Consider the following 112,528-nt stretch of genomic DNA (forward strand, 5'->3'; position numbering starts at 1 on the left):
GTGCTAAATTCGAAAACTGCAAGGTGAGAGCCTAATCAAATTCAGTTGGCGTGAAAATAAGGCACGCAACAGAACCCAAACTCCGAAACTGTGCGGCTCGCCTCGGTCGCGTATTGACTCTCGTTCTCGGTGAGCCGCTGAATGCGCGAAAACAGCCTAACTCCGACACATCGCCGTCGTCGGCGCGACCCTCGTACACGAATAGAGGGGGTCTCTGACGAGTCGGATCACCCCCGGTCTCGGTGTCCCCCCGCGTGTATTTCACCAACTGATGAACTACGATTGTCTGTTGTCGGCTCCCCCAGCAGACTACGCGACGTGTTCCCCTGCGGCCCGAAGGGCGGCACGCGGCGAGCGGGATGCCAGAGCGCACACCCAAGACTATCCCTCTCGTGGTGGAAAGAACCACTCATGCAACCGTATCCATCGACGCCTCAGCTCGGAGATGCCGCCGACGAGTTGCTGTCGAGCGGTCACTTGTGGCTCCGTGAGTACGTCGCTGGTCCCCGGTTGCGGTTTCAGATGAAACCGTCGGGGCGTCTACTGTTCGGCGGCCGAGACCGGGTCTTCGACGACGTGCCTCCGCCGTACGAATACGCCGTTCGACACGTTCGAGAGCGGTTCGACCGCGACGCGTTCCACGACGCGGTCGACGAGCCAGAAGCGTACGTCTTCTTCGGCGTGGCACCGTGCAATGTCGGTATCGACTACGACTGGGAGCGAATCCCGGCATTTCTCGGCTGGACCATCTGGAACGGGACCAAAGAGCGACTGTTCCCCATCGACAAAGCCGAGCAGGTGTTCGAGCGCTTGGGTCTGACGCCGCTGAACACCTTCCAGAAGGAACTGAACGTCCGGGATTTCCACCCGGAACGGCTCGACATCCCCGAATCCGCGTGGTACGCCGGACCCGCCGCAGGTGTCGTCATCGAGAATCGACGCGGTGGACGCGCACTCGTCCGAGAGAGCGCCGTCGACGAGATAAGCGACCACGAGCCGATACGAGGTGAGCCAGCGGAACTCGCCGACGAACTCGTCACCGACGCGCGAGTCGGCCGCGCCGTCGAAGCCATCGAAACGTCCCAAAAACCGCCCACGACCGCCGAGGTTCACGCACGCGTGTTCGAGAGTATCGTCCGTGAAGGAGTACGTTCGACTCGACAAAGGCCGCGTCGATTGGGAGACGTTGCGGTCCGCAGTCGGGTCGGTCGTCGCCGAGAAACGCGGTAAGTTGGCCGACAACTGAGTCGCCAGTTTCCTCGTTCCGAACCAGTCTTCTCTCGATGGTCGGGGAAAGCGGGCCTCACTCGCAACGTGAAGCGTTGCTCACTGGTTCAACTCTACTGAGCTATGAGGCTGACCTCGTGGGTCGCGCCGAGCCGAGACTCGGCGCTCAGGAGTTGAGGTCAGCAAAACCATAGCGGGAGGTAGATTTGAACTACCGATCTCCGGGTTATGAGCCCGGCGGAATCTCCTGGCTNGGTCAGCAAAACCATAGCGGGAGGTAGATTTGAACTACCGATCTCCGGGTTATGAGCCCGGCGGAATCTCCTGGCTATCCCATCCCGCTACTACATCGAACTCGGTTGCTAGTGGTAAGGCTTCTGTTTCGGACGCAGAGTATCAATATATTATCATTTAGGGGCTGGTACCTGCGGGAGGCCTCGGTACTCGCATTCTTTTTCTTTTTGCGCCCGGACCAGAGGCGCGGCGGTCGCACCGCAACTCGTTGAAAGAGAGCTATATATCGGCCGATTTTGAAGTACACTAACGGTGACACATCCAGACGAGAACGAGTCCGTCGCAGCGTGGACCGCGGGGATGGCTGGCCTTCGAGAACTCCCGTGGCGTGTCGCGTTCAACGGCGTCGATTTCGGTCGCGTGTCGTGGTGGGGCGTGTTCGCCGTCGCCCCCGCTGCCCTGCTGACTTTCGGCGCGCTCGCCGGTGACCGCGCCCCGTTCGTGTACAGTATGTACTGCGCGGTGATACTGACGGCAGTCCTCCAGAGCTCGGAACGGTTCATCGGTATGAGCGTCGCGCTCGACGATGACGCCGGCGAGCTCGAAAGCACCTACCACATGGGTGACCCCTCGCTGTTTCGGAGCGACGAGGACGTGACGACCTCACTCGCGGACGTTGAAACTGCCCGGTTCGTGACCATCGGGGACCGGACTGTAGTCCGATTGTACTACGAACAGTCGTTCGTCAACAAGCCCTCGATGTTTCTCGTTCCGGACGAGTTCGAACCTCGGTTCCGGGAGACGCTCCGTCAGTACAACGTGTCGATTCGAGTGGACTCGACGCTGAAGTCGGCCGACCGGGTGTGGGGGCGGTTCGCCGTGACCGCTCTCTTTCTGGGTGCGATTCCGCTCGGCACCGTCTTCGTCTGGCCCGCCGGTTCGGTGCCGTTTCTGCTCGCCGTGTTCGGACACGCCGCGTTCGTACTGCGGCAGGGTTGGTGACGCCGTGGGTCGCTCACAGTCGGTCGACCCGGGGACGAACTCACGGCAGAAGCGACAGCGCGTCAAGGAGCGCCTGTTTCACTCGCTCGTTCGACACCGCGTGGCCGACCGCGAACATGAGACTGACCACGACTCCGACCGCGACCGACGCGATGACGCTCGAGTCGGAGGGGCCGAACACGGAGACCACTCCCGCCGCGACGATACCACTCAGCACGACGAACAGCCAGTTTCGCCGCGGCGTCCACCGACTCGTCTCCATTCGCCCGCTCTGTCGGTTGTCAGGAACAAAACGTTTGTCATCGGAGCGGTCGTCCGCTCCCGGTGACACCGACGTCACCTGCTTTCGGTCACGTCGCCGAGAAGGTATATAGATTCGATGCGTAGGTGCGTGCGTAATGAAAGTCGGCTCCGAGACGAAGCTCTACAAGGCGGAGCGAACCGACGTCTCCCAGAACCAGGGGAAGTTCCGGACCCACTTCAACTTCCCCGGTCGCGCCCTCCCGGACCACGCGGACCACGGCTACGGCCCGCTCGCGACCATCGTCGAGTCGTTCATGGACCCCGACACCCACATCGCGATGCACCCCCACCGCGACGAGGAAATCATCTCGTGGGTGCCCGCCGGCGTGATGCGTCACGGCGACCAAGACGGCAACGACCTCGTCACCGACGCCGACCACCTGATGGTGATGAACGCGGGCGAGACGTTCTGGCACGAGGAGTTCACCCGCGCGGACGACCCGCCGCTGCGGATGCTTCAGATGTTCGTCCGGCCCCACAGCCTCGGACTGGAGCCGAACATCCAACACGAACCCATCGACGCCCCCGTCGAGGGTGAGTGGCGGCACCTGTTCGGGCCCGAGGGCTCCCACGCGCCGCTTTTCGTCCGCAACGAGGTCGACCTCTTCGACCTCCGTCTCGACGCCGGGTCGAGCGCTGACCTCCCCGCTATCGAGGGACGAGACGCGTACTTCTACGTGTTCGACGGCGCGGTCGAGGCCGCGGACACGCGCTTCGGGAAAACCGAAAGCGGCCTGCTCGTCGATGACGCCCGTCTGACGCTCACCGCCGACGAGGACGCCACCGTCGTCGCGTTCCTGATCGACCCCGACGCTCCCGTCACCCGACAGGGAACCATCGGTCGCTGACGCGGTATCGCCGCCGACATGTCTCCGCCGCCGCACCGTCGCCGCCACACTACCACTCTCCAACACACCCCGCCCAACTCGATGCTCACAGACACCGCCGGAATCCACCACGTCACAGGAATCGTCCGCGACGCGCAGGCGAACGTCGACTTCTACGCGACGACGCTCGGTCTGCGCCTCGTCAAGCAGACGGTGAACTTCAACGAGAAGTTCACGCGCCACCTGTTCTACGGTGACGAGACCGGCTCGCCCGGAACGGCCTTGACTTTCTTCCCGTACCCGGCGGAGGAGCCGGGACGCCCCGGCACGCCCCAGATTCGAACCGCGTCGCTGGTGATCCCCCCCGACGCCGTCGACTACTGGATCGACCGCCTCGCCGACCGCGGCGTCGAAGTCGACGGCCCGTTCGAGCGGTTCGACGAGACTGCCCTCCGGTTTTCGGACCCCGACGGGACCGACCTCGAACTCGTCACCGGCGAGTCGTCGGTCGAACCGTGGTTCGGCGGTCCGGTCCCCGCCGAGCGCGCGATTCGCGGCATCCACGGCGTCACGCTCCACTCGACGAACCCCTTCGTGACCGCCAGCGTGCTCGATACGCTCGGGTTCGACCTCGTCGAACAAGAGGGCGATCGCGTTCGCTACCGAGCGCCGGGCGACCGGGCGACCGTCGTGGACCTCCTCGATAGGGACGGCGAGTTCGGCCGCGAGGGCGCGGGGAGCATCCACCACGTCGCGGTCCGCGTCGAGGACGAAGCCCAACTGTACGAGTGGCACGACCTGTTCCGCGAGCGCGGCTACGACGTGTCGCGGGTGAAAGACAGACACGTGTTCCACTCGCTGTACGTCCGCGAACCGGGCGGTATCCTGTTCGAACTCGCGACCGACGGCCCCGGCCTCACGTTCGACGCCGACCCGGAGACGCTCGGTCAGTCGCTGTACCTCCCGCCGTGGCTGGAGGAGGACCGCGAGATGATAGAAAGCCAACTGCGCCCGCTCGACCTTCCGGTTGGCGTCGGACCTAGCAGCGACGACGGACTGAACTGATGGCCCGCCGCCCAACAGCGCCCCGGTCCGCGACCGACCCCCACGAGGGGCAGGAGATTGCGACGGGCGGAGCGCCCCCGCAGGTCGCCGACGCGGCAGTCGTCATGCTCCACGGCCGCGGCTCGAAGGCGCGGCACGTCCTCACCCTCGTCGACGAGTTCCTCCACCGGGGCGTGATGTACCTCGCGCCGCAGGCCGCCGGGAGCTCGTGGTATCCGGCACCGGCCACCAGTTCCATCGAGCGAAACGAACCGTGGCTCTCCTCGGCGCTCAGTCGGGTGTCGGCCGCGCTCGACATCGCCGGCGACGCCGGGATTCCGCCCGGGCGAGTCGTCCTCTTCGGGTTCTCACAGGGCGCGTGTCTCGCCGCCGAGTTCGCGGTTCGAAACCCACGTCGGTACGGCGGTCTCGTCGCGCTCTCGGGGAGTCTCCTCGGACCCGACCTCGGGAGTCGGACCCACGACGGCGACCACGATGGGCACGTCAGCGACGACAACCTCGACGGCACGCCGGTCTTCTTCGGGAGCGGCCGCGACGACTCTCGCGTCGACCCCGAGCGAGTCGAGGCGTCGGCCCGAGTCTTCGCGGCACTCGGGGCCGACACGACGAGTCGGTTGTACGAGGGATTGGGACACGCCATCAATGACGACGAGATTCGGGTTATCAACTCGTTCATCGAGCGACTCGGCTAACGAGACAGGCGAGTCTCCGGAGTCTCGGCGAAGGAAAAACGAGAACGCGACGTCGGAGTCGGAAGGTACGACCGCGCGGGTTGCGGCTAGACTTCGTCGATGAGGGAGCCGTAGACGGACTCGGCGTCGGCGGGCACGTCGAAGTCGTGGTAGTGTTCGCCCTTCTCTTTCGAGAGGATGTTGAGGGCGGCGGCCGCGCCGTCGCCGGCGGAGATGACGGCCTGCCACTCCTCGGCGCGGACCATCGCGCCCGTGGCGTAGGCGTCCTCGACGCTCGTCTCCATCGTCACGTCCACGTCGACGATTTCGTCGTCGAACGCGCAGCCGAGCGACTCCGCGAGGTCGCGGTTCGCGCCCGTGGCGAGCACGACGTAGTCGGCCTCGTACTCGTCGTCGCCGGTCGTGACCACGAAGCCGTCGTCGCTCTCGCTCACGTCGGTGACTTCCTCGCCCTGGTGGCGCTCCGCGTCGAAGTGGTCGACCTGCGTGCGGAGCGTCTCCATGTAGTCCGAGCCGTCGATGGAGCCGATTCCGGGGTAGTTGAACAGATGCGCCTTGTGCATCCACGTCTTGTCGGTGTCGAAGACCGTCGTGGAGAGCCCGTTCTTCGCGGCGAAGAGGGAGGTTGTCAGACCAGCGGGACCGCCGCCGATGACGATTACGTCTGCCATGTTCCATGCACTAGCGTACTCGATAAAGAACCCCAGCAAAGCGGATATTTTGTAGTACGCTCGATTACGCGCTATCGCGGTTCATTCGTCGAACTGCGACTCGGCGAACGAGACGGCGAACTGGTCGCGCATCTCGCGGCGGAGCATCTCGCTCATCACCTCGTAGACGACCGGTTGCGGGTATTTCTCCAGCAACGTGGCGAGTTCGACGGCGCAGTCGGACTTCAGGGCGGCAAATTCGGCAGTCCACGGTGGATTACTATTACTCATTAACCGCACATTCTTCCACGCGTAGTTATGAATTTTGCTTGAAACAAACGAGAACGGTCGACGACGGTCGCACCGCTCGCCGGAACACGTGCGGACGGTCGGTAGAAGGGTGCCGGTCTGGCGGGACGAACTCGCCCCGCCGGATGCCCTGTGTTGGGCACCCTTTCACGGTAACCCGTGGTGGTCGCGCGGGAAACGGTGGGTTCGTTCTGTTACGCGACGTTACTCGAAGAGTTCGACGGCCTGGTCGTAGCGGGCGGCGGGTTCGTCCCAGTCGACGACCTCGAAGAACGCGGAGACGAAGTCGCCGCGGGCCGGGCCGTAGTCGTGGTAGTAGGAGNTGGTCGTAGCGGGCGGCGGGTTCGTCCCAGTCGACGACCTCGAAGAACGCGGAGACGAAGTCGCCGCGGGCCGGGCCGTAGTCGTGGTAGTAGGAGTGTTCCCAGACGTCGAGCGCGAGGATGGGGTGGGAGCCCCAGAGCGCACCCTGGTCGTGCTTGTCGACGACGACGTTCCGAAGCTGGTTCGAGAACGAGTCGTAGACGAGAAGCGCCCAGCCGCCGGCTGCGCCGGCCGCCGCTTCGAATTCACCCTTCCAGGCTTCGTAGGAGCCGAAGTCCTCGGCGATGCGCTCTGCGAGCGCGCCTTCGGGCTCGTCGCCGCCTTCCGGCGACATGTTCTGCCAGAACAGGTCGTGCAGAATGTGTCCCGAGCCGTTGTGGGTGACGTTACGAAGCGCGCCGGCAGACGAGCCGAACTCGCCTGCTTCGCGGTTGTCGGCGAGGGTCTCCTCGGCCGCGTTCCAGCCGTTGACGTAGCCCTGATGGTGGGTGTCGTGATGCCACGTCAGCACCTGCTCGGAGATGTGCGGTTCGAGGGCGTCGTACTCGTACGGNCCGTTGACGTAGCCCTGATGGTGGGTGTCGTGATGCCACGTCAGCACCTGCTCGGAGATGTGCGGTTCGAGGGCGTCGTACTCGTACGGGAGGGGGTCAAGTTCGTAGTCTGACATTGGTGTTCGCAGTTAGACCGAGGGACCGAACACACATGTACTTTCGCTGAACGCGATTTACGTAGTGGATGTGATAGTTTACGCTCGCACCTCGACCCACGATTTACTAGCTCTTGGAGAGTGCCTGCGGGCCGAGCAGTAGGACGCCTTTCAAATAGACGAATCCGAGTCGTTCGCCTGGTTCGAGATCTGGGGAGATGCACTCTGCGGGCGGGATAAAGCCCTGGCTTCGCGGAGTTGCCGTTCGTGTTTAGTAGCCAACAATTTATTATAGTAGACCGCCGTCACGAACTGACGTGCTCGAAGAGTTCAACGATTCGTCATTACAAACTGATGGAGCGGTTCCTCCCTCTGAACCGGACCCTATCGCACTCTCGGTGTCAGACCTCCACAAGCAGTACGAGGGTAGCGACGGTCGGGTCACGGCAGTCGAGCAAGTGGACTTCGACATCGAGCGGGGCACCGCCGTCGGGTTGCTCGGACCCAATGGTGCCGGGAAGACGACCACGATTAAATCGTTGCTCGGCCTCATCGTTCCCACGAACGGAACGGTCCAGATTCACGGGACTGACGTACATGACGAACCGGAGCGCGCGTACCAACACATCGGGGCGATGCTGGAGGGCGCTCGGAACGTCTACTGGCGGTTGACGGTTCGGGAGAATATGCGGTTTTTCGCGGCACTCGCCGGAGAGTCGACGGGGCAAACAGAGCGACGTCAACAGGAACTGCTCGATAAATTTGGGCTCACAGACAAAGCTGACTCGACCGTCAGAGAACTCTCGCGGGGCGAAAAGCAGAAAGTCTCGCTCGCCTGCACGCTCGCGAGGGACGCCGACGTCGTTCTGCTGGACGAGCCGACGCTCGGACTCGACGTCGAGAGTTCGCTCGAGCTGCGCAAGGAACTTCGTCGTCTCGTCACGGACCAAGGAACGACGCTTCTCCTGTCGAGCCACGACATGGACGTCATCGAGGACATCTGCGACCGAGTTGTGGTGATGAATGACGGTGAGGTCGTCACCGACCAGAGCGTCTCGGACCTCCTCGACGTGTTCGACATACAGTCGTATCGTATCGTAGTCGATGGGACGCTCTCACAGCGGGACCGTCAGCACCTCTCGGCTCAGTTCGACGCGGACTCGTTCGAGACGAGAGGTGATTCGACCCAGTTTTCGGTCCGCGTCGGCGGCGACGAGTTCTACCGACTCGTCGACGGACTGCGCGAGGTCGGGTGCGAAGTCGAGTCGTTCACTTCGGTCGAACCAGATCTCGAGGAGATATTCATCCAACTGACAAACGAGTCTTCGGAGGGCTCACTCGGATCTGACCGCCCACCACAGATGGACACGCAGACATGAGTTCGGAGCCAGCGCACTCGACTAGCCTCGGTGGGACGACGACACTCGTCGGCCTCGGTCGCCTCCTCTGGGAGGTCATCAGAAAACAGTTCACCGTGATGCTCCGGTACCGCGTGAACTTCGCCATCAACGTGGCGACAATGTACGTGTTCTTCGCCATCGTCTTCTTCGGCGGGCAAGCGGTGGTGGGTGGAATCGGTGGGTCGCCACAATCGCTCGACTCGACGCTCAACGGCGTCATCGTCGGTTGGTTCCTCTGGACGATGGCGCAAGGCGCGTACTCCGGTCTCTCGGGGAACATCACACAGGAGTCCCAGTGGGGAACCCTCGAACAGCTATACATGTCTCCGTTCGGATTCGGCCGCGTCATGCTCCTGAAAGCGGCCTCGAACGTGATTCAGAGCATGGCCATCGGCGGAGTTATCCTCATTCTCATGCTGGTGACCACGGGACGGACGCTCTCGGTCGACTTGCTCACTATCGTCCCCGTGGTAACCGCTTCGCTACTTTCGGTCGTCGGAATCGGGTTCGTGTTCGCGGGTCTCGCGCTCATCTACAAGCGAATCGGTGCGGTTTCGAACCTCATGCAGTTCGCGATGGTCGGTCTCGTGGGTGCCCCGACGGCAGACGTACCGCTCCTTCGACTACTGCCGCTCGTTCAGGGGTCCGCGCTCCTCCAGCAATCGATGCGCCACGGGATTCGACTGTGGGAGTTCTCGGCCGAGGAACTGTCCGTCCTCCTCGGGGTCGGCGTCGGTTACCTCGTCTGCGGATACGTCGTCTTCAAGTACTGCTCGCGGGTCGCTCGTCGCCGCGGCGTCATGGGACACTACTGAGCGAATATCCACCGTTCGGGTGCCGTCCCACTCTCCCCAGCGGCGACGCGAGCTGAGTTTCTAACCAATTGCCATTAGATTTATAACATGTCGTCCAGACATACAGTTTGATGTCAGTCACATTGGACATCGGTATTGCACGTACTGTTGACAAATCACACTACGACGGCCTCTTCGGGTCGATCATCTCCGACAAGTTCGAGATGTCTCACGACAGCACCGGGACGGCGTCGTGTTATCTCCCGTGCCACACGGCCTCGAAGCTCCCCTGCTGCGACACCACCAACTGAGGTGTTTCCGAGCCTTCTCCGCGTCGCTCGACCGCGGAGAAGTACATCAGTTTTTTCTGGCGGCTCGCAGGCGCTCTCCAATTCACCCCACAGCGTACCGATTCACACCTACTATGGCTACATCGACATCTGACGAGACGGTATTCACACAACAACAACGTCGCGAAATCGCCGGTCGTGCCCGGACGCTCCACGAGCGTCTCGAAGGGCCTTCGAACGACCCCGGCCCCGACCCCGAGATATCCCCGACGACGATTCTGGACGAGTGGGAAGGGCTTTTCGCCGACGAAGAACAGTTCTCCGAGCGGCTGTCAGCCGATGGAATCCGGCGGGGAGACATCGAATCGGAGTCGGCGGCCACGAAGTGGCCGAGCGACGTGCCGCTCCCGGCGTGGCTCGAGACAATCGAGGAACTAATCGAGTACCTCCGGTCTTCCGACCCGACGCGCTACTCGAGCACGCCGGATGACGTCCCGTTCCGGGAGCTTTTGACCGGATTCAGCGAGTTCGCGCGGAGTCGGCTCGGGACGCTCTCCGTTCCGGACGAGTCGGTGGAGCCGTTGGTCGAGGGGCTAACCAGACGGTTCCACGCGCTCTGCGTCCGGCCGCTATACGTCGAATTCAAGAGCTTCGTAGAACACTTCGACCCCGAACTAGCTGCGGCCGACCCTGACGAGTTTGACGACCCGCCGACCGAGTACTACGAGGAGTTCATCGACGCGATGTTCGCACATGGGATGTCCAACCTCTGCGTCGAGTACCCCGTTCTCGCCCGGCAAATCGCCGTCATCATCGACAACTGGGTCGATGCGGTCTCCGAACTCTGCCGGCGGATTCGAGACGACACCCCCGCGCTCAAAGCGCGGTTCGACATCGACGGTTCGGTGACCTCGCTCGAACCGCTCTCGACGGACGCGCACGCGAAGGGCCGAATTCCCGTCCGCGTCTCGTTCGGTTCGAGGGACGTTATCTACAAACCGAGAGGTGTCGACGGGGGCGTGGCCCTGTACGAAGTGCTCGAACGCGTGAGCGAACGCACGTCGGTCGCGACCTTTCAGTCCCCGGAGTACCTCCCCAGAGACGGCTACGGGTGGATGGAGCCAATAGCGTACGACGACTTAGCCGATACCGACGCAGTGCGGCGGTACTACGAGCAAGCGGGTCTCCTCACTTGCGTCGCGTACGCGCTCAACATGACCGACTGCCAGTACGAGAACCTGCTCGTAGACGGGGAGAGCCCGATGGTCGTCGACGGCGAGACGGCTTTCCACCCCTCCCTTGACCCGGCGGCCATGCCGACGCCGACGGAAGTGTCCACGGTCGCCCACAGTACGATACTCTCTACGCTCTTGGCACCGTGGTCGGTTGGTGACCCGCGCACCCCGAGCGACGACGATGCAGGCGTTCCCCACGCCGGCTTCGGTAGTTCGAGTGAGCGAGCGTTCAAAGACGTCTCCAAACCCGGTATCGAAGCGGCGAACACGGACGTCATGACAGTAGAGGAAGTCCGGCCAGAGGTCAACCTGACCACGAACACCGCGAGTACCGCGGATGGCGACCACCCGCCGGTTTCGTACACCGAGGCGCTCGTCGAGGGGTTCACCGAAGCGTACGACACCATCCGGTCGCTACACGAAGACGGCGCGTTCTTCAGCGACGTGTTGCCGTCCACCCTCGTCGATGGTCTCGAAAATCGGTTGGTGTACCGGGCGACGGCCCGATACGGCTCGATTCTCCGGTCGGCGGCCGCACGCGACCCGCTTCGAGACGGGGCCCGCCTCTCGGTCGAGTACGAAAAGCTCGCGGTCCCCTTCTTCGACGGCCGAATCGACGCCGACGGATACTGGCCGTTGTACGCCGCCGAGCGGAGGGCGCTTCGCCGCCGCGACTTCCCTCGGTTCGCGTCGTCGCCGACGAGTAGTACAGTCACTCACGATAGAAACGAGTTGCCCGTCGATGTCGACACGCCGGGATTCGACCGCTGCCGTCAGCGCGTCGCCTCGATGAGCGACGACGACCGCGACCGACAAGCGTGGCTACTACAGTACGCGTTCGGCCCGCAAGTGCCGGGCCCCGCACCCGAACCTGACGTCTCTGCCGAGGTGTTCGGTGCGACCGCGAAGACCCTGTTCGAGGAGGTTCTGGACGCCGGTATCGAGACGCCAGACGGCGACGCCTGGGTGTCTATCTCACCGACGAAGACGGGTATCGACCTCTATCCGACTGACTTCTCGCTGTACCACGGACGCGGTGGTATCGCGCTGGCGGCCGCGGCACTCTTCGAGACCACGGGCGAGACGCGCTATCGAACCGTGGCGGAAGAGGTCTTATCGCCCGTGCTCGACGCCATCGAAGACGGTGGCCCGCCGCCGAACTTGGGTGGGATGCTGGGCGTCGGGTCGGTCGTCTACACGCTTACGGTCATCTCGGAGCTTCTCGACGCCGACGAATACCGCCGCGCCGCGCGGTCCGCCGCGGACGTCGTCACGGAGTCCCACGTAACGAACGACGAAACGTTCGACGTACTGGAGGGGGCCGCCGGGACCATGCTTGGCCTCCTCGCGTACTACGACCGGCACGGCGACGAGTCCGTTCTCGACCGGGCAGTCGCGTGCGGAGAGCGCCTCCTTGATGGCCGCGTGCTGGAAGACGGCTACCGAGTGTGGCGAACTGCCGAGGATGAACCGCCGCTCACGGGGTTCTCACACGGTGCGTGCGGAATCGGCTACGCGCTCGCCCGCCTCGCCGAGGCGACGGGGGACGAACGGTTCTTGGACGCAACGCGCGAGGCACTCGCCTTCGAATCGGCGCTGTACGACCCGAACCAGAACAACTGGGCGAAATCGCACGAGGACCCGAGCTATGATGATAAGTGGTGTCACGGGCGGTCGGGAATGGCACTCGCTCGGCTCGGCATCGCGGACGCGCTCGACGACAGCGACCTCCACAACGCCGCGATTGACGCGCTCTCGGAGACCGCGCGAGCCGAACCGTCGAACATGGACCACGTCTGCTGCGGGAACTTCGGGCGGGTCGAAGCGCTTCTCGTCGGCGCGCGCCGCGGCCCCCTCGACGGCTCACACGCAATCGAACTGGCCCGCCGGTGTCTCACTCGGAGAGACGCCCACGGCGAGTTTTCGATGACCGGACACACGGCGACCTTTCCGAACCCGATGTTCTTCCATGGCCTCTCCGGCGTCGTCTACTCGCTGTTACGACTGGAGAACCCCGACCGACTTCCCTCCGTCCTCCTCTTGGAGTAAGTGGGGCCTTCACTCTCTACCACTCTCCTCCACTCACTCGTCGTCGCCGACCCGGGCGTCGTCGAGTTCGGCCTGCACCGCGCCCCACGACACCGGCGGTTCGAACGCGGCGAGCGTCGCCTCGAACGACTCGATTCGCGCCCCGTACTCGTCGCCCCACGACGGTCGGACGAGCTCGTCGAGTCGCCCGCGGAGCCGTTCAACGCGGGCGTCGAGTTCGTCGAGGTCGGCGGCGGCGTCGCCGAGACCGTCACTCTCAGCGGCCGACTCGGGAGCCAGTTCCCGCAGGTCGGCGAGTTCGGCCCGCACGTCCTCGACCAGCAGGTCGGAGACGCGGGCGCGGAGCGCGGCGTTGTACCACTCGGTCGCGCGGTCGTCGCCTCCCGCCTCGGGCGTGTCGGCATCGTTCGCGTCGGCGACGAACGCCACTCGGTCGGCAAGCCCGTCGAGCGACTGTTCGAGCGCCGTCACGTCGCCGTCGAGCCCGCGCACGCGAACGTCGTGGTTCGACAGCCAGCGCTCGAACTCCTCGATGTCGAGTTGTACGTTGTCCGCGTGCGCGGTGAGCGCCTGCGACTCGGACGCGACCTCCCGGAGTCCGAGCACAGTATCGTAGACGGACCGGGGGTCGTCGCGCCACCCGGAGAGCCCCTGTAACTTCTCGCCGAGCGATTCGACCCGCTCGGCCGCGTTCGCGACCTTCGACTCGAACACGTCGAGACGGGACCGAACGGCACCGACGGCCGCGTCGTCGCCGGCGGCCTCACCGGCGTCGTCGAGGTCGATGGACGCGAGTTCGACGCGCGTCTCCGCGGTCGAGAGAATCATCGACGTGTCCGTGACCGCCGAGTCGACGCCGTCGGCCGTCACGATGCCGTCTTCGGTCACGTGGTCGAGCACCGCGCGAACGGTGTCGGGGTCTCGGGACTCGTCGGCGTCCACGACGCGCTCGACCGCCGCGGATTTCGACAGACCGACGATACGTTCTGAGCCGGTGGTTCCGTCCTGCTGGGCCATCGTGCGTACGTATCTCGGGACCCGTTATATTTTCTGTCGTCTCGATTACGTTCGAGTATATAGGTCTCGGTACCGATGTGTGCGCTAATATCGAACTATTTCGACTCTTAGTGTTACGTTGAACTCTGATAGAACTAAAGTGGTATTATAAACGCATTTTATTTAAAACCGGGTCTGACCACGTGATGGCGCAAGATTCCAAGAAGTTGGCAGGCAGCGTATCACGTCGGCAGTTCCTCGTCGCATCGAGCGCGGCGGGCGTCGCGGGGCTCGCCGGTTGTTCGGGGCAGTCGAACCCCGAGACCGACGCGCCGGCGACCGAAGAAGAAGAGACGGACGCGCCGGAGACCACGACCTCGACCCCCGAGGAGACGACCGAATCGAGCGCGCCGCAGATGCTCACCGCCGAGGGCTCCTCGACGGTGTATCCCATCGCGAACAAGGGGAGTTCCTACTGGAACTCCAACGCGCCGCCGAGCGACGGCGAGTACTGGGGTTCGAACGACGAATCTACCGTCCCCGGCTGGGACGAACTCGGCGCACCGGACATGCGTCTGGCCGACTACTTCGCATCCCTCTACGGCTTCGAGCCGACCGAGACGCAGGCGAACCCCGCGTTCGCAACGTCCATCGGCCTGAGCCACTCCGGGACGGGCTGTAAGTCCGTCCGTGACGGCCTCGTGGACATCGGTAACTCCTCTGGCCCCATCACGGCAGAACTCGGCATCAGCGAAGAAGAGCGCGACGCGAACTACGTGGACCACGTCCTCGGCCGCGACGGCCAGCCCGTCGTCGTCTCGAAGGACGTCTACGACGCAGGCGTGACGGAACTCACCGGCGAAGAAGTTCGCAAAATCTACCAGGACGAAATCACCAACTGGAGCGAAGTCGGCGGCCACGATCAGGAAATCTACGTGGTCGGCCGCGCGGAAGGCTCCGGGACGGACACCTCGTTCCGCCTCAACATGCTCGGCAGCGCCGACGCCTCGATGGAGGGCGTCGACACCCGGAAGGGCCAGAACCAGCAGGTTGCGACCGTCGTCCAGCAGAACGACGGTGCCATCGCGTACATGGCACTCGCGTTCACCGGCCCGCAGGTCCAGCCCATCGGTATCGAATTCGAGGGCACGCTCTACGCGCCGGACAAGAGCGCGGAGCACACCATCTTCGACAGCGACTACCCACTCAACCGCGACCTCCACCAGTACACGACCATCACGGAGGACACCCCGAGCGGGACAGACATGCGCGAAGCCGCGTTCATGAACATGTTCCTGACCACGTTCGGTCAGAAGGTGTTCGTCGAGGACAACAACTACATCCCACTGCCTGACAAGGACCTTCAGTCCGAGAAGGACAAGCTTCCGAGCCAAGCGTAACGCGACTCGGACGCGGTAGCGGTTCCTGAACCTCGTTCTTTCCATTCATCGACGCTCCAATCATGAACGTACTTCCAAACTCCGACGGTGCCGGCCTCCGAGCGGCGGCTCGGCGAGGGCTCCGGCGCGGTCGCGACTTCGTCGACGAGACGCCGCCTGACGCGCTCGTCACGGTCACGGTCGCGGCGGTGTCGCTTCTCGCGGCGTTCGCGGGCTTTCTGGCCGTCTCCTCGCTGACGGCTATCCCGTTCGCGGTGTTCCTCGTCGCGACGGGCTACGGCTGGCTCAGACACCAAGAATTGACAGCGCGCGTGCTCACGCTGACGACGACGGTCTCGACCATCCTCGTCCTCGGGCTCATTCTCGTCTTCATCTTCGCGGAGGCGTGGCCGACCGTGCAGTACGCGACCGTGAACGTCTTCGGCGTGCCGATTCCCGGCCTGCGACTCTTCATCGAGACGCGCTGGAGTCCGGTGACGCCGCCGATTCAGTACTCGCTCGTCCCGATGATTCACGGGACGGTGCTCGTCACCATCATCGCGACGGCGGTCGCCGCCCCGCTGGGCGTGGCCGCGGCGCTCTTCCTCAGCGAAATCGCCCCGCGGACCGTCCGCGAACTCGTCAAACCGGGGGTCGAGATTCTGGCGGGCATCCCTTCCATCGTCTACGGTTTCATCGGCTTTACCATCCTCAGCCCGTGGGCGGCCGACCAGTTCGACATCGTCGGGCAGGGCACGTACCTGTTCGTCGGCATCGTCGTCGGCCTGATGGCGCTCCCGACGGTCGTCTCGGTCGCCGAAGACGCGCTCAACAGCGTCCCCGAGTCGATGAAAAGCGGGTCGCTCGCTCTCGGCACGACCGACTGGCAGACGATGACCTCCATCACGTTGCCGGCGGCGTTCTCGGGCGTCTCGGCCGCGGTCCTCCTCGGCGTGGGCCGCGCCATCGGCGAGACGATGGCGGCCACCGTGATGCTCCGCGGCAGTCCGGGCCTCACGAAGCCGCTGTACAACGTCTTCTACGGTAACGACACGCTCACGTCACTCATCGCGGCGAACTACGGCGACGCCGACGGTCTCCAGCTCTCGGCGCTGTTCGTCGCGGGCGTCATCCTGTTCGTCACGGTGCTGTTCCTCAGCATCGGCTCGCAGTACATCGAGGCGCGCATGCGCCGGAAGCTCGGAGGTGCCGAATAATGGCGGGCGCGACCGACACCGCGCTCGTCAGCGAGGACACCTCCGAAACAGAAGCGGTCGCCGCCGGCGCGGTGGGACTGGCGGCGGTGCTGTTCGCCCTCTCGCTCGCGTCGGTGTTCGAACTCGTGACCATCACCGACCCCGTCGCGGGCGTGCCGATGGTCGCGCTCCTCGGCGGACTGTTGGTCGTTCTCGGCTTCGCCGTCGTCACCTTCGGCGTCGGCTCCCGACTCGGCTACGTCGCCACCGACCCCAGACCGACCGCCGGGCTTCTCGCCTCCGGGACGTTCGGCCTCATCTGGTTCGTCGTCGGCGGACTGGTCGCCTCGCAGACGCTCGGGCTCGGGACGGCCGGGTGGGTCGTCGCGTCGCTCGTCACCGGCGGGGCCGCGTTCGCGGTGAGCGCGCTCCCCCGCGAGGACATCGGCTCGACGCTCCCCGCCGGCGCGCTGGCCGTCTTCGCCGGCGTCGTCTTCCTCACCGGCGTCATCGGCCCATCGTGGCTCTGGGACCTCGGGTGGGAACAGCAGGCGTCGTTCAACGCCGAGTTCACGATTCCGGTCCTGACGGCGTTCTGTTCCCTGCTCGTCGGCTGGGCCGCCGCGAAGGCCTACGGCGGGTTCGGCGCGCGCGGCCGCCACATCGGCGCGTACGTCCTCGTCTACCTGAACGCCATCTCCATCATCGCGCTGCTGTTCCTCCTCGTCGCGTTTACGGTCCTGAAGGGCCTGCCGGGGCTGTTCAAGGGCCTCGCGTTCGGCGCGGGTGCGGGTCCCGAAGTAACGCTCGTCGGCGTGACGTTCTCGCTTCCCGTCTCGTGGCCGTTCGTGATGAACGGCGTTGCGCTCCTCAACGACGTGAACGGCGTCCTTCCGGCCATCGTGGGCACGATTTGGCTCGTCGTCGGCGCGGTGCTGTTCGCCGTTCCGCTCGGTATCGGCGCGGCAGTCTTCATCACCGAGTACGCCGACCGCGGGCGCTTCACGCAGGTCGTCGAAATCGCAACTAACGGTCTGTGGAGCACGCCCAGCATCGTCTTCGGGCTGTTCGGACTGGCGTTCCTCGTTCCGCGGCTCGGCAACCAGAAGTCGCTGCTGGCGGGGATGCTCACGCTCGGCTTCATGCTCCTCCCGCTCGTCGTCATCACGAGTCGGGAGTCGATGCTGGCGGTCCCCGACGAGTACCGCGACGCGAGCGCAGCCCTCGGCGTCACGAAGTGGCAGACCGTTCGGAGCATCGTCCTCCCGGCAGCGCTTCCGGGCATCGTCACGGGTATCATCCTCGGGGTCGGCCGCATCGCCGGCGAGACCGCGCCGATTCTCCTGACCATGTCGGGGAGCGTCGCCCCGCCGGGCAGCCAGACGGTCGACGTGCTCGGCGGCTTCCAGCTCCAGTACGCGCCGCCGTTCGTCACCAACCCCGAACTGATGCAGGCGACCTCGGCGCTTCCGTATCAGCTCTACTCGCTTATCACCGCGGGCGTCGGGCAGTCGTCGAACATCAGCGCCATCGACGAGTTCCGGTGGGCGACGGCGCTCATCCTGCTCGTGGTCGTCTTGGGCTTCTACGCGATCGGCATCGCGACGCGATACTACTTCCGGAGTAAACTTCAGCACGACTAACCATGAGTGAAACCAGACAGACGACGGACGACGCACAGGCGACGGCGGACAGCGAACTCGCCGGCGGCGCGAGCCCCGGCACCGACCAGCCGCTCGAAGTCACGAGCGGCGAGACGCGCGAGCGGACCCGCGAGGAGTGGGTCGAACACGAGTTCGAGGGCGAGGCGAAGCTCTCGGTCTCCGACCTCGACGTGTACTACGGCGACGACCACGCGCTGAAGAGCGTCTCGATGGAGATTCCCGAAAACAGCGTCACGGCGCTCATCGGCCCCTCCGGCTGCGGGAAGTCGACGTTCCTCCGGTGTCTCAACCGAATGAACGACCGCATCAAGGCCGCGAGCATCGACGGCTCGGTCCGACTCGAAGGCGAGGAACTCTACCAGGACGGCGTCAACCTCGTCGAACTTCGCAAGCGCGTCGGTATGGTGTTCCAGTCGCCGAACCCGTTCCCGAAGAGCATCGCGGACAACATCTCCTACGGCCCGCGGAAGCACGGCGACCTCGACACCGGTCTGCTCGCCAACCTGCTCGGCCGGAGCGACGACGACGCGGTCGACGAACTCGTCGAGCGCTCCCTCCAACAGGCGGCGCTGTGGGACGAGGTGAACGACCGCCTCGACGACAACGCGCTCGGGCTCTCGGGCGGTCAGCAACAGCGGCTCTGCATCGCCCGCGCGCTGGCGACCGACCCCGAAGTGCTGCTCATGGACGAACCCGCCTCGGCGCTCGACCCCATCGCGACCTCGAAAATCGAGGACCTCGTCCACGACCTCGCCGAGGAGTACACGGTCGTCATCGTCACCCACAACATGCAGCAGGCGGCGCGCATCTCGGACCAGACGGCGGTGTTCCTCACCGGCGGCGAACTCGTCGAGTACGGCGACACCGACCAGGTGTTCGAAGACCCCCAGAGCCAGCGCGTCGAGGACTACATCAGCGGGAAGTTCGGGTAGTCGACGCCAGACCCACACCCGCCGTCTCGACCCGGACAGACCGCCAACCCGCCCGCCCGTCCCCGCGGCCGGTATCCCGACTTCGACTTCCCGACGCGACGACGGGGTTCGACGACTTGCCGCCGTCGGAGTCGGCCCATCAGTCGGCGGCGCTCGCTTCTCGCCAGTCGAGCCACCCGCCGAGGCGGGGTCGGCGTCACCGCGGAACTGGCATTCAGACAACACGAACTCAGACAGCCAACACAATGGAGACACGCAAGATTCAGCAGGTCAGCAACGGGACGTTCACCGTCTCGCTCCCCCGAGAGTGGGCGGACGGTGAGGGCATCACCGCCGGAACCGTCGTCAACCTCCACACGCACCTCGACGGGATGTTAGTCGTGCAGGCTCCCGAGTGCGAGGACGATTCGTCGATGCAGTTCACGGTGACTGTCGGTGGGAGCGACGCGGACGGCGGAGTCGACTCCGCAGGCGGCGACTTCCTCGAACAGACGCTCCGGGCGGCCTACGCCGCCGGGTCGAAACAGGTCGTCATCGAGGCCGACGGGACGTTCGACGCCGAACAGCGACAGGCCGTCAGGCGGGTCGCACGGAACCTCGTCGGCGTGACCATCACGGAGGAGTCGGACACCGCCGTCACGGTGCGGAACGTCCTCGACGCGAACGAGGTCTCTATCCGCCAGTCGGTTCGACAACTCCAGTTCGTCGCCGTCTCGATGCACCGCGACGCGACCGCCGCACTCACCGGTGCCGCCCCCCTCGACGGCTTCGCGGAGCGCGACGACCGCGCCGACCGCCTGTTCGCCATGGTCGACCGGCACTTCACCCGCGGGCTCGACCGCCTCGACGAGGTGGACGCCCTCGGAGAGACGCGCCCGGAGCTGTTCCGACTCCACACCGCGGCCCGCGAGTTAGAGCGCGTTGCCGACCAGGCCGAGCGAATCGCCGCCGTCGCGTCGGCGGTCGCCGACCCGCTTCCTCCCGCAGTCGCCGACGAGGTGTCCGAACTCGCCGAGTTGGTCCCGGAGTCGCTCGAATCAGCGGTACAGGTCGCCCTCGAAGGCGACGACCCCGACGCGGCGCGGGAGGCGCTGGCGGCGCGCGACCGGGTCTGCGAGGGCGTCGCCGACGTGGAGCGACGGCTGTTCGAGGAGGTCGACGCCGACGCGAACTACCGATTCGCGCACGCGCTTCACGCGCTCGAACGAACTGCCGAACACGCCGGTAACGTCGCCGAAGTCGGGCTCAGGACGGCGGTCCGGACCCGAAACATGGACGAAAAGCCCGCCCGCGAGGGCGGCACCGAGTCCGCGGAACACACCCAGCGCGCGTAGGGCGTCCGTTCGGCGGTCGTACTGACTTTCACCACTCGAGGAGCGTCCGAAGGCGAGGAACCGGTCTGTACGTCCGTCCGCGGTCGTCGAAGTAGGCCCGCGTCCGACGCTTGCCGTCGACGATGAACCGAAGGCGGTCCCGCGGCGTTCGGTTCCGCAGGTGGAACGAACTCGCGGGGTCGAACACCAGTCCGCGCGCGTCCTTCCGACACCGACCGCGGATGAGTCGCTGTTCGAGCTTCGCGAGGTCCGCGTCGTGCCAGTGGACGAGGACGCACGCGGGCTGGCCGTCGACCGGCCTCACGTCGTCCGGCGGCGTCAGCCGGAGCCGACCGTCGCGGACGGTCGCGGACGAAACCGGCCAACTTCGGGGATACCCCGCGTCGTCGGTGACGGTCGCGACCACCCGGTCGTACGTCTCCGCCTCTCCGCTGTCGACGCCGGCCGCGTTCCACGTCGGGACCGTCGTCGTGCCATCGGACGGGCGGGAGTCGACTGCAGTCGGCCGAATTTCGATGAGAATCCGAAGCCCGTACCAGTCCAGAAGGAGCAGCCCGAGCCGCGTTCCGAGGAAGTCTGCCGCCTCGACCATCGCCTCCCGTTTCGGCGACGGCGGCTCGTCGCGGATGAGTCGCTCGACGACGGCGGTGTTCGCTTCCAAGTCGTCGTCTCGAACCGTTGCGCGTCCAGTGAGGTGCAATCGACCCTCACCTTCGTGGAGCAGGAGCGACACCCGCGGGTTGGCCGCCGCTCGCTCGGCTTTCCCCGCGAACGCCGGCGCGGCCGTTACCACGACGACCTCCCGTTCGCGGTCGAAAAAGGGCGTGACCGGCACCACCGCCGGGCGGTCGTCGCGGGTCGTCGCGAACTCGGCCGTCAGCGAGTCGTACACGGCGTCTCGAATCCGGTCGGTCGCGGTGGACGCCGTCACAGACGACTCCGGGGGCGCGGCAATCGATCCGTTTCCGGAGCTTCGATGCGAACCCAGCGCCGAGGACAAGGGTCAGTCATCGAATCCCCAGCCGCTCGTGCGCAGCCCTCGGAACGTCGACCGCAGTCCGCGCTCGGCCTCGCCGGGGTGTGGGAGTCCCAGCCGAAACGCGACCTCGTCCTGCCGCTTCGGCGGGTCGAACAGTTGTGGCTCAGACAGCCCCCAGACAGTCGGGGGCGGCGCTCCGGCCCCCGTGTGCTCGACGATGCCACCGACGGCTCGGCGGGCCGCCTCGTTCGCGCTCTCCATCGTCGCCAAGTCAGTGTCCGTGCGGACGTAGTCGGCCGCCAACACGAGGTTCGGTGCGTCGGTCACCGCAGGGGGCCGGTCTCGGAGCGAGCCGACCGTGTTGATTAGCAGCGGTTCGTGATTCTCCATGCCGTCGCCGGTCTCGACGATTGCGGGGTCGAGCACCCAGTCGTACAGGTACTCGGTCGAGAGCCGCTCCGCATCCCGGTTGAGGTGAGCCGTCAGTTGGTGCCAGACCTCGGTTTTGATCTCCTCGCGGCTACACTCGCGGGCCGGCTTGTCGTACACCGATCCGGGGGTCTCCCAGTCCGAGATAATGGCGGAGAGGACCCCTCGAATCGAGCCGTCGGCACACGTCTCGATGTCGAACGGGCCGTCGTCCCAGAACTGGCGCTGCGAGATCGCGGTCAGCGCCCACGGGGAGTCTGTGTACGCTTGATGGCCGCGCGCGAGTGGCAGGTCCTCGGTGAGGTAGAACTGAATCCCGTTCATCCAAGCGGTGTCGAGTCGCCCGATGGTTCCGAGCGACGGGGCCGCCAGCCGGAGTTCCGGCGTCACCAACGACGCCATTACCTCGACCGGAAGCGCCGCCACGTAGTAGTCCGCGGTCACTCGTTCCCCGCCGGCGAGTTCGACGCCGGTGACGCGACGGCCGTCGGAGTCGATTTTCGTGACCGGCGATTCCGTGCGGACGGACACGCCCAACGATTCCAGATAGGACTCCCACGGCGTCATCCAGACCTCGCTCGTCGGGCCGTTGAGCACCGCCTCGGTCGGCCGGTTGGGGTCAATCTGATCGAGCATCAACTGCGCGTAGATCTGTCCGATGGTACGGGCGCTCCCGCGCTGGGGCTTCAGCGCGACGAGTGCCTGCGTGCTCTCGGCGAGGTGCTTGCGGTAGGCCGGTGACTGCGCCTCCGCGTCGACGAACTCCCACCACGACACGCGGTCGAGTTCCCGTTCGCGGCGCGCTCGACAACTCGTCAGCAGCACCAGCAGGCGTCGTAAGAAGTAGTTCGTCTCGGCGGGGCTGATTTCGCCGCCGCCGATTGTCGGTTTGAGCGCGGCGACCCACTCGGCAATCGTGTTCGGTGTCCGCGTCTCGGACCGCATCTCTTCGCCCGTCGTCGTCGCGATGAGCGTTTCGTCCGTCTCGACGAGGTTGTCCGCGACCGTGCCCCCGGCCGCCCGCGGAATTCGGCCGAGCGTGTCGCGGAGATTTCGATAAAACCCCGGGAAGAACCGAAACCCGTGTTCTGCCGGCAGCGAGTGACCGTCGTCACCGGAGGGGACCGAGAAGCTCCGAGCTTTCCCGCCCAGTCGCGATTTGGCCTCGTACACGGTCACGTCGAAGCCGCGTTCCCCGAGTTCGTGCGCCGCGCTCAGCCCGCCGACCCCTCCCCCGAGAACGGCGACTCGAAAACTGCCTGCTGACATACGCTACTCGTGGTGCGAGACGGAATAATTATTTGCAATATCGAAGCATCTGCCGTCTCAGCGGGCGAGAACCGCGGCACACCCGCCCCGTAGCAGAGAACGGGTCGACGGAGACGACGAGAGCGTCGCTACAACGTGGTTGCGTCTTCGGGAACTTCGGGAACTGACGTCCAACACCGGTTCCGAGAGTCGTCAGCGGAGACGAGCGGGGTATCAGAACAGAGGGGTGTGTGCGCGAGTCGATAGACGAACTCGCCGTGGCTCACGTAGTATCCCGATGGAATCGACGCTTCGTGCTCCGAGCGGTCGTAGTACGGAAGGTCCTCCAGTGCGGCCGCGACAGCCGCGTACTCGTCTCTGGCCAGACGAAAGTCCATCACGCTGTAGGGGTCTCGTTGGGTCACTCGGTCGAGCGCTCGCAGTATCAACTCCGCTCCGTCGAGTCGTTCGTCCGAGGCGGAAACGATCTCCGCCGCCTCCGGTGACGGGATGTGCATCACCGTGAGTACGCCCCCGTTGACTCCTTCGATGGTGAGACAGCCGCTCAGCGCGGCGACCGAACCGAGCCCGAGTGTTGCAAGTAGCGACCGCCGATTCACGACGCTGTAACTCCGACGGAGTCACATCACCGTTCCGGTGCCCGGCGCGTTCTGGCCGGGCCTCACGCGACTTCGGGAACGAGATTCGTCAGGGCGCGGTCGCCGAACAGGACGACGAGCGCCGCGCCGACGAGGTTAAAGACGAGGTCGAGGGCGGTGTCGACCCGGCCGTAGGAGACGAGCACGGGTTCGATACCGAGCGCGTCGGCCCCGCGGTGGATGGCGTACTCGGCGAGTTCCCAGAGCACGCCGGCGCAGACCACGACCGCGAGGACGCGCGTCGAGGGGTCGCGGCCGCGGCGGCGCGAGAGGACGTAGACGACCCCGCCGAGAATCGTCGCCGAGTGGGCGTGGGTGAGGTGGTCCCACCACCACACGTCGTCGTAGGGGCCGAGCATCCCGACCGAGTGGGTCAGCATCGCCGATTCGACGTAGAGGCGCTGCCACGGACGGAACTCGACGCCGGCCAGTCGCTCGACTGCGACGGGGAGGAACGTGCCCGCGAGGGCGAACACGGCGTTCACCATCGCGGCCGGGTTGCGGCGGCGGAGCCCCGTCAGGAACACGGCGACGATGGCGGCCCTGATTCCGTCGTCTGGTCGCCGCCGTCCCGCTGAATCACTCGTCTCGGTCACGGTTGTTCTCACCGAGACTGTCGTCGGCTTCGGGTAAAAACGTTGACAGCCGGACGGCGGTCGGTCCCGGACGAACGGCCGCCCTCAGACGACGGTCGCGAGCGCCTCCATCACGCGGTCGACCTTCTCCACGTCGGCGTTGTAACCCATGTGGCCGACGCGGAGGATGTCGTCGGCGAGGTCGGCGAGGCCGGTCGCGAGGACGATGTCGTGTTCGGCTTCGAGTTCGTTCCGGACGCGTTTCGCCTCGTCGGGAAGGTAAAACGCCGTCACCGTCGGAGCGCTCCGCTCGGCGTCGGGGTAGACGTCGAGTCCGAGGTCGGCCCCGCGCTCGCGGCAGTGCGCGGCGGCCTCCTCGTGGCGCTCGTAGACGGCGTCGAGGCCCGCTTCGAGGAGCATCGACAGCGACTCGTCGAGGGCGGCGACGTTCGCGCCGAGGTGGGTGTACGGGAAGCCCCCGCTCGTGTCGCGCCACGGCAGGAGGTTCGTGTAGAGGGAGTCGGGGTCGCGCTCCTCGATGACCTCCCACGCGCGGTCGCTGACGGCGACCGTGGTGAGGCCCGGGGGCGAGCTGAACGCCTTCTGGGACGCGCCGAGGTTGATGTCGATGTGCTCGCTCGGGACGGGGGTGCCGCCGAGCGAGGAGACGGCGTCGACGATGGTCAACACGCCGTGGTCGGACAGAAGTTCGAGGACCGGCGCGATGTCGTTGAGCGTCCCCGTCGGCGTCTCGCAGTGGACCATCGTGGCGACCTCGAACTCGCCCTCGTGGAGCGCGGCTTCGACGCCCGTCACGTCGAGCGGGTCGGTGTAGTCGGCACCGACGACGGTCGGTTCGCCACCGTAGCTCTCGACGAAGTCGGCGAAGCCGTCGCCGTAGAGGCCGTTCGAGACGCAGAGCACGTCGTCGCCGGGGGCGACCGTGGAGGCGATGGCGGCTTCGAGACCGAGGATACCCTCACCGCCCATGACGACCACGTCGTCGTCGGTGTCGTAGACGCGCCGGAGCTTCTCGCAGACGCCGTCGTAGGTGTCGAAGAAGGACTGCTCGATATCGGGATTCGGCATCGGCTCGCTCAGTCGGTCGCGGACCCGCGGCGGCACGGCCGTGGGACCGGGTGTCATCAGCATGGATTCCCGTTACGAACAGAGCGTCTTAGCAGTACGGCATCCGCGGCGGGTGCCCGACCACGGCCTGCTCGGCGGGGGGGTGGGCGGCGGACGCGGCCGGCGAGCGCGACCGCCAGCGCCGGCGGCGGACGGGAAGGCACAAAAGCGCCCTCGCCGTCACCCACGTGTATGGGCAAACTCTCACCTGCGGACCTCGACCGTTACGTCTTCTCGCGGACGGGGGCCCCCAACGACGACCTGCTCGTCGGGGCCGGCTACGGCGAGGACGCCGCCGCCGTCGCCACCAGCGAGGGGACGATGGTCGTCAGCACCGACCCCATCTCGCTCGCCGCCGAGCGCATCGGCACCCTCGGCGTCGCTATCGCCAGCAACGACGTGGCCGCCTGCGGGGGCGTGCCCGAGTGGCTCGTGAGCACCGTCCTCCTCCCCGAACCCGACGTGGACCTGCTCGACGACATCACCGCCCAACTCGACGCGGAGGCCAACAGACTCGGCATCAGTATCGTCGGCGGCCACACCGAGACGGTCGCCGGTCTCTCCCGGCCGCTCCTGTCGCTCACCTGTATGGGTCCGACCGACCGGTACGTCCCGACCGGCGGCGCGGAACCCGGCGACGCGGTGATTCTCACCAAGGGTGCCGGCGTCGAGGGCACCGCCGTCCTCGCCACCGACTTCCGCGCCGACCTCGATGCCGCCGGCGTCGACGCCGAGACGGTCGAGCGCGCCGCGGGCTTCTTCGACGACATCAGCGTCCTCCCCGAATCCGCCGTGCTCGCGTCCGACGCGACCGCGATGCACGACCCGACCGAGGGCGGCGTCCTCAACGGACTGGTCGAACTCGCCTGCGCTTCCGGCGTCCGAATCGAGGTCGACGGCGACGACGTGCCCGTCCGCCCCGAGACGCGGGCGCTCTGCGACGCGATGGGCGTCGACCCGATGCGGATTCTCGGCTCCGGCGCGCTCCTCGCGGCGGTCCCCGGCGACGAGGCCGACGAGGTGCTCGCCGCGCTCGACGACGAGCGAATCGAGGCGACGGTCGTCGGAACCGTCGAGGCGGCGGACGACGGCACGAGCGCGGCCGCGGACACTGACGTTGATTCGGACGTGGGCGTCGTCTACGGCGGGACCGACTACGCCGACGGCGTCGAAGACGACATGTACGACCTCTGGGACTGAACAGAACGCGAGTCGCCGACCGACGCCGCCCCCGGCGACCGACCCAACACAACTTTGACTACTGAAATTCCACTTGTTGATATGACTGCTGAACGTCCGTCTCGACTCGCGAGCGACCCGCCGGGAGCGCCGTCCGCGACCCGGGCCGCGGTGACCAGATGAGAGGCGTCGTCGTCGCCGGCACGGCCTCCGGCGTCGGGAAGACGGTCACGACGCTCGCGGTGTGCCGTGCGCTCGAACGCGAGGGCTACGCGGTCCAGCCGGCCAAGGCCGGCCCCGACTTCATCGACCCCTCACACCACGCCGCCGTCGTCGGCAAACCGTCGCTGACGCTCGACCCGTGGCTCGAAGGCGAAGACGGCATGCGCCGGACCTACGCCCGCGGCGAGGGCGACATCTGCGTCGTCGAAGGCATGATGGGCCTCTACGACGGCGACACCTCGACGGCTCGGGTCGCCGCCCTCCTCGACCTCCCCGTGGTCCTCGTCGCGGACGCGAGAGCCGGGATGCAGAGCGTCGCGGCGACGGCCTACGGCTTCCGGACCTACGCGGACCGCATGGGCATCGAGGCCGACGTGGCCGGCGTCATCGCCTCCCGCGCCCACGGCGGCCGACACGCCGAAGGCATCCGCGACGCCCTCCCCGAGGAACTGCCGTATCTCGGTCGAATCCCGCCGAGCGACGACCTCGAAATCCCCGAGCGCCACCTCGGACTCCACCTCGGCGACGAGGCCCCGCTGTCCGACGAGGCGCTCGACGCCGCGGCCGACGGGATTCGCGCCGACGCGCTCGCCGAGGTGGCGCGAAAACCCGAGTGGAACACCGAGGAGTTCGAAGCGGGCATTCGAGCCGAGTCGTCCCAAGCTACGGATTCCGACGGTCCGACGGTCGCCGTCGCCCGCGACGAGGCGTTCTGTTTCGTCTACCCGTCGACCCTCGACAGACTGGAATCGCTCGGAACCGCCTCGTACTTCTCGCCGGTCGCCGGCGACGACCTCCCCGACTGCGACGGCGTCTATCTGCCCGGCGGCTACCCCGAGCGGTTCGCCGCGGAACTCGCGTCGTCGACGACGCTCCCGGCGCTCGCCGACCGGGCCGCCGACGGCCTGCCGGTGTTCGGCGAGTGCGGCGGCCTGATGGCGCTCACCGAGTCGCTGACGACGACCGACGGCGACACCCACGAGATGGCCGGTATCCTCCCCGCCGACGTGACGATGCGGGAGCGCTATCAGGCGCTCGACCACGTGGAACTCCGCGCGACCGACGGGACGCTGACCGCCGACGCGGGCGAGACGCTCCGCGGCCACGAGTTCCACTACTCGTCGGCCGACCCCGCGACCGACGCCCGGTTCGCCTTCGACGTGGAGCGCGGCACCGGTATCGACGGCCGCGAGGGACTCACGGAGTACCGAACCCTCGGCACCTACGCCCACGTCCACCCCGAGAGCGGGGCCTTCGACCGCTTCGTCTCGCGGCTGGCGGACTGACCGCGGCGAGAGCGCGAGGGCGTGAGAGCGCGGGAGCGAGGGCGGCGAACCCCTATATACGAAGCCGCGACAAGCACCGACCGACGACCGACCCACGCGGGGCGGGACGGACCTGACCGATCCGCACCGATCCGACCCCGACGCGACACCGATTCACACTCAACGATGACCGACGCATCCGACGGAAATCCCGAGACAGACGACGAGACCACCCCCGACTCGGTTCGAGCGAACACCCCTGGCCGCGGCGTCCGCCCCGAAGCGGCCGCCATCGAACCCGCCGCGCCCGACGACTTCGGCCTCGTGCAGGTGTGGTGGGGCGACGGCAAGGGCAAGACCACGGCCGCGATGGGCATGGGCTTCCGCGCCGCCGGCCACGGCTACCGCGTCCACATGCTCCAGTTCCTGAAGGGCGGCGCGGACTCCGTCGAGGCCGTCCGCGGGGAGTACAACGCTATCGCGGCGATGCCCGGCTTCTCCTTCGAGAACCTCGGCCACTACGGCTGGGCCGGCATGGCCGACGGGAGCGACGACGCCGACCACGAGGCGCAGGTCGCCGCCGGTCTCGACCGGGCGCGCGAACTCGTCGACGCCGCGGCCGACGCCGACCTCACCGAACCGCTCGCCCTCGACGGCCCGCCGGAGGACGGCGTCCATCTCCTCATCATCGACGAACTCCTCTACGCCGTCGCGATGGGACTGCTCGACGAGGAAGACGTGCTCGACCTCGTGGAGCGAAAGCCCGAGCATCTCGAACTCGTGTTGACCGGGAGCCACGAGGAACCGACCTACGTCTCCGACGCCGCGGACCTCGTGACCAACGTTCGAAAGGAGAAACACCCCATCGACGCCGGCCAGCGCGCGAGAAAAGGAACTGAATACTGAGCGCGTCGGCCAGTCCGACGGAGCGCCGACGGCTCAGAGCCGTCGGGCGATGTCCAGCGCCTCGTCGGTCGGCACCGGCTCGTCGAGCGACCGGAGCGTCTCGACGAGCGCCGCGACCCGCGTTTCGTCGGGGTCGTCGCCGACCCGCTCCAAGAGCCGCCGGGCCGCGCCGGTCCCGCTCTGCGGGCCGAAGTAGAGCGTCCGCGACCCGCCGAACGCGGCCGGGTCGAACGGCTCGAACGTCGCCGGGTCGTCGAGCATCGCCGCGGTGTGGAGCCCGGATTCGTGGGAGAACACGTCCGACCCGAGCACCGATTTCTCCGCCGGCACCGACTCGCCGAGCGCCGTCAACACGTCGTTCGCCCGGGGGATGAGCGTCGAGGGGTCGAGCGCCGGGCGGTTCACGGCGCGGCTCGTCTCGGCCGCGACGACGAACTCCTCGACGGGGACGTTGCCGGCGCGCTCGCCGATACCACCGACCGACACGTCCACTTTCTGCACGTCGTGGGCGACCGCGGTGAGCGCGTTGGCCGTGGCGACGCCGAGGTCGTCGTGGAAGTGGACGCCGAGGCGGGTCGGGTCGGTGTCGAGGTCGTGGAGGAACGACGAAACCTCGAACGGCGTCTTCGAGCCCACGGTGTCCGCGATAGTGAGGTACGTCGCGTCTATCGAGTCGAACAGGCCGTCGAGGAACGCGGGGTCGGTCCGGAAGCCGTCCATCGCGGTGAAGTGGACCTCCAGCCCGGTCTCGGTCGCGGAATCGACCGTCTCGCCGACGAGCGAGCGCAGTTCGTCCGCGTCCTTCCCGAGCAGTTCGGTCCGCTGTCGCTCGCTGGTCGGCGCGAACACGTCGATAACGTCGACGCCGGCGTCGACCGCGGCCTCGACGTCTTTCGAGACGGCTCGGGCGATGCCCGTCAGTTTCGTCTCGACGTCGACGGCGTCGCAGACCGCTCCGGTCTGTGCGCCCGCAATCGGGAAGCCGACCTGCACGTAGTCGACGCCGAGGTCGGACAGCGCGCGCACGGCCGCGACCTTCTGCTCCGTCGTGTAGGACGCGCCGGGTCGCTGTTCGCCCTCGCGGCAGGTCACGTCGAGGAGGACCGGCTCCGCGGCGGCCATTCAGACCCCTCCCGCGCGCCGGAGCGCGTCGATGTCGGCGTCGTCGTAGCCGAGCGACGAGAGAATCGCCTCGGTGTGCTCGCCGAGCTTCGGCGGGTCGGTCGATTCGGGACGGTCGAAGCCGCTGGCGACGACGGGGAACCGCGGGACGCTGACCGACCGCGACGTTCCCTCGGCGGTCTCGACCTCGGTGAAGAAGTCGGTCGCCCGCAGGTGCGGGTCCTCGGCGACCTCGTCCATCGAGTTCACCTTGGCGACGGGGACGCCGACCTCGCGCAGGCCGGCGACGAGGTCGGCCGCGTCGTGGGTCTCGCACTCGGCGCGGAGCAGGTCCATGAGTTCGTCGAGGTTCTCCCGGCGGCCCGGGAGCGTGTCGAACCGGCCGTCCTCGTGGAGGTCGAGGGCGAGCGCCTCGCAGAGCGCCGCCCACTGACGCTCACCCGAAGGACCGATGAACACCCACTCGTCGTCGGCCGTCTCGAACACGTCGTAGGGTGCCCAGTTGGGGTGCGACGCGCCCATCGGACCCGGCACGTCGTCGTAGGCCTCGGTGTACGCGAGCCAGTAGCCCATCATCGAGACGGTGGACTCGAACAGCGGTGCGGTCACCTTCGACCCCTCTCCGGTCCGGTCGCGGCGGTAGAGCGCCCCGAGGACCGCTATCGCGCCGTAGAACGACGCGGCCATGTCGGCGATGCTCGTGCCCGACCGGACCGGGGGCATCCCCTCGTGGCCGGTGACGCTCATCAGCCCCGACAGCGCCTCCGCGATGGGGTCGAGCGCGGGGTACGACTCGTAGGGGCCGGGATTGAACCCCTTGATGGAGCAGTAGACGAGGCCCGGATGCGTCTCTTTCAACTGCTCGTAGCCGATGCCGAGCCGTTCGGCGGTTCCCGGCGCGTAGTTCTCGACGACCACGTCGGTCTCGTCGAGCAGGTCGAAGAACGCGTCGAGTGCCGCGTCGGACTTGAGGTCGAGCGTGAGGCTCCGCTTGTCCCGGTTGACGTAGTTGAACGAGCTGTTTCCGACCGGCGACGACCCGCGGATGAGGTCGCCGCCCTCCGGGTGTTCGACCTTGATGACGTCCGCACCGAGGTCGGCGAGGAGCATCGAACAGAACGGCCCGGCGATGATATGGCCGAGTTCGAGCACGCGCACGCCGTCGAGCGGGAGTCCTCGCGTCGCCGACGCGGTCGCGCCCGCGGCAGTCTCGGTACTCTCGGCGCGCTCGGCGCTGTCGCCGCTCATGGAGTGACGCCCCCCGTCCCCGCGGGCGACGACGAGCGCTCGCCGGCGCGTTCAGACCCGAAGAGTATCGTCTCGCCGTCCTCGCCGAAGACGAACGCGTCGGCGAGGTCGAACGACACGTCGAGGCGGTCGCCCGCGACCGCGTCGTCGACGGCGTCGCTGACCACGTCGAAGGGGGTGCCGTCTTCGAGGCGGCCGTGGACCACGGACTCGGTGCCGAGCGTCTCGACGACCTCCACGTCGACCGAGAGCCGACACGCCCCGGCGGAGCCGACATCGAGGTACTGCGGCCTGATGCCGAGTCTGACGCGGCCGGCGGTCGGGGCGTCGACGCCGGCCGGGAGCGAAAGCTCGAACCCGGGACCGACGAGCACGGTCTCGCCGTCGCGGTGCTCGACCGCGCAGTCGACGACGTTGGTCGAGGGCATGCCGATGAACTGCGCGACGTACTCCGAGTTCGGGTAGTCGAACAGCTGTTTCGGCGGGTCGACCTGCGCGAGTTCGCCGTCGCGCAGGAGGACCACCTGGTCGCTCATCGTCATCGCCTCGGTCTGGTCGTGAGTGACGTAGACGACGGTCGTGTCGAGTTCCTGATGCAGTCGCTGAATCTCGACGCGGAGGTCGGATTTGAGCTTCGCATCGAGGTCGGACATTGGCTCGTCCAACAGCAACACGTCGGGGTCCTGCACGAACGCGCCGCCGAGGGCGACGCGCTGTTGTTGGCCGCCGGAGAGCTCGGCGGGCATCTTCTCCAACTGCGCTTCGATTTGGAGGACCTCGGCGGCCTCGTCGATGCGCTCGTCGCGCTCGGCCTTCGGGACGCCGTGAATCTTCAGGCCGTAGCCGATGTTCTCGCGGACGGACATGTGCGGGTAGAGCGCGATGGACTGGAACACCATCGAGACGTTGCGCTCCTGCGGCGGGAGGTCGGTCACGTCCTCGTCGCCGAACGAGACGGTGCCCGAGGTGGGCGTCTCCAGCCCGGCCAGCATGCGCAGGGTCGTCGTCTTCCCGCAGCCCGAAGGGCCGACGAAGGTCGTAAACGAGCCTTCGGGGATGTCGAGGCTGAGGTCGTCGACGGCGACGTGCGTGTTTCCGAGGGTGCGAAACTCCTTTCTGACGGTGTCGAGGTGGATGCTGGTTGCCATTATTCGAGGCCTCCAACGCTGAAGCCCTGGAGGAGGTATCGTTGCAGGAACAGTGCGATGAGGAACGGCGGAATCGAGATGAGAAGCGAGACGGCCATCGTCTCGCCCCAGCCGATGCTGACGCGGTCCAAGAACAGCGACGCGCCGACGGTGATGGTGTACATCTCGTCGCGGCTCATCACGACGCGCGCCATGGTGAAGTCGTTCCACGCGACGGCGAACGCGAAGATGGCCGCGGAGATGTAGCCGGGGCGGGCGACCGGCAGGACCACGTCTCTAACCGTGCGCCAGCGGCTCGCGCCGCGGACCCACGCGGACTCTTCGAGCGCGATGGGGACGGTCTGGAAGTACTGCCACATCAGCCAGATGCAGAACGGCGCGGAGATGGCCGTCAGCGCGAGGGTGAGCGCGAAGTGGCTGTTGAGCAGGCCGAGCGTCGAGAAGACGACGTACAGCGGGATGGCGAGGACGATGGGGCTGAACATGTACGAGAACAGCACCGCCCGCGCCGCCAGCGACTTCCCGGTGAAGTCGAAGCGCGTCAGGCCGTAGCCCGCCGCGACCGCGATAGTCGTCGAGAGGACGGTCGAACCGAGCGTGACCACGAGACTGTTGACGAAGTACCGGACCGTGTCGGTCGACCCGAGGAGGACGAGGAAGTTCCGGAGCGACGGCTGGGTGGGCAACAGGTTCACCCGCCCGCCGGCGAACGTCGTCGCCGGCGACTGGATGGCGATGACCACCATCACGTACACCGGGATGATGGTGAACACCGAGATGAGAAGCGCCGTCAGGTAGACGGCGATTCGCTGGAGGCGTTTCTGGGTGTCGTGGGAGACGAGGCTGCGACCGGTCGATGTCGCCATCTCACGCCACCTCCTTTTCGGGGGCGAACGCCCGGAAGTAGACCACCGCGACGCCGGCGAGGAGGAAGAACATGACGCCGGCGAGCGCCGTCGCCATGCCGAAGTTCACCTCGCTGAACGCGAGTTGGTAGACGCGAATCGGGAGCGTCGTCGTCTGCTGGAGCGGGCCGCCGCGGGTCGAGAGGTAGATGATGTCGAACTTGTTGAACATCCAGATACCCCTGACGAGGAGAATGATGAGGATCGCCCCGCGGAGGTGCGGGAAGGTGATGTCGCGGAACGCCTGCCACGTCGTCGCGCCCTCGACCCGCGCCCGCTCGTAGAGGTCGGGGTCGATTGCCTGCAGGCGCGCGAGCAGGATGAAGAAGGCGAAGCTGGCGAACTTCCAGACGCTCGTGACGACGACCGCCGGCATGGCGAACTCCAGGGTCGAAAAGAACGCTATCGGCTTGTCGATGAGTCCGGCGTCGACGAGGAACTGGTTCAGAATCCCGATGTTGGGGTCGAGGATGAACTTCCACATGAAGATGACGACGAGCGTCGGCAGGAGGTAGGGGAAAATCATCAGCGTCCGCAGGGCGTCGCCGCCGCGGATGCGCTGGTTGATGACGAGCGCGAGCCCCAGCCCGATGACGAGGCTCAGCCCCGTCGTCGCCACCGCGTAGACGACGCTGTTCCAGAGGAAGCCCCAGAACGCGCCGTTTCCGAGGAGTTCCGCGTAGTTGCCGAGGCCGACGAACTCGGGGTTCCGCACCGGCGACGCGAACAGGCTCATCCCGAGCGCGTAGACGATGGGGATGACCCAGACCACGACGAAGAACGCGAGCATCGGGACGAAACACGCCGCCAACAGGAGCGTCGTGCCGTCCACGTCACGCTCTCGGAGGGCCGACCCGGCGGCCGCCAACCGCGATTTGAGGGCCGTACTCATTGCAACCCGCGGAGCTCTTCGGCCAACCAGTCGACCGTTTCGTCGGGTGTGAGCCCGCCGACGAGAAGCTGGTCAGCCGCCTGTCCGAAGAGCTGTTCGCTGTAGGCGTCGGCCGCGACGATGTTCGGCGCGCCGTCGTCGCCCGTCGCGAGGACGCTCGTGAAGGCGTCCCAGTTGTCGCGGACGAGATTCATCACGTCGGGGTGCTGCTGGATGACCTCGTTTTCGGCCACCTCGGGCGCGTCGAGTTGCTCCCGCGTCGGCGGGAACTGGAACAGCGGCGCGGAGAGCACGAAGTCGAAGAAGCGCGACGAACTCGTGAAGAAGTCGACGAACGCCTGCGCGCCCTCGGTGTTCTGGCCGTCGTTGCGGACGAGGTGACCCTCCATGTACGCCCACCACCTGTCCTGTGCGGCCCCGCTCGGCACGGGGAAGGGCATCGGGCTGAGATTCTCGACGAGGTCGGGTCGGTTGGCCTGAATCGTGAGAATGGGGAGGCCGCCGACGCTGGCGATGGCCGCGGCGTTCTCCTGTTGGAGCGCGCCGATGGCGTCGCCCCACGCCCACCCCGAGCCGTTCGGCGAGTGTTCGGCCATCGACTGGACCCACTCGAACGTCTCGACGGCCGCCTGTCGGTTGTCGTCGTTGTCGAGTCTGACCTCGATGCCGTCGGAGGGGCCGCCGTAAATCTCCACGTCGTTCTGCCAGAGGTACTGCGTCATCTGGGTGTCGGCGTTGTTCGTCTGGCCCGACTGGATGACGTAGCCCTCCATCGACTCGTTGGCCGACACCTCGCCGGCCGCCTCGACCCACTCGCTCCACGACGCGGGCATCTCCGAGTACACGTCGTTTCGGTACCAGCCCATGAGTGGTTCGACCATCGCGGCCGCGAAGTACGACTCGCCGCCGACGCTGACCGGGTCGGGCAGGTCGTTGTCCTGAACCGCCCCCGTGACGGGCGCGAGGACGCCGTCGCGCTGGAGCCGATACGCGTCTGTCGAGGTGTCGAAAAGCAGGTCCGGCGGGTTGCCAGCGGCGACCATCTTCTGCATCTCGGCGTCCGAGGAGGTCCCCTTCGCCGTGTAAATCATCTCGACCGTGTGGTCTGTCTCCTCCTCGAACTCGGCGATGATTTCGTCCATCACGTCCTTCGAGTCGCCCCGGTCCGAGAGGTATCGAATCGGCTCGTTGGAGCCGCCGCCACCGCCGCCGCCCAGACAGCCCGCCGTCGTCACCGCCGCCGCGCTCCCGACCGCCGCGAGGAACGTCCGGCGCGACGACCCGCGCGTTTTCCGCCCGTCACCACCACGAGAGTGATTCCCATTCATCATGGTAATTGCAAACAATACGTACACCGCTAGAGGTCACGGGAGTAGTGCCTACACCTGTTGGCTCTTTATAGTGGTTTTCGAAGATATGGTGACGTGTTTCAGGTGTACTAGGTGCTCAAAATTCGGGGTGCAGCGTGCGCCGGAGGCAGTCGGACTCGGCTGAGGTCAGGTGCTGTCGGGGTTCGCGGGCGTCGTCGCATCGGCGAGCGCGTCGCTGAGGAGTTTCTTTTCCGCCCGCCGGAGGTGTTCCAACACGGTCGGTCGGCTCACCTCGAACGCCGCCGCGATTTCCTCGACCGTGACGCCCCGCGGCCAGTCGTAGTAGCCACGTTCGAGCGCGTAGCCGACGACCTCGGCCTGCCGCTTCGAGAGCCGCGTGGAAGGGCCGACGAAGGGCTTCAGCCGGCGGAGTTCGACGGTCCCGAGCGACCGGAGCCCCGAGATGATGGCCTTGAGGTCGGCCCGCCGGAACACGACCACGTCGAAGACGCGCGAGCGACCGTAGAACTGGCTCATCCGCTGGAGCATCCCGTGGTTCTCGCGGATGACGGGGAGCGCCCCGGACGACCGCTTCGTGATGAGCAGTTGGTCGTCGCCGACGAGTTCGAGGTCGCGGACGACCTCGCTGGCGGCGAGCCGTTCGGCCATCTCGTCGCGGTGCTCCCCGGCGTCGACGACGAATCGGATGTCCGTCTCGCCGAGCACCTCGCAGTTCGTCACGACGACCGGCCCGTCGACGAGGTCGCTCACGTGCGACAGCACGTAGTCCTCGTTCAGTTCGAGGAGGATGGTCGCGCGAAGCATCGCTACCGGGACCTCCGGCTGTCGGGGCTGGGCGGGCGTCCGGGACGGTCCTGTTCGACCACGTTACTACGCCGATACGTCGCCCGCGGGTAATAGCTGTATCCCGATCCGGGCGGCCTACCCGCTCGCGTTGGGCGGTCCGCCGCCTCCAATTCGTCCCGGCTACTCCTCGCCGGGCGACACCGTGATGACGGGGACGGGCGCGCTCCGAACCGTCTGCTCGGCGACGCTCCCGAGGAGGATTCGGTCCACGCCGCTCCGCCCGGTGGCCCCCATGACGACGGCGTGGATGTCGTTACCTTCGACGTACTCCCGAATCGCCTCGCTCGGCGAGCCGTGTTCGATGGTTTCGGCGAGCTTCGTGACGCCGCGTTCGTTCGCCTCCTCGACGACCTTCGAAATCGCCTCGTTTGCGCCGCGCTCGCTCTCTTCGCCGGAGAGCATCGACCGAACGTCGAAGCCGAGCGCGGAGTCGTCCACGACCGACAGGACGTGAACCGTCGCGTCGAGTTCGGCTGCGAGTGCGAGGCCATGGCTCGTCGCTCGTTTCGCGGAGCGGCTTCCGTCGGTCGGGATGAGGATGCGCTCGTAGGGGAACGTCAGCTCCTCGTCGGGCTTCATGCGGGCGGTGAGCACCGGCCGGTCCGACAGGCGGACGACCTTCTCCGTGACGCTCCCGCGGAGCTGTCGAGAGATGCCTTTGCGCCCGCGGGTCGGCATCACGACGAGGTCGTAGTCGTACTCCTCGGCGTACTCGACGATGGTGGGCGCGGGGTTGCCCTGCACCACGTCCGTCGAGTAATCGACGCCGAGGTTTTGGAGCGTCTCCGCCGCCTCATCGACGACGCTCTCGCCCTCGCGTTCGAGCGCGTCGACCACGTCGTTCCCGACCACGGTGACGCTGTCGCGGGTCGTGTCGGCGACGAAGAGCAGTCGTATCTCCGCGTCGTCCCAGTGGGCGAGTTCGCTGGCGTGGTGGAGAACCGCGCTCGACGACGTGCTCTCGTCGACGGGCAGGAGGATGCGCTCGTACATAGCCTGTCATACACCCGGTCGCCGGTAAGTCCTTTCGCCGGACGGCGACCGCGGACCGGCCATCGTCGGGGGCGCTAGCTCCAACCGCACCACACAGTTATCACTCGACAGTCACAATCGGACGGTCATGGCACCGACAGACGAGTCTCCGCACGGCGGCGCGCGGACGCGACGCCACCGCCGACAGGGCGGCGACGACGACGAAACCGGCGTCGACGCGTGGCTCGACGCGACGATTTACTTCGGGCTCGGACAGCACCTACTCCTCGCGCTCCCGATGCTCTGGGTCGCCTTCATGACCGTTTCGACGCCCGTGGCGGTCACGACCGCGGCCGTCGTCTCGCTGGCGGTCGCCTGCCTCGCCATCGGCGCGCTCCGCATGAACGCCGTCTCCGTCGGCGCGCCGTGGCACCGCATCGAGGACAATGAAATCGGCCTCGGCCCCGACGCGGGGTACGGCTTTCTCGCCCGCCGGGCGGCCTATCTGAACGCGACGCTCGGCCTCGGGACGTTCCTCGGCGCGCGCGCCGACCTCGCCGGAGCGGGGCTCCCCGGTTCGGTCGTCGTCGCCGGCTGCGTCGCGCTCTGTGCGATGCTCGCGCTCCCTCGACTGCGCGCCGCGCCGGCCCGTACGTCGGCCGCGGTGGCCGGCGTCTACTACGCCGTTTCGCTCCTCGTCGTCGCCACGTTCCCCGGGATGGTCGACCTGTTCTCCCTGTCGCCGTCGGTCGCGCTGTGCGTGCTCGCGGTCGCGCTCGCCGCCGCGTTCGACGTGGCGACCGGCCGAGACCGGCGCTGACTCGGCTTCCTCGACCCACTGCCGTCCTGTCTTCCTCGGTCACCAAGTTTTCAACCCTCGCGCACCGACTCGTCGGGCATGACACCGATTCCGCGCACGGGCCGCCCTCCCGAGGTGCCGCGGCGTGACTGACGCCGCGCTCGCCGACGACCCCGTAGCGGCGCTCCGAACGGCGGCCGACACCCTCCGCGGCCGACGCGAGACGGTCGACGAAATCGGCCGCGAGGAGCTTCGGACGCTCTCGTCAGCCGTCAGCGACGTGACGGGGATTCTCGACCGGTTCGAAGAGCGGGCGACCGACGACCTCGAAGGCTACGTCGCGTTCCGCGAGACGCTGTCGAACCGGCTGGAGGAGGTTCCCGCCGACGTGCGCCACAGCGACGCCTTCATCGCCGCCAACGAGTCGCTCACCACCGGCATCACGTCGTCGCTGTCGGCGTCGGACTTCGAGCAGGCGAGACGCGAGTTGGGCCCCGCCCGCGAGGAGGCGGCGCTCCTCGACGAACTGGACGAGGCGAAAGACGACTACCGGAGCGCCCGTCGCCGAGTGCAGGAGCGCGCGGACGAACTCGACGCGCGAATCGAGCGCCTCGAACGCGTAGAGCGGCTCGGCGAGGTCGACATCGACGCGCCGGTGGACGAACTCCGCGACCCCATCGAGCGGTACGACGACGCCGTGGCCGAGGCGTTCGACCGGTTCCGCGCCGAGTCGCCCGCCCGCGAGGTGCTCGCGTGGCTGGCGGCCGCGGAGTCCTATCCGCTCGTCGAGACGCCCAGTCCCCCTGAGCGACTGCGCGAGTACCTCGAAACCGCCGCCATCGGCGACGAGCCGATTCCAACGCTCGTCGAGTACGCCGGCTACTCGCGGTCGAAACTCGACCACTACGTGGACGACCCCAAGCGGTTCTCCGCGGCCGTCGGGACGAACAAGCGGTTTCTGGAGACGCTCGACGCCGACCCGCTGACCGTGTCGTGGCCGCCGGAGCCCGCCTCGGAACTCCGCTGGCGGACGAAGGAACTCGTCGCCGTGGTGAGTCGGTTCGCCGGCGACGAGACGGTCGCGCGGGTCCGCGAGGTCCACGAACTGACGTACGAGGAGTCCTACGACCGCCTCCGCGACGCCGCGGTCGCCCGCGCCGAACTCACCGACGACCAGCGCGACCGCCTCCGGCGGGGCGTCGTGGCCGACGAGTTGGCTTCGGCCCGCGAGGAGCGCGAGCGGGTTCGGGACTGCCTCGACGCGCACTCGCGACTGGACGACTGAGCGTCGCCCGGCGACCGCGGCGATGGGACCGTGAGGCGAGCGAGACGGCGACAAAAAAACACTTACCGCGCTCGGCGGAACTTCCGACGATGCGTCTCCGGAAACTCGCCCTCCTCCTCGCGGTGGTCGGCCTCGTCTGTCTCCCCGCACCGGTGTACCTGCCCGCGCTCGCGGAGGCGACGTCGCCGCCGCCGCAAACCTCGCAGTCGTACCGAGCCGAGACCGTGTCGCTCGCGAACCAATCGGACGTCGAGACTATCGTGAGTCGCCACGGGCGGACGGTCTCGATTTCGGTGCACCAAGTCAGCCACCGGTACTCGGCCGGCGGGTACCGCGCGCCGAACGAGACCCGCGAGACGCTGGCGGCGGCGATGCGGAACGGCACCGCCCGGACCGCGGCGGCGGGCGCGAGAGCCGACCTCCAAGCCATAGCGCGGAACAACACGTACGTCCACGACGCCTACGGCGAGCGCCAGCAGTACTACCGGTTCAGCGTGGAAGAAAACGGCTCGGTCGTCACCGCGCGAAACGCCACACTCCAGCGCGTCGCAAACGCCACCGTCGAGCGAGGGGCGTATCGCTACGAGAACCTCTCGCCGGAGGCGAGAGAGACGGTCGATAGAATCCTTCGGAACTCCTCTGACGAGGACTTCGGCTACCGACCGCGGGTGAACGACGCCTTCGTGGACCGCCTCCCGGCGCTCGTCGAGAAGGATGGAACGCTCCACAGCATCACCGTCTACGGGCACGTCGACGACTTCGGCTTCGGGGCCGCGCTCGTCGTCGGACTCGGCGTTGCCGGCGTCGGCGCGGTCTTGATTCTCGTCGGCGGAGTGCTGTACGCCGTCGCATGGTGGCGCGAGTAGCGGGAGAAGAACGGTCGAACCGCGAGACCGCGGCTCAGTTCAGTTCAGTTCAGTTGGCGTCGACGATTTCGACGTCGAAGACGAGCGTCTCGCCGGCGAGCTCGTGGTTGAAGTCGATGCGGACCACGTCGTCGTCGGCGTGGACGATTTCGCCGAGGCCGCCCTGCTGGGTCTGGACGTACAGTCCCTCCTCGGGCTCGTCGCCGAGTACCTCGCGGAGCTGTTCGGTCTCGTGCTCGCGAATGAGGTCTTCGTCGTGCTCGCCGTAGGCCTTCTCCGGCGGAATCTCGATACTCTCTTCGTCGCCGACGGACATGCCGACGAGCGCCTCGTCGAGGCCCTCGATGACGGTTCCCGCGCCGACTTCGACCACGAGCGGCTCGTAGTCGCGGTCGCCCTGCGCCTCGGAGAGTCCTTCGGCGTCGGCCACGTCCTGACGCGACGTGTCGAAGACCGTGCCGTCGGGGAGCTTTCCAACGTATTCGAGCGAAACGGAGTCGCCGGTTTCTATCGTCATACCGCCTACTCTCTGCCGGAGACGGATAAGTGACCGTACTGCCGACGAGAGTATAATCTATCTGTTACATCGAGGCGCGCGCTCATGCTCTCCGCGCGCCACTAGATAGCATGGCGTTCGCTCGAACAAATGGCATCGACACCTACTACGAACGGCGGGGTGAGGGACCGCCGGTGGTCTTCGTTCACGGGGCGATTCTCGACCACAGCCAGTGGGACCGCCAGACTGAGGCGCTGTGCGACGACTACACTACGGTCTCGTACGACGTCCGGGGACACGGCCGGACCGGCGGCTCGGAGCCAGCGACGTACTCGATGGAACTGTTCGCCGACGACCTCGCGGCGCTCGTCTCGGAGTTGGGCCTCGACCGGCCCGTCGTCTGCGGACTCTCGACCGGCGGCTGTGTCGCGCAGGCATACGCGATGCGGTATCCCGACGGGCTCTCGGGGCTCGTTCTCGCGGACACGTTCTCCCCGGTCGTCTTCGACCGTCTCGAACGGTTCCAGCGACTCGTCGTCCCCCGGTTGACGATTCCGTTCGTTCGACTCGTCGGCTACGAGCGCGTCGAGAAGGTCATGGTCTGGTTCCAAGAGCGGCTGTCGGGAACGCCCGCGGGCGGCGACTACGGAAACGTCGAGCGTCTTCGGGAGCGCGGCCCGCCGATGGCGACCGACGAGTTCGCGAAGGTGATTCGGGCGGTCAGTCGGTTCACCGACTCGTCGGTCGTCCTCGGCGACATCGACGTCCCGACGTTGGTCCTGTACGGCGAGAACGAACTCCCGTTCGTGCGCAGGCACGCCGCGGCGTTCGGCGACGGGATTCCGACCGTCACGGTCCGCGCGGTTCCCGACGCGGGCCACGCGTCGAACCTCGACAACCCCGCGTTCTTCGAGGACGCCCTTCGGGAGTTCCTCGACGGCCTCAGAACAGTCGCCAGATGAGCGACCGAAGTTTGTAGCTCAGTGACCCGCGCTGGTAGCCGTTCCACCCGCTCATGCCGCCGGCGAGCGTCGCCGCGTCGTACCCCTCCTCGCGGAGGAGCTCCGTCGCCCGCTTCGCGACGATGCCCATCTTACAGACGACGACCACGTCTCGGTCCCGCGGAATCTCGTCCAGCCGACCTCGAAGCGAGGCGTCGTCGCCCGACCGGAGGTCGTCGTAGACGGGGACGTTGCGGCTCCCGTCGGGTCCGTTCGCTCCACTCACTTCCCCGACGTAGTCACGTTCGCTGACGCTCACGCGACTCCCGTCGATTGCGCCGCGCTGGTAGTTCGACTCCGGGCGGATGTCGAGGATGAAGAGGTCGTCGCCGTCGGCGAGGCGGGCGTCGAGTTCGTCGGGGCGAATCGTGGTCACGGCTCTCTCCACGTCGCTGACGCGGAAAGCGCTGGTGCTTCCGGCGTCCCGGCGCTCCGCCGGTGGTTCCGCGTGAGCGTTCGACGCCGTCCCGTCCGCCGGGAACGACGCCGTAGCTTGAACACGGCGGTCCGCGTAGCGCCCCCATGGAGTGGGACGAGCGCTACCGGACCGGAACGTACCCGACCGACCCCGAGCCGTCGCCGGTGTTACGGTCGTACCTCGACGAACTGCCCGAGGGTCGCGCCCTCGACGTGGCGGCCGGGAACGGCCGCAACACGCTCTTTCTCGCGGAAAACGGCTATCGGGTCGACGCGCTCGACCAGTCGGGCGAGGGGCTCAGTATCGTCGAAGAGCGCGCTCGGTCCCGCGGGTTCGCCGACCGCGTGGAGACGATTCAGGCGGACGCGACGACCTACGACTTCTCCGAGTCGACGTACGACCTCGTCACCATCAGCTACTTCCGGACGCTGGACCGCCTCGCGGACATCAAAGCGTCGCTGAAACCCGGCGGCGTCCTGTTCTACCAGCACCACCTGCGGGCCGACCCGCCGGCGACGGTCGGGCCGAGCACCGACAGATACCGCTTCGATTCGAACGAACTGCTCCGGGCCTGTCTCGACCTCACCGTGCTCTACTACGATGAATCGACCGAACTGCGCGACGAGCGGCGGTCCGCGACAGCGACGATTGTCGCGCGGAACACGAGGGGTGGCGCGCAGTCATATCCGCGGAGAGGGGCATATAAGTAACAATTCAGAGAGAAACTATCTAGAGCGAGACGCAGGTGAAATCGATTTTGTGACGGCGAGCTAAAAGAAACAGAATATTGTTTCTAAAGTAAGTCAGTCATGTACCGCGGTTGAATCCGGTTTAGAACCACACATGATGCAGTTTGAGAAATATATTCAGAACAGAGTTGTATTTTTTGTTAGTTTGAAATTTGACCGATATGATTTATCGGATAGAATCCGGGCTGTGACTTCACTCTATGTCCGACATGTGACGGTTAAATTATATTAAATTATCCTCTCGCTTGCCGGCCGTGTTGGGACCACGCTGGGCCGGTCTCACAGCCGGGTCCCCACGAGGAAGAGGCCTCTTCGAGTCGGGGCGGGGACTGACCGGCGAGCCTAACCGGATTGGCCGGTGACTGATTGGGCTGCGCGTCGAATCGCCTCCCGTGGCGGTACGCCAACGCCGCCGCGCCATCATTCGGTCGGATTCGTCCGTTCGATTTTTATCGCTCCGCGACGGTCATACACGAATGACCGTGTTGGATTGGCTCGACGAGCCGCGCATCATCGACACGCACGCCCACCAACCGACCGCGGAGTTCCTCGAAGACGCCGGCGGCGAGATGATGCGGGACGCGGCGAACAGGTTCGGCGCGGAGATGGAGACGTGGAGCTACGAGGAGATGATAGCCGAGTACCGCGAGCACAACATCGGGCGGGCGGTACTCCTCGGGTGGGACGCCGAGACGAACACCGGGAACCCGCCGGTTCCGAACGACTACGTGGCCGAAGTGAGAGACGAGTACCCCGACTTCTTCGTCGGCTTCGGGAGCGTGGACCCGCTGAAAGACGACTGCGTCGAGGAGGCGGTTCGGTGTGTCGAAGACCTCGGTCTCTCGGGGTTCAAGTTCCAGCAAATCGCGCAGGGGTTCGACCCGAGCGACGACGAGCACGCGGAGTTGTTCGACACTATCGAGGACCTCGGCGTCCCGGTCGTCTTCCACGGCGGGAACTCCACCCTCGGCGCGTGCTCGCCCGGCGGTCGCGGCCTGAAAATCAAGTACGGCAACCCGATGCTCATCGACGACGTGGCCGCCGAACACCCGGGCCTCCAGATTCTCATCGCCCACCCGGCGTACCCGTGGGAGAGAGAACAGCTCGCCATCTGTCAGCAGAAGGGCAACGTCTACATGGACCTCTCGGGCTGGCTCCCGAAGTACATCGACGAGCAGGTGCTCCACTACGCCAAGACCGTCCTGCAGGACAAGGTGATGTTCGGCACCGACTACCCGATGATTCGGCCGGGCCGGTGGTTCGAGTCGTTCGAGGAGCACTTCGACGCCTCCGAGGAGGTGAAGCGAAAGCTCCTCTGGGAGAACGCGGAGCAGTTCCTCGGCCTCGACTGAGGCAGGGCAGAACGGACGAGTGAGACGGGACGGGACAGAACGGACGAGTGAGACGGGACGGGACAGGACGGGGCCGGCGTCCTCAGTCGAACTGCGGCCGCCGCTTTTCCAAGAACGCGGAAACGCCCTCCTCGTGGGCGTCGGTGTCGTAGGCGAGTGTCTGCGCGTGCGCCTCGCGTTCGAGGCCGTCGGCCCACGACCGGCCGAGGTTCGCGTGTATCGCTTCCTTCGCCAGCGCGAGCGTCTCCGTCGGCTGTGCGGCGAGCGTCTCTACCGTCTCGTCCACGGTGGCGTCGAGGTCGGCGGCGGCGACCGCCTCGTTCACGAGGTCGAGTTCGGCGGCGCGCTCGGCCGAGATGAGTTTCCCGGTGAAGACGAGTTCCTTCGCGGCCCGGAGGCCGACCAACCGGGGGAGCGTCACCGTCGCGCCCGCGTCGGGGACGAGACCGACGTTGACGAAGGACGCGCCGAAGCGAGCGTCGCGGGTGGCGTAGGCGAAGTCGCAGGCGGCGACGACGGAGGTCCCCGCGCCCACGGCGTCGCCGTTGACGCGGGCGACGACCGGCACCGGAGCGGTGAGAATCGCCTCGGCGACGCGGCCGAGGGTGCCGCGGACGCGCTCGTAGGCCTCGCGGGCGGTCTCGTCGCGCTCTGCCATCGCCTGAATGTCGCCGCCGGCGCTGAAGGCGTCGCCGTCGCCGGTTATCACCGCGGCGTCGAACGCCTCGGGCGTCAGTTCTTCGAGCGCCGCCGAGAGCTCTCGAGCCACGTCGGCGGTGAACGCGTTTTTCGCCTCGGGTCTGTCGAACGTCACGGTCCGGACGCCGTCGGCGTCGTCGACTCGCATACCCGCGCTACGGGGACGCGGGGTAAATAGCCTCGCCGGCGGACCACCGGGCGAGTCGAGCGGGTCGACGACGCCCCCGGCTCACTCAAGCAGCGCTCCGAACGCCGACTGTTGCGCCCGGCGGAGCCGTTCGAGGAACGCCGACTTGCTGATTCCGAGTTCGTCCGCCACGTCCCGAGCCGTGATGCTCCGGGGGAGGTCGAAGTACCCCATCTCGACGGCCGTTCGGAGGGCGGCCTCCTGCGCGGGCGTGAGGTCCCACGCCCGACCGATGGGCGATTCCTCGTCCGCCCGGAGGGGGTAGACGCGCTGGAGTTGGATACCGACGGTGCCGCCGGCCTTCTCCATCACGCCGCGGAGCACGTCGTAGCCGACGACCGCCCCGCGCATCGTCGCGCCGCCGGCGTCGTACCGCATCGACTCGACGAGGAAGCCGGCGTCGACGAGTTCGTGAACGACGCAGGGGTGTTTCGAGAGACAGCGGAAGGTGTACGTGTCGTCGCCGCGGGTGACGTGGAGGTAGCGGATGGCGTCGTCGTCGTCGAGGGCCTCGGGGAGCCGGTCGTCCGCGGGGGCCGAAAAGTGAAGCAGGACGTTGCCGTCGGCGCGGAGTTGCGGCGCGTTCGCGTCGACCGCGACGGGGACCACGTCGGTCGCCCGCGCCAACGGGCAGTCGTCGCCGTCGATGCGAAACTCGGCCACGAGGCACTCCGCTATCATCGGCGTGTGCGTACGCGGCACGGGTATAAAAATGCAGGCCATGGACGGGTCAATTCGTAAGTAGTTATAGATGATAGTTCCTGATAGACCAATGGACCTCGAAACCGTCAAAGAACGAGCGGGCCCGCGGCAGTTCGCTCCGAAAGACGACATGCCCGAGGAGTACCGCAAGGCCGCGACGCGGATGATTCAGTTCCACGCGAACAGCGAGGTGATGGGCGGATACCTCGAAAAGCCGTTCATCCGGCAAGCGCCGAGTATCGACCGAAAGCTGGCGTTCTCAGCGAAGGTGCAGGACGAAATCGGCCACGCGCAACTGCTCTACCGCGCGGCCGAGTCCCTCGGCGTCAAGACGCGAGACGAGATGCTGGACGAGCTCGCCCGCGGCGACGGCAAGTTCCTCAACTGCTTCCACTACCCGATGGAGTCGTGGCACGAGGTGCCGATGATAGCGTTCTTCGTCGACGGCGCGGCCATGCACCGGCAGGCGACGCTCAAGAACACGTCGTGGACGCCGTACGCCCACGCGATGGACAAGGTGTGCTTCGAGGAGGGCTTCCACGTCAAACACGGCGAGTCCATCCTCTCCGAGTTGATGAACGGGTCGAAGGCGACCCAAGAGAAGACGCAGGCCGCCTTCGAGACGTGGTGGCCGCGTATCATCCAGTTCTTCGGCCCGACCAACGACAAGTCCGTCCACAACGACTTCGCGCAGGAAGTCGGCCTGAAGACGAAGTCCAACGACGAACTGCGCGACACGTTCCTCGACACGTACGTCCCGAAGGCCGAAAAGTACGGCCTCGTCGTCCCCGAGTACCCGCGCATCGAGTACGACGGGGAACTCGACACCTACCACGTCAACGAGGACGACCTGAACTGGGACGAGTTCTGGACTATCGCCAAGAACGCCTCCGAGGGGAGCCACGAGCAGATCAACTCCCGCGCACAGGCACAGGAGGCGGTCGAGTGGGTGCGCGAATCGATGCACGATTGGGAGGGCGCGTCGGGGGCCGGAACCCCGCAGGCGGCGGACTGAGAACCATGATTTGGGAAGTGTTCAGACAGGACAAACCGGGAGCGTACCACAAACACTGCGGCAACGTCCACGCGCCGGACCGCGAGCTGGCGCTCCAGTTCGCGGCCGTCCAGCACGGCCGGCGGATGAAGACCCACAGCCTGTGGGTCGTCCCGCACGACGAAATCGGCGAAATCGACGCCGACGAGACGAGCTTCGGCGGAACGACCGACAAGACCTACCGCTGGGCCACCTCGTACACGGATATCGAACCGGCCGCGCCGGAAGTCGCCGAAAGCGAGGCCGAGCAGGCCGACGTGGAGAAATCGCTCGAGGCGGACAGCTAACCATGACCGACGCACTCAACCCCGAAGACCTCGACGCCGAGCAGCGCGCCGCGCTCGAAGAGCTGCTGTTCCGCCTCGCGGACGACGAGTACGTCCACGGCGAGCGCCTCATCGAGTGGCAGATTTACGCGCCGACGCTGGAGTCCGACCTCGCGTTGGCGAACGTCGCACAGGACGAGTTCGGCCACGCTCGGCTGTGGTACGACCTGCTCGAAGAACTCGGTCACACCGAAGCGGAACTCATCTGGGAGCGCCCCGCCGGCGAGTTCAGGCACGCCACGCTGGTCGAACTCCCGTTCGCGGAGGGCGATTGGGCCGACGTCGTCCTGCGGAGCTACCTCTACGACGCCGCCGAGCGCCTGCGCCTCGACGCGCTCGTCGACACCAGCTACGCGCCGCTCGCCGACCGCGTCGGCAAGGTGCTGAGCGAGGAGCGCTACCACCTCGAAAACGCCCAGAGCTGGCTCGACCGCCTCGCCGAGGGCGACAGCCGCGACCGCGTGCAGGACGCGCTCGACCGGCTGTTCCCCCACGCGCTCTCGCTCTTCGCCGAGCCCGAACACGAGGAGGCCATCGTCGACAACGGCTTCCGGACGATGTCCACCGCCGACCTCCGCATCGAGTGGCTGGAGACGGTCATCCCGTACCTCGACTCGCTCGGACTCGACGTGCCCGAACCCGACGAGGTCGAGCGCCCGAGCGCCCGCGGCCGCGACGGCACCCACACCGACCACTGGGACGAACTGGCCGCGGAGTTCCGACGGACCTACGAGGAGCTCGAAGCGCCCGAGCCGGCGAGAATCGGCAGGGAGCGTGTCTGACGTGAGCGCCGACGACGCGCCCGAGGCGACCGTCTGCGGCTACACAGAGTACGCCGGCGGCGAGGTCCCCGAGGGCTTCCCGAAGACGGGCGTCGGAGCCGCGGGCGTCGAAGCCGACATCTGGGACGCCCTCTACGAAATCGAGGACCCAGAGATGCCGGTGAGCATCGTCGACCTCGGCCTCATCTACGACGTTCGCGTCGTCGAGCGGGAGGGCGAAGACGGCGAGGCGAAGACGCTCGGCATCGTCGAGATGACGCTGACCTACACCGGCTGTCCGGCGCGCGACTACCTCGAAAACGACGTGCAGTGCGCGATTCTGGCGGCCGGCGTCGACGAGGCGTCCGTGCGACTCCGGTTCACGCCGGAGTGGACTGTCGACATGGTGACCGAGGCGGGCCGCGAGGCCCTCCGCGAGTTCGGACTGGGGGTGTGAGCGATGCGCCGCTTCGACCCCAGCACCGAGACGACGGGCGAAACGTCGGGCGCGGAGTGCCCGTACTGCGACGGCACGAACACCGTCCGCGAGCATCCGAAGGGGCCGGGACTGTGCCGGTCGATGCACTTCTGTAACGACTGTCAGGAGCCGTTCCAGCGGTTCGAATAGCGTCGGCGGAGAGACTGGAGAAGAACGATTTTTTCGGGACCGACCGCCACGGAGAGCCGAGGCGGTCGGTCCGGGGGCGGCAAGTTGAGGGCCGGAGCGTTCGGCAGACTACGGGCCGGATTCGGGGCCGAGTCAGCCGATGTTGAGGTTCACGTTCTTCGCCTGCGTGAACTCGCGGACGGCCTCCGCGCCCTGCTCGCGGCCGTGGCCGCTCTGTTTCGTGCCGCCGAAGGGCGTCTGCGGGAACGTCACCGGGTACTCGTTGACGCTGACCATTCCGTAGTCGAGCGCGTCGGCGACGCGGTGGGCGCGAGAGAGCCCCTCGGTCCAGACGCCGGCGAGAAGCCCGTACGGCGAGTCGTTGGCGAGTTCGATCGCCTCCGTTTGGTCCGAGAACTCGGTGACGACGAGGACCGGGCCGAATATCTCCTCGCGGGCCACGGTCATGTCGTTCGTCACGTCGGTGAGGACCGTTGGCTCCACGAAGTAGCCGGTGTCCTTGTCCTCGGGGATGCCCCCACCGCAGGCGACGGTCGCGCCCTCCTCGACGCCGAGAGAGATGTACTCCAACACGTCCTCGCGGTGGGACTCGCTGACGACCGGCCCCATCCGGCCGTCGTCGTCGATGCCGGAACCGAGCGGGGTCGACTCGGCGCGCGCGACGATTCGCTCGACGAGGTCGTCGGCCACGCCCTCGTGGACGAGCAGGCGCGACCCGGCCCAGCACATCTGGCCGGCGTTCATGAAGATGCCGTAGTGGACGCCCTTGGCGGCGGCGTCGAGGTCGGCGTCGGGGAAGACGACGTTGGGGCCCTTCCCGCCGAGTTCGAGCGTGACGCCGGTCACGTTGGCCGCGGCGTCGGCCATGACGCCTTTACCGACTTCGGTGCTGCCGGTGAAGGTGACGTGCGCCACGTCGGGGTGCGAGGCGAGCGCCGACCCCGCCTCGGACCCGCTTCCGGGAACCACGTTCACCACGCCGTCGGGGAGGCCGGCTTCCTCGGCCGCGAGGCCGTAGTAGAGCGCCGAAAGTGGCGTCTGGCTGGAGGGCTTTACCACCGCCGTGTTGCCGCAGGCGAGCGCCGGCGCGAGACTCCGCCCAGCGAGTTGGAAGGGGTAGTTCCATGGGACGATGTGTCCGGTGACGCCGAGCGGTTCGCGGGTCGTGTAGTTGACGCGCCGGCCGGGGACGGGGTTGTACTCGCCGGTCACCTTGTCGGTCCACCCGGCGTAGTAGCGGAAGGTGTCGACGACCATCTGGACCTCCATGCCGGCCTCGAACGGCGTCTTGCCGTTGTCGTGGGACTCGACGAGCGTTATCTCGTCTTTCCGCTCCTCGATGGCGTCGGCCATCGCGCGCAGTTTCTCGCCGCGCTCGGCCGCGCTCGTGGTCTCCCACTCGCCGCCGCGAGCGCCCGCCGATTTCGCCGCCCGTACCGCGGCGTCGACGTCCGCCTCGCCCGCGCTGGCGACCTCGGCGTACGGCGCTTCGGTCGCCGGGTCGCGCGTCTCGATGGTCTCGTCCGATGCCGCGGCTACCCAGTCCCCGTCAATGTAGAGACTGGTGGGGCCACTGTATTCCATTACGAAATATCCTTCTCGCGCATAATATTAACTATTGTTGGTTACTAACTCCGCGGCGGGAGAACTCAGCCGGTCTTGTAGACCCCCCTCGCGGTCGCCACGTGATTTCCGTCCGTCGCGTACACGTCCACGTCCACGGTTCCCACGTCGCCGCCGAGCCGGACCACGTCGGCCTCGGCGCGGAGGTCCCCTGTCCCCGCGTTGAGATAGTCGATTCGCATGTCGATGGTCGGGACGGGCTGGTCGACCTCGCTGACGAGCGCCGCGCCGCCGACCGTGTCCGCGAGGGTGAACGTCACGCCGCCGTGGGCCATCACCCGGTCGGCGTTCCACGACAGTTCCTCGCGCATCTCGATGCGGCCCTCCGCGTGCCCGTCTGCGGCCTCGGTGACTTCGACGCCCAAGAGCCGCGCGAACGGCATGCTCTCGAAGAACTCCTCGATGTCCATGCCACCAGTTCGCACAGGTGCGTTAAGTTCGTTTCGTCGGTCAGACGAGTCGCGGGCGGACCTCGTCGCCGAGTCGGCGGACGCACTCGACCATCTGGTCGGTACCGATGCCGGGGTGGTAGGTTCGGAAGATGAAGTGGATGTCGTCGCCGAGGGCGTCGCGGTAGCGGGCGAGTTCCGCGACCACGTCGTCGGGCGTACCGAAGACGGCCTGTGCTTTGAGTTCCGCCCGGCGCTCGTCGGACAGTTCGTGGACCTCGTCGCCGGAGAATATCTCGGCGTACCGGCGCTGGAGGTAGAGGTAGCCGTCTCTCATCGCGTCCCACGCCTCGGCCTTCGAGTCGCCGACGAAGCCGTGTTGGAGGACGTATATCGTGAACTCCCCGTCGAGGCCCTCGGCTTCCCGAACGCTCCGGATGTCCTCGACGCGCTTGCGCAGGCCGCCGAGGGAGAGCGACGACGGCGCACACCACGCGTCCGCCGTCCGGGCCGCCCGGCGAACCGCGGGCTTGGCCGCGCCGCCGAGCATGAGGGGCACGTCGTGTGCCGGTTTGGGCGTCACGTCGACGCCGGTTGCACCCTCGTGAAACGGCGACTCGTGCGCTATCGGACCGTCTGACCACGCGTCGCGGAGGAGGGAGACCGTATCGGCGAGGCGGTCGACGCGCTCGTCTCGCGGAACGCCGAAGGCGTCGAACTCGCGGGGGTTAGAACCGATCGCGAGGCCGAGCGTCGTTCGGCCGCCCGAGATAAGGTCGACCGTCGCCGCGTCCTCCGCGAGCCGAATCGGGTCGTACAGCGGCGCGAGCGCGATACACGTGCCGAGTTCGACCGACTCGGTCGCCGCCGCGAGCGCCCCGAGCGCGGGCATCGTCCCCGAGAGGTAGCCGTCCGGCATGAAGTGGTGTTCGGACACCCACGCGCTGTCGAGGCCCGCGTCGTCTATCGCGCGCCCGAGCGTCAGCATCTCGTCGTACAGGTCGGCCATCGGCCGGTCGTCGTCCGGCCGCCGCTGGCAGGTGAACAGTCCCGTCCCGAGTTTCATGACTCGGAGTTCGAACCTTAGCTATTAATAGTTAGGAACACCGAGTTCGTCGGAGATGGTTCCCGACGACTCGGTACCCTCGGATTCGACGACCGCGACCGCGACGGGGCCGGCGCCGCCGGGCGAGCGCGTCGTGGGGCGCGCGGTGGAAGACGGCTGGACCGAGGCGTTCGTCTCGCCGCGAAACCCGACCGGCGCGCTCTTTCAGTTGATGGAGTACCACGACGACTACGGTGAGAAGGGAGCCGACGACGCGTTGTTCGTCCGCGGCGAGCGGTTGGATTCGTGAGTCGCCGGTCGGGGAGCCGCCTTACTCCTCGGCCGACTTCGTCTTGATGAGGAACTTCATGTCGCCTTCGAGGACGACGGTGCCGTCCTGCTTCGTCATCTCGATTTCGAGGACGACCAGTCCCGCGTCGTCGCGGCTCCCGAGGTCCTTCCGCTCCGAGACGACCATCGTCTGCGAGAGCGTGTCGCCGATGAACACCGGGTTCGGCAGGTCCATGTAGTTCATCCCGAGGAAGGCGATGGCGGTGCGCTCGACGATACCCGAGCGATACACGAAGCCGGTCGACTGGACGAACGTCATCGGCCCGTGGGCGATTCGCTGGCCGAACTGGGTGTCTTCCGCGTACTCGCTGTTCGTGTGGAGTTCAGTCCAGTCGCCCGAGAGCGCGGAGTGCATCATGAAGTCCGCCTCGGTGACGGTGCGGCCGACGCTCTGGAACTCCTTGCCCTCCTCGAAGTCCTCGAAGTAGTGCGGTTCGTAGCTGTATGCCATACCTCACCGTCACCGCCATCAGATAAAGTAGTTTACATACCCATCTTTCCTGACAGTCGACGCCTACTTGGGGAGCGCAGGACGACGTGTGGTCGCATGTCGGAGCAAGACGACCACGCGGAGAGACGGGAGCGCGCCTCGAACGACCCCTACTGCGGGCGCGTCGGTATCGACCTCGCCGAGGTCGGCGACGGGTACGCGGAGACGACGCTGACCGTGGCCGAAGACCACCTGAACTTCCACGGGACGCCCCACGGGGGCGCGGTGTACAGCCTCGCCGACGCGGCCTTCGCGGCCGCCTCGAACAGCCACGGCGACGCCGCGTTCGCGCTGGAGACGAACATCTCGTACCTCGCGGCCGCCGAGGTGGGCGAGACGCTCCGCGCGGTCGCCGAGGAGACGCATCTCGGGGGGCGGACCGCCGAGTACGAGGTCGTCGTCTCCGACGGGGACGGCGAGCGAATCGCGACGTTTCGAGGGCGCGTCTACAAGCCCGGCGGTCGCTGACGGCGCGCGTTACTGGCCGCGGTGGTCGTAGACGCGCTGGACCTTTCCGACCTCGGTGCGCGCGATGTCGCCGTACTCGACGAGGTTCAGTTCGTCGGGCGTGAACGAGAGCACGTTCGAGAGCCGCTTTTGAATCCGACCTTCGAGGTCCGACAGCGACCCGCCGAACTCCTCGACCAGTTCGACCGTGATTTCGACCCGGTCGAGATTCCCCTCGCGGCGGAGGTCGATGCGGTAGTGCGGCGCGATTTCGTCGAACTCGAGGACGACCGATTCGACCTCGCTCGGGTAGAAGTTCACGCCGCGGACGATTATCAGGTCGTCCGACCGGCCCGTGATGTTGTCCATGCGGACGCAGGTTCGGCCGCACTCGCAAGTGCCGTAGTCCAGCGTGGTCAGGTCGCCCGTCCGATACCGGAGGACCGGCAGCGCGTCCTTCGCGAGGGTCGTCAACACGAGTTCGCCCTCCTCGCCCTCCTCGACGGGGTCGCCGGTGTTCGGGTCGACCACCTCGGGGTAGAAGTAATCCTCCCAGATGTGAAGGCCGTCCTGCGCCTCGCACTCGACGGAGACGCCGGGACCGACGATTTCCGAGAGGCCGTAGATGTCGATGCCGGTCACGCCGAGTCGCGCTTCGATTTCGTTCCGCATCGGCTCGGTGCAGGGCTCCGCGCCGAAGATGACCGTCCGAAGCGGCAGGTCGCGGATGTCGACTCCCATGTCGTCTGCGACCTCGGCGAGATAGAGCGCGTACGACGGGGTACACGCGATGACGTCGCTTCCGAGGTCGGAGAGCAGTTCCACCTGTCGCTGGGTGTTGCCGCCGCCGATGGGGATGACCGTCGCGCCGAGCTCCTCGACGCCCTGGTGGAGGCCGAGACCGCCGGTGAACAGGCCGTAGCCGTAGGCGTTCTGGACCACGTCGTCAGGACCGACGCCGGCCGCGACGAGACACCGCGCGACGGCCTTGTTCCACACGTCGAGGTCCTCGCGGGTGTAGCCGACGATTTTGGGCTTGCCGGTCGTGCCCGACGACGCGTGGACGCGAATCACGTCGTCCATGTCGACCGCGAACATCCCCGTCGGGTAGTGGTCTCGGAAGTCCTCTTTCGTCGTGAACGGCAGTTTCGACAGGTCTTCGACGCTTTCGATGTCCGCGGGCGAGAGTCCGGCCTCGTCGAACGTCTCGCGGTAGAACTCGACGTTCTCGTACGCGTTCCGAACCGTCTCCCGCAGGCGACCGTCCTGCACCTCGCGGAGTTCCTCCCGCGGGGCGGCCTCCGTGCTATCGAATACCATGTACGTTTGAAGTCGATGATAGAATATGATAAAAATGATGCGGTCGGCCGACCGCGCCGCGGGGCGAACCTATTTCGAGGGGGATGCGCAATCGACTACCATGCGAGACGCATACATCGTCGGAGCGGGCCAATCGAAGTACGGCGCGTTCCCGGACGAGAGCTATCGGTCGCTGTTCACGACCGCGTTCGAGGAGGCGCTGGGGAGCGCCGCCGGCGTCGAGGCAGCCGATATCGACGAGGCCGTCGTCGGGTCGCTCGGCGTCGGCGGGCGGCAACTCGGCTTATCGGGGCCGGCCGTGACGGAGCACGTCGGCCTCCACGGCGTCCCCTGTTCCCGAATCGAAAACGCCTGCGCAGCGAGCGGCTACGCGGTCAGACAGGCGGTACAGGCGGTCAAAAGCGGGATGGCGGACGTGGCCCTCGCGGGGGGCTACGAGGTCATGACCGACATGAGCGGCGACGTGGCGAAGTACTGGCTCGGCGTCAGCGGCGAGACGGAGTGGGAGCGGCTCACCGGGACGACGTTCGCGGGCGTCTACGCCCAGATGGCCTCGGCGTACCTCGACGCCTACGACGCCTCGCCGGACCACTTCTCGAAGGTCGCCGTAAAGAACCACGCGAACGGCGCGAAGAACCCGAAGGCGCACCTCGGCTTCGAGTGCTCGCTCGACGACGCGCGGAGCGCCCCCGTCGTGGCCGACCCGCTGAACCTCTATCACTGCTGTCCGACCTCCGACGGCGCGGCCGCGGTCCTCGTCGCCAGCGAGGACGTTGCCAGCGCGTGCGACGACGCCGTCCGCGTCGCGGGCGTGGGTGCCGCCTCCGAGCGCGTCGGCCTCTTCCAGCGCGACAGCTACACCGCCGTCGAATCGTCCGAGCGGGCCGCCGCGGCCGCCTACGAGATGGCCGGTCTCGGTCCCGACGACGTGGACTTCGCGGAGGTCCACGACTGCTTCGCCATCGCCGAACTGCTGGCGTACGAGGACCTCGGCTTCTGCGAGCGCGGACACGCGCCCGAACTGGTCGATTCCGGCGCGACCGAACTCGGCGGCGACCTACCCGTCAACCCCTCCGGCGGCCTGAAATCGAAGGGACATCCCATCGGCGCGACGGGCGCTGGACAGGTCGTCGAAGCGTTCAAACAGCTTGCCGGCCGGGCGGGGGACCGACAGGTCTCTGGCGCGAACGTCGGCCTCACCCACAACGTCGGCGGGTCGGGCGGTGCCGCCGTCGTTCACGTCCTCGAAGGAGGGGCGCTATGAGCGCCGACGACTCGGCGCGAGCGACTCCCGGAATCGCCGGGGTCGGCGCGTACGTCCCCCGGTTGTACCTCCCCGCGTCGGCCTACCGCGAGGCGTGGGGCAAAGGCGGCGCGCCGGGCGTCGAGCGGGTCGCCGTCGCCGACGCGGACGAAGACACACTGACGATGGCGACCGAAGCGGGTCGGCGCGCGCTCGACGCGGCCGGCGTGGACGCGAGCGATATCGGACACCTCGCGTTCGCCACCACGACGCCGCCGAACGACGAGGATGAAAGCGCGGTCCGGCTGGTCTCTCTCCTCGGCGTCGACCCGTCGGTTCCGACCCGGCAGTTCGGCGGAAGCACCCGCGCCGGCGCGGTGGCGCTGGCGGCGACGGTCGAGGCGACCCGAGGCTCGGGCGCAGGCGCGGGAACGGGGAGCGGCGGTTCGGCACTCGTCGTCGTCGCCGACAGCCCGCGAGGAGCGCCCGAAAGCGACGAGGCGGCCGGTGCCGGGGCGGGTGCGGCCGCGCTCGTTCTCACCGGAGACGCTCCGCTCGCCGTCGATGCCGTCGGCGAGTTCGGCGACCCCGCGCCCGGCACGCGGTTCCGAGGATTCGGGAGCGCCGAGACGGAGTCCATCGGCGTCACGCAGTACGAGCGCGACGCCTACACGCGGGCGGTCGGCGGGGCGGTCGAGGCCCTCGGTATCGACGTCGCCGAACTGGACCCCGAGGCCGTGTCGCTCACCGCGCCGGACGAGAAACTCCCGTACCGCGCGGCCGACGCGCTCGGCGTCGAACCGGCGCGAATCGCGGCCGGGACCGTCGTCTCGCGAACCGGCGACACCGGGGCCGCCGGGCCGTTTCTCGGACTCGCGTCGGCACTCGACTCCGCGGTCGACGCGGGAGGCGACGAGTCGAGCGGCCGGTCCCCCGCGAGCTCGGTGCTCCTCGTCGGCTACGGCGGCGGCGCGGGGGCGACCGCGCTCGCGCTCAGCGTGGGGGCGACAGACACCAACTCCGCCGCCAGTTCCGTCGTCCCGGTCGAGGCCGCCCTCGACGGCGACGTGGAGCTCACCTACGCGGAGGCGCTCCGGCGGCGTGGGACCATCACCGGCGGGGAGCCAGCCGGCGGGGGCGCGTACGTCAGCGTGCCGACGTGGAAGCGGACGATTCCGCAGCGCCACCGCCTCGTCGCCGGCGAGTGCGCCGACTGCGGTGCGCTCTCGTTCCCGCCGGAGGGCGCGTGTCCCGACTGCGGGTCGCTCGCGGGCTACGACGACGCGGCGCTCCCCGGGACGGGAACCGTCGAGGCCGCGACCGCCATCGGACAGGGGGGCGCGCCGCCGGAGTTCGTCGAGCAGCAGCAGCGCGCCGGGTCGTTCCCGGTCGCCGTCGTCGCCTTCGACGGGCCGGGCGGAGAGGCCGACACTCGAACCGTGAGCGCGCCCGCACAGGTCGTCCACTCCCCCGCGGGAACGCCCGCAATCGGCGACCGCGTCGAGGCCGTGCCGCGCCGCATCTACGAGCAGGAGGGCGTCGTGAGATACGGCTTCAAGGTCGTCCCGACCGAGGCGCGACGGTAGTTCGGGACGCCGTCGAAGTCGTGCGGCCTCTAACGAGGGCAAACGATTATGAGGGTTCCCGAACCCCTTCCGGTGATGCAAGTGAGTGTACTCGGCGCGGGAACCATGGGCCACGGCATCGCGCAGGTGGCCGCGATGGCCGGTCACGAGGTGACGATGCGCGACATCGAAGCGGCGTACGTCGAAGACGGACTGGACGCCATCGAGTCAAACCTCCGGGGCGGCGTCGACCGCGACAAGGTGACGTCCGACGAGATGGCGGCGACGCTCGACCGGCTCTCGGGGACGACCTCGCTGGAGGCGGCGGTCGCCGACGCCGACCTCGTCGTCGAGGCGGTTCCCGAGGACATGGAACTCAAGCGCGAGACGGTCGCGGAGGTCGAATCCCTCGTCGACGACGACGCCGTCATCGCGTCGAACACGTCGTCGCTCTCCGTGACCGAGATACTGAGCGCCCTCGAACGTCCCGAGCGCGGCCTCGGACTCCACTTCTTCAACCCGGTCCACATCATGGGTCTCGTGGAGGTCGTCGTCGCGGAACAGACCAGCGAGGCGACGCTGGCGTTCGCCACCGAGTTCGTCGAGGGCATCGACAAGACGGCCGTCGAGGTCGGCGACTCGCCCGGCTTCGCCTCCTCGCGGCTCGGCGTCGCTCTCGGCGTCGAGGCCATGCGCATGGTTCAGGAGGGCGTCGCGTCGCCCGCGGACATCGACACCGCGATGGAACTCGGCTACAACCACCCGATGGGGCCTCTCGAACTCGGCGACGTGGTCGGCCTCGACGTTCGACTCGACATCCTCGAGTACCTGCGCGAGGAACTCGGCGAGCGCTTCCGCCCGCCGCAGATTCTCAAGCGAAAGGTCCGCGCCGGCAAGCTCGGCAAGAAGACCGGCGAGGGGTTCTACGTCTGGGAGGACGGCGAAATCGTCGGCGCGAGCGAGGACGTGATGGACCGATGAGCGGTGACGGTCCGAGCGCCGACGGTCCGAGCGCCGACGACCGAGAGACTGGCGGCCCCCGAGCCGACGGCGGAACGCCGACCGTCGAGTCCGTCGCCGCCGAGTGCGAGACGGTCGACGCCGTCGTCGGCGACCGCGTCGACGCCGTCGTCACCGTGACGCTGAACCGCCCCGACGCGCGGAACGCGCTCAACGCGACGCTCCGGGCTGAACTCAAGCGCGTCCTCGACGCCATCGAAGAGAGCAGCGCGCGCGTCGTCGTCCTGACCGGCTCCGACGAGGCGAAGGCGTTCGTCGCCGGCGCGGACGTGAAGGAACTCCGCGAGCGCGACATGCTCGAACAGCGCGAGGCGAGCAAGCGCCCGCGGGTGTACGAGCGCGTCGACGACCTCAGACAGCCGGTCATCGCCCGGGTCAACGGCCACGCCCTCGGCGGCGGCTGCGAGCTGATGCAGGCCTGCGACGTGCGCATCGCCCACGAGCGGGCGAAACTCGGCCAACCCGAAATCAATCTCGGCATCATGCCCGGCGGGGGCGGCACCCAGCGACTCGCGCGCCTCGTCGGCGAGGGCCACGCCATGCGACTCATCCTGACGGGCGAGCTCATCTCCGCCGAGGAGGCCGCGGACATCGGCCTCGTCGAGGAGGTCCACGGCGACGACACCTTCGACGACCGGGTGTACGAACTCGCCGAGATGATGGCGACGAAGAGCCCCGTGGCCCTGGAGTTCGCCAAGAAGGCCGTCAAGGCCGCCTCGCGGACGGACCTCGAACAGGGCATCGAGTACGAGGCGGAGCTGTTCGCCCAACTGTTCGGCTCGCCCGACAAGGACGAGGGTATCGACGCGTTCTTCGAGGACCGCGAGCCCGAGTGGCACGAGCGCGAACGATAGACCCCCACTCGCGCCGTTCGAACTGCTCGAACGACTTCGAAACCGCCGCGACCGCCCGGCGAGAACTCACAGCGCAGGCGCGAGCGCTAGTTTCACGACGTGAACACGTCTTCGGGAGCGACCGGCCCGCGAGCGAGGCCGAATCGGGGGCGCAGCGGTGGAGGACCGGGCGTTCCGTCCTTTCGAACGCGAGTCCGTACTCGAGCGACGCCGCCGTATCGGCAGTCGCTATCGAGACCGTCTCGCGCGCGAACCGAACACCGAGTCTCGAATGACGGGGATACGGCGGTTTCGGGGCGAACGAGACCCAGCAACGATGCGGCCGGCCCACAGGACGGCAGCCGGACGGTTCGTCTCCCACGCCACAGTCCGTGACAGGTGTAATTTTGTAATTGCTCGCGTTCCCACCGCGTCAATCTACGATGGTATAATAAGTATATAACCACAATATGTTCGAGGAGTTCGAACAGCGATTGTCGAAATCGAGTCGTCGTCTCGACCTCTCGAAAGCGGAAATATCGGACTTCACGCGAGAGAATGTTCGTTGAGGTAGTTCGAACCATTCGAACGAACGTGCCGCATACTCGGTTCGCCGGCGGGGCGAGTGGCCGGGTCAGGAGAAGTTGAGGTTGATTTCGACCTCGTTGGCCGCGCCGAGGAGGAGGTCGGCGAGGTCGCCGGTCAGTCGGTCGCCCCGAAGCCGGTTCGAGGGGCCCGAGATGCTTATCGCCCCGACGGGGTGACCCTCGTTGTCGGTGACGGCGACCCCGACGGCGTGGAGTTTCGGGACGATTTCCTCGCGGTTGAGCGCGAACCCGCGCTCGCGAATCGTCGCCAGTTCCTCGAAGAGCGCGTCGGGGGCGGTTATCGTCTTCGGCGTCTTCGCCGGGAGGCCGTGTCGGTCGACGATGTCGCGGACGCGTTCGTCCGGGAACGCCGACAGGATGGCCTTGCCGGCGGCGAGTTGGTGGAGGTACGAGCGCGTCCCCTCCCGGGCTGGCGTCCGAACCGAGTGCGCGCCGGCCGCGCCGTAGAGGTGGAACCCGCGGCCCTGCTCTTCCGTGACGCACCACACCTTCTCGCCGGTCTGCTCGGCGAGTTCGTCCAGTTTCGGCTTCGCCACCTCGTAGAGCTGGTGCTGGTCGCGCGCGTAGATGCCGAAGTCGAGGAGCCGAAGGCCGACCCGGTAGCCGTCGTCGTCGGGGACGACGAAGCCCTCGCGTTCGAGCGTCTTCAGGTGCCGGTGGACCGTGCTCTTGGCCAACCCGAGCTCCGAGGCGAGCCCCGTCGGCCCCATCGAGCCCCCCGATTTGAGCCGTTCGAGGATGCCGAGCGACGTGGCGGCCGTCGTCACCGGTCGGCGCTGTTCATCGTCTGTCATCACCTATCTTCGGTGTTCGTTCGTGATAAATCTTGTTCGAACAGTTCGAACGAGGGTTCCACTTGCTCGAACGACCGCGGCGGACGCTCGAACCGCGAGTCGGCGATAGAGCAAAGTAGCGTCCGATTGGATAGCAGACGTGCATGATTAAATTGGTGAATATTCTCGTCCGGGACGACGGCCACACGCACGAGGAGTTCGTCGAGCGGTGGCGGGGGAGCCACGCGGAACTCGCTGCGGAGCTACCGGGGCTGGTGAAGTACGCGACGAGCGTCCCGACCGACCCCGAGCGGTCCGAATACGACGGCATCGTCGAACTCTACTTCGAGGACATGGCCGCACTGAAGGCGGCGTTCGACTCCGAGGTCGGCCAGCGCGTGAACGCCGACGCGGCCGAGTTCATCGACATGGAGCAGGGGCCGACGCTCTACGTCGAGGAGACGGTCCACCTCGACAGGTCCTGAATCCATGAACACGAGCGAACGACTCGTCGAGAGCCTCGAACGGCTCGGCGTCGAGCGAATCTTCGGCTACCCCGGCGGCCGCGTCATCGAGCTGTTCGACCTGCTACCCGAGTCGGACATCGACCTCGTGCGCCCCCGCGACGAGCGCGAGGCGAGCGTCATGGCCGAGTTGTACGGCCGGTTGACGGGCGAACCGGGCGTTCTCGCCGGACAGGGGCCGTGGATAGGAAGCCTCGGCCTCATCGGACAGATGGAGGCGCGCCTCGCCTCGTCACCGATGGTCACCATCACCGAGGCCTCCGAGCGCGGGAACTACTCGACGCTCGCGCCCTACCAGCAGTCCCGCGGCGACTACGGCGGCCTCGAACTCCCGAAGCTTCTCGACGCCGTGACGAAGGAACACTGGTTCCCGCGGACCCCGACCGAGACGGTTCGGAGCCTCCAACTCGCGTTCAAACACGCCGTCGCCGGGCGTCCCGGTCCGACCGCGGTCGTCCTCGACGGCGACGCCGTCACTGAGGAGTTCCCCGCCGAATCCGTGCCGCCGGTCTGGAACGACGAGACGCAGACCAGAACGTGGACCGCCGCGCCGACGGCCCGCGACGTCGCGGCCGCCGCCGAGGCGCTCGAAGCGGCCGAGCGACCGGTCATCATCTCGGGCAACGGCGTCCACGCGTCGGGCGCGTACGAGGAGCTGGCCGCGGTCGCCGAGGCCTACGAGGCGGCCGTCGTCACCTCCTACCTCGGGAAGTCGACGTTCCCCGAGACGCACCACCTCGCCGGAGGCGTCATCGGCTCGTTCGGTCACGAGGGTGCGAACCAACTCGTCAGCGAGGCCGATACGCTCCTCGTCGTCGGCTGTCGCATGAACCCGATGGACACCAACTGGCAGGCCCCCGACTTCATCCGCCCCGACGAGCAGACGATTATCCACGCCGATATCGACCCGCGGAACGCCGGGTGGGTCTACCCCGCCGACGTGGGACTCATCGGCGACGCGTCCGAATCGCTGCGCGAACTCGCGGCCGCCGGCGGCACCGAAAACGACTGGGCCGAGGACCGAGCCCGGAAGGCCCGCGAGTCGTTCCACGCGCCCGAGTGCGAGTCGGACGCCGCCCCCATCCTCCCCCAGCGGGCCGTCAAGGAAATCGAGCGCGTCGTCGACGAGGACACCATCGTCACCGCCGACTCCGGCAACAACCGCTTTTGGCTGCTCAACTACCTCCAGACGCCGGCGGTTCGGACCTACTTCGGCTCCGGCGGCGTCGGCGGCATGGGCTGGGCGACGCCCGCCGCGGTGTCGGCCGCACTGGCGACCGACAAGCGCGTCGTCGGCGTCGCGGGCGACGGCGGCTTCGCCATGACGATGACGAGCGTCGAGACGGCGGTCGAACACGGCGTCGCGCCGACGGTCGTCGTTCTCAACGACACCAGCCTCGGGATGGTCAGACAGATGCAGCACGCTCCCGACGACATCGCGGGCGTCGAGTTCCACGACACGGACTTCGCGCGGGTCGCGGAGGCGTTCGGCGCGACGGGCGTCCGCGTCGAGACGCCGGGCGAACTCGGCGACGCGCTCGCCGACGCGAAGACGCACAGCCTCCCGACGGTCATCGACGCCCGTATCGACCGCAGTCAGGACATGGCCGCGACGCTCCAGTCGTCGTTCTACGCGTCGGTCGGCGGACTCCACGAGTAGCGCGCGGTGACGAGTCGGCCGTCGCCGACCCTCTCGGCGGTCCGCTCCCCGGGAAACACTTTTCTCGCGCGCAGGTAGAACTACGATATCATGTCAGCATCGACCGTGATGGTTACGGGCGGGACCGGGTTCATCGGCTCGTACGTCGCGTCGGACCTCGTCGCGGCCGGCCACGACGTAGTCGCCTACGACCGCTCGACCGACCCGCGCATCCTCGACAGACTCGGCGTCGCCGACGACGTGACGATACGCCGCGGCGACGTAACCGACCCGACCGACGTGTTCCGGGGGGTGCGAGAGACCGGCACGACGCACATCGTCCACCTCGCGGCGCTCCTGACGACGACGGCGCGGGAAAACCCGCGGGCCGCGCTCGACGTGAACGTCCAGGGGACGAACAACGTCTTCGAGGCGGCGCGCGCCCTCCCCGAACAGGTCGAACGCGTCGCGTGGGCGTCGTCGGCGGCGGTGTACGCCCCGCCCGCGAACTACGGTGGCGACTTCGTGACCGAGTCCGACCTCGTCTACCCCGACACGCTCTACGGAGCGACCAAGGAGTACAACGAGCACCAGGCCCGGGTCTATTACGAGGACTTCGGCGTCTCGCACGTCGCGCTCCGGCCGACGGTCGCCTACGGCCCGTACCGCGAGACCGGCGGGTCCGCGTTCCTCGCCAACATCGTCGAAAAGCCGGCGCTCGGCGAGCCCTTCAGCGTCGACTACGGCGACCAAGTTATCGACTGGCAACACGTCCGCGACATCGCGCAGGCGTTCCGCAAGGCAACGTTCGCCCCCGAAGACGACCTCACCCAACGCGTCTACAACGTTCGCGGGGAGTTGGCGACGATTCGCGAGGCCGCGGAGACGGTACGGCGACTCCTCCCCGACGCCGACCTCACGGTCTCCGACGAGGGCGAACTCCCGTGGACCCAGGAACTCGACATGGCGAAGGCGCAAGCCGACCTCGGCTACGACCCCGAGTACGACCTCGAAACCGGGTTCCGCGACTACCTCAACGTGCTTCGGAAGGAACACGGATTGGAGCCGGTCTGAGCCGAGAGCCGACGGGCCGAAACGCCGCCGTGGAGTCGGTCACGGCCGCCGAGCGTCGTCGGCGCCCTCGGTCTCGGGACCGTCCAGCAGGTCGCGGATATCGTCGGGCGACAGCAGGTCGACGAGGCTCTCGCCCGAGTCGTAGCGCTCGCGCTCGTCGGGCGTGAGATAGTCCGCGAGGTCGCGTTCTGTGAGCAGTTCCTCGAGTCTGTCGTCGAGGTCGTCCGGGTCGTAACCGGGGATGACCATATCACCGGATTGTCGCGAGCACCCTTATAACACGGCACTCGTCGCGTTTCCGACGAATGCCGAGCGCGAGCCGCCCGCTCACTCCACGACGACGCCGTCGTCCTTCGCGTTCGGCGCGCCGACGACGAACACCTCGCCGTCCTCGACGCAGCGCAGTTGCCGAACCTCGTCGGACGAGACGACCACGAAGTCGCCCGGTTCGAGGTCGAGCACGTCGGTCTCCTCGCCGTCGTCGCCGGCGAAGGCGAGTTCGAACGCGCCGGAGAGAACGTGATACAGTTCCTCTTGTTCGCGCTGGTAGTGCATCGGTCCCGACCCGCCCGCGTCGAACGACCAGACCGACGGGCGCATCTTCCGCGGGCGAAGCTCGTAGCCGACGGCCTTGACTCGGGCGTCGGCGTTCTCCACGTCGTGCGGTTCGAGGTCGGCGAGGTTGACGCGCTCGTACATCGGCGCGAGCTACGAAGCGCGGGGTAATAGGTATGCTGACGAGTGTCGCGGCGGTTCGCGTCGGACTACTGGGTCTGGGAGTACCGCTCGACCCACTCCTGTAGGCTGATTCCCATCGCGGACTGCGTGATGGCGTTCGAGGACGCCGAGTTCGCGCTCTTGACGAGTTCGGCTTCGAGCGTCCGGGTCGGAATCTCGCCGATGAAGTGGGGGATGGCGCGCTGGACCGCGAGCGGGCAGCCGACCTCGTGGGCGAGGGCGTAGCCCGAAAGCGAGTGCGGAATCTCCCCGCTGGCGTACTCCGGGTCGGGGTCGTCGAGCACGTCGTCGTCGACGAAATCGACGTACTCGTAGCACTTGCCCACGTCGTGGAGGAGGCAGGCCGCGCGGACCACGTCGAACTCCGGGTCCGCGCCATGGAAATCCCGCTGTTCCTCGGCGGCGCGGACGGCGATTCGCGTTACGCCGCGGACGTGCTCGACGTTCGTCACCTCGTGGATGTTCCACGCGTAGGGGATGTCGTCGATGTCGCGCCAGCCGCCGCGGGCGAGACCGAGACACCACGCCTCGACGACTCGCTCGCGGAGGTCGGCGTCCTCGATGTCGGCGAGTTCAGGGAAGGCGGCCTCGACCTGCGCGCGGTAGTCGTGCGACATCGCTCAGCGGCCCCCAGTCACGTCTTTCTGGACCGTCTCGCGGCCGACGAACCGCGGGCGGTCGCCGATGGAGAGGAAGTTGTCAACATCTTCGCGGGGCGCTTTCGCCTTCGGGTGGTCGGGGTCGTAGTCGCGCGAGGACTCGTGGCCGAGGCCCGCCCGAAGCGCGTCGAGGCTCTCGAAGTAGAGTTCGGCGACGCCGTCGAACTCGGCGCGTTCGGGGTCGGTCGGGACGACGCGGGCGTACCGGACCACGCCGGGAATCTCGCGGGCGAGGAGGACGTGGGTGTTCGCCCAGTGGTCGAGGAACTCGTCGTGGCTCATCCCGTCTTTGCGGACGAGAAACGCCGAGTGCTTGTAGAGTCCCGTCGTGTCGCCGCCGGTCTCGTCTTTCTCGACGACCTCCTCGCCGATGATTCGGGGGCGTCGCTCGACGTCGAGAAAGTTGTCCACGTCGTCTCTCGCCGCTTTCGCCGTCCCCTTCGCGGGGTCGTAGTCGCGCGAGCCCTCGCTGCCGAGCGCGTCGTGGAGCGCGCCGAGGTCGTCGAAGTACAACTCCGCGAGACCGTCGAACTCGGAGACCTCGGGGTCGACCGGAACCACCGTCTGGTAGCGGACGACGCCCTCGATGTCGCGGGCGATGGGCGTGTGATTGTCCTGCCAGTACGTGACGAACTCGTCGTGACTCATCCCCGCCTTGCGGACAAGCAGGGCTACGTGCTTGTACATGCGTACACCTGCCGATTCACGTATAAGACAATAAATCATGAGGTACGCTCGCACTGCCCATCTACAACAAATTAATGTGATAGTCACGAGTGGTGGGCGTATGCCTTTCCACGAGCGGGGGTTCATGAGCGGGACCCGCGGGACGATGGCCGTCGACTGGGAACAGCGCATCGACGTGAAGCGGATGCGCGAGGAGCGGAAGGACCGCGCTCTCTCGCGGATGCGCGAGGCGGGCCTCGGGAGCATGCTCCTCATCGACGACCCGAACATCCGGTACGTGACCGGGTTGGCGATGACCGGCGGGTCGGGTGCGGACCACTACTCGCTGCTTCTGGAAGACGGTACGGTCGTCCACTGGGACACCGCCGACCACGCGAGCAACCAGCGATACAACTGCCCGTGGCTGACCGACGTTCGCTACGCCTGTCCCGGGCTGGGGAACGTCCCGCGGGCCTCCGGCCGCGACTCGGCCCGGTCGTTCCTCCTCGACAAGATGGCCCAGACCGTCGTCGACGCCCTCGACGAGTACGGCCTCGCCGACGAGGCGATGGGCATCGACACCGGCCACGCGGGGCTGCTCGACGCCTTCGAATCGAAGAATATCGACACCCGACCCGCCGAGTGCGCGGCGGTGATGGAGGACGCCCGAAAGACGAAGACCGAAGACGAAATCGAGTGTCTGCGGCAGGTCGCGGCCGTCTGCGAGGCGGGCTTTCAGGCCATCGCCGAGAACGCGAAGCCGGGCGCGCGGGAGTCGGAGGTGTGGGGCGACGCCGTCCGCGAACTCTGGCGGCACGGCGCGATGGCGCAGGGCGGCTACCTCACGTCGGGGCCGAACACGTGGCCGAAGCATCAGGCGAACACCACGGACCGACTGATTCGCCCCGGCGACCTCGTCTACGCCGACTTCTACAACGTCGGCTACCTCGGCTACCGCTCGTGTTACTACCGGACCTTCTCGATGGGCGAACCGACCGACGAACAGCGCGACGCCTACGAGACGGCCCGCGACAACCTCTACGCCGTCCTCGACGAAATCGAGCCGGGGAAGACCACCGACGAAATCGCGGCGGCGTTTCCGGACATGGCGGGCGAACACGCCGACTGGTACGGCGCGGACGACCACTGGCAGTTGACGACCAATCACTGGGCCCACGGCCTCGGGCTTCAACTGTACGAAGTACCGCTCATCTGGCGCGGCCTCTCGCCGGACCATCCCATCGAAATCGAGGAGGGGATGACGATGGCCGTCGAAACCCAAGAGCCGGCGGGGAGACAGGGCGTCCGCGTCGAGGAGATGGTCGTCGTCCGCGACGACGGCGTCGAGCTCCTCAGTCAGTGGCCCGTCGAGGAGATAACGGTTATCGAACACTGATTCCTGACACGATAAGCGGACCACTCACAAATTTTAAAAATTGTAGAATTTGTTACTCGAGCCCATCTAAGCACGCGTCCATCGGGCCACAGCTCGTCAGGAGAGAGTACAACCCGAATATCGAACCGTTTAGTCAGCAGTGTGTGATTTCTATGGCGACTGATTACGCCGGCGCGGGGACTCCCCGTGTCCCCTCGCCAGAGCCCAACTGACCGGCCGACGCTAGTCCGCTTTTCCGTCCTCGCGGTCCCGGCGGCGTGCATCGTCATCGCGGTCGGCGGGGTCGCCGTAGCCGCCGCCGCCCGGCGTCCGAACCGTGACGGTCGTGCCGGCGGCCACGTCGCGGGTCGTCTTCGACGGAACCGCCTCGCCGTCGACGAGGTTCTGTCCGGTCGCTCCGTCCTCGCCGCCGGCGATGCCGCGAGGGGCGACCCGCCGGCGCTCGGTGAGAAGCGAGACGGTCGCGTCGGCTTCGACCGTGACCGACCGGACGATACCGAGACCGCCGCGGAACTCACCGCGGCCGCCGCTTCCCTCGCGGAGGCCGTACGCCTCGACGAAAAGCGGGTACTCGGCTTCCAGCGCCTCGACCGGCGTGTTGAGCGTGTTCGTCATCCCGACCTGCACGCCGTCCATGCCGTCGCCGCCCGCGCGGCCGCCGAAGCCGCCGCCGATAGTCTCGTAGTAGGTGAAGCCGTCCGAACCGCCGGCGCGACTGCCGATGGTCAGGTTGTTCATCGTCCCCTGTCCCTGCGCGGGGACGCGCTCGGGGGCCGCGTCGGCGAGCGCCGCGAAGACCACGTCGGTCACGCGCTGGCTGGTCTCGACGTTGCCGCCGACGACCGCCGCGGGGGCGTCGGGGTTGAGGAGCGAGCCGTCGGGGACCTCGACCGAGATGGGGTCGTAACAGCCCTGGTTCGGCGGAATCTCGGGGTCGGTGACGCAGCGAACGACGAAGTACACCGCGCTTTTCGCGACCGCCAGCGGGGCGTTGACGTTGCCGGCGACCTGGTCGGCCGTCCCCGCGAAGTCGAACTCGACGGTGTCGCCGTCGACCGTCGCGGTCACCTCGATGGGGATGTCGTCGTCGGTCACGCCGTCGCCTTCGAGCACGTCGCGGGCGCGGTACTCGCCGTCGGGCAGGTCGCGCAGTTCCGCGGTGACGCGGTTCCGGGAGTAGTCCATCACGGCGTCGAACGCCGCGAGAACGCGGGACCGGCCGTGTTCCCCGACGAGGTCGGCCAGTCGCTCCTCGGCGCGCTCGTTCGCCGCGATTTGGGCGCGGATGTCGGCGCGACGCTCGCCGGGGTTGCGGACGTTGGCGAGGAGCAGCGACAGCACGTCGTCGTTGGTCTCGCCGCCGGCGACGAGTCTGACCGGCGGGAGTCGAAGCCCCTCCTGATAGATTTCGCGCGCGCCGGCGGGCATGCTGCCGGGCGTCATCCCGCCCACGTCGGCGTGGTGCGCCCGCGAGACGGCGAAGCCGAGCACCTCGCTGTCGACCGAAAGCGGCGACACCATCGTCACGTCGGGGAGGTGCGTCCCGCCCTCGAAGGGGTCGTTGAGGACGAACACGTCGCCCGGTTCCGGGCCGTAGTCGAGGACCGTGTCGACGGCCTCGGGCATCGCGCCGAGGTGGACCGGGATGTGTTCGGCCTGCGCGACGAGGCGGCCGTCGGCGTCGAACAGCGCCGTCGAGCAGTCGCGGCGCTCCTTGATGTTCGGCGAGTACGACGAGGTGATGAGCACCTGTCCCATCTCCTCGGCGACGCTCTCGAACTGGTTGCGCATGATTTCGAGCGTCACGGGGTCGACCTCGCAGTCGCTCATTCGCCGTCACCCCCGCTTGTCAGGACGAGCGTCCCGTCGGCTCCGACCGTCCCGCCCCACGCCGGAGGCACGACGACGGTGCTCTCGTGCTGTTCGAGGATGGCCGGCCCCTCGACGGTCGTCCTCGCGCCGAGGCCGTCGCGGTCGTAGACGGGCGTCTCTCGGAACTCGCCGTCGAAGAAGGCCTCGCGGGTGTCCTTGCGGGCGTCGCCGCCGCCGCGGTAGGTCACGTCGAGCGGGTCGCGCTCGACCACGGCGGTCGCCCGGACGTTGACGAGTTCGACCGGATCGTCGAGGCGGTAGCCGTAGGCGCCCTCGTGGGCCCCGTGGAACCGCGCTTCGACCGCCTCGGCGTCGAACGTCTCGCCGACGGGGACGGTCAGTTCGAAGCTCTGACCGACGTACCGGAGGTCGGCGGCGCGCCGGACCGCCGCGTCGTCGGGGTCGGCCACGTCTTCGAGCGTGTCGGCTTCGAGGTCGGCGTAGGCGGCGTCGACCGCCCCGGCATCGAGGCCGGAGAGGGGTCGGCGGAGCGTCCGCACCGAGTCGTGTTTCTGGTCGGCCGCGAGCAGGCCGTACGCCGAGAGGACACCGCAGGCCCGCGGGACCACCACGGTCTCGATGTCGAGGCTCTCGGCGAGGGCGGCGGCGTGCATCGGCCCGGCACCGCCGAAGGCGACGAGGCCGAACTGCCGCGGGTCGCGGCCGCGCTCGACCGTCACGGCCCGAATCGCCCGCGTCATGTTGGCGTTGGCGACGCGGTAGACGCCGCGGGCGGCCGCGAGCGCGTCGTCCAGACCGGCCTCGTCAGCGAGCCCGGAGAGCGCGTCGCGGGCGGCGTCCACGTCGAGGGAGAGTTCGCCGCCGAGGGCGGAACTGCCGCCGATGTAGCCGAGGACGACGTTCGCGTCGGTCACGGTCGGTTCGGTCCCGCCGCGGCCGTAGCAGGCCGGGCCGGGGTTCGCGCCCGACGAGCGCGGCCCGACGCGGAGCGCGTTGCCCGAGTCGACCCACGCGACGGACCCGCCGCCCGCGCCGACGGTGTTCACGTCCACCATCGGCGTCTTGATGGGCCGGCCGTTGATTTCGGCGTCAGTGGTCCGCTCGACCTCGCCGTCGCGGACGAGGCTCACGTCGCTGGAGGTGCCGCCCATGTCGAAGGTGACGAGCCCCGCGAGGTCGTCGGCGGAGTCGGTCGCGGTCTCCGCCGCGCCGACGACGCCCGCGGCCGGGCCGGACATCGTGGTCGTCACGGCGTGCTCGCGCACGGTCGAGGCCGGGGCGATGCCGCCGTTGGCCTGCATGATTTTGGGAACCGGGACGCCGAGGTCCGCGGCCCGCGATTCGAGGCGGCCGAGATAGCTGTCGATAGCGGGCGTCACGTAGGCGTCGACCGCGGTGGTCGAGGTACGCTCGAACTCGCGGAACTCGGCGAGCACCTCGTGGGAGGCGGAGACCGGCGCGTCGAGTTCCTCGCGGAGCACGTCGGCGACGACGCGCTCGTTTTCGGGGTGCTGGTAGGCGTGTAAGAGCGAGACGGCGACGCTCTCAGCGCCGCAGTCGCGGATGTCGTCGGCCAGCGCGCGGACCTCGCGCTCGTCGACTTCGGTCTGAATGCCTTCGACCGTCGCGCGCTCCGTCACCTCGAACCGACGGCGTCGCGGGACGAGTGGGTCGGGCTTGTCCGCGGTCACGTCGTAGAGGTCGGGGCGGGCCTGTCGGCCGATTTCGAGCACGTCGCGGAAGCCCTCGGTGGTGACGAGCGCGGTCTTCGCGCCGTCGTCTTCGAGGAGCGCGTTCACGGAGACGGTCATCGCGTGGGTGAACGCGTCGACCTCGGCCGGGTCGACGCCGGCGTCGTCGCAGGCCTTCTCGATGCCGCGGACGACGCCGACGCTCTGGTCGTCCGTGCTCGGGACCTTCGCGGTGACGAGGCGGCCCTCGGGGGTCAAAAGCGCCACGTCGGTGAAGGTGCCGCCGACGTCGACGCCGATTCGTGTCTCGGAGTCCATCAGAACACCCCCATATCGGCGGCGACCGTATAGAGCGTTCGGAGGCCGAGCCAGACGACGACGAGCGTCACCAGCCCGCCGACGACGTTCTGGAGCGTGGAGTTGGCGTACGACCCGAGGATGTCGCGGTCGTTCATCACGTAGATGAGGAAGACGGCGACGATGGGCAAGAGGACGCCGTTGGCGACCTGCGCGAAGACGATGGCCTGCACGGGGCTGTAGCCGACCGCGGAGAAGACGATGCCGACGAGCAAAATCGAGCCCCAGACGGCGCGGAACTTCGTGGACTTGAGGTCGGTGTCCCAGCCGAGCGCCCCCGCCGTCGCGTACGCACCGGCCAGCGGGGCGGTCGTCGCGCTGGTGAAGCCCGCGGCGAACAGCCCGATACCGAAGAGCACCTTCGCCTGCGTGCCGACGAGGGGTTCGAGCTGTTCGGCCATCGTGCTCACGTTCTGGATGTTCGTTCCGACGGGAAACGCCGCCGCGGCGGTGACGAGAATCGAGATGGTGATGAACCCGCCGAGGACGATAGAGAGAATCGTGTCGGCCCGCGACTCGTTCAACTCCTCGGGGCCGGCCCACCGCTCTTGGACGCTCCCGGCGTGGAGAAAGAGGTTGTAGCCGACGACGGTCGTTCCGATGAGGCCGGTGATGAGGAACGCCGACCCCTCGGGGACGCTCGGGACGAACCCGCGGGCGAGCGCACCGAGGTCGGGGCCGATGAGGATGGCGTCGATGAGGAAGGAGACAGCCATGACGGAGACGAGTCCGACGAGCGCCTTCTCGATGAGTTTGTACTTGCCGGACCACAGGAGGACGCCGGCGACGAGGCCCATCGCGGGCCCCCAGAGGTTGGCGCTGATGCCGGTCAAGCCCTCCAGTCCGGCCGCGCCGCCGAGGATGTTCCCGGTCTCGTAAGCGGCCGTGCCGACGCCGATGGCGCTGACGACGAGGGCGATGCTCAGCCCCGACAGCACGGGGCTATCGAACTGGCTGCGGAGCGCCTCGCCGAGTCCCTCGCGGGAGACGAGGCCGAGTCGGGCGCTCATCTCCTGGAGGACGATGGTAGCGATAATCGAGAAGGCGATAGTCCAGACGAGCGCGTAGCCGAATCGCGCGCCCGTCACGCTGGCGGTCGTGACCGTTCCGGGGCCGATGAACGCGGCGGCGACCATCGCGCCCGGACCGATAGATTTCAGACGTTCGATGAAGTTCATGGTTCTCCCTGTGAGGTGGATTGACGTATCAAACTCTGATTGATAAATCCCGGTTGAGAACGTCGTTTACGCCGGGAAGAGTGCGTATGAAGGTGTGTGAACGAGTATGAAGTCAGCGGCGGGTGTGGACCGGTGACCGGTTCGGGGGACTAGCGACCGGGTCGGGTCCAGGTCGAATGCGACCCTCACCGGACCTCGGTGAGAAGCACTTTCGAGACGCCCTCTTCGACCTCGATATCGAACGGGGACTGCTCGGTGCTGAGCGCGATGAACCGCGACATGAACCACTTGACGGACTCGGTAGGAAAGACGACGTGGAAGGTGTCGCCCTCGGAGGCGCGGACCGTGAGAAAGCCACAGAACGACAGCCAATCGAGGAGTTCGCCCAGCGATTCGAACCGGTCGCGGTACTCGTGGGCGTGGAACGCCGCCACCCGGTCGACGGCGTCGAGGAACGCGGGGTCCGGGTCGCCGTCGTCGCCCTCCACGTAGTCGAGAAACGTGTGCAGGAAGTCCACGTCGAGGAGGACGTGCTCGCCGCTCGACAGCATCTGGTGGTAGGCTTCGAGGTTCGGCCCGGCGTCGGTCGTCGCCGCCTCGAAGTTGGCCGCGTAGAAGACGAGCGCCTCGCGGACGAGTTCGCTCTGCGCCTTGTCGGTCCGACCGGTAAGGCCGTCGAGCGCCGACTGGGCGTCCTCGTCGAGCGACACCGTGATGCGATTCGTGACCATGGGTGTCTAACTCTCGGAGGGGTTCTTAAGGATGTGCGGACGGCCGTCGCGAGCCGCGAACGAGTGACGAACCGGGACCAGTCGTCTAAAAAGTGTGAAGATTTTAGAAATTGTAATCGGCGACGCGGGTGTCAGCCGTCGCCCCGCTATCGCTGGGCGGGCGGTCTCGCGGCCGTCGCCGACTCGATGAAGACGAACCGCGCGCCCCCGGTCGAACCGTACTCCGCGGCGGGCGTCCAGTCGTGGGCGGCCGCGATTTGCTTGACGATGGCGAGGCCGAGACCGCCGCTGCGGCGTTCGCTCACGCCGGCTTCGAAGCACTCGTGGGGGGGCGTGCCGTCGGGGAAGCCCTCGCCGTCGTCCTCGACGAAGAACCCGCTTCGGGTCCGGCCGGCCGTCACGACCACGTCCTCGCCGCCGTGGACGACGGCGTTCTCGAACAGGTTTTCGAGGAGCTGTCGGAGTCTGCTCTCGTCGGCCGCTATCGTCCGCGACGCGCCGCCGTCGGTCCGGTCGAACCGCAGTTCGGCGTCGGCGGTCGGGACCGTCTCCCACGCGCGTTCGGCCACGCGCCGGAAGTCGAGGGGCTCCGGCTCGGCGACCGCATCACCCTGCGAGGCGAGCGCAGTCAGGTCCGAGAGCAACTCCTCGACCCGGTCGAGGCTCTGTCCGAGCTTTCGAAGGTCCTCGGCGTCCGCGTCGCCGGGCGACTCGGCGACGATGTCGAAGTAGCCCCGCGCGGTCGCCAGCGGGGTCCGGAGGTCGTGAGAGACGACGCGCGTGAACTCGCTGAAGCGCTCGTTCTGGCGTTCGAGCAGGCGCTGGCGGGCGTTGTGCTCTGTCACCTCGCGCTGGAAGCCGATGTAGTTCGTGACGCTCCCGTCGTCGCCGTGGACCGGCGTTATCTCGGACTGGTTCCAAAACGGCGTCCCGTCGCGGCGGTAGTTGAGGAGTTCGACGCTGCACGGCTCTTCGTCGGCGATGGCCTCGCGGAACCGCTCGCAGTCCTCTTCGGCGGTGTCCGGTCCCTGCAGGACGCGGTGGTTCTCGCCGAGAACCTCCTCGGCGTCGTAGCCGGTGAGGTCCTCGAAGGCGTCGTTGGCGTAGACGATGGGACAGTCGTCCTCGCTCGGGCCCGTGATGGTGATGCCGACCGAGGCCTCGTCGATGGCGCGGCGCATCAGCGACAGTTCGGCCTCTTGCGCCAGTCGCTCGGAGATGTCCCGGAGGATGCCCGTCGTGCCGACGACCTCGCAGCCGTCGTCGTGTAAGAGCGTGAGGTGACACTCCATGGGCACGCGGTCGCGGCCGTCGCCGTCAGCCGCGAGGAGTTGCGTCTCGAAGGTGAGCCGGTCGGTCTCCGCGCCGTCGCCGAGCGACGCCCGGAGCGACTCGTAGGTCTCGTAGTCCGCGTCGGGGAGGTACGACGAGAGGTGCGAGCCGAGGACGCGTTCGCGGTCGTGGCCGACGAGGTCGACGAACGCGTCGTTGACGTACTCGAAGCGGTCGTCGGAGTCGAGCGAGTAAACCGGGTCGCCCGCGGCGCGGATGATGTGCTCGTCGCGGGCGAGCTCGTCCCGGCGCGCCCGCTCGCCGGAGATATCTCGGAGGATACCGACCGAGCCCCGGAACGCCTCGCCCTCGTAGGGGAGATAACCCATGTGGTCGCGGCACGGGACTACCTCGCCGTCGGCCGTCCGTATCTCGATTTCGAACTGGGTCGTGTCGGGGCCGCGCGACGAGAGAATCTCCCCGAGTTCGTCGGCGGCCTTCTGCACGTCTTCGTCGCCTTTCACGAGCTCCGGGCCGCGCCCGAGAATCTCGTCGACGGCGTAGCCCGAGAGGTCCGCGAAGGCGTCGTTGACGTAGGTGAAGCGGCCGCGCTCGTCGACGACGTAGACGGGGTACCCGAGGGCCTCGAGGACGGTCTCGTAGCGCTCCGCGCGACGGGTCGCCCGGTGTTCCGAGACGCTGTTTTCGATGCGGTTGACGAGCAGTTCGTACTGCTCGGAGGAGGGCTGTTTCTGCAGGTAGTCGGTGACGCCCGCGGAGATGGCGTCGCTCGCGACCTCCTCGCTCCCCTTGCCGGTAAAGAGGATAAAGGGGAGCGAGTCGTGTTCCTCGCGGACCGTTTCGAGGAGTTCGACGCCGGTCATCGCCGGCATGTCGTAGTCGCTGACCACGCAGTCGATATCAGAATCACGAACGATATCGAGCGCGGCCTCGGGGTCAGCACAGGTCGTCACCTCGAACGAAGAGAGCTTTCGGAGGTACGTCTCGCCGAGGTCCAAGAGCGCCGAATTGTCGTCAACATAGACGATGTGCGGTGATTTCGAGATCGTCATCGGTAGTTATCAAATGGTAACTCCCGAGGCGACACATAGGTTCGACCTCTATAGTTAGGGAGCGGTGTGATTTCGGATGTGATAACGATTCGCCAATGGCACGAGGAAAAACAGCTGGTCAAACCCCGACTTCGGGAAGGACCACCGTGGGATTTTTAACAACAGATTGAACTTTCTAGGGTATGTCCTCCGTTACGAACTCCCTCCCTCGCGTCTCGACGGACGGCGTCGAACGGTTCCTCACGGCCCTCCTCGCCGGGCTCCGCGGAACGTACGCCCTCGGAGCGGCTACTAGTGGCATCGTCCTCATCGGACTCGTCGCGAGGCGGTGACGACCCGACACAGTCCGCACACCCATGCGTACCTCCCACGTCGCCGCCCTCGCCGTCACCGCGTTCGCGCTCGTCACCCTCGGCCTCGCCGCGGGGTCGTTCGACGCCGCGAGACCGGATGGACCGGCCGTCTCGGAGTCAGCCGACGGGTCGGTAGCGCTCCGCGAGCAGTCGGGGTCGAGCAGGCAATCTGACCGCCCGGACCGACCCTCAGTCGGTCGACTGGTACTCCCAGACGACGGCGTACTCGGCAGTCTCGGGGAGCAGTCGTCACCGGCCGGCGGACTGCGCTCGCGCCTCGTCGTCGGGGGCGCACTCGTCGTCGGTGCGGTGGTGCTCGTCTTCCGCCGACTCACCGACGACGACGCGCGGGCGTCCGAGACGACGAAGGAGCGGGGAGGCACGGACCACAAACCGTCGGAACGGAACGCGCCGGCGCCGTCCGACTGGGGCGGCCCGCCGGCGAACGGCGTCTCCCGCGCGTGGTTCGCGATGGTATCCGCGCTCGGCGCGGCGGCCACCCCGCGACAGACGCCAGCCGAACTCGCCCGCACGGCCGCCGACGCCGGCTTGCCCGCGGGCACGGTCGGGTCACTCACCGAGCTGTTCCGCGCAGTTCGGTACGGCGGGAAGCGGCCGACCGACGAGCGCGAGCGACGGGCTGAAGACGCGCTCGACGCGCTGCGGCGAGACGAGAACTGGCCGGGCGGGCGCGAACCGTGAGCCGCGCTCGCCGCGGGCTGTTGGTCGTCGGCCTCGCGTCGGGCCTCGTCGGCGTACTGCTCGTCGCCTCCCCGGGCGTCGCCCGCGGCGTCTCACTCACGGGGGCCGCCCGAACGGTGCCCGTCGCCGTCGTCGGCGTCGCCGCCGCCGCCCTCGCCGCCCGCTCGCTGTTGGACGCTCGCAGAGGAAACGCCGCGGGCGACGGCGAGAGAAAGGCGACCACCTCAGGCGCGTTCCCCTCGCCGGAGCGTCGTCCGCGCTACGACCCGCCGGGGACGGAGTTTGCCCGTCGAGTGGACGCAATCGGGTGGACCGACCGGCGCGACGCGGAGCCGGCGAACCGCCGGGAGCTCCGCGACGACCTCCGGAACGCGGCGACGAGCGCGCTCTCGCGGGGTTCCGGGCCGAGCCCGAGAGAGGTCGAAAGGCGGCTCCGCGACGGGAGTTGGACGGACGACCCGCTCGCGTCGGCGTTCTTCGCCGGCGACCTCGTCCCGTCGCTGTCGCTCTCGGGGTACGTCCGCGCGCTGGTCCGCGGCGAGCCGCCGTTCGCTCGTCGGGCGGGTCGCGCCGCCGCCGCGCTGTCGAAGCGGGCCGGGGCGGGCGACATGACACCGGCCCCGTCGGCAGACGTTCGGGTGGCGTTCGGGGACGAACCCGCCGTGCGGACGAGCCGATATCTCCCGGACGGCGAGGAGAGCCGCGAACGCGAGTCGGCGACTGACCGGGTCCGCGGCGTGACCGCCGCAGCGCTCGCAGTCGGCGGGCTCGGAATCGTCACGCTGCGACCGGGGCTGCTCCTCCTCGCGCTGTTCGGAATCACCGTCTCGGGGTACGCCCGCGCGGTCCCGGCCCCGTCGCGGGCGGTGGCGGTCGAAAGAGCGGTCAGCGACGCCGAACCCGCGGTCGGCGACGAGGTCGAGGTGACCCTTTCGGTTCGGAACGTCGGCGACGCGACGCTCGCGGACCTCCGACTCGTCGACGGGGTTCCGCCGGGGCTCGCCGTCGTCGACGGGTCGCCAAAGTTCGCGACCGCGCTCCGACCGGGGAAGCGTGCGAGCGTCACGTACACGGTCGAGGCCGCCCGCGGCGACCACGCGTTCGACCCGGCGCTCGTCGTCACGCGCGACGCCCTCGGGGTACGCAAGCGGGAAACGCTCGTCGACACCGAGACGACGGTTTCGTGTCGCCCGCCGGCGCAATCACTTCCGGGTGGCGCTCCCGCGAGAACGACGACGCGAGCGGGGCGGTCGCGGTCGGACGCCCCGGGGCCGGGCGTCGAGTTCCACTCCGTCAGAGAGTATCGACCGGGTGACCCCCCATCCCGAATCGACTGGAGACGGAAGGCCAAGACGGGGGAGTTCTCGACGGTGGCGTTTCACGAACACCGACGCCAGCGAGTGCTGGTCGTCGTCGACGCGCGGGCCGAGGCCTACGTCGCATGGGATGGCGGGGGCGATGGCGACGGCAACAGCAACGGTGAGCCGGTCGTCCAGCGGGGCGTCGCCGCCGCTGCCGCCCTCGTCTCTCGCTTCCGCTCCGCGGGCGTCCCGGTCGGTCTCGCGGCGCTCTCACCGCGGTCCTGTCGGTTCCCGCCCGGCCGCGGCGGCGACCACCATCGCCGGCTTCAGGAAGCGCTGGTGGCCAGCCCCGCGCTCGGATGGGTGCCTCCGGACGGCGAGGTGGACGCGTCCGCGGCGGTTCGCGAGATTCACCGGCGAGTGCGGGCGGACACGCGGGTCGTCTTCGTCTCGCCGCTCTCCGACGACGCGAGCGTGACCGCCGCGCGGCGGTTCGACGCACACGGGCACCCCGTTTCGGTTCTCAGCCCGGACCCAGCGGCTCGGACGCGCGCTCGTGGCTACGAGTCCGGATACGCGTCGCTCGCAAGGGAACGACGGCTGCGGCGGCTTCGAGCGGCCGGTATCCCCGCGAGCGATTGGGACCCGACCGAACCGCTACGGGAGGTGACGCGCAGTGGTCAAAGCCGTGCCACGACGTCCAGATAGCGCCCCGCCGCTCCGAAGTAGCGGCGGTGCGCTCGCGGCCGCGATCGGTGCGGCCGTCATTACCGCGGTCTCGGTCCCCGCGCTCGCGATGGGCGCGCTGGGAGTGCTCTCGCTCGCCGGTGCACTCACGTTCGGCGTCGAGTCGGCCTACGCGCCGGGCATCGCGCTCCTCGCGGGGTCAGTCGTGCTCGCGGGCGTCTTGGGTCTGACACCGCCGTTCCTGCTCGCGGCCGCGTTCCTCGTACTCCTCGCGTGGGACGTGGGGAAACACGGGTTCGGCATCGCGCGGGAGGTCGGGCGGGAGCCCTCGACGTTCCGAATCGAGGCCGTCCACGGGCTGAGCAGCGCCCTCGTGTATGCGGCCGGTGCGACGCTCGGCTACGGGATATACGCCGGCGTCACCGGCGGACGGTCGGTCGTCGCGCTCCTCGCGCTTCTCGTCGGGTCCGTGGCGCTCCTGTTCGCGTTGCGGACGTGAGGGGTCGTCGAGAGCGAGGGCGGAGCCCAGTCACTCCGGTCGACCGACGGACGCGCGTAACACGGACCGGTCGACGGACCCGGGAAGCTCCCGCAGGGCGTCGAGCGCGTCATCCCGCCGCCGCGCTGCCCGTTCCCGGAGAAGCGACTCGTCGCACTCGGGCGGGGAAACCGCGGTTGCGGCGGGGTCGGACTCGCAGATACGACGGAGTTGACGCGCAACGCTGGCCTCGCGACCGACGCGGCCGAGCAGTCGGCGCTGGGGCTCGTCCGCGTCGGCGAGCATCGAGCCGAGAGCGGACGCGGTCTCGCCGAGCCGACCGGCCGTGTCCTCGCAGTACGAGACCACCTCCGCCTCGGTCCGAACCGGGGCCCGCTCTGCGGAGCGGAACGTACCGACGAGTCCCCGGGCCGCCTCGTTGAGCCGTTCGACGCACGAACCGAGGTGCGACGAAGAGACCGAGCTAATCGAGGAGTAGGCGGCCGCGTGGAGGTAGTCGCCGGCGAGGAGCGCCGCCGTCGAGTCCATCGTGAGCGAGTGGGCGCGAGCGTCCGAGAGCTGGACGAGCAGTCGGCCCCGAACACGGTAGTACCCCCACAGGAGCTCGACCGCTGACCCCGCGGCGCGCACGGAGCTAGCGTCGACGGCGTCGTCGGTCTCAGAGACGGTGTCGACCGTGTCGGCGAGGAGGTTAGCGTACCACGGCGTCTCGGACTCTTCGACGACCTCGCGAGCGGTCGCCGCCGCCGACCCGTCCAAGCCGTCGAAGAGCGACCGGAAACGGGATTCGACGGTCGAATCGGCGTCAGACGAGCGACCCGCCGCGTCGGTCGCGTCAGTCACGTTCGAGCCCCCCTTCGGCGGCGTCAGCCTCGGCCTCGGAACCGGGTACCGAATCGAGTTCGGTCGCACACCACTCACAGAACTCGAGCGACGGGTCGGCGGTGCGTCGACAGTTCGGACAGACCCGGCCGTCGCGGCTCCCGGACCGCCTCGACGCGCGGTTCTGGGCGCGGGCGACCACGTACGCGTCGATAGTGGCGAGGAGAGTAACGACGAACAGCGGCGCGGCGCTCCAGAAGTCACCCGCGCCCCGCAGGTACGTCGTGACCACATCGGGACCGCTCAGAGAGCCGACGCCGAGGAGGACGACGGCCCACGCGAACGCGCGCTTCCAACGGCGGAGGGACAACTGTCCGAGCCCCGCAACGAACGACGAGAGCAGCGCGGCGAGAAACGGGTGCTTGACTGTCCGTTAATTCATATATTGAATTTTTGTTCAGCCACGTATAGCGATTCTGGTCGCCGAACCGCGGTACCGCTACCGATAGCTTAAATATTGAATTGATATTCAACAGCGCCGTGGACACACCATGAACGACACAACAACGCGGAGGTATCTCGCGATTGGCGGACTGAGCGCGGTGCTCTCGCTTTTCGTCCTCCCTATCGCGGGGGTCGTCTCGGTCTACAGCGGCTACAAGGTACACGGGCACACGAAGAACATCTACAGCTATCTGCTGGCCGGGGCGGGGTCGCTCTCGGTGCTGTTCTGGGTGGCCTACCTGATTCGGGTCTGAGCGCGGTCGTCGGCGAGTCATCCCGCCGCCGCCCGCGACGACCCGAAAGCGACACTTCCGTCGAACGCGAACCGCCGGGATATGACGCAGGACGGTCGCGCCGAGGAGTTGGAGCCGGCGAAGCGGCGTATCATGGAAGCGACAGACAGGGCGCTCCGGAAGCACGGCTACGGAAATCTGACGATTCAGCACATCGCCGACGAGTTCGAAAACAGCAAGACGCTCCTGTACTACCACTACGACGGGAAAGACGAGCTGCTCGTCGACTTCCTCGACTACGTCCTCGCGCGGTTCTTGGACGGCCTCCCGCAGGGGGACCGCACGCCCAGAGAGGAACTGGAAACGCTCGTCGACGCGCTCCTGCCCGAGACGCTCTCGGAGGAGGCCTACCGGCTCCAACTGTCGATGTTCGAGCTTCGGGTGAACGCGCCGCACGACGAGAACTGCCGCGAGGAGTACCGCCACGTCGACGCCGAACTCACGGAGCTGCTGCGGGACATCCTCGTCCGCGGCGTCGAGGCGGGCGAGTTCGAGGTCGCCGACCCCGAGGCCGAGGCCGAGCTGTTTCTCTCGATTCTAACCGGGACGCGCGCACGCCGGCTGACGGTGTTCGAACCCGACGAGTCCATCGAGTCGCTCCGGGCGGCTATCGAGTCGCACATCGACCGCATCTCGGTGTAGCCCGCGCCGAGGCGTGCGGCCGGGTCGCGGTCGCACCGGTTCAGGCCAGTTTACCGCCGTCGACGGGAAGCGCGTGGCCGTTGACGAACGACGCGTCCTCGGAGGCCAACCACGCGACGACGCTCGCAATCTCCTCCGGTTCCGCCATCCGTCCGAGGGGCTGTTCCGCGGTGATGGCCTCGACCGCGCCGGGGTTCGCTTCGAGCGACCGCTCGACCATCGGGGTCCTGACGACGCCCGGACACACCGCGTTGACGCGGACGCCCTCCTCGGCGTACCGCACGGCCGCTGACTTCGTCAATCCGACCACGCCGTGCTTGCTCGCGACGTAAGGTTCGCTCCCGTCGGCGGCGAGTCCGGCGATGGACGAGGTGTTGATAATCGAGCCGCCGCCGCCTTCCATCAGCGCCGGGAGCTCGTGTTTCATGGCCAGCCAGACGCCGGTGAGGTTGATTCCGAGCACTCGGTCCCAGTTCTCCCGCGACTGCTCCGGAAGCGGGTCGTTGTCGCCCTCGATTCCCGCGTTGTTGTGCGCGATATCGAGGCCGCCGTACGTCTCCCGGGCCGTCTCGACCATCGACCGCACGTCGTCGGCGTCGGTGACGTCGACCGCGACGAACGTCGCGTCGCCGCCGTCCGCCTCGATTTCGGAGACGACCTCGCGCCCGCGCTCGGCGTCGATATCGCCGAGCACCACGTTCGCACCCTCGTCGGCGAGCCGCTTGGCGCTCGCGCGCCCGATTCCGCTACTCGCACCAGTCACGACCCAGTCTTGCCGTCTAATCGGTCTGCCATACCTTGCTGAATATTTTGTCAATATATAAATATCGAGATGAGGAAGCGACATTCGAAAATCGCTCGTCACCGTCCATCCCGCCGGGACGTGAACCCTTATTCGCCCGGCGTCCGTCGGTTCCGACCATGACACCGCGACCGTCGACCTTCTCGATCGTCGCCCGCGACCCCGAACAGGACGCCGTCGGCGTGGCCGTCCAGTCGAAGTTCGTGAGCGTCGGTTCCGTCGTCCCGTTCGTCAGCGCGGACGCCGGCGCAGTCGCCACCCAGAGCTTCGCGAACGTCGCTTACGGCCCCGACGGATTGGACCTCCTGCGCGAGGGGCATTCGGCCGAGGAAGTCGTCGCCGAACTGACCGACGCCGACGACGAGGCCCCGAGCAGGCAGGTCGGCGTCGTAGGGGCGGACGGGAGCATCGCGGCTTTTACCGGCGACGAGTGTTTCGACGTGGCCGGCGACATCCAAGGAGAGCACTACACCGTCCAGGGGAACATCCTCGAAAACGAGGCGACGCTCGAAGCGATGGCCGAGGCGTTCGAGACGACCGACGGCGGCCTCCCCGAGCGCCTGCTCGCGGCGCTCCACGCCGGCAACGACGCCGGCGGCGACAAGCGCGGCGAGCAGTCGGCGTCGATGTACATCGCCAAGCCCGAGGGCGGCTACGACGGCGGCAACGACCGCTGGGTCGACGTTCGCGTCGACGACCACGACCACCCGATAGACGAGCTCGAACGCGTGTTCAAGCTGTACGACATCACGCTCTTGGAGCGCGAAGCGCCCGAGGAGACCCGGTCGCTATCGGGTGAGACGGCCGAATCGGTGCTCGAAACGTTATCCGACCTCGGCTTCTACGACGGAACGCCGAGCGGCGAGTTCGGCGACGAGGCCGTCGCGGCGCTCGAATCGTTCCGGGGCATGAACAACTTCGAGAACCACTCGCTTTCCGTCCTCGAAGACGCCATCGCTCGCGGCTGGGACGACGTCGACGGTGCGGAAGCGGCGAAACAAGACAGTTCTTCGAATGGGGACGACGAGACGAGCGAACTCGACGGAGAAGCACGGCTCATCGAGGCGATTTGGCAGGGCCTCAGCAGGCTCGACAGGAAGTAATCGGAGAAAAGCAGTCTCGTCGTTCGTAGTGTTCTTTCGTTCGCCGAAGCGCGCCGGGTGCGGTGGAGTTGGTGGGTCACCGCGGCGCACCGACACGGCCGCGAGGGGGAAGGATATCCCGCTCAGCCGAGGAGGTACTGGAGCGCGGGGCGCTGGCGGACGAACTCCATCTTCTCGATGATGGCGTCGAGGCCGAGGATACGGCCCGCTGCGAGGGTGCCGACGATGGCGAACATCATCAGCCCGAACAGGTCACCGTTGACCACGCCGTGGGCCCAGTCGGCGTTCCCGAGGTAGAAGAACACCATCAGGACGCCGCCGAAGAAGGCGGCGAGCCGGACGAGTGCACCCACGATGAGCCCGAGACCGATGAGCGTCTCACCGACGGGAATCATGAAGTTCGTGAACTCGAGGAGCCACGGGGTCGCGGCGGCCCACGCGAAGAAGCCCTGCAGCGGCGAGGCGGCGGGGGCGTTCGCGAGGTAGCCCGCGGCGCTGAAGCCGCCGAGCTTCGTCACACCGGCGTGGAAGAACCAGTAACCGGTGATGAGGCGGGTCAGCACGAGCACGTAGCCCGTGACGCCCTGCGAGTAGTCGAAGTCCATCCTGTTCCCCAGCATCTCGATTTGTGAGTTAGCGGCCATTGTCTTTCACCTAACAAGTGAACGGACGACCCCCCATAGCATATAAAGAGAGCGTGATTTCCGAATCTAAGGAATCGAGAACGACCGAAATCGAAAGTGTGAGCCACGATACCGTCCGGTTCGGTCGTCGTTCGAACTCTAAACTCAGCTGTCGGTCGAGTCGAGCACGGTGTGGCTCGGGACCGCCGCCACGGAGTCCGCGCCCTCGGCGACCGTCGTATCTCTGTACGCCACGATTCGCTCGGCGATGGCGCCCTCCATGTCGCGCATGAAGTCGTCGACGGTGTTGCCCATCAGGACGACCGGGTCGCCCTCGGCGAGCATCTCGTCGAGGACCACGCCGGCGTCGTCGTCGGGGGGGTGTTGCGTTGTGGGCACGTCAACGGCGCGGGCGAACGCGCCGGTCTCTGCGCCGCCGACCCTGACGCGGTCGATGCAGTCGCGCTCGGCGAGGAGGTTCACGTACTCGGCGAACGAAGCCGTCCGCCCCCGGCGGTCGATACGAAGGTAGACGAACGGGAGGATTTGCTCGTCGTCCTCAGTGAGCGCGCGGCGGACGAGTTCGGTGCTCTCGACGTCGTTGACCTCGGCGGCGTTGTAGACGCGGCCGCCGGGGACGCGCGACCATTCGGGTTGCATCGCGTCGAGGTAGGCGTCGAGTTCGCCCGCCGGGAGCGGGTCTTCGCCGAGCCACTCCAACACGGCGTCGATGGCGTGGACGGTCTCCGCGCCGATGAGGTCCGCGTGGCGCGGCGGGACCTCGACCTGCTCGATGGTCGCGCCGCGATGTTCCAGTTCCTCGCGCATGTAGTCGTGAATGGCCGGGTGTTGCTCGCCGCTGATGACGTGGGTGTCCGCCGGGACCGCCCGGGCGAGCGACCGAGCGATGTCCTGTCGTCGCCGACCGAGCGTGTCGTTGTGGTCGTTTCGGACGTTGGTCAACACGAGCACGTCGGGGTCGACGAACGTCCGGTTGACGAGCCCCGTCGTGTACTCGGTAATCGCCTGATTCTCAAAGATGCCGATGTCGTCTGGGGCGTAAGCGTCGAGTTCGGGGGCGAACTCGCCGATGACGTTGATGTTCTCGTAGAGCGTCGTCCGCGGACCGAGCCGCGAAATGGGGTAGACTTCGCCGTTGTGGATGATGACGGGGTAGTTGCCCGTTATCTTGGTGAACGTGTCGTAGCCCCGGCGGTTGAACACGTCGTCGAGACGGCGGGTCGTCGAGGACTTCCCGCGCGACCCGGAGACGACGATTCGGGTGTCGAAGCGGTCGAGTGCTTCGCGGTGGCGGCGGCCGCGGGAGAGTTCCGAGAGCAGTTCGCGTATCGACGGCAGGCCGACCCGAACCGGGTCGGGGTCGGCCTGCCAGTCGTGCTCCGCGCCGACCATGAACACCGGGAGTGCGCCCTTCGCGACCGCGACGAACCGCGTAATCGACTCGCGGGCGGCGTCCTCGGAGGGATACTGCTGGGCGCTGTGTGCGAGCGTCTCGTCGTCAGTCTCCAGTCGCCAAACCCAGTCGTGTCCGTCGGCGGCGTACTCGCCGGCGGCGTCGGGGTAGCGCTCGGTCACAAACGCGGCCGATCGAACTGCCGGTCCCGCGAAAGTCGCCGCAGTGTCACTCTCACCGACGGCGCTTCTGACGCGGTCGACGGCCATCCGGGCGTCTTTCGAGCGGTCGTAGTGGCTCCCGCAGTGGGCGACCGGTTCGCTCCCGTCACGGAGCCGCCAACACCAACCGAAGCCGCGGCCGTAGACCTCGAAGGCGGTGTCGCTCACGAGCCGTCACCTCCCGAGAGCACCGACGCCGAGAGCACGGCGTCATCGTCCGGTTGCCGCACGGTCTGGACATACGCGGAGGCGAACGCGCCGAGCGTGACGACGACCCCGGCGGTGACCACCGGCACCGACAGCGTCTGCGGGAAGCCGTTGGGTCCGGGGGCTGCGAGCGCGCGGACGAGAAGCAGCATCGGGACGAACACGGCGAGTTGGATCGGGGCGACGAGTCGCCGCTCTTTCGGCGCGGTCGCGTGAGCGTTGTACGCCATGACGCCCGCGACGACGCCGACGAAGAACGCCGCGAGCCCGCGCGAGATGGGGAGCAAGACGGTGAACCCGAGAGTAACGACGACGGCGAACGCCGACCCCGTACCGAGGAGCACCCGTCCGTACCGGAGCGTCCGGCGGTGGACGGTCGTAATGCAGAGATACGACAGCGCGACGACGACGACGTAGAGAACGAACAACCAGCGGCTCTCGACCGTGAACACGGCCACGAGTGCGGCGGCGATGACGCCGGTCCGCACGTCGAACTGTGAGCGAAGCCACTCGGCGGCGAGCATCCCGACGACGAGCACGAACACGAGACTCTGGCGAGGCATGAGCGACGACTCGGGCGAGCCGGGCACGACCGCACCGCGGAGGACCGCGATTTCGGAAGTCTCGCTGAACAGCACCGCGGGCGTGAGCCCACCGACGGCCCGCGCGATTCCCGGCGAAACGAGCGCCGCGCCGACGGCCACGAGGCCGGCGAAGACGACGAGCGTCGCGAGCGCGTCGTTCCGGCGGTGGCCCGGTTTCATCTGGTGGTAGTTGTACGCAGCCAGCCCCGGAAGGATGCTGCCGACGAAGGCAATGTTTCGAACGTCCCCCGAGAACTGAGAGAGCGTCGCCAACAGCGTCACCGGAATGAGCGTCCCGACGAGAATCGCCGCGAGGAGTTCGCTGCGGCCGTAAATGAGTGTCCGGCGCTTCAAGAAGTCGAGCCCGACGTACGCGAGCAGGGTGCTCAGGAGGAACACCGGGAACATCGCGAAGTTCTTGAGTGTGTAGACGGCGAGCACGCCAAGCGTAATCGTGCCGCCGAGTCGGTAGCCGCGCAGTTGGGTTACGCCGGCGACGACGAGGAAGCCGAACGCAGCGACGAGAGTGGCGATTAGCATGACGAGACACCGTGGTTACGAGTGTGTAGTCGGCTCATGAGAGGATTCGTTCGACGCGGGCGCGCAGTTCGAACGGTCTGAAGGGCTTGGTCACGAAGTCGGTAGCATCGAGGTCGAGCGCCCGGAGCACGTCGGCCTCGCGCCCGCGGGAGGTGAGAACGACGACAGGGAGCGACGCGAGGTCGTCGTCGTCCGCCCCGCGAAGTCGTTCGAGCGTCCCGAACCCGTCGAGTTCGGGCATCATCACGTCGAAGATGGCGAGGGCGGGGTCCGGCGCGTCGTCGTCGGTCAGATACGCCCACGCGGCCTCGCCGTCCTCGACGGGCACCACGTCGTACGCCGAGAGCGTCTCGACTATCATCTGTCGCATCGGTTCGTCGTCTTCGGCAATGAGTATCGTGTGCGTCATTCGTCTGGTTCCTCGGAATCAGTCGCCGTCGACCGCCCCGACGGCGTCACGAACTCGAACCGCGCACCACCCTCGACCGACTCGGCGAGCGAGACAGACCAACCGTGCGCATCGGCGATGTCGCGGACGATGGCGAGGCCGTAGCCGGTGCCCCGCGGCGTCGTGGTGTAGCCGTGGTCGAAAACGCGTTCGCGGATTTCTTCGGGGATTCCGCCGCCGTTGTCCTCGACGTAGAACCCGATTCGGTCGTCGAGCGCGCCGACGCGGACGGCAAGCGGGTCGTCCGGCGGTTCGGCGTGTTCGACGGCGTCGTCGGATGGAATCCGACTGCCTGTAGAACCATGTTCGACAGCGTCGCCGGGAGAATCCCGGCGGTCTGTCGAGCCGTGCTCGACAGCATTCCGAAAGAGGTTCTCGAAGAGCCTGAGCAGGCGGCCGTCGTCGCCCTCGACGACGAACAGTTCCCCGCGGACGAGCGTCGCGTCGCCGGTGTCGACGAAGCGCCACGCGTGGTCGACGACGCGGGCGAGGTCGACGGATTTGGCGTCGACCACGGGCGTCCGCTGGCGAGCGAGGTCGAGCACCTCCTCGACCAGTTCGGACATCCGCTCGACCGCGTTGGCGGCGCGTTCGAGGTGCGCCCGCTCGCCCGACTCAATCCCGAGGTCGAGGTAGCCGGTGGCGACCGCGAGCGGGTTTCGGAGGTCGTGGGCGACGATAGAGACGAAATCGTCGAGTCGCTCGTTGGCCGCGGCGAGGTCCGCCTCGCGGTTGCGGAGTTCCTGTTCGCGGACCGTTCCCGAGAGCGCGGTGGCGACCGTCGAGCCGAAGAGTTCGAACAGGTCCACGTCCACGTCGAGGAACGCGTCGGCGTCGGTCGAGACGACGAGGAGACCGTGGCTCCCGAGCGGGACGCGGAGGGCAGACGCCGCGTCCGACTCGGGGGGAAGGAGTCGGTCATCGACGGCAGCGGAGTCGACTCGGGTGACCGCGTCCGACTCGGAGCCGCCCGGGACGGTCTCGGTTCGAACCGCCGACTCGAACCCGTCGCCTGTCGAAGCGGCCGGCGACAGTCCCTCGCCGTCGTCGGCGAGCCAGATGGCTGCCTCGGCGTCGGGGACGAGTTCGGGGACGGCCTCGACCGCCAGCGCCGCGACCTCCTCGACGCTCTCGGTGAGAATGAGGTCCCTCGTGACCGCCTGTAGCAACCGGAGACCGTCCTCCAACCGCGCGCGGTCGGTGACGTCGATGGCGACGCCGAGGAGCTTCGACACCTCGCCGTCGTCGTCGAAGACGGGGCGGTACCACACGTCGTAGACCGCGCCGTGGTACTCTATTCGCGTGTCGACCGCCTCGCCCGACAGCCCGCGGGCGATGGCGTCGGTGGCCGCGGGCGTGTCGTCGTACAGTTCGAAGGCGGACCGGCCGACCACCTCGCCGGGGTCGCGGCCGAGCGACTCCAGACCGGCCCCTTCGGACATGGTGAACACGCCCTCGGAGTCGAACGCCGAGAGGATGACCGGCAGGTTCTGCAACAGCGTCTCGAGGCGCTGGTTGGTCGATTCGAGGGCATGGAGGTAGCGCTTCCGCGTCGTCACGTCGCGGAAGTAGACCGACAGTCCCGACGGCGAGGGGTACGCCCGGACCTCGAACCAGCTGTCGTGCTGCTCGGCGTAGGTCTCGAACGTCACCGGCTCTTGGGTCCGCATCGCCTCGTGGTAGTTGTCGTACAGTTCGGTGTCGACGACCGACGGGTACATGTCCCAGATGCGCTCGCCGAGTTCGGGCTCGCGAATCTCGCTGAAGATGGTCTTCGCGCGGTCGTTGAAGTAGACGAAGCGCCAGTCGGTGTCGAGGGCGAAGAAGGCGTCCGTCATGCGTTCGAGCAGTTCGCCCCGCTGGGTGGTGGCGACCTCGCGGTCGGTCACGTCTCGCGGGATGCCGACGACGCCGGTCACCTTCTCGCCATCGGCGGCGGGGGAGAGCTGGAGTTCGAACAGCCGCGGGTCGCCCTCGGCGTCGACGAACCGAACGTCGAGGCGTTCGGTGGTGCCCTCCGAGAGAACCCGCGAGACGGCGTCGCGGTACCGCTCGTACTCGCCCGCGGGAAACAGGCCGGCGTCGACGAGCGATTCGAACTGCTCGCCGCGGAGCGTCTCGGAGGCTCGCCCCGTTATCTCCTCGATTATGGGGTTCACGTACTCGACGCGACTTCGGTCGTCGAGGACGAACGCGCCGTCTTCCATCGCCTCGACGATGACGCGGTGGCTCCGAGTGCCGGGGCGGGAATCGCCGGTGTCCGGATCCACGAGCGACCGAACCGACGCGACGAGTTCCGCGTGGGAGTCGTCGACGTCGTCGCGGATCAGGTAGTCGTCGACGCCGAGCGAGACGGCGCGAGCGGCGAACGCTTCGTCGCCCGCGGCGGCGTAGACGACGACCGGAAACTCGGCGTGAGAGCCGTCGCGGGAGACGAGCGCATCCAGTTCGAGTCCGTCGGGGAGGTCGGCGGCGGCGACGAGACAGGAGACGGGGCGGTCGTCGAGCGCCGACCGCACGGCGTCGACGCTCTCGGCGCGCGTGACCGGGCGCTCGAAGGCGTCCCGGAGCGCCGAGACGACCGCACCGGAGGCAGCGCCGTCAGCCGTGACGTAGAGAATCGCGCCGGCGGAGGTGCCTCCCGAACTCGGAGAAGACATGTTAGATACGAGATACTCGGTGAGCCAATAATATCTTGCGGGCGAAGCGGCCGACTCACCGGGAGACGAGAGTCGAAGCGGGTCGCGCGGGCCGCCGAGTCAGGGGTCGCCGGGGCGTCGGGTCGCCGCCTACCCCTGTCCGACCATCCGCTCTTCGTCGTCCCACTCGCGCTTGCGGAGTTCGTACTTCTGAATCTTGCCGGTCGCCGTCTTGGGAATCTCCTCGACGAACTCGAACTCGCGGATGGCTTTGTAGCCGGCGAGGCGGTCGCGGGTGTACTCGGCCAACTCCTCGGCGGTGATGCCGGGGTTCTCCACGTCGCCGTTCGCGGGGACGACGAACGCCTTCGGCGTCTCGCCCCACTTCTCGGACGGCGCGGGGATGACCGCCACGTCGCCGACGGCGTCGTGGTCGAACAGCGTGTCCTCCAGTTCGACCGAGGAGATGTTCTCGCCGCCGGAGATGATGATGTCCTTCTTACGGTCCTGAATCGCTATCATGCCGTCTTCGTTGACGACCGCGAGGTCGCCGGTGTGATACCAGCCTTCGAGGCGGTCGTTGAAGGCGTCGTGGGTCTCGTCGGGCTTGTTCCAGTACTTCTCCATCACCTGATTGCCGCGGACGACCACCTCGCCGATGGTAGCGTCGTCGCGCGGGACCTGTTCGCCGTCCTCGTCGACGACGCGCAGGTCGGTCCCGAGCGGGGCGACGCCCTGCCGCTGTTTGAGCGAGAAGCGCAGGCCGCCCTCGTCGGGGATGAGGCGGTTCGCGTCCGAGGTGGCGATGAGCGGGCCGGTCTCGGTCGCGCCGTAGAGTTGGGTGAACTCCCAGTCGAACTCGGATTCGGTGTGGCGAATCGTCGCGCTCGGCGCGGCGCTGCCGGCGGCGGTCACGCGGACCGGGTTGTCGCCGGCGTACGCGGGGTCGTGTTCCTCGGCGTACTCCCGCAGAATCGACAGCACCGTCGGCGCGCAGCAGAAAAAGGACACGTCCTCGTCGCGGATGGCGTCGAACACCTGCTCGGCGTCGACCCCGCGGGTGCAGACGTGTTTCGCGCCGCGGCCGGTGACGGCGTAGATGTGGCCCCAGCCGTTGACGTGGAACATCGGGAGCGTCCAGAGGTAGACGTCGTCGTCCGAGATGTGGTGGTGAATCGTCACCAGTTGGGCGTGGAGCGACTCGGTGCGGTGGGTGCGGCAGACGCCCTTCGGGTCGCCGGTCGTGCCCGAGGTGTAGTTGATGGTGATGAGTTCGTCCTCGGACATCTCGGGGCGCTCGTAGTCGTCGGCGTCGGCCTCGTCGAGGAACGCCTCGAAGTCGAGCCAGTCGCCGTCGACGGCGGCGGGGTCGTTCGTCACGAACACCTCGGCGGGCACGTCGTCGCGGACGGCCTCTATTTTCCCCGCGTACTGGTAGTCGGCGTAGACCACGCTCGCGCCGGAGTCCGAAAGCAGGTACTCGTAGTCCTCGGTCGTGAGCCGGTAGTTCAACGGGACGTGGAGCGCGCCGCACTGCATCGCGCCGAAGGCCACCTCGAGGTGGCAGTGCGTGTTGGGGTCGAGCACCGCGATTCGGTCGCCCTTCTCGACGCCGCGGGATTGGAGCGCCGCCGAAAACCTGTCCACCCGCTCGCCGAACTCCGCGTAGGTGAAGCGCTCCCCGTCGACGCCGACGACAGCCTCGTAATCGCCGTAGTACGTCCGGGCCCGGTCGAGGAAGTCCGTCACGAGTAACTGTTTCTTCATTCATGATAGACCGAGCGGGCGAGCGAACTAAACGCACCACTTCCGGCAACATTTCACAGAATCGACGTGACCACCACAGTATGGCGGGGGACGTCGTCGGCGAGCGGTTTTGACCCTTCACTGGAGGAGGTTCGAACTTCCCTTCGCGCCGCCGAAACGAACACCTTTGAACCGCGCGGCCCTGACTCCCGGCAGATGACGACGCCGACCCTCCTCGTCGCGGGGACCGCGAGCCACGTGGGCAAGAGCACCGTCGCGGCCGGGCTCTGTCGCCTGTTCGCCGACCGCGGCCTCTCGGTCGCGCCGTTCAAGGCGCAGAACATGAGCAACAACGCCCGCGCGGTCGCGACCGCCGACGGCGACGACTTCGGCGAAATCGGCGTCTCGCAGTACGTGCAGGCCCGCGCCGCGCGGGTCGCGCCGACGACCGACCACAACCCGGTCCTGCTCAAGCCCCACGGTGACGGCACGTCGCAACTGGTGGTCCACGGCCGGGCAGTCGGCCTCAACGCCGCGGGCGACTACTACGCGACCCACTGGGAGGACGCCCGCAAGGCGGCGGTCGAATCGCATCGTCGGCTGGCGACCGAGGCGGACGTGGTCGTCGCCGAGGGGGCCGGCTCCATCGCCGAGATAAACCTCCACGACCGCGACTTGGCGAACATCGAGACCGCCCGCTTCGCCGACGCCGACATCCTCATCGCGGCCGACATCGAGCGCGGTGGGGTCTTCGCCAGCCTGCTGGGAACGCTCGAACTGCTCCCCGAGGACGTGCGCGAGCGGGTCGTCGGCGCGGTCATCACGAAGTTCCGCGGCGACCCGAGCCTCCTCGAACCGGGGCTCGACGAAATCGAGGAGCGGACCGGCGTGCCCGTCCTCGGTGTGCTTCCCTACGACGACCCCGGTCTCCCGGAGGAAGACAGCCTCGCGCTCCCCGCGGAAGGCGAGCGCGCCACCGTCGGCGACGACGACGGCGTCGCGGCCGAGCGCGCCGTCACAATCGGCGTGCCGCGACTCCCGCGCATCTCGAACGCCACGGACTTCGGCCCGCTGGCCGAGACGCCCGGCGTCCGGGTCGCCTACCTCCCGCTCGACGCGACGCTCGACGGCATCGACGGGGTGGTCCTCCCCGGCAGCAAGAACACGGTCGACGACCTGCTCGCGCTCCGTGACGCCGGCTTCGGCGACGAACTCGCCGCCTTCGACGGCCCGGTCGTCGGCATCTGCGGCGGCTACCAACTGCTCGGCGAGACCATCGAGAATGCCGACATCGAGGGCACGGGGGACGACGAGACGGTCGACGGGTTCGGCCTCCTGCCGATAGTCACACGCTTTTCCCGCGACAAGCGGGTCGAACCCGTCTCCGTCGAGTTCGACGGCGCGGGACCCTTGGCCGGCGCGGTGGGGACTATCGACGGCTACGAGATACACATGGGCGACAGCCGCATCGTCGGCGACGCGGCCCCGGTTTCGGGCGACGGCGCGGCGCTCGGACGGGTCGCGGGGACGTACATTCACGACCTATTCGCCAACGACTCGCCGCGAAACGCGTTCGTGGACGCCGTGTACGAGTCGGCCGGGCGCGACCGTCCGGCGACGAGCGCGGCGGGCGCGACAGGGGGAAAACGAGCGGAGACAGCGGGAACGCCCGAGGCCGACGCGGACGCCGGCGCGTCGGGCGACCCCTACGACCACGCCGCCGCGCTCGTCGCCGACAACCTCGACGTGGCGGCGCTCTGCGACGCGCTCGGACTGGAGTAGCGGAGTGACCGAAACCACGACCCGTCAGCGGGGGCGGTAACACGCCTGTAACCACCTTACACCGCCGTCAGCGAGCGTTTAACATCCGTTAGGCGCTACACTCGGGCGTCGGAGCATCCACCGACTCCACTACCACACTCACACATGTCTCAGCAGAAATCTGACTACGCAGACGACGCCGATATCGACGCCGAACTCGACCAACTCCCCGACGACGAGGTCGTCGAAGCGACCGTCGAGAACCTCGAAGCGAACGGGTTCGACGTCGTCGTCGTCGATACGGCCGACGAAGCGCTCGAAACCCTGCAGTCGCACATCCCCGCGGGCGTCTCCGTGATGAACGGCCACTCGACGACCCTCGAAGAAGTCGGGTTCGACGACTACCTGAGCGAGGGCGACCACGAGTGGGAGAGCCTGCCGGACCAGATTTGGAGCATCGACGACGACGCGGAGCGACAGGCCGCCCGCCGCGAGTCCCAGACGGCCGACTACTTCCTCGGCGGCATCAACGCCATCGCGCAGACGGGCGAACTCGTCGCCGCGGACCTCTCGGGCAGTCGCATCGGCGCGTACCCCTTCGCCGCCAGCAACGTCGTCATCGTCAGCGGCGTCAACAAAATCGTGCCGACGCTCGACGACGCGCTCGACCGCCTCGAATCCGTCGCGTACCCCCTCGAGAACGAGCGCGCGAAGGAGGCCTACGGCGTCGAGTCGATGATTGCGAAGCAACTTATCTTCCGGCAGGAAGTCGAAGAGGGCCGCACCACCGTCGTCCTCATCCGCGAGCAACTGGGCTACTAAGTCCGACTCGCCTTCCCCCTCGACGCGTTCCCCACGCTCCTCCGGGGAGCTTCCTGCGCCCGGACAATCCATCACCATCACCACCACCACCTCACCGGGCATCCCACCACCGTTCCTCCGGAACCCACGTTTTGCGGTCCCACGTCGTGAGCCGCGCCCCGTCGCCGACGAAACGACGGTTCGAACCGAACAGTTCTCGGGAGCGTCACGGACCGCGATATATCGAACCGGAGAAATGTTCTTACGACTGGAGCCGAATCGTCGGATATGCCCGAATCCGCGTACCTGCTCGATTCGTTCGACGAAGAGGACTGCACCTACTGCGACGGCGACCTCGTGACGGGGAGCTACAAAGACAACGACGCCATCGTCTGCGACGACTGCGGGACGCCGGCCGTCCAGCTCTGGTAAGCGCCTGAGCGAGCCGAGCGGGTCGAACGAGTCACCCGCCAGCGCCGGGTGGCGAGAGAAACGACCGGAAAAACCGGACGGCTCAGTTACCGGTGACGATGTCGGCGACGCGCTGCCTATCGAATAGCTGCTCTTCTTCGGGAATCTCGGGGTACGCACCACCGGTGTACTCCGGCCACGCGCCGAAGCGGTCGGGGGAGAGCTGCTTCGCGGTCATCTCGGTCTGGAACAAGTTCATAATCGGCCCCTGTACCGGCGTGCCCGAGGGGAAGACGCGGTCGTTCTGGACCGCGCTGAGTTCGCTCCCGACGGGGTGGTCTTCGAGGGTCTCGCGAGTCGACGCCACGTCGTAGTACGAGTCGATACCGTAGCTGTGGAGCAACACGTCGGGGTCGATTTCCAGCATCGTCTCGAAGTCGTAGGAGGTCTCGAACGTCACGTCGCCGGCGGCGAAGGCGTCGGTGACGCCGAGCGGACGGACGTGCGAGGTCGCGAAGCCGGGAACGTTGATTTTCGAGGGGTAGAATGTCTCGTCCATGTAGATGACGACGCCGACGGACGGGCGCTCCGACTCGGGCGGGAGGTCCGATTGAATCGTGTCGAGGAGGTCGCTGTGGACCGACTCGAGCGCCGCGTAGCGGTCTTCCTCTCGGAACACCTGCCCGACGTTCTCCACGATTTCCCAGAGCGTGTAGTACTGGTAGTCGGCGGCGTACGGCTCGGGCGGTTGGGCGTGCGTGCGGCTGTAGGCGTTGCCGAACCACGGGCCGACCTGCTCCCGAATCTCCTCGACGTCCGACTGGTCCCAGCCGTCGAAGCTAGTCACGAGCGCCGGGTCGACGAGGTGGAGGTCGGAGTCCAGTTCGTAGACGAGTTCCTTGTCGATGTTGACGCTCCCGGACCCGGAGTTGAGTTGCGCGAGCTCGCTCCGGTCGAACGAGACGCCGTCGAGGCGCTTGTAGTAGGCGTCGAGCGTCCGGCCGCCGGCGTCGCTGTCGAAGCCGAGAGAGTTCACCGCGTCGCCGTGGCCGAAGGCGACCGCCGCGTCGGCGTAAACGAGGTTGTACACCATCACGTCCGCCGGAACCGACTCGAACGTCACGTCGCCGGCGGGCGACATCGACACCGTGTACCCGGCCTGTTCGGCCTCGGTCTCTGCCTCGGTAGACGCTTCGGTCGTGGGTTCCGTCGCTGCGGCCGTCTCGGTCGCGTCCGTCGCTGATTCCGCGTCGTTCTGCCCGGCACAGCCGGCCAGCAAGCCGCCAGCGAGAAGCGCGCCGCCGCCCTTGAGGTACGCTCGGCGCGTGCGCGCCGCCCGGTCGACGAGGTCTTGGTCCATGGCTTTAGCCAATTCCAAACGGATAAATCCGTTTCGGAATTTCGGTCGGCCTAAATCGGTACGCCTATATGTATTAGGCGGGCCTAAAAATACGATGGCAGACAGCGACGGACCAACGCGCAGGAAGTTCTTGACCTACGGCGGTTCGGTCGCCGCCGGCGGACTGCTCGCCGGCTGTACCGGTTCGTCCGAGTCGGACGCGACCACGACCGGCGCGACCGCGACGGAGACCGCCGCGACCGAATCGACGGCGACCGAGTCGACCGCGGAATCGACGGACGAGGCCGACTCGTACACGGTGTCGATGGCCCCGATGGGCGAGGTGACGTTCGAGCGCGTTCCCGAGAGCATCTTCACGCGGCTGACCCACCACGCGGGGATGGCGTTCGCCCTCGGCCACGGCGACGCCGTCAACTCGATGCACGCTCCGGACTACTACGACGCGCTGTGGAACCAGTTCACGCCGCGGCTCCCCGGCGTCGAACTCGACTGGACCGGCCTGTACTCGTCGTGGGAGCCGTCGAAAGAGCGGCTCTACGAACTCGACAGCGACGTACACCTCGCAGACCCCGCCAGCGTCTCGGCGCTCGGCAGTTGGAGCCAGGACGACCTCGACGAAATCGAGGAGAACGTCAGTCCGTGGTTCGGCAACAGCTTCAGCGCGCGGCATCAAGCGCCGCCGACCGAGTGGACCGACGCCTACGAGTACTACGGCCTCTGGGAGATATTCGCCAAGGTCGCGCAGGTGCTACAGGAGGAAGCGAAGTACGAGGCGCTCACTACGGTCCGCGAGGAACTGCTCGCGGCGATTGCGGCGGACCTCCCGGCGGAAGAGGACCGCCCGACCGCCGTGCTCCTCGGCCCGAGCGACCTGGAGTCCATCTACGCCTACAACCTGAGCACGCCGGGCTTCCTGACCGCCCACACCCGCCCGCTGAAGCCGGTCAGCGCGTTCGGCGACGACGTCGATTCCGGCTCGACCGTCGACTTCGAGACGCTCCTCGAAGCCGACCCCGACGTGATTCTCACGCTCGGCGGGATGCACCCGAACACGAGCATGCCCGACATCCGGACGGGATTCCAGGACGACCCCGTCGGAGCCGAGATTTCGGCCGTGAAGAACGACCGCATCTACGCGCAGGGCGGCCGCTACCAGGGACCGATACTCAATCTGTTCCAGTTGGAGATGACCGCGAAACAGCTCTCCCCCGACCGCTTCGGCGCGTGGCCCCAGTACAGCGAGGGGCCGTACCCCGAGATTCCCGAGGAGGAACAGCTGTTCGACCGGCAGCGCGTCGCCGACATCATCAACGGGAACCTCTGAGCCGGCGACCGGCGGTACTGGCGCGCCCGCTCAGCCGGAGAGCCCGGCGTCCGCGATGGCCGCGCGAATCGCGCCGAACCGAACGAGGTCGGCCGCAGTCTCCAGTTCGCCGTCGAGCCGGCGGTCCTCGTCCAGCGGCGGAACCACGGACCGAATCGCGTCGCGGACGGCCCCAGTGCCGGTCCCGAGTTCGAGGCCCTCGTCGAGGAACTCGGCGGCTTGCGACCCACAGAGGAGTTCGACGCCGACGATGGTCGCGACGTTCTCGGCGACCGTGCGGGCGTTGAGGGCGCTCTGGCCGCTCATGCTCACGTGGTCTTCCTGCCCGCCGCTGACGGGCGTCGAGTCGATAGAGGGGCGACCGAGCGACCGACACTCGTTGAGGAGCGCCGCGGCGGTGTACTGCGCAATCATGTAGCCGGAGCGGAGCCCGCTGCGTTCGGTCAGGAACGGCGGGAGATACGACTCCTGTACGTCGGGGTTGAGCATCCGGTCGGTCCGGCGCTCGGAGATGGCCGCGAGTTCGGTCAGCGCGCCAGCGGCGTAGTCGAGGCGGAGCGCCAGCGGTTCGCCGTGGAAGTTGCCGGCGGAGACGACGGCGGCCACGTCGGTACCGGGCGCGCGCTCGTCCACCGCGCCCGCCGGGAAGACGAGCGGGTTGTCGGTGACGCTGTTGAGTTCGACTTCGACGGCCTCGCGGAGGTGTGAGACGGCGTCTCTGACCGCGCCGTGGACCTGCGGGAGACAGCGAATCGAGTAGGCGTCCTGCACGCGCTCGCAGTCCTTGTGCGATTCGAGGACGGTCGAGTCGGCGGTGAGGCGGCGAATCGCCGCCGCGCTCTCTTTCTGGCCGGGGTGGGGGCGAACCTCGTGGATGGCGGGGTCGCAGTTCGCCGTCGTCCCCATCGTCACCTCGGTCGCGAGCGCGCCCGCGGCGTCGGCGGCCTCGACGGTCCGCTCGGCGTCGACCACGAACAGCGCGGCGAGGCCGACCGTCAGTTGCGTCCCGTTGATGAGCGCGAGGCCCTCCTTGGAGGCGAGCGTCGCCGGCTCCAAGCCGACTGCTTGGAGGGCTTCGTCGCCCGGGCGTCGCTCGCCGTCGACGCGGGCTTCGCCCTCCCCGATGAGGACGAGCGCCATGTGCGCGAGGGGTGCGAGGTCGCCGCTCGCGCCGAGGCTCCCGCGGGAGCGGACGACCGGCTGGACGCCCTCGTTGAGCATCGAGACGAGCAGGTCGACCACCGAGGGTCGGATGCCCGAAAAGCCCTTGGCGAGCGTGTTGGCCCGACTGACCATCATCGACCTGACCTCCTCGCGGGTGAGTTCGCGTCCCGCGCCGGCGGCGTGGCTGCGGACGAGGTTCGTCTGGAGGCGCTCGATGTCCTCGCGGTCGATGTGAGTCTCCACGAGGTGGCCGAAGCCGGTGTTGACGCCGTAGACCGGCTCGCCGGAGTCGAGGACGGACTCGACGCGCTCGCGCGACTCGCGCATCCGCTCTCGCGACTCGGCGGCGAGTTCGACGGGTGCGTCGTGGCGTGAAACGGCGGCCACGTCCTCCGGCGTCAGCGACTCGCCGTCGAGGACGACCGAGTCGGGGAGGCCTGCGCGGTCACTCATGGGCGACCACCCCCGATTTCAGCACGGTCGAAACGGGGTTCGTGTCGAACCGGTACGAGAGGTGTGACGCGGTCGGCACGTCGAGCACGACGGCGTCGGCGGGAGCCCCGGTGCGGAGCGTGCCCGTGCCGTCGTCGCGGTCGAGCGCACCCGCGGCGGCGCTCGTGACGCCGCGGATGGCCTCGTGTGGAGTCATTCGCATTCCGACGCTGGCGAGCGTGGCGACGAATCCCATGCTTCGGGAGAAGCAGTTCGGATTGAAATCGGTGGCGAGCGCGACCTCGTGGCCCGCGTCGAGGAAGGCGCGGGCGTCGGCGTAGTCGGCACCGAGGCCGAACGCCGTGCCCGGGAGCATCACGGGCGCGACGCCGGCGTCGACCAGGGTCTCGCGGCCCCCGTCGTCGGTGTGGAGCAGGTGGTCCGCACTGGCCGCGCCGACCGCGGCCGCCACGTCGGTGCCGCCGATGGCGGCGAACTCGTCGGCGTGAATCTTCGGCGCGAGGCCGTGGTCGCGGCCCGCCTCCAGAATCCGACGGGACTGCTCGGCGGTGAACACGCCGCGCTCGCAGAACACGTCGCAGAACTCGGCGATGCCCTGTTCGGCGACCGCGGGGAGTTGGTCGGCGACGACCGACTCGGTGTACCCCTCGGCGTCCACGCCGCGCGGGACGGCGTGCGCGCCCATGAACGTCGGAATCACGTCCACCGGGTGGTCTGAACCGGCCGCGTCGATGGCCGAAAGCATCCGCAGTTCGGTCTCGGTGTCGAGGCCGTAGCCGCTCTTCACCTCGACCGTGGTCGTCCCGTGGACGAGCATCGCGTCGAGGTGCTCCGTGAGGTTCGCCGCCAACTCCTCGTCGGAGGCTTCTCGGACCGCGTCGACGGTGCGGAGGATGCCGCCGCCGTCGGCGAGAATCTCCTCGTAGGTCGCGCCGCGGAGCTTCGCCACGAACTCGTCGGAGCGGTCGCCGGCGAACAGCGCGTGGGTGTGGGGGTCGACGAAGCCCGGCAGGACCGTCTTGCCGGTCGCGTCGACGGCGGTGTCTGCGCCCGCGACGGGGTAGTCCGCGAGCACTTCGTCTGTCGGCCCGACGGCGACGACTTCGCCGTCGAGCGCGGCGAACGCGGCGTCTTCGAGAACGACGACGCCGGTTCCCTCGTCGGGGCCGACGACCAGTTCGGCCGCGTCGTGGACGACCGTGAGGCCGGCCGTGGAACCCGCGTCAGTCACGCGACGTCACCCCCGCAAGGAAGTGGGCGACTGCACGGGCGGCCGCGCCGACGGTTCGACCGTCCTCGTCGTCCAGCGGCGGCGCGCACTCCACGACCTCGAAGCCGACGACGCGGGGGTCGGCCGCGACGCGACGGAGCATCGAGAACAGTTCGCGGGTGGTGACGCCGCCGGGGGTCGGCGCGCTCGCGCCCGGCGCGGCCGTCTGGTCCAACACGTCCACGTCGAGGCTGACGAAGACGCGGTCGCAGGCGGCGACCGCGTCGAGGGCGAAGTCGGCCGTCTCGACGGGGCCGCGGCCGACCTCGTCGGCGGTGAGGATGGTGCCGCCGGACTCGCGCAGGAAGTCGGCGTAGGCGGTCGAGGTCTCGAAGTGCCGCGCGCCGACCACGGCGAGGCGGTCGAGTCCGGCGTCGAACAACTGCCGGTAGGGCGTCCCGCTCGTCGGGCCGTCGGCGGGCTCGCGGCAGTCGAGGTGGGCGTCGAAGCTCACGACCCCGACCGAGTCGTCACCGCCGAGAAGCGGCGTGACGTTCCCGACCGTCAGGGAGTTGTCGCCGCCGAGGAAGACCGGGAGCGCGCCGCGCTCGTAGACGGCCGCGGCCTCGTCGGCGACGATGGCCTGCACGTCCGCGACGTGGTTCTCGGGGTCGTCCGCGTCGTTGTACGCCTCGACCGGGAGGTCGCCGAGGTCGGCGACGCCGGCGACCGGCCCCTCGTCGAAGTGGTGGGTCTTGACGCCGGCGAGAGCGCGCCGAATCGCGGCGGGGCCCTCGCGGGCACCGCGCCGGCCGATGACGGCCCCGTCGTAGGGTTCGCCCACGAGGGCGGCGCGGAAGTCGCCCGCGTCCTCGATTTCGGTCGGACGAACGACGTGGCCGAACTGCTCGTCGTTCGGGTCCGACGACGTTCCCTCCCACGCGGGCGGGTCGGTGCGGCTCATTCGTCACCTCGGGCGGCGGATTCGCCGGTCTCGGTCGCGTGGCCGCCGTCTTCGGCCGCGCGGTCGGCGCGGTCGGCCGCGTCGTGGTCCCGCATCGGAATTCTGACGTTCGACCGAGTCGCCTCGTCCAGCGCGTCCTCGTAACCGGCGTCGGCGTGGCGGATGACGCCCATGCCGGGGTCGGTCGTGAAGACGGCGCGGGCCTTCTTCGCCGCGAGGTCCGAGCCGTCGAGAACGACGTGGTTGTTCGTGTGCAGCGAGTTGCCGATGCCGACGCCGCCGCCGTCGTGGACGCTCACGATGTCCGCGCCCGCGGCGGTGTTGAGAAGCGCGTTCAGGATGGGCCAGTCGGCGACCGCGTCGGTGCCATCGCGCATCGCCTCGGTCTCGCGGTACGGGCTGGCGACCGACCCGGCGTCGAGGTGGTCGCGGGTGACGACGACCGGCGCGGAGACCTCGCCCGAGGCGACGAGATCGTTGATTTTCAGCGCGAAACGAGCGCGCTCGGTGAGCCCCTCGTCGTCGGTGGTGTAGCCGAGCCAGCACACCCGCGAGGGGAGCCCCTGAAACGACACCTGCTCCTGTGCGAGGTCTATCCAGCGCATGAGCGACTCGTGTTCGGGGAAGAGCTCTCGAATCGCCTCGTCGGTGCGGTGGATGTCGGCGGGGTCGCCGGAGAGCGCGGCCCATCGGAACGGCCCGCGCCCGCGGCAGAACATCGGGCGGATGTACGCCGGGACGAAGCCGGGGAAGTCGAACGCGTGTTCCATCCCGCGGTGGTCCTGGACCTGCCCGCGGATGTTGTTGCCGTACTCGAAGGCGATTGCGCCCGCGTCCTGTAAATCGAGGATTGCCTGCACGTGGCGCTCCATCGTGTCGAGGCTCTCTTCGACGTACTTCTCGGGGTCGTCCTCGCGGAGTCGGTCGGCCTCCGCCGCGGTGTAGCCGCTCGGGTAGTAGCCTTCGAGTTCGTCGTGGGCGCTCGTCTGGTCCGTGACCACGTCCGGAATCTCGTCGCGCGCGAGCAGCTCTTCGAGCATGTCGGCGGCGTTCATCTCGACGCCCACGCTGTAAGGCTCGCCCGCCTCAATCGCGTCCTTGGCGTTTTCGAGCGCCTCGTCCAGCGAGTCGGCTGACTCCATCAGGTAGTCCGTCTCGACCCGGCGCTCGATGCGGTCGGCCTGCACCTCGGCGGCGATACAGACCCCGTGGTTCATCGTCACCGCGAGGGGCTGTGCGCCGCTCATGCCGCCGAGACCGCCGGTGACGACGAGTTTGCCCCGCAGGTCGTCGTCGTAGCGCTGTCGGGCGAGTTCGGCCAGCGTCTCGTAGGTGCCCTGAATGATGCCCTGCGTGCCGATGTACGCCCACGACCCGGCGGTCATCTGGCCGTACATGATTTTCCCCTCGGCCTCCAGTTCGTGGAAGTGCTCCCAGTCGTCCCAGCGGCCGACGAGGTTGGAGTTGGCGATGAGGACGCGCGGGGCGCGCTCGTGGGTCGGGAACTTCCCCACCGGCTTGCCCGACTGGACGAGGAGCGTCTCGTCGTCGTCGAGGTCGCGGAGTTCGGCGAGGATGGCGTCGTAGGCGTCCCACGAGCGGGCGGCGCGCCCGGTCCCGCCGTAGACGACGAGGTCCTCGGGGCGCTCCGCCACTTCGGGGTCGAGGTTGTTGTTGAGCATCCGGAGCGCCGCCTCCTGTCGCCACCCCTTGCACTCGATGTCCGTCCCGGTGGGCGCGCCCTGGTACGCGCGCCACTCGTCGCTCGGGTCGCCGAGTCGGTCCCGCCGTGCCGACGATTGCTGGTCGTGCATACACCGAACTTCGGGCGCGAGACGGGTAGCAATTCCCCCACCATGCGGTGCGTGATTTATATATTCGTGCCGAGCCTTGGTCCGCGCATGTACGAGGCGAACCTCCGAATCAGGGACGACAGCGCCTACGCGGCGGCGACGGCGGGCAACGCCGCGAGCGTCGAACTGTGGTGCAACGAGCACTGCGACATGCTCCACGTGAGCGGCGGGGTCGGAAGCGACGTGCTCGACCGCGTCGACGACACCGTCGGCGTGGCGGCGTCGGTCGAGCGCGGCGACGAACTCGTCGTCGTCACCGCCGACTGCCTCCGGGACCACGAGATAGACCACATCGAGGGCTACGTGCGGAAACACGGGCTACTGCTCGTCCCGCCGCTTCGCTACCGCGGCGGCGCGAAGGTCTGTCGCCTGCTCGCCGTCTCGGCCGACGACCTGACGGCGTGCTTCCGCGACCTCGTGGACAGCGGCTTCGACGTGAGCGTCGAGTCCAAGCGCGCGGTGTCGTTCGCCAGCGGGAGCGGCCCGCTTTTGGCCCCCGCCGACGCGATGCCCGAGCTCACCGGCCGCCAGCGCGAGGCGCTGCGACTGGCCCACGCCGGCGGCTACTACGACCTGCCGCGCGGCATCGAGACCGCGACCATCGCCGACGAGATGGGCGTTTCGCGGCGGACCGCCGAGGAACACCTGCGCCGGGCGGAGCGAAAAGTGATGGACTCGGTCGCGCAGTACGTACTGTAGTGCGGGAGAGGAGACTCAGTCGTCGTCAGGCGCGGCTTTCAGTTCCAGCGTGTAGCCGAAGGGATCGGTGACGTACATCGCGGGCGCGACGCCCGTCGCCCCGAGGGGTTCGAGTTGGCGGTCGATTTCGACGCCCGCAGCGTCGAGGTGCCCGCGGAGTTCGTCGATGTCGTGGGCGAACTCGATGGCGACGTGGTCGAAGGCGGTCTCCGTCGGCGGTTCGAAGTTCTCGGCCGGTCGGAGGTGGATGACGCTCGCCGGGGTGAGTCGCACGGAGAAGAAGGGCTTTTCGCCCGACTCGTACAGGTCGCGGTTCTCGATTTCGAAGCCGAGCGCGTCGCGGTAGAACTCGACCGCGGCGTCGAGGCCGTCGGTGGGGATGCGGAGATTCACGTGGTCGATTGCCGTCGCGTCCATGCCCGGACCGTCGCGGCCGCGGGTGGTAAAAATTTGTGCGGCGACCATCGGGGACGGGGGCGCTGAACCGAGAGAATATAAACTGTATAAAGTTTAAAACTGTACAATTTCTAAAAATTGTAAAATTTGTAAAAATTATGTTGTTTGGGCGGCTATTATAGCGTTTTTATTTCCGTTTATCTCCCTCAGACCATTCAGTATAAACTAATATTTGTTTACGAGTTACTCAGCGCCACGGGAAACCGCGACGCCGACAACCGGAACCGGCGTTCCGCAATCGTAACCCATTGGTAGCAGGTCGGTGTACGGAGGGTGTGAACCAACAGCCGACATCCGACGAGCGCTTGCTTGCGGGCTACCCGGGTCGGATGTTAGTCACCGTGTCGCTAGCGTGGGCGGTCCTCCAGACGGGTCGGTTTCTCTTGTCGCCGCTGCTGCCGACTATCATCGAGGAGCTACAGATAACGGAGGCGACCGCCGGTATCGCGCTGGCGCTGTTTCAGGGCGTCTACGCCATCACCCAGTACCCCGGCGGCGAGTACTCCGACCGATGGACCCGGACGACGCTCATCGTCCCCGGACTCGGTATCCTCGTCCTCGGGTTCGCCACGTTCGGCCTCGCGGGCGGTCTCGCGGGCTTCGTCGCCGCCGCGGTCATCACGGGACTCGGGAAGGGGCTGTTCGCCATCCCCTCGCGGGCGCTCCTGTCGGACCTGTTCGTCGAACGCCGCGGCCGGGCGCTCGGCCTCTACGCCGCCGGGACCGACCTCGGCGGCCTCGTTTCGTCGGGGCTCGCCATCCTCGCGCTGACCTACGCCACGTGGCGGACGCCGTTCCTCCCGGTCGCCGTCGCCCTCGCGGGGCTCACCCTCCTCTACGCGCTCTGGTCGAGAGACGGCTACGCCGTGGGGTCGCCCGAACTCCACGTCTCGGGCACGCTCCGACGCCTCTTCGCCAGCGCCGAACAGCGCCGGACGCTCCTCGCGTTCGGGCTGTTTTACTTCATGGTCGGCGGCTTCATCAACTTCTTTCCGACCTACCTCATCGAGGCGAAAGGTTTCGACCAGCAGTTGGCGAGCGCGACGTTCGCCATCGTCTTCGCCGTCGGCATCACCATCAAACCCGTCGCCGGCGGCCTGAGCGACCGGTTCCGCCGCGAGTCAATCGCTGTCGTCGGGATGCTCGTCGCCGCGGGGGCGCTCGCCGTCCTCTCGGCCGTGGAGGCGCGCCCGCTCATCTACGTCTCCGTCGTCGCGCTCGCGGCCGGCTACAAGACGGAGTTCCCCCTCGCGGACGCCATCATCATGGACAACGCGCCCGACGCCGACCGCGGAGCCGACCTCGGGGCCGCGCGGGCGCTGTTCCTCGGCGCGAACGCGATTGGACCGGCGTACGTCGGCATCGTCGCCACCTACGCGAGCTACGTCGCCGCGTTCGCGGGGCTCGCGGTCTGTCTCGTCGTCTCAGCCGGCCTCCTCTACTGGGACGCGCGGAAGCGGTGAAAAGCAGAAAGCGAAAACCGCATCGGAACGGCGTTCTCGGGTGTCTCTGTGCGGTCGTCGGTCGGTGCGGCGGAAGCGGTATGACGTGAGCCGAGTGCTCGCTCAGCGGTCGAGTTTCGCCTTCGTGTAGGCTTTCAATCCCCCCTGTTCGACGAGCGACTGGAGGAACTCGGGGAGCGCCTCCGCCTCGTAGGTTTCGTCTCGCGTGTGGTTCGTCACGACGCCCGCGTCGAGGTCGACGTGAATCTCGTCGCCGTCCTCGATGACGTCCGCGCCGGGGCAGATGAGCACCGGCAGGCCGAGGTTGATGGCGTTGCGGAAGAAGATGCGCGCGAACGACTGCGCGACGACCGCCGAGACGCCCGCGCCGACGAGCGACAGCGGCGAGTGCTCCCGCGACGACCCGCTGCCGAAGTTCTCGCCGGCGACGACGAAGTCACCGGGTTCGACCGACTCGGAGAACTCGGGTCTGAGGTCCTCGAAGGCGTGGGTGGCGAGTTCGTCGGGGTCCGACGAGACGATGAAGCGCGACGGCGTTATCTGGTCGGTGTCGATGTTGTCGCCGAAGACCCACGCGCGACCGGGTTCGGCGGGGTCCGGGCGGCCGCCGTCGCCGGCGAACGCGTCCGTCATGGCAGCACCTCCGCGAAGACCGTGTCGTCGTAGCGTTTCGTCTCGACCTCGCGGGGGTCCGTGATTTCGCCGTACAGCGCGCTCGCGCCGACGGTCGCCGGACTCGACAGGTAGACCGACGACTCCATCGACCCCTCGCGGCCGGGGAAGTTCCGGTTCGCCGTGGCGAGACAGACGTCGCCGTCGCCGAGGACGCCCTGATGGTAGCCCGCACAGGGGCCACAGCCGGCGCTCTGGATGACCGCGCCGGCGTCGGTGAGCGTCTGGAAGACGCCCGTCTGGAGCATGTGCTGGTAGACGGACTTCGAGGCGGGGACGACGACCATCCGGACGTTCGGGGCGATGGTCTCGCCCGCGAGGATGTCCGCGACGATTTTGATGTCTTCGTACCGGCCGTTCGTGCAGGTGCCGACGAACAGCTGGTCGATTTCGGTGCCCGCGACCTCGGTCACGTCGACCGCGTTCTCGGGGTTCGACGGCTTCGAGACCTGCGGGGCGAGGGCGGCCGCGTCGTAGCTGTGGACCGCCTCGTAGTCGGCGTCGTCGTCGGAGACGAACGCGTCGTCGAGGTCGATTTCGGTGCCGATCTGGCGTTCGAGGTACGCCTCGGTCCGCTCGTCGGGCGCGACGAGGCCCGTCTTGCCGCCCATCTCGATTGCCATGTTCGACAGGACGAGGCGCTCGTGAATCGGGAGCGACTCGATGGTACTCCCGGCGTACTCGGCGGCCATGTAGGTACAGCCGTCGAAGCCCACGTCGCCGATGAAACGCAGGATGAGGTCCTTCGCGTAGACGCCGTCCTGGAGGTCGCCGTCGACCTCGAAGCGCAGCGTCTTCGGGACGCGGAACCAGAGTTCGCCCGTCGCGAGCGCGGTCCCGAGGTCGGTCGAGCCGACGCCGGTCCCGAACGCGCCGATACCGCCGTAGGTCGTCGAGTGAGAGTCCGCACCGATGACGAGGTCGCCGGGACCGACGAACCCCTCCTCGACGAGGACGGCGTGGCAGATGCCGTCGCCCACGTCGAACTGGTGCGCGCCGTGTTTCGCCGCGAACTCGCGGACTGCGTTGTGGTTGTTCGCGGCCTGCACCCCGTCCGCGGGGGCGTGGTGGTCGATGGTGAAGACGGTCCGGTCGGGCGCGAACAGTTCGCCGTCGTCGCCCGTCACCTCGTCGAACGTCTGGAACGCGAGCGGCCCGGTGATGTCGTGGGCCATCGCCACGTCCACGTCGGCTTCGACGTAGTCGCCGGCGCGGGCGTCGGTGCCGGACTTCGCCGAAAGCAGTTTCTCCGCGAGAGTTTTTCCGGACATCTCAGTCCTCCTCCCCGTCGGCCGCGACGGTGTCGAGGACGCCCTCGACCGTGCCGCCGGCGAGGACGTGACTCGTCAGACCGAGGCCCAGTCGGTCGGACACGTCGTGGGCGGCCGCCTCGATGCGGCCGAAATCGACCCCGTGACCGACGCCCATGCGTTCGAGCATCTGGACGAGGTCCTCGGTCGGCGTGTTGCCGACGCCGGACATGTCGCCGGGGAGGACGACGCCGCCGCCGAGGCCGCAGACCGAGGCGTCGAAGCGGTCGACGCCGACGGCCATCGCGGCCAGCGTGTTGGCGAGGCTCATCCCGTTCGTGTCGTGGAGGTGCAGGCCCATGTCGAGGCCGGGGTGGGCCTCGAACGCGGCGGTGAAGCGCTCCGTGATTTCGACCGGGTTGGCGAGGCCCATCGTCGTCGCCAGCGTCACCTCGTCGACGCCGGAGTCGACGACGCTGTCGACGACCGCGAGCGTCTCCGTCGGGTCGATTGCGCCTTCGTAGGGGCAGTAGAAGCTCGTTCCCATCCCGGCTTCGACCTCGATACCGTGGTCGTGGGCGAGTTCGACGATGTCGTCCATCTCCGCGAGCACCTCCTCGCGGGTGCGGTTCTGGTTTTTCCTCGTGTAGGTCTCGCTCACCGTGACGAGCGCGTTCACCTTGTCCACCTCGGCCTCGACGGCGCGCTCCATGCCCCGGAGGTTGGGGACGAGCGCCCGGTAGGTCACGCCGTCGCGGCGGGTGATGCGCTTCGCCACCTCGTCGGCGTCCCGCAGGGTCGGGACGGCCTTCGGGTGGGTGAACGAGGAAATCTCGATTTCGTCCACGCCCGTCTCCGAGAGGGCGTCGATTATCTCGACTTTCTCGTCGGTCGGGACGAACTCGTCGAGGCGCTGGAACCCGTCGCGGGGCAGCATCTCGACGACGTGGACGCGCTCCGGAAGCGAGTCGAGGAGGCTCATATCACGTCCTCCGCCTCGAGGTCCGAAAGCACCGACTCGTCGTAGCCGAGTCGGTCGCGGTAGACCGCGTCGTTGTGTTCGCCGAGCGACGGGCCGAGGTGGTCGACCCGACCCGGCGTCTCCGAGAACTTCGGGAAGGCGTTCTGCACGACCGCCTCGCCGAGGTCCGGGTCGTCGACCGTCAGGAACGCCTCGCGCGCCGCGTAGTGCTCGTCGTTGAGGATGTCCTCGACGTTGTACACCGGCGCGAGCGTCGCGTCGGCCTCCTCGAACGCCGCGAGCACCTCCTCGCGGCTGTGGTCGTCCATCCAGCCTTGGATGATGGCGTCGAGTTCGTCGACGTGCTCCAGTCGGTCCTCGTTGGTCTCGAAGCGCGGGTCGTCCTTCAGGTCGGGCCGGTCGATGGCGTCGAAGGTCCGTTCCGCGAGTGGTTGCGCGCTCGCGGAGATGGCGACCCAGCGGTCGTCGCCCGTCCGGTAGACGTTCCGCGGGGCCGACGAAGTCGAGCGGTTACCCGACCGCGATTCGATTTCGCCGAGTTGGTCGTAGCGGAGCGGTTGCGGGCCGAGCAGGCCGAAGATGGGTTCGATGAGGCTCGTGTCGATGTACTGACCGCCGCCGCCGTGGACGTCGCGGTGGTAGAGCGCGAACATCACCGCGAACGTCGAAAACAGCGCCGCGATGTTGTCGGCGAGGCCGGTCGGCGGGAGCAGCGGGGGCGAGTCGGGGAAGCCGTTGAGGTAGGCAAAGCCGGACATCGCCTCCGCGAGCGTCCCGAAGCCGGGGCGCTCGGAATACGGGCCGGTTTGGCCGAAGCCGGACATCCGGAGCATCACGAGGTCGTCGTTGACATCTGAGAGCCGCTCCCAGCCGACGCCCCAGCGTTCGAGCGTGCCGGGTCGGAAGTTCTCGATGAGGAGGTCGGCCTCGCTCACGAGGTCCTCGAACACCGCCGCGCCCTCCTCGGTGGAGATGTTCAGGGTGATAGACTGCTTGTTCCGCGAGAGGTACTTGTGCCAGAGGCCGACGCCGTCTTTCTGTGGGCCGAAGCGGCGGATGTGGTCGCCGAACGCCGGGTGTTCGATTTTGATGACCGTCGCCCCGAAGTCGGCCATGAAGCGGCCGACGGTCGGGCCGGATATCATCGACCCGGCTTCGAGGACGACGAGGCCGTCGAGTGGTCCGTTCGTGTCGTTCGTCATGTCGTGTGTGTCTTCTCGTTCTGTGTCGCGTGTGGTGGTCGTCAGGTGGTGCGTGTGCGTGTCCGCGTGCCCGGTCGTCTGTGCGGCAGGTCGGGCCGCGCGCCCCGGGCTCCCGCGTGGCCGGTCAGTCAGCGTCGTCGACTCCCTTTTCGGTCGCCACGGCCGGTTCACACCGGCCGGTCGATGTGAGTGCCGTGGCCCTTCGTGCCGACTATCTCGCCGTCGTCGTAGGCGAGTTCGCCCTTCACGACGGTCTGGGTCGGCCAGCCGGTGACGTCTCGACCTTCGTAGGGGGAATAGCCGCTGACGCTGTGTAACAGTTCCGGCGTGACCGTCTTCGTCTCGTCGAGGTCGACGACGACGAGGTCGGCGTCGCTCCCGACTCTGACCGTGCCTTTCTTCGGGTAGCAGTTGAACGCCTTCGCCGCGTTGGTGCTCGTCACCTCGACGGCGCGTTCGAGCGAGATGCGGCCTTCGTTGACACCTTCCGAGAGGATGAGCGGGAGCATCACCGGCGTCGAGGGGAACCCGAGCAGGCTGTCGCGGATGCCCTCGCCGAACTTGTTCTCCGCGAGGTTGGCGCAGTGGTCGGTGCCGATAGTCGAGATAGTGCCGTCGGCGAGGCGCTCCCAGAGCGTCTCTTGGTCGGCTTTCGACCGGACCGGCGGGTTGACTTTCATGCGCTCGTCGCACTCCTCGGTGGTGAGCGCGAGGTAGTGGATGCACGTCTCGCCCCACGCCCGGTAGCCCGCGTCGTGGAGCGCGGCGAGTTCGTCGGCGGTCCCCCCGGCAGAGATGTGGACCGCGTAAAAACGGTCGTCGTAGCCGTGGACCTTGGCGAGCGCGGCCCCGGCGACCATGCTCTGGGTCTCGGCGTAGCCGGGGAACTCCTCGACCATCACCTCGTAGCCCTCGTCGGCGTCGGCGTCGGCGTCGGTGTCGTCGGACTCGGAGGTGACGTAGACGTTGCCGCCGGCGAGCGCGTTCGTGATTTCGACGTTCTCGGAGTGGTAGCCGAGCGTGGTCGGCACGTCCTGTTCGGCGAGTTTCCGGATGAAGGCGTCGCCGAAGTCGTCGTGCATGTCGCAGTCGACGCCGAACTTCTCGCGGGCGGCGTCCTTGTAGTTCATGTACCACTTGAACGTCGTGATGCCGAACTCCTCGATGATGGCGGGAATCTCCTCGACGTGCTCCATCGAGAGCAGGCCGAGCGAGAAGAAGTAGTCGTGGTAGTAGTTCGGCTCCGCCTCGTCGAAGTAGCCCGGCATGATTTCCTCGTAGGCCCCGGCCCGGCGGAAGTAGTTCCCGATGGTGGTCACGCCGCCGACGAGGTCGGACTTGGACTCGGACTCGGCGTCCGCCTCCAGCCCGCGGTAGATGCCGTGGTGGGTGTGCGGGTCGATTGCGCCCGGAAGCACGTGCTTGCCCGTCGCGTCGATTTCCGTCTCGCCCGAGAGCGTCCCGGGCGCGGCGATGGCGGAGATGGTCTCGCCGTCGGCCGCGACGTCGGCTTCGAAGGTGCCGTGTTCGGGGGTGACGACGGTGCCGTTCGAGATGACGAGGTCGTGGGTCATAGCGTCTCGACCCACTCTTCGACCGCCTCGGTCTCGAGCACCTCGGCGTACTTCATCCACAGGTCGAGGAGGCCGATTTTGTGCGACGCCTCGATGCGGTCGAAGATGCACTCCTGCGGCAGGACGACGCTGAAGCCGTTCTGCTTGGCGTCGACCGCGGTGGCCCGGACGCACCCGCTCGTGGAGTTGCCGACGATGATGACCGAGTCGTGGCCGCCGCGGACGAGCCGCGAGAGCAGGTCGGTCCCGTAGAACGCCGACGCGTAGGACTTGTCGACGACGGTGTCGCCCTCCTCGGGCGCGACCGGGTCGACGATGTCGAGGTCGGGGTGGTCGGGGTCGTCGTAGCTCGACGGGACGACCCGCGTGTACGTCACCGGAAGCCCCTGTTCCCGCGCGAAATCGAGGAACGGGTCGATGTGCTCGATGGCGTCCCACGCGATGTCGCCCATCGCGGTGCGGTACTCCTCGATAGCCTCGAGGATGGGGACGTTCTCGCCGACGATGAGCCGCTGCATGTCGATGACGAGAACCATCGGGTTCTCGCCCATGCCGCGGGACTCCCACGACGAGGCGCCCTCCTTGTCGTAACCAGCCTTCGTGATGACCTGTTTATCCTGTTCAGATAGCAGGTCCTCCCAGATACGGTCTGTCATGACTCGCTTCGCCTGAGATGCGGTGGCATCCAGCATAAAAGTACGGCACGGTTCGCCGGGGTCATGTTACGGGGCGAACACCTCCAGCGTCCGCGCCACCCACTCGCGGTCGACGCCGGCGGGCGCGCGGACGACCGGGAGGTCGACGCCCATCTCGCGGAGTTCGGCGAGTCGCCCCCGCGCGTCGTCGGGCGTGCCGACGAGCGCCACGAGGTCGAGGAAGTCGGCCGAGAGTTCGCGCGCCCCCACCTCGGTCGTCGGCGCGGCGCGGACCGCCTCGACCTCGTCGCCGAAGCCGGCCTGCTCGGCCGCGCGGTCGTAGTAGCCCGGCACGTCCCGCAGGTAGTAGGCGACGTGTTCGGCCGCCGCCCGGCGCGCCTCGTCGGGGTCGTCGTGGACGGCGGTGAGGACGTACATCGCCACGTCCACGTCGCTCCGGTCGCGCCCGGCGCGGGCGGCCCCGGTGTCGAGCCACTCCAGCGCCTCCTCGAACTGCGGGCGGGGGTAGAGGTTCGGGAGCCAGCCGTCGGCGACCTGCCCGGTGAGTCGGACGTTCGCCGGCCCGAGCGCGCCGTTGTAGATGGGTATCTCCTCGCGGACGGGTTCGAACGCGTCCCAGAAACTCGTGCGCTCGGGCGAGAAGAACTCCCCGTCGAAGGAGTCGGCGTCGCCGCGGA

General features: G+C 67.6%; 108 protein-coding genes, 1 tRNA gene and 2 pseudogenes (1 of these 111 cut by a window edge). 51 read left to right on the forward strand and 60 right to left on the reverse strand.

Annotated features, from left to right (window positions below):
- Positions 1-522: 522 nt before the first annotated feature.
- Positions 523-1,246: pseudogene (locus C457_RS08775) on the forward strand (hypothetical protein).
- A gap of 249 nt (positions 1,247-1,495) precedes the next feature.
- Here C457_RS08775 and C457_RS19980 read toward each other — a convergent pair.
- Positions 1,496-1,570 (reverse strand) — tRNA-Met (locus C457_RS19980).
- Between the two features lie 251 nt (positions 1,571-1,821).
- Between C457_RS19980 and C457_RS08785 the strand changes: the two genes are divergently transcribed.
- Positions 1,822-2,463: a hypothetical protein gene (locus C457_RS08785; protein ID WP_008093821.1), complete on the forward strand. Its 642-nt coding sequence runs from the start codon at positions 1,822-1,824 to the stop codon at positions 2,461-2,463.
- A gap of 40 nt (positions 2,464-2,503) precedes the next feature.
- Here the strand turns inward: C457_RS08785 and C457_RS08790 are convergent, their stop codons facing one another.
- Positions 2,504-2,725: a hypothetical protein gene (locus C457_RS08790; RefSeq protein ID WP_008093823.1), complete on the reverse strand. Its 222-nt coding sequence runs from the start codon at positions 2,723-2,725 to the stop codon at positions 2,504-2,506.
- 136 nt (positions 2,726-2,861) lie between these two features.
- Here C457_RS08790 and C457_RS08795 point away from each other — a divergent pair, with 136 nt between their 5' ends.
- The 3 genes from C457_RS08795 (at position 2,862) to C457_RS08805 (ending at position 5,350) form a co-directional block, all read left to right on the forward strand.
- Complete coding sequence (locus tag C457_RS08795; RefSeq protein ID WP_008093825.1) at positions 2,862-3,614, forward strand: pirin family protein; 753 nt, start codon at positions 2,862-2,864, stop codon at positions 3,612-3,614.
- Positions 3,615-3,695: 81 nt separating this feature from the next.
- Positions 3,696-4,658: a ring-cleaving dioxygenase gene (locus C457_RS08800; RefSeq protein WP_008093826.1), complete on the forward strand. Its 963-nt coding sequence runs from the start codon at positions 3,696-3,698 to the stop codon at positions 4,656-4,658.
- On the forward strand, positions 4,658-5,350 hold the full coding sequence (locus C457_RS08805; RefSeq protein ID WP_008093828.1) for an alpha/beta hydrolase: 693 nt from the start codon (positions 4,658-4,660) through the stop codon (positions 5,348-5,350). Before C457_RS08800 ends, C457_RS08805 begins: the two co-directional genes overlap by 1 nt.
- A gap of 86 nt (positions 5,351-5,436) precedes the next feature.
- On the opposite strand, the gene C457_RS08810 is transcribed toward C457_RS08805, so the two are convergent.
- The 3 genes and pseudogenes from C457_RS08810 to sod all read right to left on the reverse strand — a co-directional run.
- Positions 5,437-6,021 (reverse strand): NAD(P)/FAD-dependent oxidoreductase, encoded by a 585-nt coding sequence (locus tag C457_RS08810; protein ID WP_008093830.1) that lies wholly within the window; start codon positions 6,019-6,021, stop codon positions 5,437-5,439.
- Positions 6,022-6,102: 81 nt separating this feature from the next.
- Positions 6,103-6,291 (reverse strand): hypothetical protein, encoded by a 189-nt coding sequence (locus C457_RS08815; RefSeq protein ID WP_049913461.1) that lies wholly within the window; start codon positions 6,289-6,291, stop codon positions 6,103-6,105.
- 343 nt (positions 6,292-6,634) lie between these two features.
- Positions 6,635-7,303, reverse strand: a pseudogene (sod, locus tag C457_RS08820) (superoxide dismutase); the annotation flags it as partial.
- A gap of 377 nt (positions 7,304-7,680) precedes the next feature.
- On the opposite strand from sod, the gene C457_RS08825 reads away from it, so the two are divergent.
- The 4 genes from C457_RS08825 (at position 7,681) to C457_RS08840 (ending at position 13,050) form a co-directional block, all read left to right on the forward strand.
- Positions 7,681-8,661: an ABC transporter ATP-binding protein gene (locus tag C457_RS08825; RefSeq protein ID WP_008093835.1), complete on the forward strand. Its 981-nt coding sequence runs from the start codon at positions 7,681-7,683 to the stop codon at positions 8,659-8,661.
- Complete coding sequence (locus tag C457_RS08830; RefSeq protein ID WP_008093836.1) at positions 8,658-9,497, forward strand: hypothetical protein; 840 nt, start codon at positions 8,658-8,660, stop codon at positions 9,495-9,497. The genes C457_RS08825 and C457_RS08830 overlap by 4 nt, the downstream gene beginning before the upstream one ends.
- A 110-nt stretch (positions 9,498-9,607) precedes the next feature.
- The gene (locus C457_RS08835) at positions 9,608-9,787 is read left to right on the forward strand and encodes a hypothetical protein (protein ID WP_008093838.1); all 180 of its coding nucleotides are present in this window, start codon (positions 9,608-9,610) and stop codon (positions 9,785-9,787) included.
- A 113-nt stretch (positions 9,788-9,900) separates the two neighbouring features.
- On the forward strand, positions 9,901-13,050 hold the full coding sequence (locus C457_RS08840; RefSeq protein WP_008093839.1) for a type 2 lanthipeptide synthetase LanM family protein: 3,150 nt from the start codon (positions 9,901-9,903) through the stop codon (positions 13,048-13,050).
- A 33-nt stretch (positions 13,051-13,083) separates the two neighbouring features.
- Here C457_RS08840 and C457_RS08845 read toward each other — a convergent pair whose 3' ends face one another.
- Positions 13,084-14,067: a hypothetical protein gene (locus C457_RS08845; protein WP_008093841.1), complete on the reverse strand. Its 984-nt coding sequence runs from the start codon at positions 14,065-14,067 to the stop codon at positions 13,084-13,086.
- Between the two features lie 185 nt (positions 14,068-14,252).
- Here C457_RS08845 and C457_RS08850 point away from each other — a divergent pair, with 185 nt between their 5' ends.
- From C457_RS08850 to C457_RS08870, 5 genes are all read left to right on the forward strand, one after another.
- Positions 14,253-15,446 (forward strand): substrate-binding domain-containing protein, encoded by a 1,194-nt coding sequence (locus C457_RS08850; protein WP_008093842.1) that lies wholly within the window; start codon positions 14,253-14,255, stop codon positions 15,444-15,446.
- Positions 15,447-15,508: 62 nt separating this feature from the next.
- Complete coding sequence (pstC, locus tag C457_RS08855; protein ID WP_008093844.1) at positions 15,509-16,642, forward strand: phosphate ABC transporter permease subunit PstC; 1,134 nt, start codon at positions 15,509-15,511, stop codon at positions 16,640-16,642.
- Positions 16,642-18,264 carry a phosphate ABC transporter permease PstA gene (gene pstA / locus C457_RS08860; RefSeq protein ID WP_008093846.1) on the forward strand — a complete coding sequence of 541 codons (1,623 nt, stop codon included), beginning with the start codon at positions 16,642-16,644 and terminating at the stop codon, positions 18,262-18,264. The genes pstC and pstA overlap by 1 nt, the downstream gene beginning before the upstream one ends.
- Positions 18,265-18,266: 2 nt before the next feature.
- Positions 18,267-19,217 (forward strand): phosphate ABC transporter ATP-binding protein PstB, encoded by a 951-nt coding sequence (gene pstB, locus C457_RS08865; RefSeq protein ID WP_008093848.1) that lies wholly within the window; start codon positions 18,267-18,269, stop codon positions 19,215-19,217.
- A 245-nt stretch (positions 19,218-19,462) separates the two neighbouring features.
- Positions 19,463-20,551 carry a phosphate uptake regulator PhoU gene (locus C457_RS08870; RefSeq protein ID WP_008093850.1) on the forward strand — a complete coding sequence of 363 codons (1,089 nt, stop codon included), beginning with the start codon at positions 19,463-19,465 and terminating at the stop codon, positions 20,549-20,551.
- A 28-nt stretch (positions 20,552-20,579) separates the two neighbouring features.
- Here the strand turns inward: C457_RS08870 and C457_RS08875 are convergent, their stop codons facing one another.
- From C457_RS08875 to C457_RS08895, 5 genes are all read right to left on the reverse strand, one after another.
- The gene (locus C457_RS08875) at positions 20,580-21,482 is read right to left on the reverse strand and encodes a pyridoxamine 5'-phosphate oxidase family protein (protein ID WP_008093852.1); all 903 of its coding nucleotides are present in this window, start codon (positions 21,480-21,482) and stop codon (positions 20,580-20,582) included.
- Positions 21,483-21,554: 72 nt separating this feature from the next.
- Positions 21,555-23,228, reverse strand: coding sequence for a hydroxysqualene dehydroxylase (locus C457_RS08880; RefSeq protein WP_008093854.1), 1,674 nt, complete (start codon positions 23,226-23,228; stop codon positions 21,555-21,557).
- 128 nt (positions 23,229-23,356) lie between these two features.
- A complete protein-coding gene (locus C457_RS08885; protein WP_152419980.1) occupies positions 23,357-23,827 on the reverse strand; it encodes a hypothetical protein in 471 nt (156 codons plus the stop codon).
- A 62-nt stretch (positions 23,828-23,889) separates the two neighbouring features.
- Positions 23,890-24,474, reverse strand: coding sequence for a hypothetical protein (locus C457_RS08890; RefSeq protein WP_049913462.1), 585 nt, complete (start codon positions 24,472-24,474; stop codon positions 23,890-23,892).
- 72 nt (positions 24,475-24,546) lie between these two features.
- Positions 24,547-25,593 carry a pyridoxal-phosphate-dependent aminotransferase family protein gene (locus C457_RS08895; RefSeq protein WP_008093859.1) on the reverse strand — a complete coding sequence of 349 codons (1,047 nt, stop codon included), beginning with the start codon at positions 25,591-25,593 and terminating at the stop codon, positions 24,547-24,549.
- Between the two features lie 168 nt (positions 25,594-25,761).
- On the opposite strand from C457_RS08895, the gene C457_RS08900 reads away from it, so the two are divergent.
- From C457_RS08900 to C457_RS08910, 3 genes are all read left to right on the forward strand, one after another.
- Positions 25,762-26,769, forward strand: a complete 1,008-nt coding sequence (locus C457_RS08900) for an AIR synthase family protein (RefSeq protein ID WP_008093860.1) — start codon at positions 25,762-25,764, stop codon at positions 26,767-26,769.
- 158 nt (positions 26,770-26,927) lie between these two features.
- Positions 26,928-28,256 (forward strand): cobyrinic acid a,c-diamide synthase, encoded by a 1,329-nt coding sequence (locus C457_RS08905; RefSeq protein ID WP_008093861.1) that lies wholly within the window; start codon positions 26,928-26,930, stop codon positions 28,254-28,256.
- A gap of 165 nt (positions 28,257-28,421) precedes the next feature.
- Complete coding sequence (locus C457_RS08910) at positions 28,422-29,141, forward strand: cob(I)yrinic acid a,c-diamide adenosyltransferase (RefSeq protein WP_008093862.1); 720 nt, start codon at positions 28,422-28,424, stop codon at positions 29,139-29,141.
- A 33-nt stretch (positions 29,142-29,174) separates the two neighbouring features.
- Here the strand turns inward: C457_RS08910 and C457_RS08915 are convergent, their stop codons facing one another.
- The 8 genes from C457_RS08915 to C457_RS08950 form a co-directional block, all read right to left on the reverse strand.
- Entirely contained in the window at positions 29,175-30,263 is a 1,089-nt protein-coding gene (locus C457_RS08915; protein ID WP_008093863.1) for a LeuA family protein, read from the reverse strand.
- Positions 30,264-31,511 (reverse strand): CaiB/BaiF CoA transferase family protein, encoded by a 1,248-nt coding sequence (locus tag C457_RS08920; RefSeq protein WP_008093864.1) that lies wholly within the window; start codon positions 31,509-31,511, stop codon positions 30,264-30,266. It abuts the gene before it with no gap.
- A complete protein-coding gene (locus C457_RS08925) occupies positions 31,508-32,659 on the reverse strand; it encodes an ABC transporter ATP-binding protein (RefSeq protein ID WP_004040844.1) in 1,152 nt (383 codons plus the stop codon). The genes C457_RS08920 and C457_RS08925 overlap by 4 nt, the downstream gene beginning before the upstream one ends.
- Positions 32,659-33,525, reverse strand: a complete 867-nt coding sequence (locus tag C457_RS08930; protein WP_008093868.1) for a carbohydrate ABC transporter permease — start codon at positions 33,523-33,525, stop codon at positions 32,659-32,661. The genes C457_RS08925 and C457_RS08930 overlap by 1 nt, the downstream gene beginning before the upstream one ends.
- A gap of 1 nt (position 33,526) precedes the next feature.
- On the reverse strand, positions 33,527-34,456 hold the full coding sequence (locus C457_RS08935) for a carbohydrate ABC transporter permease (protein WP_004978357.1): 930 nt from the start codon (positions 34,454-34,456) through the stop codon (positions 33,527-33,529).
- Positions 34,453-35,691, reverse strand: a complete 1,239-nt coding sequence (locus C457_RS08940) for an ABC transporter substrate-binding protein (RefSeq protein ID WP_049913470.1) — start codon at positions 35,689-35,691, stop codon at positions 34,453-34,455. The genes C457_RS08935 and C457_RS08940 overlap by 4 nt, the downstream gene beginning before the upstream one ends.
- Before the next feature lie 261 nt (positions 35,692-35,952).
- The gene (locus tag C457_RS08945) at positions 35,953-36,591 is read right to left on the reverse strand and encodes a helix-turn-helix domain-containing protein (protein ID WP_004978354.1); all 639 of its coding nucleotides are present in this window, start codon (positions 36,589-36,591) and stop codon (positions 35,953-35,955) included.
- A gap of 162 nt (positions 36,592-36,753) precedes the next feature.
- Entirely contained in the window at positions 36,754-37,626 is an 873-nt protein-coding gene (locus tag C457_RS08950) for a universal stress protein (protein WP_008093872.1), read from the reverse strand.
- Between the two features lie 127 nt (positions 37,627-37,753).
- Between C457_RS08950 and C457_RS08955 the strand changes: the two genes are divergently transcribed.
- The 3 genes from C457_RS08955 (at position 37,754) to C457_RS08965 (ending at position 40,555) form a co-directional block, all read left to right on the forward strand.
- Positions 37,754-38,425, forward strand: a complete 672-nt coding sequence (locus C457_RS08955; protein WP_008093874.1) for a hypothetical protein — start codon at positions 37,754-37,756, stop codon at positions 38,423-38,425.
- Positions 38,426-38,549: 124 nt separating this feature from the next.
- The gene (locus C457_RS08960) at positions 38,550-39,689 is read left to right on the forward strand and encodes a DUF7118 family protein (RefSeq protein ID WP_008093877.1); all 1,140 of its coding nucleotides are present in this window, start codon (positions 38,550-38,552) and stop codon (positions 39,687-39,689) included.
- Positions 39,690-39,778: 89 nt separating this feature from the next.
- A complete protein-coding gene (locus C457_RS08965) occupies positions 39,779-40,555 on the forward strand; it encodes a hypothetical protein (protein WP_008093878.1) in 777 nt (258 codons plus the stop codon).
- A 49-nt stretch (positions 40,556-40,604) separates the two neighbouring features.
- Here C457_RS08965 and C457_RS08970 read toward each other — a convergent pair whose 3' ends face one another.
- Entirely contained in the window at positions 40,605-41,072 is a 468-nt protein-coding gene (locus tag C457_RS08970) for an FKBP-type peptidyl-prolyl cis-trans isomerase (RefSeq protein WP_008093880.1), read from the reverse strand.
- A 110-nt stretch (positions 41,073-41,182) separates the two neighbouring features.
- Here C457_RS08970 and C457_RS08975 point away from each other — a divergent pair, with 110 nt between their 5' ends.
- Entirely contained in the window at positions 41,183-42,013 is an 831-nt protein-coding gene (locus C457_RS08975; protein WP_049913463.1) for an alpha/beta fold hydrolase, read from the forward strand.
- Here C457_RS08975 and C457_RS08980 read toward each other — a convergent pair.
- Positions 41,994-42,428 (reverse strand): rhodanese-like domain-containing protein, encoded by a 435-nt coding sequence (locus C457_RS08980; RefSeq protein WP_008093884.1) that lies wholly within the window; start codon positions 42,426-42,428, stop codon positions 41,994-41,996. The two genes, C457_RS08975 and C457_RS08980, sit on opposite strands and share 20 nt — an antisense overlap.
- A gap of 146 nt (positions 42,429-42,574) precedes the next feature.
- On the opposite strand from C457_RS08980, the gene C457_RS08985 reads away from it, so the two are divergent.
- Positions 42,575-43,180 (forward strand): class I SAM-dependent methyltransferase, encoded by a 606-nt coding sequence (locus C457_RS08985; protein ID WP_008093886.1) that lies wholly within the window; start codon positions 42,575-42,577, stop codon positions 43,178-43,180.
- Between the two features lie 515 nt (positions 43,181-43,695).
- A complete protein-coding gene (locus C457_RS08990; RefSeq protein ID WP_008093888.1) occupies positions 43,696-44,571 on the forward strand; it encodes an amidohydrolase family protein in 876 nt (291 codons plus the stop codon).
- Between the two features lie 82 nt (positions 44,572-44,653).
- On the opposite strand, the gene C457_RS08995 is transcribed toward C457_RS08990, so the two are convergent.
- Positions 44,654-45,418, reverse strand: a complete 765-nt coding sequence (locus C457_RS08995) for an enoyl-CoA hydratase/isomerase family protein (RefSeq protein WP_008093890.1) — start codon at positions 45,416-45,418, stop codon at positions 44,654-44,656.
- Between the two features lie 81 nt (positions 45,419-45,499).
- Entirely contained in the window at positions 45,500-46,138 is a 639-nt protein-coding gene (locus tag C457_RS09000; protein ID WP_008093891.1) for a helix-turn-helix domain-containing protein, read from the reverse strand.
- A gap of 91 nt (positions 46,139-46,229) precedes the next feature.
- Between C457_RS09000 and paaA the strand changes: the two genes are divergently transcribed.
- From paaA to paaE, 5 genes are read left to right on the forward strand one after another with little or no spacing between them, the layout of a single operon-like run.
- Positions 46,230-47,174 carry a 1,2-phenylacetyl-CoA epoxidase subunit PaaA gene (paaA, locus tag C457_RS09005; RefSeq protein ID WP_008093892.1) on the forward strand — a complete coding sequence of 315 codons (945 nt, stop codon included), beginning with the start codon at positions 46,230-46,232 and terminating at the stop codon, positions 47,172-47,174.
- A 5-nt stretch (positions 47,175-47,179) separates the two neighbouring features.
- Complete coding sequence (paaB, locus tag C457_RS09010; protein ID WP_004040859.1) at positions 47,180-47,500, forward strand: 1,2-phenylacetyl-CoA epoxidase subunit PaaB; 321 nt, start codon at positions 47,180-47,182, stop codon at positions 47,498-47,500.
- A 2-nt stretch (positions 47,501-47,502) separates the two neighbouring features.
- Positions 47,503-48,321 carry a 1,2-phenylacetyl-CoA epoxidase subunit PaaC gene (gene paaC, locus C457_RS09015; protein WP_008093900.1) on the forward strand — a complete coding sequence of 273 codons (819 nt, stop codon included), beginning with the start codon at positions 47,503-47,505 and terminating at the stop codon, positions 48,319-48,321.
- Complete coding sequence (gene paaD, locus C457_RS09020; protein WP_008093902.1) at positions 48,314-48,757, forward strand: 1,2-phenylacetyl-CoA epoxidase subunit PaaD; 444 nt, start codon at positions 48,314-48,316, stop codon at positions 48,755-48,757. The genes paaC and paaD overlap by 8 nt, the downstream gene beginning before the upstream one ends.
- A gap of 3 nt (positions 48,758-48,760) precedes the next feature.
- Positions 48,761-48,928: a 1,2-phenylacetyl-CoA epoxidase subunit PaaE gene (paaE, locus tag C457_RS20615; RefSeq protein ID WP_004978321.1), complete on the forward strand. Its 168-nt coding sequence runs from the start codon at positions 48,761-48,763 to the stop codon at positions 48,926-48,928.
- Positions 48,929-49,060: 132 nt separating this feature from the next.
- Here paaE and C457_RS09025 read toward each other — a convergent pair whose 3' ends face one another.
- The 3 genes from C457_RS09025 to C457_RS09035 all read right to left on the reverse strand — a co-directional run bounded on the left by C457_RS09025 (position 49,061) and on the right by C457_RS09035 (position 52,006).
- On the reverse strand, positions 49,061-50,512 hold the full coding sequence (locus tag C457_RS09025; protein ID WP_008093904.1) for an aldehyde dehydrogenase family protein: 1,452 nt from the start codon (positions 50,510-50,512) through the stop codon (positions 49,061-49,063).
- A 65-nt stretch (positions 50,513-50,577) separates the two neighbouring features.
- Complete coding sequence (locus tag C457_RS09030; protein WP_004978316.1) at positions 50,578-50,961, reverse strand: PaaI family thioesterase; 384 nt, start codon at positions 50,959-50,961, stop codon at positions 50,578-50,580.
- 40 nt (positions 50,962-51,001) lie between these two features.
- The gene (locus C457_RS09035; protein WP_008093906.1) at positions 51,002-52,006 is read right to left on the reverse strand and encodes an LLM class flavin-dependent oxidoreductase; all 1,005 of its coding nucleotides are present in this window, start codon (positions 52,004-52,006) and stop codon (positions 51,002-51,004) included.
- A 55-nt stretch (positions 52,007-52,061) separates the two neighbouring features.
- Here C457_RS09035 and C457_RS09040 point away from each other — a divergent pair, with 55 nt between their 5' ends.
- Positions 52,062-52,295: a hypothetical protein gene (locus tag C457_RS09040; RefSeq protein WP_008093908.1), complete on the forward strand. Its 234-nt coding sequence runs from the start codon at positions 52,062-52,064 to the stop codon at positions 52,293-52,295.
- Positions 52,296-52,316: 21 nt separating this feature from the next.
- Here the strand turns inward: C457_RS09040 and C457_RS09045 are convergent, their stop codons facing one another.
- On the reverse strand, positions 52,317-52,787 hold the full coding sequence (locus tag C457_RS09045) for a MaoC/PaaZ C-terminal domain-containing protein (RefSeq protein ID WP_004978303.1): 471 nt from the start codon (positions 52,785-52,787) through the stop codon (positions 52,317-52,319).
- 96 nt (positions 52,788-52,883) lie between these two features.
- On the opposite strand from C457_RS09045, the gene paaI reads away from it, so the two are divergent.
- Positions 52,884-53,294, forward strand: a complete 411-nt coding sequence (gene paaI, locus C457_RS09050; RefSeq protein ID WP_008093911.1) for a hydroxyphenylacetyl-CoA thioesterase PaaI — start codon at positions 52,884-52,886, stop codon at positions 53,292-53,294.
- 9 nt (positions 53,295-53,303) lie between these two features.
- On the opposite strand, the gene paaK is transcribed toward paaI, so the two are convergent.
- Positions 53,304-54,593 (reverse strand): phenylacetate--CoA ligase PaaK, encoded by a 1,290-nt coding sequence (gene paaK / locus C457_RS09055; RefSeq protein WP_008093913.1) that lies wholly within the window; start codon positions 54,591-54,593, stop codon positions 53,304-53,306.
- Positions 54,594-54,693: 100 nt separating this feature from the next.
- On the opposite strand from paaK, the gene C457_RS09060 reads away from it, so the two are divergent.
- The 4 genes from C457_RS09060 (at position 54,694) to C457_RS09075 (ending at position 59,275) form a co-directional block, all read left to right on the forward strand.
- A complete protein-coding gene (locus C457_RS09060; RefSeq protein WP_008093915.1) occupies positions 54,694-55,857 on the forward strand; it encodes a thiolase domain-containing protein in 1,164 nt (387 codons plus the stop codon).
- Positions 55,854-57,422, forward strand: a complete 1,569-nt coding sequence (locus tag C457_RS09065; RefSeq protein ID WP_008093917.1) for a zinc ribbon domain-containing protein — start codon at positions 55,854-55,856, stop codon at positions 57,420-57,422. The genes C457_RS09060 and C457_RS09065 overlap by 4 nt, the downstream gene beginning before the upstream one ends.
- Before the next feature lie 75 nt (positions 57,423-57,497).
- Positions 57,498-58,382, forward strand: a complete 885-nt coding sequence (locus tag C457_RS09070) for a 3-hydroxyacyl-CoA dehydrogenase family protein (RefSeq protein ID WP_008093920.1) — start codon at positions 57,498-57,500, stop codon at positions 58,380-58,382.
- Positions 58,379-59,275: an enoyl-CoA hydratase/isomerase family protein gene (locus C457_RS09075; RefSeq protein ID WP_008093922.1), complete on the forward strand. Its 897-nt coding sequence runs from the start codon at positions 58,379-58,381 to the stop codon at positions 59,273-59,275. Before C457_RS09070 ends, C457_RS09075 begins: the two co-directional genes overlap by 4 nt.
- 613 nt (positions 59,276-59,888) lie before the next feature.
- On the opposite strand, the gene C457_RS09085 is transcribed toward C457_RS09075, so the two are convergent.
- Complete coding sequence (locus C457_RS09085; protein WP_008093926.1) at positions 59,889-60,656, reverse strand: IclR family transcriptional regulator; 768 nt, start codon at positions 60,654-60,656, stop codon at positions 59,889-59,891.
- A gap of 143 nt (positions 60,657-60,799) precedes the next feature.
- Between C457_RS09085 and C457_RS09090 the strand changes: the two genes are divergently transcribed.
- The 3 genes from C457_RS09090 to C457_RS09100 all read left to right on the forward strand — a co-directional run bounded on the left by C457_RS09090 (position 60,800) and on the right by C457_RS09100 (position 63,872).
- Positions 60,800-61,120: an EthD family reductase gene (locus C457_RS09090; RefSeq protein ID WP_008093927.1), complete on the forward strand. Its 321-nt coding sequence runs from the start codon at positions 60,800-60,802 to the stop codon at positions 61,118-61,120.
- 4 nt (positions 61,121-61,124) lie between these two features.
- Complete coding sequence (locus C457_RS09095) at positions 61,125-62,819, forward strand: thiamine pyrophosphate-binding protein (protein ID WP_008093929.1); 1,695 nt, start codon at positions 61,125-61,127, stop codon at positions 62,817-62,819.
- Between the two features lie 108 nt (positions 62,820-62,927).
- Positions 62,928-63,872, forward strand: a complete 945-nt coding sequence (locus C457_RS09100) for an NAD-dependent epimerase/dehydratase family protein (RefSeq protein WP_008093931.1) — start codon at positions 62,928-62,930, stop codon at positions 63,870-63,872.
- A 39-nt stretch (positions 63,873-63,911) separates the two neighbouring features.
- Here C457_RS09100 and C457_RS09105 read toward each other — a convergent pair whose 3' ends face one another.
- From C457_RS09105 to C457_RS09120, 4 genes are all read right to left on the reverse strand, one after another.
- Positions 63,912-64,121 (reverse strand): hypothetical protein, encoded by a 210-nt coding sequence (locus tag C457_RS09105; protein ID WP_004040881.1) that lies wholly within the window; start codon positions 64,119-64,121, stop codon positions 63,912-63,914.
- Between the two features lie 78 nt (positions 64,122-64,199).
- The gene (locus tag C457_RS09110; protein ID WP_008093937.1) at positions 64,200-64,571 is read right to left on the reverse strand and encodes a cupin domain-containing protein; all 372 of its coding nucleotides are present in this window, start codon (positions 64,569-64,571) and stop codon (positions 64,200-64,202) included.
- A 65-nt stretch (positions 64,572-64,636) separates the two neighbouring features.
- Positions 64,637-65,227 carry an HD domain-containing protein gene (locus C457_RS09115; RefSeq protein WP_008093938.1) on the reverse strand — a complete coding sequence of 197 codons (591 nt, stop codon included), beginning with the start codon at positions 65,225-65,227 and terminating at the stop codon, positions 64,637-64,639.
- A gap of 3 nt (positions 65,228-65,230) precedes the next feature.
- Entirely contained in the window at positions 65,231-65,956 is a 726-nt protein-coding gene (locus C457_RS09120) for an EthD domain-containing protein (RefSeq protein ID WP_008093939.1), read from the reverse strand.
- Between the two features lie 100 nt (positions 65,957-66,056).
- Between C457_RS09120 and C457_RS09125 the strand changes: the two genes are divergently transcribed.
- Entirely contained in the window at positions 66,057-67,331 is a 1,275-nt protein-coding gene (locus C457_RS09125; protein ID WP_008093940.1) for a M24 family metallopeptidase, read from the forward strand.
- Positions 67,332-67,553: 222 nt separating this feature from the next.
- Here C457_RS09125 and C457_RS09130 read toward each other — a convergent pair whose 3' ends face one another.
- The 5 genes from C457_RS09130 to C457_RS09150 form a co-directional block, all read right to left on the reverse strand.
- On the reverse strand, positions 67,554-69,161 hold the full coding sequence (locus tag C457_RS09130) for a hydantoinase B/oxoprolinase family protein (RefSeq protein WP_008093941.1): 1,608 nt from the start codon (positions 69,159-69,161) through the stop codon (positions 67,554-67,556).
- On the reverse strand, positions 69,158-71,173 hold the full coding sequence (locus C457_RS09135) for a hydantoinase/oxoprolinase family protein (protein WP_008093942.1): 2,016 nt from the start codon (positions 71,171-71,173) through the stop codon (positions 69,158-69,160). Before C457_RS09135 ends, C457_RS09130 begins: the two co-directional genes overlap by 4 nt.
- Positions 71,173-72,390: an Nramp family divalent metal transporter gene (locus C457_RS09140; protein WP_008093943.1), complete on the reverse strand. Its 1,218-nt coding sequence runs from the start codon at positions 72,388-72,390 to the stop codon at positions 71,173-71,175. Before C457_RS09140 ends, C457_RS09135 begins: the two co-directional genes overlap by 1 nt.
- 185 nt (positions 72,391-72,575) lie before the next feature.
- Entirely contained in the window at positions 72,576-73,121 is a 546-nt protein-coding gene (locus tag C457_RS09145) for a ribbon-helix-helix protein, CopG family (RefSeq protein ID WP_008093944.1), read from the reverse strand.
- A 146-nt stretch (positions 73,122-73,267) separates the two neighbouring features.
- Positions 73,268-75,466, reverse strand: a complete 2,199-nt coding sequence (locus tag C457_RS09150) for a PAS domain S-box protein (protein WP_008093946.1) — start codon at positions 75,464-75,466, stop codon at positions 73,268-73,270.
- A 182-nt stretch (positions 75,467-75,648) separates the two neighbouring features.
- Between C457_RS09150 and C457_RS20320 the strand changes: the two genes are divergently transcribed.
- The 4 genes from C457_RS20320 to C457_RS09165 are packed head-to-tail and all read left to right on the forward strand — an operon-like array spanning position 75,649 to position 79,008.
- Entirely contained in the window at positions 75,649-75,798 is a 150-nt protein-coding gene (locus tag C457_RS20320; RefSeq protein WP_158545703.1) for a hypothetical protein, read from the forward strand.
- 24 nt (positions 75,799-75,822) lie between these two features.
- The gene (locus C457_RS09155) at positions 75,823-76,521 is read left to right on the forward strand and encodes a DUF4129 domain-containing protein (RefSeq protein WP_008093947.1); all 699 of its coding nucleotides are present in this window, start codon (positions 75,823-75,825) and stop codon (positions 76,519-76,521) included.
- Positions 76,522-76,541: 20 nt separating this feature from the next.
- Positions 76,542-78,530 (forward strand): DUF58 domain-containing protein, encoded by a 1,989-nt coding sequence (locus tag C457_RS09160; RefSeq protein WP_083864269.1) that lies wholly within the window; start codon positions 76,542-76,544, stop codon positions 78,528-78,530.
- The gene (locus tag C457_RS09165) at positions 78,511-79,008 is read left to right on the forward strand and encodes a DUF7519 family protein (protein WP_449271576.1); all 498 of its coding nucleotides are present in this window, start codon (positions 78,511-78,513) and stop codon (positions 79,006-79,008) included. The genes C457_RS09160 and C457_RS09165 overlap by 20 nt, the downstream gene beginning before the upstream one ends.
- 30 nt (positions 79,009-79,038) lie before the next feature.
- Here C457_RS09165 and C457_RS09170 read toward each other — a convergent pair whose 3' ends face one another.
- A complete protein-coding gene (locus tag C457_RS09170) occupies positions 79,039-79,851 on the reverse strand; it encodes a hypothetical protein (protein WP_008093953.1) in 813 nt (270 codons plus the stop codon).
- Positions 79,844-80,233 (reverse strand): DUF7575 domain-containing protein, encoded by a 390-nt coding sequence (locus C457_RS09175; RefSeq protein ID WP_394295175.1) that lies wholly within the window; start codon positions 80,231-80,233, stop codon positions 79,844-79,846. The genes C457_RS09170 and C457_RS09175 overlap by 8 nt, the downstream gene beginning before the upstream one ends.
- 148 nt (positions 80,234-80,381) lie before the next feature.
- Between C457_RS09175 and C457_RS09180 the strand changes: the two genes are divergently transcribed.
- The gene (locus tag C457_RS09180; RefSeq protein WP_008093957.1) at positions 80,382-80,588 is read left to right on the forward strand and encodes a hypothetical protein; all 207 of its coding nucleotides are present in this window, start codon (positions 80,382-80,384) and stop codon (positions 80,586-80,588) included.
- An 81-nt stretch (positions 80,589-80,669) separates the two neighbouring features.
- Positions 80,670-81,269, forward strand: coding sequence for a TetR/AcrR family transcriptional regulator (locus C457_RS09185; RefSeq protein WP_008093959.1), 600 nt, complete (start codon positions 80,670-80,672; stop codon positions 81,267-81,269).
- A gap of 40 nt (positions 81,270-81,309) precedes the next feature.
- On the opposite strand, the gene C457_RS09190 is transcribed toward C457_RS09185, so the two are convergent.
- Positions 81,310-82,032, reverse strand: coding sequence for an SDR family NAD(P)-dependent oxidoreductase (locus C457_RS09190; protein ID WP_008093961.1), 723 nt, complete (start codon positions 82,030-82,032; stop codon positions 81,310-81,312).
- A gap of 158 nt (positions 82,033-82,190) precedes the next feature.
- On the opposite strand from C457_RS09190, the gene C457_RS09195 reads away from it, so the two are divergent.
- The gene (locus C457_RS09195) at positions 82,191-83,174 is read left to right on the forward strand and encodes a DUF1028 domain-containing protein (RefSeq protein WP_008093962.1); all 984 of its coding nucleotides are present in this window, start codon (positions 82,191-82,193) and stop codon (positions 83,172-83,174) included.
- 122 nt (positions 83,175-83,296) lie between these two features.
- Here the strand turns inward: C457_RS09195 and C457_RS09200 are convergent, their stop codons facing one another.
- The 6 genes from C457_RS09200 to C457_RS09225 all read right to left on the reverse strand — a co-directional run bounded on the left by C457_RS09200 (position 83,297) and on the right by C457_RS09225 (position 91,617).
- Entirely contained in the window at positions 83,297-83,779 is a 483-nt protein-coding gene (locus C457_RS09200) for a DoxX family protein (protein ID WP_008093963.1), read from the reverse strand.
- Positions 83,780-83,962: 183 nt separating this feature from the next.
- Positions 83,963-85,600, reverse strand: a complete 1,638-nt coding sequence (locus C457_RS09205) for a Mur ligase family CapB protein (RefSeq protein WP_008093964.1) — start codon at positions 85,598-85,600, stop codon at positions 83,963-83,965.
- Positions 85,597-86,763 (reverse strand): poly-gamma-glutamate biosynthesis protein PgsC/CapC, encoded by a 1,167-nt coding sequence (locus tag C457_RS09210; RefSeq protein ID WP_008093965.1) that lies wholly within the window; start codon positions 86,761-86,763, stop codon positions 85,597-85,599. The genes C457_RS09205 and C457_RS09210 overlap by 4 nt, the downstream gene beginning before the upstream one ends.
- Positions 86,764-86,797: 34 nt before the next feature.
- The gene (locus C457_RS09215) at positions 86,798-87,172 is read right to left on the reverse strand and encodes a response regulator transcription factor (RefSeq protein WP_008093966.1); all 375 of its coding nucleotides are present in this window, start codon (positions 87,170-87,172) and stop codon (positions 86,798-86,800) included.
- Positions 87,169-89,871: a PAS domain-containing protein gene (locus C457_RS09220; RefSeq protein ID WP_008093967.1), complete on the reverse strand. Its 2,703-nt coding sequence runs from the start codon at positions 89,869-89,871 to the stop codon at positions 87,169-87,171. Before C457_RS09220 ends, C457_RS09215 begins: the two co-directional genes overlap by 4 nt.
- Positions 89,872-90,000: 129 nt before the next feature.
- On the reverse strand, positions 90,001-91,617 hold the full coding sequence (locus tag C457_RS09225) for a long-chain-fatty-acid--CoA ligase (protein ID WP_008093968.1): 1,617 nt from the start codon (positions 91,615-91,617) through the stop codon (positions 90,001-90,003).
- A gap of 195 nt (positions 91,618-91,812) precedes the next feature.
- Between C457_RS09225 and C457_RS09230 the strand changes: the two genes are divergently transcribed.
- The 3 genes from C457_RS09230 to C457_RS20620 all read left to right on the forward strand — a co-directional run bounded on the left by C457_RS09230 (position 91,813) and on the right by C457_RS20620 (position 94,590).
- Positions 91,813-93,378, forward strand: coding sequence for a cobyric acid synthase (locus tag C457_RS09230; protein ID WP_008093970.1), 1,566 nt, complete (start codon positions 91,813-91,815; stop codon positions 93,376-93,378).
- 144 nt (positions 93,379-93,522) lie between these two features.
- Positions 93,523-94,179, forward strand: a complete 657-nt coding sequence (locus C457_RS09235; RefSeq protein WP_008093971.1) for a lactate utilization protein — start codon at positions 93,523-93,525, stop codon at positions 94,177-94,179.
- 267 nt (positions 94,180-94,446) lie between these two features.
- Positions 94,447-94,590 (forward strand): HVO_A0556 family zinc finger protein, encoded by a 144-nt coding sequence (locus C457_RS20620; RefSeq protein WP_007276288.1) that lies wholly within the window; start codon positions 94,447-94,449, stop codon positions 94,588-94,590.
- An 82-nt stretch (positions 94,591-94,672) separates the two neighbouring features.
- On the opposite strand, the gene C457_RS09240 is transcribed toward C457_RS20620, so the two are convergent.
- Positions 94,673-95,929 (reverse strand): ABC transporter substrate-binding protein, encoded by a 1,257-nt coding sequence (locus C457_RS09240; RefSeq protein WP_008093976.1) that lies wholly within the window; start codon positions 95,927-95,929, stop codon positions 94,673-94,675.
- Between the two features lie 94 nt (positions 95,930-96,023).
- Here C457_RS09240 and C457_RS09245 point away from each other — a divergent pair, with 94 nt between their 5' ends.
- The gene (locus C457_RS09245) at positions 96,024-97,253 is read left to right on the forward strand and encodes an ABC transporter substrate-binding protein (protein WP_083864268.1); all 1,230 of its coding nucleotides are present in this window, start codon (positions 96,024-96,026) and stop codon (positions 97,251-97,253) included.
- 30 nt (positions 97,254-97,283) lie between these two features.
- Here the strand turns inward: C457_RS09245 and hutH are convergent, their stop codons facing one another.
- The 4 genes from hutH to hutU are packed head-to-tail and all read right to left on the reverse strand — an operon-like array spanning position 97,284 to position 102,858.
- Positions 97,284-98,870, reverse strand: a complete 1,587-nt coding sequence (gene hutH, locus C457_RS09250) for a histidine ammonia-lyase (RefSeq protein WP_008093978.1) — start codon at positions 98,868-98,870, stop codon at positions 97,284-97,286.
- Entirely contained in the window at positions 98,863-100,101 is a 1,239-nt protein-coding gene (gene hutI / locus C457_RS09255) for an imidazolonepropionase (RefSeq protein WP_008093979.1), read from the reverse strand. Before hutI ends, hutH begins: the two co-directional genes overlap by 8 nt.
- Positions 100,094-101,044 (reverse strand): formimidoylglutamase, encoded by a 951-nt coding sequence (gene hutG / locus C457_RS09260; RefSeq protein WP_008093980.1) that lies wholly within the window; start codon positions 101,042-101,044, stop codon positions 100,094-100,096. The genes hutI and hutG overlap by 8 nt, the downstream gene beginning before the upstream one ends.
- The gene (gene hutU / locus C457_RS09265) at positions 101,041-102,858 is read right to left on the reverse strand and encodes a urocanate hydratase (RefSeq protein ID WP_008093981.1); all 1,818 of its coding nucleotides are present in this window, start codon (positions 102,856-102,858) and stop codon (positions 101,041-101,043) included. Before hutU ends, hutG begins: the two co-directional genes overlap by 4 nt.
- Positions 102,859-102,945: 87 nt before the next feature.
- Between hutU and C457_RS09270 the strand changes: the two genes are divergently transcribed.
- Positions 102,946-103,596, forward strand: coding sequence for a helix-turn-helix domain-containing protein (locus C457_RS09270; RefSeq protein ID WP_008093983.1), 651 nt, complete (start codon positions 102,946-102,948; stop codon positions 103,594-103,596).
- 15 nt (positions 103,597-103,611) lie between these two features.
- Here C457_RS09270 and C457_RS09275 read toward each other — a convergent pair whose 3' ends face one another.
- Positions 103,612-104,013, reverse strand: a complete 402-nt coding sequence (locus C457_RS09275) for a VOC family protein (protein ID WP_008093985.1) — start codon at positions 104,011-104,013, stop codon at positions 103,612-103,614.
- 368 nt (positions 104,014-104,381) lie between these two features.
- Here C457_RS09275 and C457_RS09280 point away from each other — a divergent pair, with 368 nt between their 5' ends.
- The gene (locus C457_RS09280; protein ID WP_008093987.1) at positions 104,382-105,515 is read left to right on the forward strand and encodes an MFS transporter; all 1,134 of its coding nucleotides are present in this window, start codon (positions 104,382-104,384) and stop codon (positions 105,513-105,515) included.
- A gap of 102 nt (positions 105,516-105,617) precedes the next feature.
- On the opposite strand, the gene C457_RS09285 is transcribed toward C457_RS09280, so the two are convergent.
- The 7 genes from C457_RS09285 to C457_RS09315 form a co-directional block, all read right to left on the reverse strand.
- On the reverse strand, positions 105,618-106,148 hold the full coding sequence (locus C457_RS09285) for a 3-isopropylmalate dehydratase small subunit (RefSeq protein ID WP_008093989.1): 531 nt from the start codon (positions 106,146-106,148) through the stop codon (positions 105,618-105,620).
- A complete protein-coding gene (locus C457_RS09290) occupies positions 106,145-107,458 on the reverse strand; it encodes a 3-isopropylmalate dehydratase large subunit (protein ID WP_008093991.1) in 1,314 nt (437 codons plus the stop codon). The genes C457_RS09285 and C457_RS09290 overlap by 4 nt, the downstream gene beginning before the upstream one ends.
- 1 nt (position 107,459) lies before the next feature.
- Positions 107,460-108,419 (reverse strand): hydroxymethylglutaryl-CoA lyase, encoded by a 960-nt coding sequence (locus C457_RS09295; RefSeq protein WP_008093993.1) that lies wholly within the window; start codon positions 108,417-108,419, stop codon positions 107,460-107,462.
- The gene (locus C457_RS09300; RefSeq protein ID WP_004978204.1) at positions 108,416-109,621 is read right to left on the reverse strand and encodes a CaiB/BaiF CoA transferase family protein; all 1,206 of its coding nucleotides are present in this window, start codon (positions 109,619-109,621) and stop codon (positions 108,416-108,418) included. The genes C457_RS09295 and C457_RS09300 overlap by 4 nt, the downstream gene beginning before the upstream one ends.
- A gap of 167 nt (positions 109,622-109,788) precedes the next feature.
- Positions 109,789-111,195 carry a dihydroorotase gene (locus C457_RS09305; RefSeq protein WP_008093994.1) on the reverse strand — a complete coding sequence of 469 codons (1,407 nt, stop codon included), beginning with the start codon at positions 111,193-111,195 and terminating at the stop codon, positions 109,789-109,791.
- On the reverse strand, positions 111,192-111,851 hold the full coding sequence (locus C457_RS09310; RefSeq protein WP_008093995.1) for an isochorismatase family protein: 660 nt from the start codon (positions 111,849-111,851) through the stop codon (positions 111,192-111,194). Before C457_RS09310 ends, C457_RS09305 begins: the two co-directional genes overlap by 4 nt.
- Positions 111,852-111,917: 66 nt before the next feature.
- A protein-coding gene (locus tag C457_RS09315) for an LLM class flavin-dependent oxidoreductase (RefSeq protein ID WP_008093996.1) crosses the window boundary here: on the reverse strand, positions 111,918-112,528 show its 3' portion. 367 nt of this gene lie beyond the right edge of the window; only the last 611 of its 978 coding nucleotides appear in the window; its start codon lies beyond the right edge, outside the window; the stop codon is at positions 111,918-111,920.

Origin of the sequence: Haloferax prahovense DSM 18310 (assembly GCF_000336815.1) — an archaeon.
In the GTDB taxonomy this organism is placed as follows: Archaea; Halobacteriota; Halobacteria; order Halobacteriales; family Haloferacaceae; genus Haloferax; species Haloferax prahovense.

Bases quoted from the DNA above. Each gene is read 5' to 3' on its own strand.
- C457_RS08905 (WP_008093861.1), top strand. From the start codon at position 26,928: ATGAGAGGCGTCGTCGTCGCCGGCACGGCCTCCGGCGTCGGGAAGACG.
- C457_RS08795 (WP_008093825.1), top strand. From the start codon at position 2,862: ATGAAAGTCGGCTCCGAGACGAAGCTCTACAAGGCGGAGCGAACCGAC.
- C457_RS08915 (WP_008093863.1), bottom strand. From the start codon at position 30,263: ATGGCCGCCGCGGAGCCGGTCCTCCTCGACGTGACCTGCCGCGAGGGC.
- C457_RS09300 (WP_004978204.1), bottom strand. From the start codon at position 109,621: ATGACGAACGACACGAACGGACCACTCGACGGCCTCGTCGTCCTCGAA.
- C457_RS09225 (WP_008093968.1), bottom strand. From the start codon at position 91,617: ATGAAGAAACAGTTACTCGTGACGGACTTCCTCGACCGGGCCCGGACG.
- C457_RS08930 (WP_008093868.1), bottom strand. From the start codon at position 33,525: ATGGCGACATCGACCGGTCGCAGCCTCGTCTCCCACGACACCCAGAAA.
- C457_RS08950 (WP_008093872.1), bottom strand. From the start codon at position 37,626: ATGTACGAGCGCATCCTCCTGCCCGTCGACGAGAGCACGTCGTCGAGC.
- C457_RS08955 (WP_008093874.1), top strand. From the start codon at position 37,754: ATGGCACCGACAGACGAGTCTCCGCACGGCGGCGCGCGGACGCGACGC.
- pstC (WP_008093844.1), top strand. From the start codon at position 15,509: ATGAACGTACTTCCAAACTCCGACGGTGCCGGCCTCCGAGCGGCGGCT.
- C457_RS08970 (WP_008093880.1), bottom strand. From the start codon at position 41,072: ATGACGATAGAAACCGGCGACTCCGTTTCGCTCGAATACGTTGGAAAG.
- C457_RS20620 (WP_007276288.1), top strand. From the start codon at position 94,447: ATGCCCGAATCCGCGTACCTGCTCGATTCGTTCGACGAAGAGGACTGC.
- C457_RS09040 (WP_008093908.1), top strand. From the start codon at position 52,062: ATGGTTCCCGACGACTCGGTACCCTCGGATTCGACGACCGCGACCGCG.
- pstA (WP_008093846.1), top strand. From the start codon at position 16,642: ATGGCGGGCGCGACCGACACCGCGCTCGTCAGCGAGGACACCTCCGAA.
- pstB (WP_008093848.1), top strand. From the start codon at position 18,267: ATGAGTGAAACCAGACAGACGACGGACGACGCACAGGCGACGGCGGAC.
- hutG (WP_008093980.1), bottom strand. From the start codon at position 101,044: ATGAGCCGCACCGACCCGCCCGCGTGGGAGGGAACGTCGTCGGACCCG.
- C457_RS09310 (WP_008093995.1), bottom strand. From the start codon at position 111,851: ATGACAGACCGTATCTGGGAGGACCTGCTATCTGAACAGGATAAACAG.
- paaE (WP_004978321.1), top strand. From the start codon at position 48,761: ATGCGCCGCTTCGACCCCAGCACCGAGACGACGGGCGAAACGTCGGGC.
- C457_RS09030 (WP_004978316.1), bottom strand. From the start codon at position 50,961: ATGGACATCGAGGAGTTCTTCGAGAGCATGCCGTTCGCGCGGCTCTTG.
- C457_RS09270 (WP_008093983.1), top strand. From the start codon at position 102,946: ATGTACGAGGCGAACCTCCGAATCAGGGACGACAGCGCCTACGCGGCG.
- C457_RS20320 (WP_158545703.1), top strand. From the start codon at position 75,649: ATGTCCTCCGTTACGAACTCCCTCCCTCGCGTCTCGACGGACGGCGTC.
- C457_RS09215 (WP_008093966.1), bottom strand. From the start codon at position 87,172: ATGACGCACACGATACTCATTGCCGAAGACGACGAACCGATGCGACAG.
- C457_RS08815 (WP_049913461.1), bottom strand. From the start codon at position 6,291: ATGAGTAATAGTAATCCACCGTGGACTGCCGAATTTGCCGCCCTGAAG.
- C457_RS08910 (WP_008093862.1), top strand. From the start codon at position 28,422: ATGACCGACGCATCCGACGGAAATCCCGAGACAGACGACGAGACCACC.
- C457_RS09045 (WP_004978303.1), bottom strand. From the start codon at position 52,787: ATGGCATACAGCTACGAACCGCACTACTTCGAGGACTTCGAGGAGGGC.
- C457_RS08965 (WP_008093878.1), top strand. From the start codon at position 39,779: ATGCGTCTCCGGAAACTCGCCCTCCTCCTCGCGGTGGTCGGCCTCGTC.
- C457_RS09185 (WP_008093959.1), top strand. From the start codon at position 80,670: ATGACGCAGGACGGTCGCGCCGAGGAGTTGGAGCCGGCGAAGCGGCGT.
- C457_RS08990 (WP_008093888.1), top strand. From the start codon at position 43,696: ATGACCGTGTTGGATTGGCTCGACGAGCCGCGCATCATCGACACGCAC.
- C457_RS09280 (WP_008093987.1), top strand. From the start codon at position 104,382: ATGTTAGTCACCGTGTCGCTAGCGTGGGCGGTCCTCCAGACGGGTCGG.
- hutH (WP_008093978.1), bottom strand. From the start codon at position 98,870: ATGAGTGACCGCGCAGGCCTCCCCGACTCGGTCGTCCTCGACGGCGAG.
- C457_RS08850 (WP_008093842.1), top strand. From the start codon at position 14,253: ATGGCGCAAGATTCCAAGAAGTTGGCAGGCAGCGTATCACGTCGGCAG.
- paaA (WP_008093892.1), top strand. From the start codon at position 46,230: ATGGACCTCGAAACCGTCAAAGAACGAGCGGGCCCGCGGCAGTTCGCT.
- C457_RS08925 (WP_004040844.1), bottom strand. From the start codon at position 32,659: ATGGCAACCAGCATCCACCTCGACACCGTCAGAAAGGAGTTTCGCACC.
- C457_RS09155 (WP_008093947.1), top strand. From the start codon at position 75,823: ATGCGTACCTCCCACGTCGCCGCCCTCGCCGTCACCGCGTTCGCGCTC.
- C457_RS09090 (WP_008093927.1), top strand. From the start codon at position 60,800: ATGATTAAATTGGTGAATATTCTCGTCCGGGACGACGGCCACACGCAC.
- C457_RS09150 (WP_008093946.1), bottom strand. From the start codon at position 75,466: ATGACGATCTCGAAATCACCGCACATCGTCTATGTTGACGACAATTCG.
- C457_RS09120 (WP_008093939.1), bottom strand. From the start codon at position 65,956: ATGTACAAGCACGTAGCCCTGCTTGTCCGCAAGGCGGGGATGAGTCAC.
- C457_RS09140 (WP_008093943.1), bottom strand. From the start codon at position 72,390: ATGAACTTCATCGAACGTCTGAAATCTATCGGTCCGGGCGCGATGGTC.
- hutU (WP_008093981.1), bottom strand. From the start codon at position 102,858: ATGCACGACCAGCAATCGTCGGCACGGCGGGACCGACTCGGCGACCCG.
- C457_RS08900 (WP_008093860.1), top strand. From the start codon at position 25,762: ATGGGCAAACTCTCACCTGCGGACCTCGACCGTTACGTCTTCTCGCGG.
- C457_RS09075 (WP_008093922.1), top strand. From the start codon at position 58,379: ATGAGCGGTGACGGTCCGAGCGCCGACGGTCCGAGCGCCGACGACCGA.
- C457_RS09285 (WP_008093989.1), bottom strand. From the start codon at position 106,148: ATGACGGACGCGTTCGCCGGCGACGGCGGCCGCCCGGACCCCGCCGAA.
- C457_RS09095 (WP_008093929.1), top strand. From the start codon at position 61,125: ATGAACACGAGCGAACGACTCGTCGAGAGCCTCGAACGGCTCGGCGTC.
- C457_RS08840 (WP_008093839.1), top strand. From the start codon at position 9,901: ATGGCTACATCGACATCTGACGAGACGGTATTCACACAACAACAACGT.
- C457_RS09245 (WP_083864268.1), top strand. From the start codon at position 96,024: ATGGCAGACAGCGACGGACCAACGCGCAGGAAGTTCTTGACCTACGGC.
- C457_RS09035 (WP_008093906.1), bottom strand. From the start codon at position 52,006: ATGAAACTCGGGACGGGACTGTTCACCTGCCAGCGGCGGCCGGACGAC.
- paaI (WP_008093911.1), top strand. From the start codon at position 52,884: ATGTCGGAGCAAGACGACCACGCGGAGAGACGGGAGCGCGCCTCGAAC.
- C457_RS08785 (WP_008093821.1), top strand. From the start codon at position 1,822: ATGGCTGGCCTTCGAGAACTCCCGTGGCGTGTCGCGTTCAACGGCGTC.
- C457_RS09240 (WP_008093976.1), bottom strand. From the start codon at position 95,929: ATGGACCAAGACCTCGTCGACCGGGCGGCGCGCACGCGCCGAGCGTAC.
- C457_RS09275 (WP_008093985.1), bottom strand. From the start codon at position 104,013: ATGGACGCGACGGCAATCGACCACGTGAATCTCCGCATCCCCACCGAC.
- C457_RS09230 (WP_008093970.1), top strand. From the start codon at position 91,813: ATGACGACGCCGACCCTCCTCGTCGCGGGGACCGCGAGCCACGTGGGC.
- C457_RS09195 (WP_008093962.1), top strand. From the start codon at position 82,191: ATGACACCGCGACCGTCGACCTTCTCGATCGTCGCCCGCGACCCCGAA.
- C457_RS09210 (WP_008093965.1), bottom strand. From the start codon at position 86,763: ATGCTAATCGCCACTCTCGTCGCTGCGTTCGGCTTCCTCGTCGTCGCC.
- C457_RS09025 (WP_008093904.1), bottom strand. From the start codon at position 50,512: ATGGAATACAGTGGCCCCACCAGTCTCTACATTGACGGGGACTGGGTA.
- C457_RS09115 (WP_008093938.1), bottom strand. From the start codon at position 65,227: ATGTCGCACGACTACCGCGCGCAGGTCGAGGCCGCCTTCCCTGAACTC.
- C457_RS08790 (WP_008093823.1), bottom strand. From the start codon at position 2,725: ATGGAGACGAGTCGGTGGACGCCGCGGCGAAACTGGCTGTTCGTCGTG.
- C457_RS08835 (WP_008093838.1), top strand. From the start codon at position 9,608: ATGTCAGTCACATTGGACATCGGTATTGCACGTACTGTTGACAAATCA.
- C457_RS08845 (WP_008093841.1), bottom strand. From the start codon at position 14,067: ATGGCCCAGCAGGACGGAACCACCGGCTCAGAACGTATCGTCGGTCTG.
- C457_RS08995 (WP_008093890.1), bottom strand. From the start codon at position 45,418: ATGCGAGTCGACGACGCCGACGGCGTCCGGACCGTGACGTTCGACAGA.
- C457_RS09135 (WP_008093942.1), bottom strand. From the start codon at position 71,173: ATGGACTCCGAGACACGAATCGGCGTCGACGTCGGCGGCACCTTCACC.
- C457_RS08810 (WP_008093830.1), bottom strand. From the start codon at position 6,021: ATGGCAGACGTAATCGTCATCGGCGGCGGTCCCGCTGGTCTGACAACC.
- C457_RS09180 (WP_008093957.1), top strand. From the start codon at position 80,382: ATGAACGACACAACAACGCGGAGGTATCTCGCGATTGGCGGACTGAGC.
- C457_RS08935 (WP_004978357.1), bottom strand. From the start codon at position 34,456: ATGAGTACGGCCCTCAAATCGCGGTTGGCGGCCGCCGGGTCGGCCCTC.
- C457_RS08975 (WP_049913463.1), top strand. From the start codon at position 41,183: ATGGCGTTCGCTCGAACAAATGGCATCGACACCTACTACGAACGGCGG.
- paaC (WP_008093900.1), top strand. From the start codon at position 47,503: ATGACCGACGCACTCAACCCCGAAGACCTCGACGCCGAGCAGCGCGCC.
- C457_RS08945 (WP_004978354.1), bottom strand. From the start codon at position 36,591: ATGCTTCGCGCGACCATCCTCCTCGAACTGAACGAGGACTACGTGCTG.
- C457_RS09105 (WP_004040881.1), bottom strand. From the start codon at position 64,121: ATGGTCATCCCCGGTTACGACCCGGACGACCTCGACGACAGACTCGAG.
- C457_RS09100 (WP_008093931.1), top strand. From the start codon at position 62,928: ATGGTTACGGGCGGGACCGGGTTCATCGGCTCGTACGTCGCGTCGGAC.
- C457_RS09290 (WP_008093991.1), bottom strand. From the start codon at position 107,458: ATGTCCGGAAAAACTCTCGCGGAGAAACTGCTTTCGGCGAAGTCCGGC.
- C457_RS09235 (WP_008093971.1), top strand. From the start codon at position 93,523: ATGTCTCAGCAGAAATCTGACTACGCAGACGACGCCGATATCGACGCC.
- C457_RS09070 (WP_008093920.1), top strand. From the start codon at position 57,498: ATGCAAGTGAGTGTACTCGGCGCGGGAACCATGGGCCACGGCATCGCG.
- C457_RS08920 (WP_008093864.1), bottom strand. From the start codon at position 31,511: ATGAGCGGCGACAGCGCCGAGCGCGCCGAGAGTACCGAGACTGCCGCG.
- C457_RS08830 (WP_008093836.1), top strand. From the start codon at position 8,658: ATGAGTTCGGAGCCAGCGCACTCGACTAGCCTCGGTGGGACGACGACA.
- C457_RS08800 (WP_008093826.1), top strand. From the start codon at position 3,696: ATGCTCACAGACACCGCCGGAATCCACCACGTCACAGGAATCGTCCGC.
- C457_RS08895 (WP_008093859.1), bottom strand. From the start codon at position 25,593: ATGCTGATGACACCCGGTCCCACGGCCGTGCCGCCGCGGGTCCGCGAC.
- C457_RS08805 (WP_008093828.1), top strand. From the start codon at position 4,658: ATGGCCCGCCGCCCAACAGCGCCCCGGTCCGCGACCGACCCCCACGAG.
- C457_RS09060 (WP_008093915.1), top strand. From the start codon at position 54,694: ATGCGAGACGCATACATCGTCGGAGCGGGCCAATCGAAGTACGGCGCG.
- C457_RS08985 (WP_008093886.1), top strand. From the start codon at position 42,575: ATGGAGTGGGACGAGCGCTACCGGACCGGAACGTACCCGACCGACCCC.
- C457_RS09145 (WP_008093944.1), bottom strand. From the start codon at position 73,121: ATGGTCACGAATCGCATCACGGTGTCGCTCGACGAGGACGCCCAGTCG.
- C457_RS09130 (WP_008093941.1), bottom strand. From the start codon at position 69,161: ATGAGCGACTGCGAGGTCGACCCCGTGACGCTCGAAATCATGCGCAAC.
- C457_RS09000 (WP_008093891.1), bottom strand. From the start codon at position 46,138: ATGATAGCGGAGTGCCTCGTGGCCGAGTTTCGCATCGACGGCGACGAC.
- C457_RS09305 (WP_008093994.1), bottom strand. From the start codon at position 111,195: ATGACCCACGACCTCGTCATCTCGAACGGCACCGTCGTCACCCCCGAA.
- C457_RS09125 (WP_008093940.1), top strand. From the start codon at position 66,057: ATGCCTTTCCACGAGCGGGGGTTCATGAGCGGGACCCGCGGGACGATG.
- C457_RS09065 (WP_008093917.1), top strand. From the start codon at position 55,854: ATGAGCGCCGACGACTCGGCGCGAGCGACTCCCGGAATCGCCGGGGTC.
- C457_RS09110 (WP_008093937.1), bottom strand. From the start codon at position 64,571: ATGTACGAGCGCGTCAACCTCGCCGACCTCGAACCGCACGACGTGGAG.
- paaB (WP_004040859.1), top strand. From the start codon at position 47,180: ATGATTTGGGAAGTGTTCAGACAGGACAAACCGGGAGCGTACCACAAA.
- C457_RS09085 (WP_008093926.1), bottom strand. From the start codon at position 60,656: ATGACAGACGATGAACAGCGCCGACCGGTGACGACGGCCGCCACGTCG.
- C457_RS08870 (WP_008093850.1), top strand. From the start codon at position 19,463: ATGGAGACACGCAAGATTCAGCAGGTCAGCAACGGGACGTTCACCGTC.
- C457_RS09295 (WP_008093993.1), bottom strand. From the start codon at position 108,419: ATGAGCCTCCTCGACTCGCTTCCGGAGCGCGTCCACGTCGTCGAGATG.
- C457_RS09200 (WP_008093963.1), bottom strand. From the start codon at position 83,779: ATGGACTTCGACTACTCGCAGGGCGTCACGGGCTACGTGCTCGTGCTG.
- C457_RS09220 (WP_008093967.1), bottom strand. From the start codon at position 89,871: ATGTCTTCTCCGAGTTCGGGAGGCACCTCCGCCGGCGCGATTCTCTAC.
- C457_RS08880 (WP_008093854.1), bottom strand. From the start codon at position 23,228: ATGTCAGCAGGCAGTTTTCGAGTCGCCGTTCTCGGGGGAGGGGTCGGC.
- paaK (WP_008093913.1), bottom strand. From the start codon at position 54,593: ATGGTATTCGATAGCACGGAGGCCGCCCCGCGGGAGGAACTCCGCGAG.